Genomic DNA, 115,343 nt, shown 5'->3' with positions numbered 1-115,343 from the left:
CATTTTGCATGATAACGAGCTGGAGCCAGCACGCCGCTTGATCCATCAACTGTATGACACCGGAGTCGATGCGCTTATCGTGCAAGATATGGGGATCCTGGAGCTGGATATTCCACCCTTTGAGCTGCATGCCAGTACCCAGACCGACATCCGTAGCGTAGAGAAGGCTCGTTTCCTGTCCGATGCCGGTTTTTCCCAATTGGTGTTGGCACGTGAGCTGAATCTCACTCAGATAAAAGCTATCAGTGACAACGTTGACGCCGCCGTCGAGTTTTTCATCCATGGCGCGTTGTGCGTGGCCTTCTCCGGCCAGTGTAACATTTCCCACGCCCAGACCGGACGCAGTGCCAACCGTGGCGACTGTTCGCAGGCGTGCCGGCTTCCTTACACCCTGAAAGATGAGCAGGGGCGGGTAGTTGCGTATGAAAAGCATCTGCTGTCGATGAAAGACAACGATCAAAGCCGCAACCTGACGGCGTTGATCGACGCCGGTGTTCGCTCATTCAAGATTGAAGGGCGTTATAAGGATATGAGCTATGTGAAAAACATCACTGCGTACTATCGTCAGCACCTGGATGCCATTCTCAACGATCGTTCCGATCTGACGCCGGCATCGTCAGGCCGCACGGAACACTTTTTTATTCCGTCGCCGGATAAAACCTTCCACCGTGGCAGTACCGATTACTTCGTTAACCAACGCCAGATGGATATTGGTGCCTTTGACTCACCCAAGTTCATTGGCCTGCCTATAGGAGAGGTGCTAAAGGTGGGTAAAGATCATCTGGACGTAGAAGTGAAAGAATCGCTGACCAACGGTGATGGACTTAACGTGCTGATCAAGCGCGATATCGTCGGCTTCCGTGCTAATAAGGCGGATAAAATTGCTGAAGGGCGCTACCGGGTTTGGCCTAACGAAATGCCGGCAGGTCTGGATAAGCTGCGCCCAAGTCATCCACTTAATCGTAACCTCGATCACAACTGGCAACAGGCGCTGCTAAAAACCTCATCGGAACGCCGTATCGCTGTCGATGTTCTACTGACACAAAGCAGCGAAGGGGTGACGCTAACCCTGATCAGCGAAGAGGGCATCAGCGTCAGCCATACGCTGCAGGGCGAATTCGGCGCCGCCAACCAGCCGGAGAAAGCACTTGTTACACTGCGTGACGGACTGAGCAAACTGGGGCAAAGCCTTTATTACCCGCGTGACGTTCATATTGATCTGCCGATGGTTTGCTTCATACCCAACAGCCAGGTCAACCAACTGCGCCGCGATGCGGTGGAAGCGCTGGACGCCGCACGCCTGGCGGTAAACGAACGCGGCGACCGCAAACCGGTTTCCGTCCCGCCGCCGGTTTATCCGGATACGCACCTGACGTTTCTTGCCAATGTTTACAACCAGAAGGCGCGTAAGTTCTACCAGCGTTATGGTGTCACATTGATTGATGCCGCCTTCGAGGCGCACGAAGAAAAAGGGGATGTACCGGTAATGATCACCAAGCACTGCCTGCGCTTCGCCTTCAACCTCTGCCCTAAACAGGCCAAGGGTGTGCAGGGTGTGAAGGGGAGGGCATCGCCGATGCAGTTGGTACATCAGGGTGAGGTGTTGACGTTGAAGTTTGACTGCAAGCCATGTGAGATGCATGTGATTGGCAAGATCAAAAATCATATTTTGCGGATGCCAGTGCCGGGGAGTGTGGCAGGAGGGATCTCGGTAGAGGAGCTCAAGGCGACTCTACCGGGGAAGAAAAAATAGCCATATACCAGGTCATTGATGAAAACGGCTTGGTGTGGACATGAGGCAGCAAGGCAATTGTCGCAACGCTATTTTCCCACAATGATAAGCCGATCGACTCACACAGATTGTAATCATTGTGTTAACTGCGGGATAATAATCCGTGCATGATGAGTCTGTACCCGCAGTTCTCACCGGATGAGGTCAGAAAAACATCGCCAGCGTTAAGTCCTTACGTTAATAGAGGTTATTTTGCGATTTGGCGCAATAACTGACTACCTAAAAATACGTAAGGTGTGGGGAGTTTTTTTGACGCAGCGCGCCCCGAGCACGCTGGGTAAGTGTGAATTTAACGCAGCTGATGTTGCAAGTGAGAGATCAATGTCGAATAAACCGTTCCATTATCAAGATCCGTTCCCGCTGAAGAAAGACGATACCGAATACTATCTGCTAAGCCGTGACCATGTTTCCGTCGGCGAATTTGCCGGCCAGGAAGTCCTCAAGGTTGACCCGCAAGCCCTGACCCTGCTCGCCCAGCACGCTTTCCACGACGCCTCGTTCATGCTGCGCCCTGCGCACCAGCAGCAGGTGGCGGATATCCTTAACGACCCCGATGCCAGTGAGAACGACAAGTACGTTGCGCTGCAATTTTTGCGTAACTCAGAAATCGCCGCCAAGGGTATTTTGCCAACCTGCCAGGATACCGGCACGGCGATCATCATGGGTAAAAAGGGCCAGCGCGTCTGGACCGGTGGCGGGGACGAAGAAGCCCTGTCGCGTGGGGTGTACAACACCTTTATCGAAGACAACCTGCGCTATTCGCAAAACGCCGCGCTGGATATGTACCAGGAGGTCAATACCGGCAGCAACCTGCCTGCGCAGATCGATCTCTACAGCGTGGATGGTGACGAGTATAAATTCCTGTGCATCGCCAAGGGCGGTGGTTCGGCCAACAAAACCTACCTGTATCAGGAAACCAAGGCGCTGCTGTCCCCAGGTAAGTTGAAAGACTATCTGGTCGACAAGATGCGTACTCTGGGCACCGCGGCCTGCCCACCGTATCACGTGGCCTTTGTGATTGGCGGCACTTCGGCGGAAGCCACGCTGAAGACCGTGAAGCTGGCTTCAACCAAATACTATGATGCGCTGCCAACCGAAGGCAACGAACACGGTCAGGCGTTCCGCGATGTGGCGCTGGAAGAGGAACTGCTGAAAGAAGCCCAGAATTTGGGCCTGGGTGCACAGTTTGGCGGCAAATACTTTGCCCACGACGTGCGCGTAGTGCGTTTGCCACGCCACGGCGCTTCTTGCCCGGTGGGGATGGGGGTTTCCTGCTCCGCCGACCGGAATATCAAAGGCAAGATCAACCGTGAGGGGATCTGGCTGGAGAAACTGGAGCATAACCCAGGTAAATTTATTCCACAGGAACTGCGCCGCGCGGGTGAAGGGGAAGCGATCAAGGTGGATCTGAACCGCCCAATGGCTGATATCCTCAAGCAGCTGTCACAGTATCCGGTGTCTACCCGCCTTTCCCTGAGCGGCACCATCATCGTTGGGCGTGATATTGCCCACGCCAAGCTGAAAGAGCGCCTGGATCGTGGCGAAGGTTTACCGCAGTACGTGAAAGATCACCCGATCTACTACGCGGGCCCGGCCAAAACGCCAGAAGGCTATGCTTCAGGTTCTCTGGGGCCAACTACGGCAGGGCGCATGGACTCCTATGTCGATCTGTTGCAGTCACACGGCGGCAGCATGATCATGCTGGCCAAAGGTAACCGCAGCCAGCAGGTGACGGATGCCTGCCACAAGCACGGCGGATTCTATCTTGGCAGCATTGGTGGCCCGGCGGCGGTGCTGGCACAGCAGAGCATCAAGAGCCTTGAGTGCGTGGAATATCCTGAACTGGGTATGGAAGCGATCTGGAAAATCGAAGTGGAAGATTTCCCGGCCTTTATTCTGGTAGATGACAAAGGTAATGATTTCTTCCAGAAGATCCAGGAATCTCAATGTACGCGCTGTGTGAAGTAATCTGATTGATAGCCGCCCCCGGTGGGCGGCTTGTACTTTGAGTAACAAGCTGCGATGTTTGTGATGAATTCGTCAGCCTTTGTAAAATAGTGTCGTCGCTTTGGACGCTCTAAATAAATCTGTATACCATTGCCGTGGACAATTTTGGCTAGGAAAAGTAATGGTGACGCAGGAAACACATATCAAAGAATTACTGGTCTGGATAGAAAATAACCTACGCAATCCACTATCCCTGGATATTGTTTGCGAGAAATCCGGCTACTCCAAATGGTATCTGCAGCGCATGTTCCGCCAGCAGACCAACCTGCCCCTTGCTGCTTATATCCGTGCCCGTCGCCTCTATCTGGCGGCCTTCTCATTACGCTTTACGCAGAAAAGCATTCTGGATATTTCGTTGGAGTATCAGTTCGATTCCCAACAGACATTCTCACGCTGTTTCAAAAAACATTTCTCTGTCACACCTAGCGCCTACCGTAAGGCCCAGAATTGTGACTTCAGCCATCTGGTGCAATCGCTGTCGCTGAATCAACCCAGCGATATCTCTATTGACTATGTTGAGGTTAAACCAGACAGCTACTCGCTGGTCGGTCAGTATTATTCTTATCACATCGATATTGAACAGTTGGGCGAATCCCACGCGACAATTCGTGATGGAATAAAGGATCGTTTTTGTGATGAGTTTAAATTAAATCCAGACAAACTTTATGCGCTAACCAATTTTACGCCCGATGGTGAGCGGGTGAAGGTCGACTATTTTGTGGCGGTAGATAAAACCATCGCCAAAGGTAAATCGTTGCTGGAACTACCGGAAATCAGCGGCGGTTATTGCCGCTTTCGCTATGCTGGCAAGCCAGTGGCCCTTCACGAGTATATCGCCAGCGTTTATACCAAACTTCTGCCGCAGTTTAATCTGGTACGCCGGGAAGGGTACGATATCGCGCAGCATAGCTACTCGCTCGATGGCGACGAAGAGCTGTACCTGGAATATGAGTATCTAATCCCGATAGTGCCAGACAAAGCCTTCGCAGAGAAAACCAGTCCGCGCTCCTGATTGCCATTGCGGATGTAAATACCGCCCGAAATGGGCGGTAATCAAAGACCTCGATCAGTGTGAACCAATCTCCCGTAGCGGTTTCCCAGCCATCAAATTTCGCTCGATATGTTCCAGAGAGATATTTTTGGTTTCAGGTATCAGAGCAATGGTAATGAAGATAAATACCAGGTTCAGCCCGGCATAGATCCAGAAGGTATGCGCGCTGCCCAGGGTGTTGAGCATAGTCAGGAAGGTGGCCCCCACGATCATGTTGGCGATCCAGTTTACCGTCGTTGAGCAGGTGATACCGAAATCACGGCCTTTAAGCGGTTGGATCTCTGAACACAATACCCAAATCAGCGGGCCGGCACTCATGGCAAAACCGACAATAAACATCAGCAACATCAGTATCGCGAAGTATTGAGCCGCAGGCGTATCCATGCCGATATTCATCATGGTACCCAATGTCCCCATGCCGATGGCCATCACCAGGAAGCCCAGCTTCAGCGTAGGTTTACGGCCCCAACGATCCACTAGGCCGATAGCAATAAAGGTTGCCAACACGTTCACTAACCCGACGATCACCGTTCCCCACATTTGTTGCGCTGTACTGGCAAAACCGGCCAGATCGAAAATTTTCGGCGCGTAATACATGATGACATTCATGCCGGTGAACTGCTGCATGACCTGAAGCAATACGCCAAGATAGACCGCACGACGGAAATTCTTGTTGTCTTTGAACAGTGCCCAACCGCTTTGCTTTATTTTCAGGCTTTCACGGATCTCATCCAGTTCGGCTTTCGCCTGTTCAGTCGTATCTCGCAGCATTTCCAGCACTTTCCTGGCTTCTGCATCACGGCCACGTGACGCTAACCAGCGAGGGCTGCGGGGCAGGAAGAACACGCCAACGAACAGCAACAAAGCCGGAAGGGTGATGATACCCAGCATCCAGCGCCATGAACCGCTGTAGCTGAAAGCCGTATCGGACAGATAAGCCCCCAGGATCCCTATCGTAATCATTAACTGGTACATGGAAATCATGCTACCGCGAATGCGCTCAGGCGCGATTTCAGAAAGGTACAATGGGGCAGTGAAGGATGCGATACCTACTGCCAGGCCGAGCAGAACGCGGGAAATCAGCAGCACATCGTTGTTGGGGGCGAAAGCAGAGCAAAGCGAGCCAATGACAAACAGCACGGCGCCAATCATCAGGCTGTATTTGCGCCCCAGCCGGTAAGAGAGCCAGCCACTGCCGATAGCGCCAACCGCTGCGCCGAACATCATTGAGCTCACCACCCATTCTTGTTGCTGGGAAGTGATTTGGAACTCATGAGCAATAAAAGGTAATGCTCCGGCAATCACGCCGATATCCAGTCCAAACAATAAGCCTGCCAGTGCTGCCAGAAAACAGACAAAGAAGGTCATTTGGGCATTCGATCTGCCTTTACTTGTTGATGATGTACTCATAACGGCCTCAGTTAACCAGATAGGTGATTCGTTAGTAGGCTATGTTATTTGTCTGGGTGATGATTTAACGTGCTATCGATCACATTTGGTGTAATCGGTTACACTTAGAGTGTTTATGGTTTGTCATTTAACATCATGAATATGAGATGTTAAAACAATGGTTAAGATGGGGTTGGTGATTTTTGATGTCAATTTGTGTAATCGCTTTCATTTTTGACCGGACAATGATTTGCCATAGCAGGAGGAATCGCGTCAGGTATTCAACTGGGTTGGCGGTGTTGGTTCTTCTGCTGCACGATATCGGCCATCACGGCCAGAGCGATCTCCGCCGGGGTTTTACTGCCAAGCGGCAGGCCGATCGGCGCATGGATACGGCCGAGTTCCTGTGGGCTGAATTCGGCGATCTGTTGCAGCCGTTGGCGGCGGCGATCGCTGTTCCGTTGGGAACCCATCGCACCGATGTAAAATGCCGGGGTGTGGATCGCCTCCATCAGGGTTAAGTCATCCATGCGCGGATCGTGGGTCAGCGCCACAATTGCGGTGTTGGCGTGGCAACCGCCTTCCTCAATGAATTTGGCCGGGAACTGGCGCAGCAGGGTGATATGCGGTTTGAGCTGCGTAGCGAAGTTCTCCAGAGCTTCCGGACGGCTTTCGCATACCAGCACTTCAAAGCCGAGTGCGCTGGCAAAGTCGGCGCAATACAGCGCCACGCTGGAAAGCCCGGCAATCAGCAACCGAGGAGCGGCGGCGATGTGTAACTGGATCTCCTGTTGGTTGCGCACGACCTGGGTGGCGCTGGCAAAGCTGGTGGTTTCCAGCGCGCTACAGGCATTGGGCAAGGTCAGGTGTTTGACCAGGGCATGATGGCCGGCCAACGCCTCGGCGATATTGCGCAAGTAGCTAATGCTGGCAGGGCCCGCGGGCAGATGCTCGATCAATACGTCCAGCACGCCACCACAGGGCAGCGCCACGCTGGGAGTTAGCCCGCCAGCACCGTAGCGGATCACCTGGCTGGCGGCTTGATATTCCCCCTCTGCCAGACGGCGTAAAAAGTCCTCTTCCACGCAGCCACCGGACAACGATCCACAATAGTGTCCGTCGCGGGTAGCCACCATCAACGCGCCAGGAGAACGTGGTGATGAGCCATAAGTGTTCAATACGGTACACAGCCATACCGGCTGTTGTTCCAGCCAGTTGATTGCCTGGCCAACTACGGTGATATCAAGGTGTTGCATTAATTAATGGACTCATTCGCTACTAGCTGGGAAGGGAGATCGATATCTTGCACGATGCCCGGTTGGTCGAGATGGAGTAGGTAAACCTCCCCGTGACTGCGTAGCAGCTCTCGCGCACCATTATCGCCATGCAATGCACACAGTTGTTTGCGCAAAATGGCGGTGAACCCCACTGGATGGCCGGGTTGGTGCTGGAAACTGGGGCGAACGATGTTGTGTTGGCTCAGCGCTGCTGCTACCTGCACAAAGATCTGCGGCGAGACAAAAGGCATATCTGCTAAATGGATCAACCAGCCGTTCCAGTTTTCGGTTGCGGCAACGCCAGCGGCAATAGATTCACCCAGCCCACCGCTGGCCAGTACGGTGCAGGGAACCTGATATGCGGCACAAACCTGTTGCACCGGCAGGTTTTCTGGCCGGGTGACGACCTGCACCGGTAAACCGGAGGCTAGCGCCTGTTGCAGCGTATGTTCGAACACCGTCTTGCCCTGTAATAGGGCGTTAAGCTTGTTGCCACTGCCACCGGCCTGAATAAAACGCTCACCCCGCCCGGCGGCGGTAATCACGATACCTGTCGTCATCTCTTTTGCCCGCGTTTGCGCAAATCAGCCACACTATAGATGCATTACATGTTTCCAAGTGTTTCATTTTATGAAAACAAAATGTTAATACTCACATAATTTTGGTTATAAGCTTATGATTATAACGTCTTCGGCAAGGTTACTAGCGGTTGCGCAACAAAACCGATAAAAAACGACTTACCTCCAGCCTTCGGGTTAAGGCGCTAATGCCTACATCTAGATGTTAGGGGGTAGATAAGAACGTAAAGGATATTTTATGAGCAATTTCAACCCGTCACGACGCCGTTTTATCAAGGGTGCCGTGATAGCGGGGGTGTCAGTCTACCTCGCGCCTCTTTACAGCCGCGCTTATGCCGCGCTGTTTGAGCAGAAGATCCTGCAATCGCCCAACTGGGATGCGCAGACTAAACGCATTCGCTACCGTATCGATGGCCGCTCCAAGGTCATGGGCCAGAAAGTGTTTGCCCGCGATATTCGTGCCGTTGATATGCCGCACTGGCCGCAGCAGCAGGCTCATGCCTTTATTCTGCGCGCCACCAAAGCCGATCGTCTGTTTACCGGTATCGATCTCTCCTTGCTGGGTGACGATCTGCAACCGGATCGGATAGTGACGGCGGAAGATCTTGAGCGTGATGGTTTGGCCTTCCCGGCGTTTTATGGCGATGACATGCTGCTGCCCACAGGGAAAACCCCAGCCTATCTCGGCCATGCGGTGGCAATCCTGATCTATCATGATTTTGCTCGTTTCCGCTTTGCCAAAGACAAGCTGAAATTCCACGACGAAGTGATCCAGTATGGTACTGAAACCGGCCCGTTACAGCGCGATCCATGGGGCAGCTTCCGCTACGTGCGCGTCGGGGGCGAAAAGCCATTCGATGACGATCGCTTCTCCAGCCTGAAAGATACTCCTATCTTCCCACTTTCGATGCGCAGACATCTGCCGGTGTGGCCGGAAGGGCGTGAGGGCGGCAAGCTGGATCAGGAAGGCATGTATTACGCCGGGATGATTGCCGACCAACTGCAAACCCCACCGCAGGACTGGTTGGTAATGTCACGCCGCTATACCACGCAATCCGTTGATACTTCGGCCCTGGAGCCGGACAACGCCAATGGCTGGTTTGATACCGCCAGCCAGACCCTGCATCTGGTGATCCCGACCCAGTCCCCGCAGGAGGTGGCAGACGAAATGCCACGCATGTTGGCCAAACGTCATCAGCCGGTCAAACAGCTGATCCTGCACCCTTGTTACACCGTGGGCTATGGCTCGAAAGATCACTATAACTTCCCATATTACGGTGCGGTTGCCGCGTTGTACGGTGACGGGCTACCGGTGCGGCTGGCTAATGACCGCTATGAGCAGTTCCAGACCTCGATCAAGCGCCATGCCTTCGATATGGATTACCGTATTGCGGTAGACAAGCAGACCGGCGTATTGCAGGCCTTCCAAGGGGCGATGACCGCCGACGGTGGTGGGCGCTGTAACTTTACGCCATCGGTGGTGATGGTTGGCGCTACGGCGGCCCAGTCGATTTACTACTTCCCGAAAAGCGATCTTTCCTCGGTCGGGCTGGCCTCTCGTGCCATCGATGCGGGTTCCGCACGCGGTTACGGCACGTTGCAAAGCATGGCCGCCACCGAGATGATGATGGACGAATTGGCACAGGAGCTGAAGCTCGACCCGATCGAGTTTCGTTTGCGCAACGTGCTCAAGTCCGGCATGAAAAATACCCAGGGGGCGATCCCGGCAGGGGCTATTCGCGCCGATGAAGTGCTGGTGAAAGCCTCACAGCATGAGATGTGGCGCAAACGCGCCGAACGCAAGGTGGAGTTTGAGAGCCAGAATCCCGGCAAACGCTATGGCGTAGGCTTTGGCTGTGTGCAGAAAGACTTTGGCACCGGGGCTGAAACCTCTTTTGCTCGCGTGGAGTTCAGCGAGGACGGGCGTATCTCGCTGTTTCACAGCGGGGCCGAAATGGGCACCGGCATGTCAACGTCGCAGTCGGTGCTATGTGCGCAATGGCTGGGTAAACCGGCGGATGAGGCTCATTTCTCGGTGACTGATTGGGCGCTGTTACCGATGGTGACCAGCGGCGATCCCTACACGATGTCGCAGGATGAGCAGGACAAGCTGCAAACCAATCCGAACTGGACGCCAAGCTACTGTTCACCTTCCAGCGCCAGTAACTCCGCTTACTATTTCTCGCACAGCACGCGTGAAGCGGCCCGGTTGGTGTTTGAACAAGGGCTGTGGCCTGCCGCGCTGTCTATCTGGCAGTCTGGCATTGGTGGTGGCCAGGCGGCACCGCTGGTGGTGCGTAAAGAAGATGCTCGCTGGGTCGAAGGTGGCCTGACGGCGGCCGGTATGCAGATATTGCCGTTTGAGCTGTTGGCTAAGAAAGCCTATCAGATGGGCAACCTGACTGGCGCAGTCGTGCACGTCTTCAACCGCTGGCAGTGGGCGGAAGCAGACTTCAAGCTGAATAATCACAGCGAGCGCCTGCCTGTAGACGGTTTGTCGGTCCGCATTGGTAACGGTGAATTCAGCACTCTGGCACGTGAGCAGGTTTATTACCCGCCAACCCAGCGTAACAACGCGGCTGTGACCTATTACAGCGCCGTGGGTACGTTGACGGAAATAGCGGTAGATATCGCTACCGGCAAGGTTGAACTGCTGAATCATCATTCGATTATGGAGTGTGGCAACCTGATCGTGCCTGAGCTGGTTTCTGGCCAGTTGCAGGGCGGTTTGGCGATGGGTATTGGCCATGCGCTGCATGAGTATTTACCGCTGTACGAAGATGGGCCAGGTAACGGTACCTGGAACTTTAACCGTTACCATTTGCCGCGCGCCAGCGATGTGGCGGTCTGGAAACAGACCGGTGACATCCTGCCTGCGCTGTCGGAAACCGATCCGCCGAAAGGGATGGCGGAAGTCGTCATGATCCCAGTGGTCGCCGCATTGGTTAACGCCATTGCCCACGCCACCGGTCATCGTTTCCGTGATTTGCCCGTCCGTGCCGAAAATATTCTTGAGGTGTTACCATGAGCATTAAAACCCAACCCATTACCCTGACCGTTAACGGCAAACAATATGGCCCCGTCGAGGTACCGGAAGGGCTGATGATGATCGATTTTCTGCATGAATATCTCGATCTGACCGGCTCGCGTCTCGGCTGCGGGCAGGGCATCTGCCACGCCTGCGTGGCGATCCTCGACCATCCAAGCGGCACCAGCGAAGAAATCCGTACCTGTATCACCGGCGCTCACTTTTTCAATGGCAAACAGGTACGCACCATCGAAGGCGTTGCGCAGGTGGATAATCAGGGCGAAGTGGTTGAACTCTCGCCGATCCAGCAGTCGTTCCTCGATCATTACAGCTTCCAGTGCGGCTATTGCACGCCGGGCTTTGTCAATGCGGCCACCATCTTTGTCGAGAAGCTCAAGCGCGAGCCAATTCCGCGCGATCAGTTGGAAGGCGCGATTGAGCAGGCGTTGGAAAACCATATCTGCCGTTGCACCGGCTATGTCCGTTATTACGAAGCGGTGCGTGACGTAGTGTTGAAAACCCCTGGCCTGCTGAAGGAGACGGCGTAATGAAAAAACGTCTCGCATTGCTGATTGTGCTGATTGCGGCGATTGTCATCGCCGTGCTGTGGTGGCGAGAAAACCGCAGCTACGACGGCCCAGTCCAGCAGGTTACCTCCAGCAACGAACAGATTGCCCGTGGGCGTTACCTGACGCAGGCTGCCGACTGCGCTGCTTGCCATACTGCAGCTGGTGGAGCACCGCTGGCGGGAGGCTATCCGCTGGATACCCCGTTCGGCACCATTTATGGCAGCAACCTGACGCCTTCTGCCGATCAGGGAATTGGCCGTTGGACCAAGGATGACTTCTTCCAGGCGTTGACGCAGGGAGTTGCTCCGGGTGGTCGCCATCTGTACCCGGCGATGCCTTATACCTCCTACAAAGGCATTTCGCGTGAGGATGCGGATGCTATTTATGCCTATCTGATGTCGCGCCCGGCGGTGGACGTAGCCATTCCAGCCAACGATATGCCGTTCCCGTTCAACCAGCGGATGGCGCTGATCGGTTGGAATTTGTTGTTCCGCAACAGCGATCCGTTACCGGCCAGCTCGCAGGGGAGCTCCGCCGAATGGCAGCGTGGCCGTTACCTGTCTGACGTGCTTGGGCACTGTGGCGAATGTCATACGCCACGGGGCATGCTGGGGCAGATGGAAGTGAACAAGCCGATGCAGGGCGGCGATCTGGGGCGCTTTATTGCACCGGATATCACGCCACAGGCTTTGGCACAGCGCGGCTGGACGCCAGAGGATCTGAGCCGTTTCCTCAGCACCGGGTTAGCGCCGCAGGGCTCGGCGTTTAGCGAAATGCACATGGTGGTCGATCTCAGCACTCGTCATTTGACGCCGGAAGATCATCGGGCGTTGGTGACCTACCTGATGGGCGACAAGCCACCGCAGCCGGTGGCTGCTAAAATCGGGCAGGGCAGCGATGCCGGGCGTATCACCTATCTCGATCAGTGCTCCGCCTGCCATGAGCGTGATGGTGCAGGTATACCGCATGTGGCGGTGGCGATGCGTGATAATGCCACGCTGCGCCAACCGGACGGCAAGAACCTGATCGTGTCGGTGCTGGATGGGCTACCAGCCCAGCAATTCCCCGGTAATGAAAGTATGCAGAGCATGCCGGGCTTTGCCGATCGTCTGGATGATGCGCAAATTGCCGAGCTGGTGAATTACCTGCGTGTCACCTGGGGCGGGCTGCCGGCGGATATCACCGCCGAGCAGGTGAAGGCACTGCGCAACGCCCATTAATGGTGAAGAAAAACAATAGGCCCGCATGCGGGCCTATTGATCGTCAACAACGATATCAGTGGGTATTGGTCGCGCTTACAGCACGTTGGCCACGCTGCTTGATGAAGTAACCGATGCCGAGAATGGCGAGCCATACCGGGATCAGCAGTACGGAAATCTGGATCCCCGGCGTCAGATACATGATCACCAGAATGGCAGCCAAAAAGGCCAGGCACAGATAGTTGCTGAACGGATACCAGAAGGCTTTGAACTTCGGCTCGACGCCCTCATGGTTTTTCGCCTTGCGGAATTTCAGGTGTGCCAGGCTGATCATCGCCCAGTTGATCACCAGGGCAGACACCACCAGCGCCATCAGCAGCTCAAAGGCGCGGCCTGGGATCAGGTAGTTAATCAGCACGCACAGTGCGGTTGCCAACGCAGAGAAACCGATGGCAACTACCGGCACACCGCGGCTATCCACTTTCAGCAGGGCTTTCGGGCCATTGCCCTGTTTGGCCAAGCCGTACAGCATGCGGCTGTTGCAATAGACGCAGCTGTTGTAGACCGACAGCGCAGCCGTCAGCACCACGATATTGAGCACCGTTGCGACCATATTGCTGTTCAGCGCATGGAAGATCAGCACGAACGGGCTGCCGCCTTCGACCACTTTGCCCCACGGATAGAGTGACAGCAGAATAGTCAGCGAACCGATATAGAACAGCAGGATGCGGTAGATCACCTGGTTGGTGGCTTTCGGGATGCTTTTTTCCGGGTTATCGGCTTCGGCGGCGGTAATGCCCACCAGCTCCAATCCACCGAAGGAGAACATGATCACCGCCATCGCCATGAGCAACCCCATGGTGCCGTTCGGGAAGAACCCGCCCTGGGCCCACAGGTTGGTGACGCTGGCTTCCGGGCCACCGAGGCCGCTGAACAGCAGGTAGGCACCAAAGACGATCATGCCAATGATGGCGACGACTTTGATGATGGCGAACCAGAACTCCATTTCACCATAGACCTTCACACTCGACAGGTTGATGGCGTTGATGGCCAGGAAGAACACGGCAGCGGAGATCCAGGTGGGGATCTCCGGCCACCAGTACTGTACGTAAATGCCCACCGCGGTCAGTTCCGCCATGGCAACCAGCACGTACAGCACCCAATAGTTCCAGCCGGACGCGAAACCGGCGAAGTTCCCCCAGTATTTATAGGCGAAGTGGCTGAAAGAACCGGCCACTGGCTCCTCTACCACCATTTCACCCAGTTGACGCATGATCAGGAAGGCAATAAAACCGCCAATTGCATAACCAAGGATGACCGACGGACCGGCCATTTTTATTGTTTGAGCGATACCGAGGAACAGGCCGGTACCTATTGCGCCACCTAAGGCGATCAGCTGGATATGGCGGTTTTTCAGGCCGCGCTTCAGCTGGTCGCCATGCTGTTGACCATCCATCAATGAAACCCTCTGTGCTGACATAATGCTCATTACCGTAAAGTAATGATTACGATGTGTGTTGTTTTTTGTTTACGACGTTATAGCTATAAATTCCGCGGCGTCGCTACCGTTTGGCAGAGAATAATGGTATGTGCGAAAGTTTGCACCTGCTTTGTTGTTCGAATGATGAAGATTGCAGCAGTTTAGGCAACAAAATGCGGGTTGTGTGACGAGCGGGGGGATTGCGTGCACAAAATAAGCAATAACTCACAGAATTGGCAAAAATAATCGCCATTGTTGTTGTTTTTTTGTTAACAGGACAGGGCTCGGAAAGCGGTAGTAAAGCGAAAATAACCCTTAATCTCGTTGCCATATAACCCGGGCATTCTTCTAACCAGAGGTTTCACAAAAGTTAAATTCGGCGGCTACCTCGTAAATGGTATTACCAACGCTGAGTTGCCGGTTTGCAAAGGCTTATGGATTGAAGTGTTAAAATGTGCGGCATTCATGATTTCGATCAAGGCCCATATGGACAGGAGGTGAATACTTTGTTACTTTACCGTCACGTTTTTGAAATTGGTATTACCAATTGACTCCGGGCACTTCGCAGAGAAGAAATCACCCATGGCCTACAGCAAAATCCGCCAACCCAAGTTGTCAGATGTTATCGAGCAGCAGCTCGAATACCTGATCCTCGAGGGTACGCTACGTCCAGGCGAAAAGCTGCCTCCAGAGCGCGAGCTGGCGAAACAGTTTGATGTTTCCCGTCCTTCTCTGAGAGAGGCAATTCAGCGTCTGGAAGCTAAAGGGCTGCTCCTGCGTCGCCAGGGAGGCGGCACCTTTGTACAAACTAATCTGTGGCAGAGCTTCAGCGATCCGCTGGCTGAGCTGCTGGCCGATCATCCTGAATCACAATTCGATCTGCTCGAAACCCGTCATGCCCTCGAAGGTATCGCTGCCTATTATGCGGCGTTGCGTGGGACTGACGAAGATCTGGCGCGCATCCGCGACTGCCATCATGTGATCCAGCAAGCTCAGGACAGCGGCGATCTAGACGCCGAAGCCGACGCGGTCATGCAATACCAAATTGCCGTGACCGAGGCTGCCCACAACGTTGTGTTACTCCATCTGCTGCGCTGTATGGGCCCGATGCTGGAACAGAACGTTCGTCAGAACTTTGAATTGCTCTACTCGCGCCGTGAGATGTTGGCAACAGTGAGTAGCCATCGCGCCGGGATCTTTGAGGCGATTGTGGCACGCGAACCTGAAAAGGCCCGTGAAGCCTCGCACCGCCATTTGGCGTTTATCGAGGAAATTTTGCTGGATCTCAGCAGGGAACACACCCGGCGTGATCGATCGCTGCGGCGTCTCCAGCAACGCAAGGATTAAGAGTGGTTCTCTTCAAGGCACACCAGCTTGTAGAGATAAAGCTCGGAGTGCTTAGTTAAGTACTTAAGCGGCAACCAAACTGATGAGCCTGTCTTCGTGCGTTTTACGATAGAGCGCAGGAAGACAGGCTCCAAACAAACCATTAGACAGATAAGGAATACCACCATGTCAGAACGTTTAAACAATGACGTGGATCCGATCGAAACCCGCGACTGGCTGCAGGCGATCGAATCGGTCATCCGTGAAGAGGGTGTTGAACGCGCTCAGTTCCTGATTGATCAGGTGCTGGGAGAAGCCCGCAAGGGCGGTGTTAGCGTTGCAGCTGGTGCTGCGGCTAACAACTACGTCAACACCATCGCGGTAGAAGACGAACCGGCATACCCGGGCAACCTGGATCTGGAGCGTCGTATTCGTTCTGCTATCCGTTGGAACGCCGTGATGACCGTGTTGCGTGCTTCCAAGAAAGATCTGGATCTGGGCGGCCACATGGCTTCCTTCCAATCTTCCGCGACCTTCTATGAAGTCTGCTTTAACCACTTCTTCCGTGCTCGCAACGAAAAAGACGGCGGCGATCTGGTTTACTTCCAGGGCCACATCTCTCCGGGCGTTTATGCACGTGCCTTCCTTGAAGGCCGCCTGACCGAAGATCAAATGAACAACTTCCGTCAGGAAGTGCACGGTAAAGGCCTGTCCTCTTACCCGCATCCAAAACTGATGCCTGAATTCTGGCAGTTCCCGACCGTCTCCATGGGTCTGGGCCCAATCAGCGCCATCTATCAGGCCAAGTTCCTCAAGTATCTGGAACACCGTGGTCTGAAAGACACCTCTGGCCAGACCGTTTATGCCTTCCTGGGCGACGGCGAGATGGACGAACCAGAATCCAAAGGGGCGATCACCATCGCAACCCGTGAGAAACTGGACAACCTGGTATTCGTCATCAACTGCAACCTGCAGCGTCTGGACGGCCCGGTCACCGGTAACGGCAAGATCATCAACGAGCTGGAAGGCATCTTCGCAGGTGCTGGCTGGCAGGTGCTGAAAGTGATCTGGGGCGGTCGTTGGGATGAACTGCTGCGTAAAGACACCAGCGGTAAGCTGATCCAACTGATGAACGAAACCCTGGACGGCGACTACCAGACCTTCAAATCCAAAGACGGCGCTTATGTGCGTGAGCACTTCTTCGGCCGCTTCCCGGAAACCGCTGCGCTGGTCAAAGATATGACCGACGACGAAATCTGGGCGCTGAACCGTGGTGGTCACGATCCGAAGAAAGTCTTTGCTGCACTGAAAAAAGCGCAGGATACCCAAGGCAAACCAACCGTGATCCTGGCCCATACCATCAAAGGTTACGGCATGGGTGAAACTGCGGAAGGTAAAAACATCGCTCACCAGGTGAAGAAAATGAACATGGAAGGGGTTCACCACTTCCGCGATCGTTTCAACGTGCCAGTGGCCGATGCCGATATCGAAAAACTGCCATACATCACCTTCGAGAAAGACTCCGAAGAGTACAAGTATCTGCACGAGCGTCGTCAGGCGCTGGAAGGCTACGTGCCAACCCGCATGCCGAAATTCACCGAGAAGCTGGAAATGCCAGCTCTGGAAGATTTCAGCTCCTTGCTGGAAGAGCAGAACAAAGAAATTTCTACCACCATCGCCTTTGTGCGTGCCCTGAACGTGATGTTGAAGAACAAGTCGATCAAAGATCGCCTGGTGCCAATCATCGCCGATGAAGCGCGTACCTTCGGTATGGAAGGTCTGTTCCGTCAGATCGGTATCTACAGCCCGAACGGCCAGCAGTACACCCCGCAGGACCGTGAGCAGGTTGCATACTACAAAGAAGACGAGAAAGGCCAGATCCTGCAGGAAGGTATCAACGAACTGGGTGCTGCCTCTTCATGGCTGGCCGCAGCGACTTCCTACAGCACCAACGATCTGCCGATGATCCCGTTCTATATCTACTACTCCATGTTCGGTTTCCAACGTATCGGCGACCTGTGCTGGGCAGCAGGTGACCAACAGGCGCGTGGCTTCCTGATCGGCGGGACTTCAGGGCGTACTACCCTGAACGGCGAAGGTCTGCAGCACGAAGATGGCCACAGCCACATTCAGTCTCTGACCATCCCTAACTGCATCTCTTACGATCCGGCTTACGCGTATGAAGTGGCAGTGATCATGCATGATGGTCTGGTACGTATGTACGGTGACGCGCAAGAAAACGTCTACTACTACCTGACTACGCTGAACGAAAACTACCACATGCCAGCCATGCCGAAGGGCGCAGAAGAGGGTATCCGTAAAGGTATCTACAAGCTGGAAACTCTGGAAGGTAGCAAAGGTAAAGTACAGCTGTTGGGCTCCGGCTCAATCCTGCGCCATGTGCGTGAAGCTGCGCAGATCCTGGCGAAAGACTACGGCGTGGGTTCTGACACCTACAGCGTAACTTCCTTCACCGAACTGGCGCGTGATGGTCAGGACTGTGAGCGTTGGAACATGCTGCACCCAACCGAAACCCCACGTGTGCCTTACATCGCTCAGGTGATGAACGAGGCGCCAGCGGTAGCTTCTACCGACTATATGAAGCTGTTCGCAGAGCAGGTTCGTACTTTCGTACCAGCCAGCGATTATCGCGTACTGGGTACTGACGGCTTCGGTCGTTCAGACAGCCGCGAAAACCTGCGTCACCACTTCGAAGTTGATGCTTCCTACGTGGTGGTTGCTGCTCTGGGTGAACTGGCTAAACGCGGTGAAATTGAAGCTTCTGTGGTCGCTGATGCGATTAAGAAATTCGACATCAACCCAGAAAAAGTTAACCCGCGTCTGGCATAAGAGGTACTGAACAATGTCTATCGAAATCAAAGTGCCGGACATCGGTGCAGATGAAGTTGAAATCACCGAGATCCTGGTGAAGGTTGGCGATAAGGTTGAAGTTGAACAATCGCTGATCACCGTGGAAGGCGACAAAGCCTCCATGGAAGTGCCTTCGCCGCAGGCTGGCGTGGTGAAAGAGATCAAAGTGGCCGTCGGTGATAAAACCGAGACTGGCAAACTGCTGATGATCTTTGAAGCAGAAGGTGCGGCCGCTGCCGCACCAGCCGCCAAGGCAGAAGAAAAACCGGCCGCGGCTCCAGCTGCTGCCGCAGCCAAAGATGTTGAAGTGCCAGACATCGGGGCTGATGAAGTTGAAGTCACCGAGATCCTGGTGAAAGTTGGCGATACCGTGACTGCCGAGCAGTCTCTGATCACCGTAGAAGGCGACAAGGCCTCTATGGAAGTGCCTGCGCCATTCGCCGGTACCGTGAAAGAGATCAAAATCAACACCGGTGACAAAGTGAAAACCGGTTCCCTGATTATGGTCTTCGAAGTGGCTGGCGCAGCTTCTGCTGCTGCGGCTACCCAGGCGGCTCCGGCTGCTGCCCCTGCGGCAAGCGCGGCGAAAAACGTCGAAGTGCCAGACATTGGCGGCGACGAAGTAGAAGTGACCGAAGTGATGGTGAAAGTGGGCGATAAAGTTGCCGCTGAGCAGTCACTGATCACCGTTGAAGGTGACAAGGCTTCTATGGAAGTTCCGGCTCCGTTCGCGGGCACCGTGAAAGAAATTAAAATCGCTACCGGCGACAAAGTGAAAACCGGTTCTCTGATCATGGTGTTCGAGGTTGAAGGCGCTGCACCAGCACCTGCCGCTGCTCCGGCCCAGAAAGCAGAAGCTGCTCCGGCTCCGGCCAAGCAGGAAGCCAAAGCGGCTGCACCTGCCGCTGGTAAAGGCGAGTTCGCTGAAAACGACGCCTACGTTCACGCTACCCCAGTCATCCGCCGCTTGGCGCGTGAGTTCGGTGTTAACCTGGCGAAAGTGAAGGGCACTGGTCGTAAAGGCCGTATCCTGCGCGAAGACGTTCAGGCTTACGTGAAAGACGCGGTCAAACGCGCCGAAGCCGCTCCTGCCGCTACCGGTGGTGGCCTGCCAGGCATGCTGCCGTGGCCGAAAGTGGACTTCAGCAAGTTTGGTGAGATCGAAGAAGTTGAACTGGGCCGCATCCAGAAAATCTCTGGTGCCAACCTGAGCCGCAACTGGGTGATGATCCCGCACGTGACTCACTTCGACAAGACCGATATCACCGATCTGGAAGCGTTCCGTAAGCAGCAGAACGACGAAGCTGCCAAGCGTAAGCTGGACGTGAAGTTCACCCCGGTGGTGTTCATCATGAAAGCCGTTGCCGCTGCCCTGGAGCAGATGCCACGCTTCAACAGCTCACTGTCCGAAGATGGCCAGAAGCTGACGCTGAAGAAATACATCAACATCGGCGTGGCGGTAGATACGCCAAATGGCCTGGTGGTTCCGGTATTCAAGGATGTGAACAAGAAGAGCATCACTGAGCTGTCCCGTGAACTGATGGCGATCTCCAAAAAAGCGCGTGACGGTAAGTTGACCGCAGGCGAAATGCAGGGCGGTTGCTTCACCATCTCCAGCCTGGGCGGTATCGGGACTACTCACTTCGCGCCGATTGTTAACGCGCCGGAAGTGGCTATCCTGGGTGTCTCCAAGTCTGCGATGGAGCCGGTTTGGAACGGTAAAGAGTTCACTCCGCGTCTGATGATGCCAATGTCGCTCTCCTTCGACCACCGAGTGATTGACGGTGCTGATGGTGCGCGCTTTATCACCATCATCAACAACATGCTGGCCGACATTCGCCGTCTGGTGATGTAATGAAAAAAGGGCGCAGCATGCTGCGCCCTTAGTAATTCAGTAGCAGTTTTGTCGGGTTTTGCATGACTCGACAGAATTGTTGGGACACGGGTCACTCGAACACGCTTTGCAGATTATTAACAATTCTGTAAACTGCTCGCGGTGTATGCGTCCCGGTGGATGAAGGGCGTTATGAGATTGATTAATAATATGCCCAATGGATTTCAAGCTGCAGTTAGGCGGTAAGTTCGTGAGTCCCCAGGAGCCTACTTGAGTAAGTGACTGGGGTGAACGAATGAAACCAACAACGCTGCAGCTTGAAAGACGAAGGGGATAAAATGACGTCTGACCCGCCGGACAACTAATTAAGAGGTCATGATGAGTACTGAAATTAAAACTCAGGTCGTGGTACTTGGGGCGGGCCCTGCAGGCTACTCTGCTGCTTTTCGTTGCGCTGACTTAGGTCTGGAAACCATTCTGGTTGAGCGTTACTCCACTCTGGGCGGTGTTTGCCTGAACGTGGGCTGTATTCCTTCCAAAGCACTGTTGCACGTTGCCAAAGTGATCGAAGAAGCCAAAGCGCTGGCCGAGCACGGCATCGTTTTCGGCGAGCCGAAAACCGACATCGACAAAGTGCGCGTCTGGAAAGAGAAAGTCATCAATCAGCTGACCGGTGGTCTGGCTGGCATGGCTAAAGGCCGCAAAGTGAAAGTGGTCAACGGCCTGGGTAAATTCACCGGCGCCAACACGCTAGTGGTTGAAGGTGAGAATGGTGCTACTACCATCAACTTCGACAATGCCATCATCGCCGCAGGCTCCCGTCCGATCCAACTGCCATTTATTCCTCATGAAGACCCACGCGTGTGGGATTCCACCGATGCACTGGCGCTGAAAACCGTTCCAGAGCGCATGCTGGTTATGGGCGGCGGTATCATCGGCCTGGAAATGGGCACCGTATACCATGCACTGGGTTCACAGATCGACGTGGTTGAAATGTTCGACCAGGTGATCCCGGCTGCAGATAAAGACGTGGTGAAAGTCTTTACCAAGCGTATCAGCAAGCAGTTCAACCTGATGCTGGAAACCAAAGTGACCGCGGTAGAAGCCAAAGAAGACGGCATCTACGTCACGATGGAAGGTAAAAAAGCCCCTGCAGAACCACAGCGCTACGACGCGGTGCTGGTAGCGATCGGCCGTGTGCCGAACGGTAAACTGCTGGACGCTGGCCAAGCCGGTGTAGAGGTTGACGAACGTGGCTTTATCCACGTCGACAAACAGCTGCGTACCAACGTGCCGCACATCTTCGCGATTGGTGACATCGTCGGTCAACCGATGCTGGCGCACAAAGGCGTGCATGAAGGCCACGTAGCTGCTGAAGTTATCGCCGGTATGAAGCACTACTTCGACCCGAAAGTGATCCCATCGATCGCTTACACCGAGCCAGAAGTGGCATGGGTAGGGATGACCGAGAAAGAAGCCAAAGAGAAAGGCATCAGCTACGAAACTTCCACCTTCCCGTGGGCAGCTTCAGGCCGTGCTATCGCTTCTGACTGTGCAGACGGTATGACCAAACTGATCTTCGACAAAGAAACGCACCGTATCATCGGTGGCGCGATTGTCGGTACCAACGGCGGCGAGCTGTTGGGTGAAATCGGTCTGGCAATCGAGATGGGTTGTGACGCAGAAGATATCGCGTTGACTATCCACGCTCACCCAACCCTGCACGAATCCGTAGGCTTGGCAGCAGAGATCTACGAAGGCAGCATCACCGATCTGCCAAACCCGAAAGCCAAGAAGAAGTAATTTCTGCGGTAGATAAGGTTGATAAGCGGCTCCTGTAAAGGGGCCGTTTTTATTTGGCGAGTTGTAGACATTCCCGCTCCGGACTTAAAACGTAGGGGCGCTGCATGCTGCGCCGCCTGGATAAAAGGCCGCTCAAAGAGCGGCCAGTAGCTTACTTGCTCTGGAATACGACGTTGAAGATCAGTTGGTTGCCGGAAACTGACCAGCCACCTTTACTGACTCCAAACACCGATCCCAGTACAATGAGCAGGATAATGAGTGATCTCCCTTTCATTGCGCGTTCCCTGTGGAACCACGACCACCGCGACTTCACCGGGAAAGCCCCGGTGGAACAAGCACTTGGTAATGCTTGTATCGCAGTAGTTGCAGCACTGTTCTCAAGCCCGATGACCGGCTGCTAAACCGGCAGAACAGACCCAAAATCAGAGTACATAAAACAGCGTTTTTTTGCATCAAATCGGTTGATTTTTTAACCATATTTACGCACAATGCTGGAACTTGGTAGTGCTTGTATCGTTCTTTAACGATGTAAAAAATTCGTTCGGTGCCTGCTAACACCGCGCGGATACAAAAGAACCGTCTTTATGGCGGTTTTTTTGTGCCCAACGCCCGCCAATTTCTCCCAACCCTATAGATAACCATTGTAAAAGTATGGACGTTATGTTGTGCTCATTGGGCTGAGATTGCTGTTGTGCCGTAACGAACCCGAGCCCGTCCCGCCTCCTTTGCAGCCGATTACGCTGCGGTCAACGATTCAGCAAAGATTTAATGTTGCTTTTATGTGAACGAATTAACAACCGATTCAAATCCTGATATGCTGGCTGGGCGGAACCGGGCACTGTACCTTACTTACAGTCCAGGATATCGACAGCAGTGCCCGACAAGTATCACCGTACGCTCTACCCGTCGTCTTTCGAGCCGTAGCGTTGTTGACTGCACTCGCTCACCCCAGTCACTTACTGTAGTAAGCTCCTGGGGATGAACGAGCTGGTCGCCTAGCTACAACTCGAAATCCATAGGGTATAAAAACGGTTGAATATAAAACGCCAGGCACAATAAATGACAATGAGAGCGAGGAGAAAGTCGTGCTAGAAGAATACCGTAAGCACGTGGCCGAGCGTGCTGCAGAGGGCATCGTCCCTAAGCCATTAGATGCGACACAAATGGCAGCGCTGGTTGAATCATTAAAAAATCCGCCAAAAGGCGAAGAAGAATTTCTGTTAGACCTGCTGATTAACCGTGTACCACCGGGCGTCGACGAAGCCGCCTATGTCAAAGCAGGTTTTCTGGCAGCCGTTGCCAAAGGCGAAGCCACTTCCCCCCTGGTTACCCCCGAAAAAGCCATTGAACTGCTAGGCACCATGCAGGGCGGTTACAACATTCATCCGCTGATCGATGCGTTGGATAACGAAAAGCTGGCACCGATTGCTGCCAAGGCGCTTTCCCATACGCTGCTGATGTTTGATAACTTCTACGACGTAGAAGAGAAAGCCAAAGCCGGTAACCCACACGCCAAGCAGATCATGCAGTCCTGGGCCGATGCCGAATGGTATCTGTCTCGCTCACCGTTGGCGGAAAAGATCACCGTGACCGTGTTCAAAGTGACTGGCGAAACCAACACCGACGATCTGTCACCCGCTCCGGATGCCTGGTCACGTCCAGATATTCCATTGCATGCGTTGGCAATGCTCAAGAGCGAACGTGAAGGTATTTTCCCGGATCAGCCGGGTAGCGTTGGCCCGATCAAGCAGATTGAAGAGCTGAACAAGAAAGGTTTCCCGCTGGCCTACGTCGGTGACGTGGTCGGTACCGGTTCTTCTCGTAAATCAGCCACCAACTCGGTGCTGTGGTTTATGGGTGATGACATCCCCTACGTGCCGAACAAGCGTGGCGGCGGTGTGGTGCTGGGTGGCAAGATTGCGCCAATCTTCTTTAACACTATGGAAGATGCCGGTGCGTTGCCGATCGAAGTGGACGTCTCCAACCTGAACATGGGCGACGTGATCGACATCTTCCCGTATAAGGGCGAAGTGCGTAACCATGAAAGCGGTGAACTGGTTGCCAGCTTCGAGCTGAAAACTGATGTGCTGCTGGATGAAGTGCGTGCCGGTGGCCGTATCCCACTGATTATCGGCCGTGGCTTGACCACCAAGGCGCGTGAAGCGCTGGGCCTGCCGCACAGCGAGGTGTTCCGCATTGCCAAGCCGGTAGCGGCTAGCAGCAAGGGCTTCTCGCTGGCGCAGAAAATGGTTGGCCGCGCCTGTGGCGTTGCTGGTGTTCGCCCTGGCGAATACTGCGAACCTAAGATGACCTCGGTTGGTTCACAGGATACCACCGGCCCGATGACCCGTGACGAGCTGAAAGATCTGGCTTGCCTGGGCTTCTCTGCCGATCTGGTGATGCAGTCGTTCTGTCACACTGCCGCGTACCCGAAACCGGTAGACGTCACGACTCACCATACGCTGCCAGACTTCATCATGAACCGTGGCGGCGTTTCGCTGCGCCCGGGTGATGGCGTGATCCACTCCTGGCTGAACCGCATGCTACTGCCGGATACCGTCGGTACCGGTGGCGACTCCCACACCCGCTTCCCGATCGGCATTTCCTTCCCGGCCGGTTCTGGTCTGGTGGCCTTTGCTGCCGCGACCGGTGTGATGCCGCTGGATATGCCTGAGTCGGTGCTGGTGCGCTTCAAAGGCAAAATGCAGCCTGGTATCACCTTGCGTGATCTGGTGCATGCTATCCCTTACTACGCGATCCAGCAGGGCCTGTTGACCGTAGAGAAGAAGGGCAAGAAGAACATCTTCTCTGGCCGCATTCTGGAGATCGAAGGTCTGCCGGAACTGAAGGTTGAGCAGGCGTTTGAGCTGACCGATGCCTCGGCAGAACGTTCCGCTGCCGGTTGTACCATCAAGCTGGATAAGGCACCGATCGCCGAATATCTGAGCTCTAACATCGTGCTGCTGAAGTGGATGATCTCCGAAGGTTATGGCGATCGCCGTACTCTGGAGCGCCGTATTCAGGGGATGGAAAAATGGCTGGCGGATCCGCAGTTGCTGGAAGGCGATGCGGATGCTGAATATGCCGCAGTGATCGAAATCGATCTGGCCGATATCAAGCAGCCAATCCTGTGTGCGCCGAACGATCCGGACGACGCGCGCCTGCTGTCCGACGTGGCCAACAGCAAGATCGACGAAGTGTTTATCGGTTCCTGCATGACCAACATCGGCCACTTCCGTGCGGCTGGTAAACTGTTGGATCAGCATAAAGGCCAACTGCCAACTCGCCTGTGGGTGGCTCCGCCAACCAAGATGGACGCAGCGCAACTGACTGAAGAAGGCTACTACAGCGTCTTTGGCAAGAGCGGGGCGCGTATCGAGATCCCTGGCTGTTCACTGTGTATGGGTAACCAGGCACGCGTAGCGGACGGTGCGACCGTGGTTTCCACCTCGACCCGTAACTTCCCGAACCGTCTGGGTACTGGTGCCAACGTTTATCTGGCTTCCGCAGAGCTGGCTGCAGTGGCATCACTGCTGGGCCGTTTGCCAACGCCTGATGAGTATCAGACCTATATGGCACAGGTCGACAAGACGGCGGCGGATACCTATCGCTACCTGAACTTCGACCAGTTGACCCAGTACATGGAAAAAGCCGACGGTGTGATCTTCCAAACCGCGGTGTAATTCGGTACTGAGTCAGTATCATCACGGGGAGCCTTTGGGTTCCCCGTTTTTTTGTGATCGCCCTCGGCTTTTATTGATGTTAACTGGTTGATTAGTCTTGATTTGATGAAATCATTACTCTCAGGCTAACAAACCATCCCCCTGCTTGATTGATGGCGCTCTCCTAGACTCTTACTCTAACCGTACTGAACAGAACCAAGTAAACCCAGGAGGTTGAGGTATGTCGCTTCATCAAAGCCCCACGCGCGTTTGGGATACCCGGCGGCAGGAAAAAAAACGCCGTATCGCGAGTGTGCAAGGGCAGTCGCAGGGCAAAGTGATCCCCACCGCCGATCTGACCAGCGTGCTGGAAAAACTGCTGGTTTCTGGCGATCGGGTGGTGCTGGAAGGTAATAACCAGAAACAGGCCGATTTTCTCTCCCGTATGCTCGCCGAGGTCAACCCCGCCAAGGTCCACGATCTGCATATGATCATGCCAAGCGTTGGCCGCGCCGAGCATCTGGATATTTTTGAAAAGGGCATCGCCCGCAAGCTCGATTTTGCCTTCTCTGGTACCCAAAGCCTGCGTATCTCCCAACTGCTGGAAGATGGGCAGCTCGAAATTGGTGCCATCCATACCTATATCGAACTCTATTCCCGCCTGTATGTGGATCTGGTGCCGAACGTGGCGCTAGTGGCCGGATTCAAGGCCGATCGTCATGGCAATCTGTACACCGGGCCAAGCACCGAAGATACCCCGGCACTGGTGGAGGCTACCGCGTTTAAAGACGGCATCGTCATCGCTCAGGTCAACGAACTGGTTGATGATGAAACGGACCTGCCAAGAGTTGATATCCCCGGTTCCTGGATCGATTTTGTGGTGGTGGCAGACAAGCCGTTCTTTATTGAACCGCTGTTTACCCGCGATCCGCGTCTGATCAAACCCGTGCATGTGTTGATGGGGATGATGGCGATCAAAGGCATCTACGCCAAACATCAGGTGCAATCGCTGAACCACGGTATCGGTTTTAACACCGCCGCCATCGAGCTGCTGTTACCTACCTACGGTGAGCAGCTGGGCCTGAAAGGTAAAATCTGTAAACACTGGACTCTGAACCCACATCCAACCCTAATCCCGGCGATCGAAAGCGGTTGGGTTGAGACCGTGCACTGCTTTGGCGGTGAGCTGGGGATGGAGAATTACATTGCCGCTCGCCCGGATATTTTCTTTACCGGTAGTGACGGCTCCATGCGTTCCAACCGCGCGTTTTGCCAGATGGCCGGTCAGTACGCCGTAGATATGTTTATCGGCTCCACCTTACAGATCGACGGTATGGCTCACTCTTCTACCGTGACCCGTGGCCGCCTCTCCGGTTTTGGCGGCGCACCGAACATGGGGCACGATCCACACGGTCGTCGCCACGCTACGCCTGCCTGGTTGGATATGATCGAAGAGCCGGATCCGTTGGCTCGTGGCCGCAAGCTGGTGGTGCAGATGGTGGAAACCTTCCAGGCAGGAGCCAAACCGACCTTCGTAGAAAAACTTGATGCCGTCGATGTGGCGCAAGAATCTGGTATGCCGTTGGCGCCAGTGATGATTTACGGCGATGACGTGACCCACGTGCTGACCGAAGAGGGCATCGCTTATCTGTATCGTGCACGCTCGTTGGAAGAGCGCCGCGCTATGGTGGCTGCGGTGGCCGGTATCACCGATATCGGGCTGGGTGTGGACGCCAAACGCGTGGCCGAACTGCGCCGCGAAGGCAAAGTGGTGTTCCCGGAAGATCTCGATATTCGCCGTACCGATGCTTCGCGTTCTTTGCTGGCCGCGGGCAGCGTAGCGGATCTGGTCGAGTGGTCCGGCGGCTTGTATGACCCGCCAGCTAAATTCCGGAGCTGGTAATGAAACTTTCCTCCTGTTTAATTGCTTCTGATGCAGATTTAGCTGCCGCACGGTTGGCGGAGTTTGCCACACAAGCGCTAGTGGATGAGGCGCGTCTCAGCCCGAAACCGGGGCTGGTGGATGCCCGGGGTTCCGGTGCGCATCAGGATCTGACGTTGGCGTTGATGGAGCGTTCGGCCCACAGCTTGACGCCGGTCTTCCATCGGCTGGCGATTGCTGGTTGGCAGCGTCCGGCAGATAGTGCGTTACGCCAGGAAGTTGGCCGGATTGGCCGGGAAGGTGAACAGCGGATGATGGCAGCCACTGCCGGTGTTAATACACATCGCGGGGCGATCTGGGCGATGGGCCTGCTGGTGACGGCGGTAGCCATGCAGGGGGGGAACGCAACACCATCCAGCAGTTGCGCATTAGCCGCCCAGTTGGCGCAGTTGCCGGATCACGCCAGCCCGAAGGTATTCAGCAAAGGCTTGCGAGCCACTCAACGTTACCAGGTACCCGGCGCGCGGGAGGAGGCCCAGCAAGGTTTTCCGCACGTCATGCAACGGGCGTTGCCGCAGCTGTGGCATAGCAGGAGCCAGGGGGCCAGTGAGTCAGCCGCGCAGATTGATGCGCTGATGGCCATCATGACCACCCTGAGCGATACCTGCGTGCTGTCGCGTGGTGGGTTAACGGCGCTGAATGCGATGCAGCAGGGGGCAGCCGAGGTACTGCATGCCGGAGGATATCAACATTCGGCAGGACAGGCGGCGTTGGCCAAACTGGAACAACGGCTATTGGCGAGCAACGCTTCACCCGGCGGCGCGGCCGATTTACTGGCTGCGGCTCTGTTCCTCGATCGGGCTACGGCCCGCTGAATAATCAATCCAGAGGATGTTATGGAACATATCGATTTGAGTTATCCGGCCAGCATTACGCTGCCGGGTAAGGCACTCACCGGCGTCGTGGGCTCCGGTGACATGGAGGCTCTGTTTGAGCCTGCGGCTGACGGCACACTGACGGTGGCGATCAAAACCTCCGTAGACGGTAGTCGTCAGCGTTGGCAGCATCTGTTTGAACGCCTGGCCTCTTTGCGCGACTTACCCGCCGGACGGCTAGAGATTAACGACTTTGGCGCTACGCCGGGGGTGGCTCGGCTGCGTATTGAACAGGTATTTGAGGAGGCCGCCCATGCGTGATGATCTCAGCTTCATTGAACTCAGCGCCCGGGAGCGCGCCCGCAATCTGCTGGATAGCGGCAGTTTCCGTGAACTATTGGGGCCATTTGAGCGTATTACTTCACCCTGGTTGGAGCCGCAGGGCATCGTCACCCAGGCCGATGACGGTATGGTGGTCGCCAGAGGCACCATTGACGGTAAACCGGCGGTGGTGGTGGCGGTAGAAGGGGCATTTCAGGGCGGTAGCATGGGGGAGGTTTCCGGTGCCAAGATGGCCGCGGCCCTGGAGCTGGCAGCAGAAGATAACCGCAACGGCATTGCGACTCAGGCAGTCTTACTGCTGGAAACCGGTGGCGTGCGTTTGCAGGAAGCCAACCTGGGGCTGGCAGCGATCGCGGATATTCATGCGGCGATTGTCGATCTACGCCGTTACACCCCGGTGGTGGGTATTATTGCTGGAACCGTGGGTTGCTTTGGCGGGATGTCGATCGCAGCTGCATTATGCAGCTACCTGATCGTCACCCGTGAAGCGCGCCTAGGCTTGAACGGCCCACAGGTAATTGAACAGGAAGCCGGTATCGAAGAATACGATTCCCGCGATCGGCCTTTCATTTGGAGCATGACCGGTGGCGATGTGCGCTATCGCAGTGGCTTTGTCGATGAAGAAGTCCCGGATGCGCTGCATGCGGTCAAGGCGGCGATGACAGGTTGTCTGCAACGCGGCGTACCTGCTCAGCATCGCTCCGACAATTATCACTACTACTTGCTGAAACTGTCGCAGTTCGATACCCGCCAACAGGCGGACTCGGCGGTCATTGCTCAACTGTTTGCTGCGGAGGATCGGGTATGAGTACGTCATCATCAAGCCGTGGAGAATATTGGTTCTCTTTGCTGACGGAGGGGGCCGATCAGCGCCAGGGGCAGTGCGCCTCGATCCGGGTCGCGGACGCTGAACTAGAGGGGCAACCGGTGCGTTTTATCGCCGTGGTGCCGGATGCAAATAACCATTACCCACGCGCCGCACGCGGTGAAGTGGGTTTACTGGAAGGTTGGACATTAGCCCAGGTAGTCAGTGAAGCGGTCGCGGCTGATGTTGATAAAGCACAAAAGCGAGCCATCGTGGCGGTGATCGATGTGCCGAGCCAGGCTTACGGGCGTAGGGAAGAGGCCTTTGGTATTCATCAGGCGTTGGCCGGTGCGGCCGGGGCTTATGCCAAGGCTCGGCTGGCAGGCCATCCGGTGATTGGTTTGATCGTTGGTAAAGCCATGTCAGGCGCGTTTCTGGCGCACGGCTATCAGGCCAACCGCTTGATTGCCTTCAACGATGCAGGCGTGATGATCCATGCGATGGGCAAAGAGTCTGCAGCGCGCATCACGTTACGTTCCGTAGAGGCGTTGGAGAAGCTGGCAGCAACCATTCCACCGATGGCCTATGACATCGAGCATTACAGCTCGCTCGGCCTACTGGAACAGTTACTGGATATCCGTGACCCGCTGCAGGCCAGTGAGCAGGAGCTTAATCTGGTGCGCCACTCGGTGGTCCAGGCGATTGCTAAAACTCGCAGTGAAGGCGTTGGTTTAACTAACCGCCTGGGGGCAGACAACCGCCATAGTTCTTCGCTGGTGCGTGAACGTATGCGCGCAGAGTGGTAATGCCACGTTAGCCATTTTTACGTCAGAGATTCAGGAATCTAATACGACCGCCGGGAGAGCGCCTTTGATGCGTTCCATCCCGGCATATAGCTTCACCTGCATATAACAACATAACTAATACCATCGCACCTGATCTGACTGATTTTTTCTTTTTAACAGGTGATTTATGACATACGTAATTATTCATGCCTTGGCACCGATTTTTGTCATTATGCTGCTGGGCTTTTTTGCCGGTAAGGCAAAAATGGTCGATAACCAGAACGTTTCATTACTCAACATCTTCGTGATGGATTTTGCACTACCGGCGGCCCTGTTCGGTGCCACCGTACAAACGCCTTGGGCGGGGATCGTTGAGCAGTCGCCGCTGATCGTGGTGTTGGTGCTGGCGATGTGGATCACCTATGCGGCGATCTATTTTACCTGCACCGGGATCTTCCATAAGTCTCCGCAGGATGCCGCGGTGCTGACGCTCACCGTGGCGTTGCCCAACTATGCCGCGCTTGGCCTGCCGATCCTCGGTAGCGTACTGGGGGAAACGCCGGGAACCTCGCTGTCCGTGGCGGTGGCAATCGCCTGTGGTTCGGTACTGATGACGCCGTTCTGCCTGCTGATCCTCGAGCGTGAAAAAGCCCGCGCAGCCGGTGCGGTTCAAGGTTCCAGCCTGGGCATGTTGCCGGTGCTGATGTGGCGCTCGGTGAAAAAACCGATCGTCTGGGGGCCGCTGCTTGGGGTGGTGCTGTCGGCGGTAGGCGTGCATATGCCTGAAATGGTGCTGGCCGCGATCAAACCGCTTGGCCTGTCGGCTACGGCGACAGCGCTGTTCCTGACCGGCGTGATCCTGTCTGCCCGTAAGTTGCAGATCAACGGCCCTGTGCTGCTTTCGAGCGTAACCAAACTGCTGATCCAACCGTTTATTGCCTGGGGGCTGGTGCTGGCATTGGGCCTGCACGGTAGCGTGGCCATCACCGCTATTTTGATGATTGCCCTTTCCGCCGGCTTCTTCGGTATCGTCTTTGGTAACCGTTTTGGCGTACAGTCGCCGGATGCCGAAGCCACGTTACTGATCAGTTCCGTGTTGTGTATCATTACCTTACCGCTGTTTATCACCCTGACCTCAGGGATGTAACTGGAGCAACTGATGATTCGCCCGCATGACCTGATTTGGATTAGTGACCGTTCTGCCCTCAGCGCCGACCAGGCGTTGCCGGAGTGGGTTAGCCAGCAGTGGCGCACCTCATTACCGTTGGTGGTGCGGCGCGATGTTCAGGGCAACGGGCGGATCCCGGTGGGGATCCGGGGTATGAAACGCAGCCAGCGCGCCGCAGCCTGGGTTAGTGCAGAGGCTATCCGGCGCGTAGTGACGCCGGAGTCTTTGGTGAGTGAGCCGTTGGCGTTGCTGCACTCGAGCTTTGTTTCCCAGCCTCCGGTGCAGGCGCTCATAATGCTGGCTCAGCGGCCTTGGCCGTGGGGCTGGGGCGTGACCGGCAGCTGTGGTTATGCGCTGGCGACCGAAATCCCGGTGATGCATGCCGACAGCGATCTGGATCTGTTGGTTCGCTGCCCGCAGCCTGCCAGCCCCGAGGAGTTGCAGCGGCTGGCACAGTGGTTACAGGCGCTGCCTTGTCGCGCCGATGCCCAAATAGAAACACCGCTCGGCGGCTTTGCCCTGAGCGAATGGCTGCGGGATGGACGAGCGATGCTGAAAACCGCTGAGGGGCCGTTGTTGACGACCGATCCATGGGCCAGCTCTCAGGAGATCTGATGAAGATTTTATTTACCTTTCCCGGCCAGGGACCGCAGGTGCCTCAAATGCTGCACCAACTGCCGGCCAATGAAACTACCCGACAGTTGTTAAGCGAGGCCTGCGCTGTTCTTGACCAGGACGTACTGACGTTGGACAGCGCCGAAGCCTTACAGAAAACCCGAGCGGTGCAGCTGTGCCTGCTGATAGCCGGTGTGGCCTACGCGCGGGAATTGCAGCAGCATGGGATCGCGGCCGACTTTGTCAGTGGGCTATCCATCGGCGCTTTTCCGGCCGCAGTGATCGCCGGGGCTTTGGCATTTCCCGACGCCGTCCGGCTAGTGGCGTTACGTGGTCAGCTAATGGAGGAGGCGTATCCGGCGGGATATGGCCTGGCGGCGATTATCGGCTTGCCGTTGCGCCAGGTGGAAAGGCTGATAGCAGAGGTCAACAGCGCTGAGCTACCGGTCTATCTGGCCAATATCAATGCCGAAGACCAATTGGTCATCGCAGGGAGCGAAGCCGCGATGGAGCAGGTCATGGCACTGGCAAAAACCGCAGGTGCAGCTAAAACCCAGCGTTTGGCAGTGAGCGTCCCTTCCCACTGTGCCCTGTTGGCACAACCGGCAGAAAAGCTGGCGCAGGCCATGAAGCAGGTAAACATCAACCGGCCGCAGATTGCGTATCTCAGTGGCAGTACAGGGCGTGTGCTATGGCAGCCGGAGCGGATTGCCGACGATCTGGCCTTCAACATGGCCCGCACTGTGCGCTGGCATGAGGCAATGGTGGCGGCCTACGAACGGGAAGTCCGTCTGGCGATCGAAATGCCGCCGGGCGCGGTATTAACCAGCTTGACCAAAAAAGTGATGGAGCAAGGGGAAGCGCTATCCCGCTGCCAACTGGGGCTGAACGCGGTCTGCGGCATTGTGGCCAAATATCGGCGCGATTAAACCGGCCCTTCACCGCGTGCGTACATGCGGCCTTCCGCCGTTAACGCCAGCAGGTTCGGATCCTGCTGCTGGTTACGGTTGAACACCAGCGCGATGGTTTGGCGCATCTGGTATTGTTCGCACAGCGGCAGTAATTTCAAGGTGTGTTCATACATCTTCTTCATTCGCCCTGGCACCAGCGTGTAGCCCACCCCGGCCTGCACCAGGCTGAGCATTGAGAAAATATCATTCACCCGGGTGACGATTTCCGGTTCAAAACCGGCAATCTGAAACGCTTCGCTAAAGCCATGGTAGGTGGCGAAGCCTTCGGTCAGGGAGACAAACTTCTGGCTGCGAAAGTCTTGCAGGTCTGCCGTGCCATCGCTGTTTAGCGCCGAGGCTGCCGGTGCGGCAAGATAGATATCATCTTCAAACAGCGGCAGGATCTCAAAGCGCAGCGGATCGATTTGACTGTCCGAAACCGAAATCAGGATGGCGTCCAGCAATTGGTTTTCCAACTGGGCCAGCAGATCCTCATTCGATCCCATCGTCAGGCTAATCTCCATGGCCGGGCGGCGTACCTTCAGCCCCATGATCAACCGTGGAATAGTTTCCAGCGTCAGTGAGTAGAGCGTGCCGATACGCATGCGTTGCTGGCCAAACCCCGCCTTCAACCTAGTTTCTTCGATACCTTTGTAGGTGAGATCCACGATATCGCGTGCGTATTCTGCCAGCGTAAGTGCTGCGGGCAGGGGCAGCAGGTTGCGCCCTTTATGAATAAACAGCGGGCAGCGAAAGCCCTCTTCCAGGGTATGTAACGCACGATGCACGCTAACGCTGCTCAAGCCAAGCTGTTCTGCGGCTCGGCCGATGTTTTCCTTCTCCATAAACGCCAGAAAGATTTCCAATTTTTTCAGGGTGATTTCGCTGTCGATCATCGGCTCAGGCTTGGGTAAGGGCAAATGAGAGCCATGATAACAACAATTACCCGTCCATAGCAGGCACCAAGAGCCTTCCCGCTTCCCAAGCGGAGGGCGGGCCGTTATATTGCGCCACGAATTATTGAACAACTTTGCGAGCGCTCACTGAGTTAGCCGCGAATTTAGGGTTAAACTCAGTCTTATACACGGCTCAGGAGGGCATGCTATGGATTACGAATTTCTGCGTGACGTAACCGGTCAGGTGGTGGTCAGATTTTCGATGGGGTATGAGGCCATCGGCCATTGGATTAACGAAGAGCTCAACGGTGATTTTAACCTGCTGGACCGTATTGAAGCCGGTGCGGCAGGGGTCAAGGGTAGTGAGCGTCAGTGGCAGTTGGAAGGCCACGAATACACGTTGCTGATGGACGGTGAAGAGGTGATGATCCGCGCCAACCAGTTGGAGTTCGAAGGTGACGAAATGGAAGAGGGGATGAACTACTACGATGAAGAGAGCCTCTCTTTCTGCGGCATCGAAGATTTCCTGGCGGTGCTGAAAGCCTACCGCTCGTTTATGCTCAACTACTGATTATCCAGACGAGCGCAGGATGCTGCGCCCCTTATGACTCCCAGGTGGCCGATTCTCGGCCGCCTTTCCTCCCTTCTGTAATGATTAAATAAAATCAAATAATCATGTTACTGATTTTTTAATCTGCGACACAGCGCCGATTTTTTATTTTTTGATTCAATATAATCATTTTGATTAAAATAAATCATAATGACGAGGGTAGGATGAAAATTAAGGCGACAATAGAGAAAATCCCTGGGGGGATGATGGTCGTCCCACTGGTGCTTGGCGCAATGATCAACACCTTTGCTCCACAGGCGCTGGATATCGGCGGCTTCACCACGGCACTGTTTAAAAACGGTGCGGCTCCACTGATTGGTGCTTTCCTGCTGTGCATGGGGGCCGGCATCAGCTTCAAGGCGGCTCCGCAGGCACTGTTGCAAGGCGGCACCATAACCCTGACCAAGCTGTTGGTAGCCATGGCTCTGGGGTTAGGCGTTGAACATCTGTTTGGTGCGGAAGGTATTTTCGGCCTGACCGGTGTGGCGATCATTGCCGCAATGAGTAACTCCAACGGTGGCCTGTATGCGGCGTTGGTAGGTGAGTTTGGTAATGAGCGGGACGTAGGGGCGATTTCGATCCTATCCCTGAATGACGGGCCGTTCTTCACCATGATCGCGTTGGGTGCGGCAGGTATGGCGAATATCCCACTGATGGCGCTGGTGGCGGTGTTGGTTCCCCTGCTGGTAGGGATGATGTTGGGTAATCTGGATCATCAGATGCGCGACTTCCTCACCAAGGGGGGCCCAATCCTGATCCCATTCTTTGCCTTCGCGCTCGGTGCTGGCATCAATCTGGAAATGTTACTGCAAGGCGGTATGGCCGGGGTTCTGCTTGGCGTGTTGACCACTTTTGTCGGCGGTTTCTTTAATATTCGCGCCGATCGGCTGGTGGGTGGCTCAGGAATTGCCGGTGCGGCTGCATCGAGCACTGCCGGTAATGCGGTGGCGACGCCATTGGCGATTGCCCAGGCGGATCCTTCTTTGGCTAGCGTCGCGGCTGCTGCGGCCCCGTTGATTGCCGCTTCGGTGATCACCACCGCCATACTGACCCCGATTCTCAGCTCTTGGGTGGCGAAGCGTAATGCCGCGAAGGGCGCAGCGCTGAAGGAGACAGCATGAAGATGATCGTGATTGCCGATGATTTTACCGGAGCCAACGATACCGGTGTGCAATTGGCAAAAAAGGGCGCGCGTACCGATGTAGTGCTCAACGAGCTACCACAGTCTACCCGGCGCACGGATGTGCTGGTGATCAATACCGAAAGCCGGGCGTTATCTCCTGCAATGGCGAGCGCCAAGGTGAGCGAAGCCTTGCGGGCTTATTGCCAGAGCGATACGCCGCCCCTGGTGTATAAAAAAATCGACTCGACTTTTCGCGGTAACGTAGGGGCAGAAATCGAAGCGGCGATGATCGCCAGCGGTGCGCAGTTGGCTATCGTGGCCGCAGCCATCCCTGCAGCGGGTCGGGTAACGCTCAATGGTGAATGCCGGGTTCACGGCGTACCGTTGGTGGAGACCGAGTTCGCCAGCGATCCGAAAACGCCGATCGTGTCTTCTCATATCAAGACCTTGATTGGCTTGCAGACTGCCTATCCGATCCACGAGTTGGATTTACAGGTAGTACGCAGTGGCGAGCTAGGCCGCGAGTTACCGCTCCTGAGCCACAACGGGCCAGCGATTGTGGTAGTGGATGCTGAAACGGATGGCGATCTGGCGCAGTTGGCGCAGGCAATCCAGCAACTCGGCTGCCGTTATCTGCTGGTGGGCGCTGCCGGGCTGGCAAATGCATTGTCAGCCAGCAGCTATCTGGCCGCTCGTCAGCGCCTGCCTGTGCTGGTGGTTGCCGGATCGATGAGTGAAGCGACCCGGCAGCAGATTGTGTTTGCCGCAGAAGAAAAGTCGCTCGGCATACTGGATATTGATGTCGAAGCCTTGTTGCAACCGCACAGCCAGTCTGCGGTAGATGAAATTATTCGCCAGGCCGTCAGCCTACTGCGAGATCGGCAGCACTGTGTACTACGCACCTGTAGAGATGCCGATGCCCGCCAGATGATCGATACGCTGTGTGAAAAGCATGACCTTTCGCGCCAGCAGTTGGGGGATAAAATCAGCCAGACATTAGGCTCCATCACCTTGGCGATTATCAATCAGGCTCAGATTGGTGGCTTGTTCCTGACCGGTGGTGACATCGCCATTGCGGTTGCGAGAGCGCTGGGCGCGGAAGGTTACCGTATTACCAGTGAGGTTGTTCCTTGTGTGCCCTGTGGCACTTTCGTCAACAGCGAGATCGACGATCTGCCGGTGATCACCAAGGCCGGCGGATTTGGCGGTGCTTCAACGTTGCGGGATGCACTTTATTTTATTGAGGAGATGTACAGTGGCAAATAACACGATTGCGGTCACCATGGGCGATCCGGCAGGCATTGGGCCAGAAATTATCATTAAGGCGCTGTCTGAAGGCGAGTTGGCGGGAACGCCAGCGGTCGTGGTGGGCTGTCTGCAAACGTTGCAACGCATTCAGGCATTGGGGATCGTGCCAAAGGTCGAATTGAGGCCGATCCTGAAGGTTTCGGAGGCACGCTTTGCGCCCGGAATTATCAACGTGATTGATGAACCGCTAGAGGATCCCGCAGCGCTGACACCGGGGAAAGTGCAGGCACAAGCGGGCGATCTGGCTTACCGATGCGTAAAGCGTGCCACCGAACTGGCCATGGCGGGTGAGGTGATGGCCATCGCCACGGCGCCGCTGAATAAAGAGGCCCTGCATCTGGCCGGGCATCTGTATCCAGGCCATACGGAGCTGTTGGCAAAACTGACCAACAGCCGGGATTATGCGATGGTGTTGTACACCGATAAGCTGAAGGTGATCCATGTTTCCACTCATATCGCCCTGCGCAAGTTCCTTGATACGCTGAATGCCGAGCGGATCGAAACGGTGGTGACGATGGCGGATACCTTCCTCAAGCGCGTCGGTTTTAAACATCCAAGGATCGCGGTCGCGGGCGTTAACCCCCACGCGGGTGAACATGGCCTGTTTGGCGATGAAGAGATCAACATCGTCAGCCCGGCGATTGCGGCAGTAAAACAGCGGGGGATCGATGTCTCAGGCCCGTGCCCACCGGATACCGTCTTCCTGCAGGCTTATGAAGGCCAGTACGATATGGTGGTCGCCATGTATCACGATCAGGGGCATATTCCCCTCAAGCTGCTGGGCTTCTACGACGGGGTTAACATCACGGCGGGCTTGCCGTTTATCCGGACTTCTGCCGACCACGGTACCGCGTTTGATATTGCCTGGACAGGTAAAGCCAAGTCTGAGAGCATGGCGATCTCGATTAAATTAGCCACTCAGTTGGCGTGATACCACGGACGACATGAAGCCACAAACTCGCCAGGACCAGATTCTGGAATACCTGAAAGCCCATAATCTGGTCACCGTTGAGCAATTAGTCAGCGCTATCGATGCTTCTCCTGCCACCATCCGGCGCGATCTAATCAAGCTGGATGAGCAGGGGATCATAAATCGTAGCCATGGTGGCGTGGCTCTCAACCGTTTTATCCCCGCACAGCCCACCACTAACGAAAAGCAGCTGCGTAACCCGCAGGAGAAGCGGGCGATCGCCCTGTATGCTGCCACGATGGTTAAAGCCGGTGACGCAGTGGTGCTGGACGCAGGCACCACCATGCTGGAGCTGGCGCGGCACTTGACCCACCTCCCGCTACGAGTGATCACCGCCGATCTGCATATCGCACTGTTTCTCTCAGGATTTAAACAGATCGAAGTGACCATCATTGGTGGCCGTATTGATGACAGCAGCCAGTCCTGCGTCGGCGATCATGGGCGGAGGTTGCTGCGAGGGATCTACCCGGATATTGCGTTTGTCAGCTGTAACTCGTGGAGTATTGAGAAAGGCATTACTACGCCAACCGAAGAGAAGGCGGGTTTGAAGCAAGATCTGATGGCCAATGCCCGCCAACGAGTGCTGTTGGCAGACAGCAGTAAATACGCAGCCTATTCATTATTTTGTGTGGCTCCGCTTGGCAACCTGACGGATATCGTCACCGATAAGGCGCTGCCTGCCACCGCACAGCAGCAACTGGCGGATTTACCCGCAGGCTTGCATCTGGTGTAACCTCAACCAGGGGGCTTGCATGCTCCGCTCGTGGAATACGCGCAATGGGTTTAATCGGGTCGAACATGTTCGACCCCTACAAATTTAACTCGGAGCTCGTGGCGTAGGGGCGCTGCATGCCGCGCCCGCCTACTATCACAGGTGCGGAATATTGCGCCCGTAGTAAATCTCCTGCATCTCTTTCCACAGCAGATCGGTGATCCTTTTCCGCTCCGCCTCGCTCAGTTCGTCCGGCCTGGCGTTGAACAGATAGTGCTTCAGATCGAAATCCTTCAGCAGCATCTTGGTGTGGAAGATGTTCTCCTGATACACGTTCACATCCATCATGTGGTACAGCGCCTTCATATCCTCGGACATAAAGTTCTGGATCGAATTGATCTCATGGTCGATGTAATGCTTCACGCCGGCTACATCGCGGGTGAAACCGCGTACGCGATAGTCCATGGTGACGATATCGGATTCCAACTGATGGATCAGATAGTTCAGCGCTTTGAGCGGTGAAATCACGCCGCAGGTAGAGACTTCAATATCGGCCCGGAAGGTACACAGACCGCCTTCTGGGTGGCTTTCCGGATAGGTGTGGACACAAATATGGCTTTTATCCAGATGTGCCACCACCGACTTTGGCAGCGGCCCTGGGTGCTCAGAGGTATCCACGTCTTTCGGATCGACAGGCTCTTCGCTCATCAGGATGGTGACGCTGGCGCCTTGTGGATCGTAGTCCTGGCGGGCGACGTTGAGAATATTGGCGCCAATGATCGAGCAGGTTTCACTGAGGATCTCGGTCAGGCGGTTGGCATTGTACTGTTCGTCAATGTAGGCGATATAGCCATCGCGATCGTCTGCGGTTTTGGCATAACAAATATCGTAAATACAAAAACTCAGGCTTTTGGTCAGGTTATTGAAGCCGTGCAGTTTAATCTTTTGCAATTAGTTTTAGCCCCTATCTTCTCGCTTAACGTGAAACGTTCAGTGCATTAAGCAAATACTGCGGCAGGGCAAAGCTGCCAGCGTGAATTGCCGGATTGTAGTAGCGGCAGTCTAAGCCACTTTGATGAAAGCGTTGTTGCAGTGTGGTGACATCCAACTGGCGCAAGGCCGGGTTCTGGCTGGCCCAGGCAAAGGTCATGATGCCGCCGTAATAGGTCGGGATCGCTGCCTGATAGAAGCTGACGTCGTTAAAATACTGGCTGAGCTTGGTGTGGCTGTTGACCGCTTCGTCCTGCTGCAGGAAGCAGACGCCGTTCTGGGCTACGAAGATGCCACCCTCGTTGAGGCAGCGTGCGCAACCTTCATAGAACGCCGAGGTAAACAGGCTTTCACCGGGGCCGATCGGATCGGTACAGTCAGAAATAATCACGTCGAACTTTTCGTCGCTCTGGTTGACGAAATTGACGCCATCGTCGATCACCAGCTTGAAGCGGGGATCGTCATAGGCCCCGGCGTTGTGATTCGGTAAGTATTGGCGGCAGAACTCCACCACGCCCGCGTCGATCTCAACCATGGTGATATGTTCAACGCCCTGATGACGGCAGACTTCACGCAGCATAGCGCCGTCGCCACCGCCGATAATCAGCACTTTCCTGGCCTGGCCATGGGCCAGCAGCGGCACGTGGGTCATCATTTCGTGATAGATAAACTCATCGCGCTCGGTGGTCTGCACCACGCCATCGAGAGCCATCACGCGGCCCAGCACCGGGTTTTCAAAGATCACCAGATCCTGATGTTCGGTTTTCTCACGGTAAAGTACCTGCTCCACTGAGAAGTACTGGCCAAAGTTGGCATGCAGCGTTTCATACCAAATCTCTTTCTGGGTCATGTGCGGGTTACTCCGTAATAACAACCATGAAAAATGAGCGCAACATCATAAACCCTCCGTGTGGCAAATTACAGCATTGTCGGCAGGGCAACAAATAGGCGATAGCAAACCCTGCCAGCTATCGTTGGCAAGGCTGAGAGAAAGCAGGGGGAAGTTAGTTGGCGTAGGCCAGAAGGCTCAAGGAGTCGCGCGCCAGAGATTTGCACTTATTGGGGGTAGGAATAGCAATGCCGCTGAGATCGCGGTAGCTGTCTTCACCCAGGGATTTCATATTAAAGCTATTATAGTTAGTTAAATCCCAACGGTTTTGCTGGGCGAAGTACACGATGGCGCGTTTGATTTGCGCGTTGGGCAAATCATTATAGCCACAGTCGTTTTTGAGATAGACAAACACCGCGGTCAGATCGGCCAGATCTTCCGCTTCGGATTCATTCAGCGCCAGGCTGGCATTGGAAAAGCCCAGCATAGTCAGCAATAGCATCAATAACGTTGTTTTTTTCATCATGAAATAGACCTGTTCAATATCTGCTGACGTTACCACACTTGGCTGTAAAGGCACCAAATTAATTATGTGGGCTTAACACTCCTTAATAGTAGCTCTTGACCTTCCACTAAGGGGAGGGTTTAGGCTGCGGACCTTAAGCTTTCGATCACTGAGAAAAGGGAACCAGCGATGTTACGCCGTGATTTTATCAAACTGACCGCCGCAATAGGTGCCGCAAGCGCCTTGCCATTATGGAGCCGTGCCGCCTGGGCCGCCGATCGCCCAGCCTTGCCGATCCCACCGATTTTGACGCCAGATGCGCAAGGAAAGATCGCGTTGGCGCTGCAAACCGGTGAGATGAACTGGTTGCCTAACGTGGCTACCCGCACCTGGGGGATCAACGGTGCGTTGCTTGGCCCTGCGGTCCGTTTGCAACGGGGTAAGCCGGTGACGGTGGATATCAGTAATAAACTGCCAGAGGCCAGCACGGTGCACTGGCACGGTTTAGAGATCCCCGGTAATGTCGACGGTGGTCCACACGCTTTAATCCAACCTGGCACCACCCGGACGGTGAGTTTCACTGCCGATCAGCCAGCGTCTACCTGCTGGTTCCATCCCCATACGCATGGCAAAACCGGCGAGCAAGTGATGAAGGGGCTGGGGGGACTGGTGCTGCTGGAAGATGACGAAAGCAGCCAGTTGCCCTTGCCGAAAACCTGGGGAACAGATGATATTCCCGTGATCCTGCAAGATAAGCGCTTGGGCAAAGACGGCCAAATCGAATATCAGTTGGATATCATGAGCGCGGCCGTGGGCTGGTTTGGTGACCGCATGTTCACCAACGGTGCCAGCTATCCGCAACACATCGCGCCACGCGGCTGGCTGCGTCTGCGTTTCCTGAACGGCTGTAACGCCCGCTCGCTTAACCTGTCCACCAGCGACAATCGGCCATTATACGTGATTGCCAGTGACGGTGGCTTCCTGGGCGAACCGGTTAAGCTGACCGAACTGCCGATGCTGATGGGCGAGCGTTTTGAAGTGTTGGTCGATGCCTCCGATGGTAAGCCGTTCGATATCGTTACCCTGCCGGTGAAGCAAATGGGTATGACGTTGGCCCCGTTCGACCAGCCGCTGCCGGTATTGCATATTCAACCATCGTTGGCGCTGGGCGTGAAATCCATGCCGGACAACCTGGTGAAATTGCCTGCGCTGCCATCGCTGGCCGGGGTTCAGGAACGCTGGTTGCAACTGATGATGGATCCTAAGCTGGATATGCTGGGGATGCAGGCTCTGATGGATCGCTATGGTCATCAGGCGATGGCCGGGATGAGCATGGATCACGGCAATGCCGCGGGTAACATGGCTGGTATGGACCATAGTAAGATGCAAGGCATGGATCAGAGCAACATGGCGGGAATGGACCACAGCAAGATGGATCATGGCAGCAAGCCGTTTGATTTCAGCCATGCCAACACCATCAATGGCAAAGCCTTCGATATGAACAAGCCCGCATTTGAGGCTAAACGGGGCAAATATGAGAAATGGACCATCTCTGGTGAAGGCGACATGATGCTGCACCCGTTCCATATCCATGGCACCCAGTTCCGCATTCTGTCGGAAAACGGCAAGCCACCGGCGGCCCACCGGGCAGGTTGGAAAGATACGGTGCTGGTAGAAGGTTGGCGCAGCGAAGTGCTGGTGCGCTTCAATCACCTGGCCAGTGCCGATCAGGCCTATATGGCCCACTGCCACCTGCTGGAACATGAAGATACAGGGATGATGCTAGGCTTTACCGTAGCTGAATAAGTTATCCCTGGCTGCGGCTTGTCACGCCGCAGCCTGTAAAGTGGTGACGCACTCGCGTCGCCACCGCCCGCCAGCTATGCTAAACTCTGCGCCCTTCTTCCGGCAACTGACCTGAAAACTATGAAACACACTGTAGAAGTAATGATTTCCGAGCAGGAAGTTAAGACCCGTATTGCTGAACTTGGCCGCCAGATCACCGAAGACTACCGCGATAGCGGCAGCGATATGGTGCTGGTCGGGCTGCTGCGTGGTTCTTTCATGTTTATGGCCGATCTGTGCCGCACTATTGAGGTGCCGCATGAGGTCGATTTCATGACCGCTTCCAGCTACGGCAGCGGCATGTCTACCACCCGCGACGTGAAAATCCTCAAAGATCTGGATGAAGACATCCGCGGTAAAGACGTATTGATCGTCGAAGACATCATCGATTCCGGCAACACCCTGAACAAGGTGCGCGAGATCCTGGCATTGCGTGGGCCGAAGTCGTTGGCGATTTGTACGCTGCTGGACAAGCCTGAGCGCCGTGAGGTTGAAGTACCGGTGGAATATGTCGGCTTCCCGATCCCGGACGAGTTCGTAGTGGGTTATGGCATCGATTACGCCCAGCGTTATCGCCATCTGCCTTACATCGGCAAAGTGGTGATGCTGGACGAATAATCCGGCCAGGGTTCAGCAGGGCGCTGAACCCTGATAAGGCGCTAGAACAGGCCTTTCTCCTGCTTGAGTGTGGCTATCGCTTTGCGGTAGCCCATCTCCAGGCTCTCACGGCTGGTGGCGGTGACTTCCAGATCGTGCAGACGACCGTCCTGGATCCCGTACACCCACCCGTGGATCATCACTTTCTGGCCGCGTTTCCAGGCAGACTGCATGATGGTTGAGTGACCCAGGTTATACACCTGCTCAATGACGTTGATCTCGCACAGCACATCCAGACGTTGTTCCGGTTCCAGCTCGCCGAGCAGGGAACTGTGCTTGTACCACAGATCGCGAATGTGCAGCAGCCAGTTGTTGATCAACCCCAGTTCCGGGTTCTCTACTGCCGCTTCTACCCCACCGCAGCCCAGGTGACCACAGATAATGATATGTTCCACCTCCAGCACGTCGACGGCATACTGCACCACTGACAGGCAGTTCAAATCGGTATGGATCACCAGATTGGCGACGTTACGGTGAACGAACAGCTCACCCGGCTCCAGGCCGGTCAGGCGTTCGGCAGGCACGCGGCTGTCTGAGCAGCCGATCCACAAGAATCGCGGTTTTTGTGCTTGAGCCAAACGTTCAAAAAAGCCGGGATCTTCCTTGTTGATGTTAGCGGACCAGGCTTGGTTATTGGCGATAAGCCTTTCGATTTCTTGCATGGCGGTTATTGGCCTGTTATGAACGAATTGCGTTGATGTAATATATGGCAAGCGTCACAATTTGGAAATCGGAACAGTTAAGCAATTTTCTGCCCTATGGAATTCGCACGGATTCAACTCGGTAATAAGGCCGCTGATGATAAACTCCCTCTTAGACAAGTTCGGCAGCCAACTCCATCACAAGGTACTCTCATAACTTATGAATTATGCACTGGAAATAGCGCAGCTGACCAAAACCTACGCGGGTGGCGTCAAGGCATTGCGCGGTATCAATCTGAACGTGGAGGCGGGGGACTTTTATGCCCTGCTGGGGCCGAATGGCGCAGGGAAATCCACCACCATCGGCATTATCAGTTCGCTGGTCAACAAGACGGCGGGCACGGTGCGAGTGTTTGGTTACGATATCGATAAGGATATCGTTAACGCCAAGCGTCAGCTCGGGCTGGTGCCGCAGGAGTTCAACTTTAACCCGTTTGAAACCGTGCTGCAGATTGTGGTCAACCAGGCGGGATATTATGGCGTGGAACGTCGCGAGGCGATGGCGCGGGCAGAAAAGTACCTCAATCAGCTCGATCTTTGGGGTAAACGTAACGAGCGGGCGCGTATGCTGTCTGGCGGGATGAAACGCCGTCTGATGATTGCCCGTGCGCTGATGCATCAGCCCAAACTGCTGATCCTCGATGAACCGACTGCTGGGGTGGATATCGAGCTGCGTCGCTCGATGTGGGGCTTCCTCAAAGAGCTGAACGCCCAGGGCACCACCATTATCCTGACCACGCACTATCTGGAGGAGGCAGAAATGCTGTGCCGCAATATCGGCATCATCCAGAACGGTGAGCTGGTAGAAAACACCTCGATGAAGGGGCTGTTGGCCAAGCTGAAGTCCGAAACCTTCATCCTCGATCTGGCGGCGAAAAGCCCATTGCCCCATCTTGAGGGTTACCACAGCCGTTTGACGGACACCTCTACGCTGGAAGTGGAAGTGATGCGTGAGCAAGGTCTGAACGGTCTGTTCACCCAACTGAGCGCGCAGGGGATCCAGGTCCTGAGTATGCGTAACAAGGCCAACCGGCTGGAAGAGCTGTTCGTCAACTTGGTGAATGGCAATGGAGAACAAGCATGATGCATTTGTATTGGGTGGCCTTGAAAAGCATCTGGGCCAAAGAGATCAACCGCTTCGCCCGCATCTGGATCCAGACGCTGGTACCGCCAGTGATCACCATGACCCTGTATTTCATCATCTTTGGCAACCTGATTGGGTCGCGTATTGGTGAGATGCACGGTTTTGATTATATGCAGTTTATCGTGCCGGGCCTGATCATGATGGCGGTGATCACCAACTCCTACGCTAACGTGGCGGCGTCTTTCTTTAGTGCCAAGTTCCAGCGGAATATTGAAGAGCTGCTGGTGGCACCTGTGCCGACGCACGTGGTGATTGCCGGTTATGTTGGCGGTGGCGTGGCGCGTGGTATCTGTGTGGGGATCCTGGTAACGGTGATCTCGCTGTTCTTCGTTCCCCTGGTAGTCCATTCATGGTGGGTGATTGCGGTGACGCTGCTATTAACGGCGATCCTGTTCTCGCTAGGCGGTTTGCTTAATGCCGTCTTTGCCAACACGTTCGACGATATCAGCCTGATCCCGACCTTTGTGCTGACGCCGCTGACTTATCTGGGCGGGGTATTTTACTCGCTGACGCTGTTACCGCCGTTCTGGCAGGCGGTCTCCAAACTGAACCCTATCGTCTACATGATCAGCGGTTTTCGCTTCGGCTTCCTGGGCATTTCCGACGTGCCGTTAGCGCTGACCATGCTGGTGCTGGTAGCGTTCATTGCGGTGTTCTACGGGCTGGCCTGGTATCTGATTGAGCGTGGCCGCGGCTTGCGTTCCTGATGTCATTTCCCTCCCCCTGTTGCCGGGGGAGGGCGTTTATTGATTTAGCACATACATCACTTAAATCTATAGAATTAAGGCAATAAGCCCTTTCTCCCGGCGATTTAAATCGTGCTATGCTGGCGCTCCACATTTTCTTCATTTTTTCATGACGCACTCGTAAGCAGAACAAACCATGCAGCCTCAACATAAGATAGCAGCAGGGCTACTCGGCATTGTTATGTCGCTGTTGGCACCGGCGGCGTTGGCGGATTTGCTGTCGGAAGACAGTGCTATTCAAGCCCAATACATGGAAGTGCAGCGTAACAGCGAGGTTTATTCGTTGATCGGTGAGCATGTGATCCCGGTCGGTGAAGTGAAAAAAGGGCAACTGATCCAGATGTTCCCGGCGGATGCGGAATATTACGAGCTCAAGTTTGGTCATGGCACCGGCTTTATCGATAAAAACGACGTTCGCGCCATCAGCAAAACTCGTAAGGTGAAGGACGATCTGGGAGATCTGAACAAACCGTTGACCAATCAGAATCTGATCACTCAGCGCGCAATTAACGTCTACACGGCGGCGGATAATAAAAGTGAAATCTTTGGCGTACTGGAAGAGAACCTGCGCTATCCGATTATCGGCAAGCTGAAAGATCGGCTGAATAACACCTGGTATGAGGTCAATATCGGCGACCGTCTGGGATTTGTCAGTGAGTTGGACTGCGAAGTCGACAACGGCATTCCGGTGCTGACCTATCATCACCTGCTGAAAAACGAAGAGAACAAACGTTTCCGCAATACCTCGACGACCACCTCGGATGTGGCCTTCAGCAACCAGATGACCTATTTGAAGCAGACGGGTTATGACACCATCTCGATGTATCAGCTGGAAGCCTACCTGAATAATCAAATCAACCTGCCGGGCAAAGTGGTGCTGCTGACTTTTGATGACGGGTTGAAGTCGGTTTATCGCTATGCGTATCCGGTACTGAAGGATTACGGTTTCCGCGCTACGGCGTTTATCATCTCTTCGCGTATCAAACGTCACCCACAGAAATGGAATCCGGATTCACTGCAGTTTATGAGCATTTCAGAGCTGAAAACGATCCAGGATGTGTTTGATATCCAGTCACACACCCATTTCCTACATCGTACAGATGGCAACCGTAGGCCGATCCTGCTTAGCCGTTCACTGCATAATATCGAATTCGACTTTGAACACTCAAGACGGGCGCTAGAGCAATTTAACCCGCATGTGCTGTACCTTTCCTATCCATTTGGTGGCTATAACCAAAAGGCGATCCAGGCGGCAAAAGATGCCGGTCTGCATTTGGCCGTGACCACGGTGCAGGGCAAAGTGAAACCGGGTGATAATCCTTATACTTTAAAACGGCTGTATATCCTGCGTACCGACTCCATCCCTACCATGGCGGAGCGGATAGCCAACAAGCCTGGTGCGTTGCCAGGTGTGACGGTAACAGAATAGAGAGAAGACGGGCGCTGAAAGCGCCCGATTTTTTAGGCAACCTGAACGGGGACGGCTTTTGCCTTGCGTTGCAGGTGATTGTCACCTTCGAAGTAGGCGACTTTGGGGTGGTGCTGGCGGGCATCGGCATCGCTCATCTGCACGTAAGAACAGATGATCAGTTTGTCACCCACACAGGCACAGCGGGCGGCCGCACCGTTGACCGAAATAATGCGCGAACCGCGTTCGGCGGCGATGGCATAGGTGGAGAAACGTTGGCCGTTATCCACGTTGTAAATATCGATCGCTTCATATTCCAAGATCCCGGCGGCTTCCAGAAAATCCTGGTCAATGGCGCAGGAGCCTTCGTAGTGCAGGTCAGCCTGAGTCACTTTCACCCGATGCAGCTTGCCTTGCAACATAGTACGTATCATAGCGTTACCTAACTGAATATCGGCCTTTTCAGGCGGCTGAAGAAGAACTGCTTCCTTGCACTATTTATCGTCACCGAAAACCCGGCCAGTCTACCGCCAACCGGGTAAAAACGGCAACGACTGTACAATAAAGGGCTTACTGCGTCAGATCGACCTGTTGATTATCGATCAGGCGGGCTTTGCCCAACCAGGCGGCCATCAGCACCACGGCCCGGCGGCTTTCTACGCCCAGCGGTTGCAGCGTGTCGGCATCGCGAATAAACAGCTCGTCTGGGGTGAAACCTGCTGCGCGCAGCTTTTCGGCCGTCTGCGCCAGCAACTCTTCGACGTGGCGTTCGCCGTTGCCGAGCTGCTCTGCCAGGGCGTTCATGATTTTGCTCAACTGTGGCGCGATCTTGCGTTCTTCTGCGGTGAGATAGCCGTTGCGGGAGCTAAGCGCCAGCCCGTCTTTGGCCCGCACCGTTGGTACACCAACGATATCAATGTCATAGCCCATATCCGCCACCATCTTGCGGATCAACGCCAACTGCTGATAATCCTTCTCGCCAAAGCAGGCCAGATCCGGTTGGATCAGATTGAACAGTTTGCTGACGATGGTGGAGACACCGCGGAAGTGGCCCGGACGGCTGGCGCCTTCCAACATGGTGGAGATCACCGGTACGTCGACGCTGGTGTGTTCTTCCAGCCCTTTGGGGTAAATTTCTGCCGGGGCAGGGGCGAAGATCAACTCGACATTACGGCGATTGAGCTTTTCACAGTCTTCCTGCAAGGTGCGCGGATAGCGCTCCAGATCGTCTGCACGTTCGAACTGCAGCGGGTTAACGAAAATGCTCACTACTACCACGTCGGCACGGGCGCGAGCTTCTTCCACCAGCGTCATATGGCCCTCATGCAGATTGCCCATGGTGGGCACCAGCGCAACGCGTTTGCCCTCTTGCCGCCAGCGGCGGATCTGTTGGCGCAGCAGTGGCAGGGTTTCGATAATTACCATTCCATAACTCCTCGGTGTCTCCCCCGGTGTTGAAGTACCAGGGGATAAGCTAGTTAGCTATCAATCGTGGCCGGTCACTCAGTTGAACGAGTGCTCTTCGTCGGGATAAATACCTTGCTCGACTTCCCGAATATACAGCTGCACGGCACCGCGAATATCGCCGCCCTGCGCCAGAAAGTTTTTGGCAAATTTAGGGGTATGGCCGCCGGTGATCCCCAAGGCGTCATGCATCACCAGGATCTGGCCATCGGTAGCGTTGCCGGCACCAATACCGATCACCGGGATCGACAAGGCTTCAGTAACCTGGCGGGCCAGTTCGGTCGGTACGCACTCCAGCACCAGCAGTTGCATACCGGCCAGTTCCAGATTCTGGGCGTCGATCAGCAGTTGCTTGGCCGCCAACTCGTCACGCCCCTGCACCTTGTAGCCGCCAAACACGTTGACGGACTGTGGCGTGAGGCCGAGATGGCCGCAGACGGGGACGGCGCGCTCCGCGAGCATTTTCACCGTTTCGCAAAGCCAACTGCCGCCTTCTATTTTGACCATGTTGGCCCCGGCGCGCATCACCTCGGCCGCGCTTTGGCAGGCAAGCTCAGGCGTGGCGTAACTCATGAAAGGCAGGTCGGCCAACAGCAGGCTGGCTGGTGCCCCACGACGTACCGCGCGGGTATGGTAAGCCACGTCGGCCACGGTTACCGGCAGCGTTGAGTCATGCCCTTGCAGCGTCATTCCCAGCGAGTCTCCGACCAGTAATACTTTAATACCTTGTTCTTCAAACAGCTGGGCAAAGCTGGCATCGTAGGCGGTAATAGTCGCAAACTTGCGCTGCTCCTGCTTCCACTGGCGTAAATGGCTCAGGGTGGTAGGTTTCATCACAACGTCTCCTGCAGTAACCGCGCGGCCTGGATTTGTAGCACGGTGGTAAAAAGTGTTGTCATTCTACTGTAACCCTTCAGGGGTGGGTAGCTCCGATGCTGATGGTTAAGATGTTCTTAAGAAGCTTATGATGTAATGGTCTGTCCAAAGGGAGAGCGCATGAGAATTCTGTTGATTGAAGATGACAAACTGATCGGTGATGGCATCAAGGCGGGCTTGACCAAGCTGGGGTTTAACCTCGACTGGTTCACCGATGGCATCGTCGGTAAGAACGCCCTGGACAGTGCACCTTATGATGCGGTGATCCTCGATCTCAGCTTGCCGGGGTTGGACGGGTTGGATTTGTTGCGCCAGTGGCGTCAGGCCGGGCAGGATGTGCCGGTGCTGATCCTGACCGCGCGTGACGCGTTGGAACAGCGTGTCAGCGGGTTGCAAAGCGGAGCCGATGATTACCTGTGCAAGCCTTTTGCTCTAACGGAGGTTGCCGCGCGGTTACAGGCGTTGATCCGCCGCCGCCATGGGCAACTGACGCCTCAATTGGTCCACGGCAACCTGGTGTTTGATGCCGCATCCCGCAGCGTGAGCTGCAACGGTGAGCCCGTGACGTTGACCCCGCGCGAACTGGCGGTGCTGGAACTGTTTCTGCACAACAAGGGGCGTGTGCTGGCACGGCCGCTGATCCAGGAAAAACTGTATAACTGGGATGACGACGTGAGCAGTAACGCGGTTGAGGTCCATATCCATCATCTGCGGCGCAAGCTGGGTAACGGTTTTATCCGCACCGTACATGGCGTGGGCTACACGCTGGGGGATGAGCCGTGAAGTCATTGAGTTTGCGGTTGCGGCTGATCCTGATCTTCAGCCTGCTGGCATTGCTGACCTGGTGTTCCGCCAGCGTGGTGGCGTGGATGATGACGCGCCACAATATCAACGAAGTGTTCGACACCCAACAGATGCTGTTTGCCAAACGGCTGGCGACCGCCGATCTGGGGGATTTGCTGGCTAATCAGCAAGTGCGCAGCCTGCCAAAAACCAAGAAGATGCTGAACCACGGCAAGCGCGGAGAGCAGGACGATGATGCGTTGGCGTTCGCCATCTTTTCCCACGATGGGCGCATGCTGCTCAACGACGGTGAGAACGGTGAGGATTTTCAGTTTGACGGCGAGCGGCAAGGATTTGTAGATGGTCAACGCAAAGGAGATAGCGACAGTTGGCGGTTGCTATGGCTCACCAGCCCGGATGGGCGTTACCGCATTGTGGTCGGCCAGGAATGGGATTATCGGCATGATATGGCGTTGGGATTGGTGATGGGGCAGTTGCTGCCCTGGCTGGTGACGTTGCCGATCCTGATGTTGCTGATCGCCCTGATGGTTGGCCGCGAGCTAAGACCGTTGCGCGAGGTGGCCGCCAGCCTACGCCAACGAGCTCCAGACGACGCTACGCCGCTGAATGCACACCAGGTACCCAGTGAGGTGCGCCCGCTGGTGGAAGCGTTGAATACGCTGTTTACGCGCATTAATAGCCTGCTGGTGCGTGAGCGTCGGTTTACTTCGGATGCTGCCCATGAGTTGCGCAGCCCATTGGCCGCATTGCGGGTGCAGACCGAGGTGGTGCAACTGGCGGGGGACGATGTACCCATGCGTGAACATGCGGTGAACAACCTGACGGTGGGTATCGATCGAGCCACGCGCCTGGTGGATCAACTGCTCACCTTGTCCCGGCTTGACTCGCTCGCCGATTTGCACGATCTGGCCTTGGTCGACTGGTGCCAACTGGTGCCGATGACCCTGGCAGAACTGGATCGACAGGCGCATACCTCCGGGATCACACTGCGTTACCAGCAGCAGGGTGAACCTCCTGCACTATCGGGCCAGCCGCTCCTGTTATCGTTGTTGGTGCGCAATCTGGTGGACAATGCGGTACGTTACACTCCGGCCGGTGGCACGGTAACGGTCACGCTCAGCCAGCGGCAACTGACGGTGGAGGACGACGGCCCTGGCGTCACGGCTGAGCATCTGGAAAGACTGGGGGAGCGCTTTTATCGTCCACCGGGGCAGGAACAGACGGGAAGCGGGCTGGGCTTGTCCATTGTACAGCGGATTGCCAGCTTGCACGGACTGCGGGTGAGCTTTGCCAATCGGCCGGAAGGTGGGTTTATCGCGACGTTAACGTTGTCTGGGAGTGGTATTCAACCCTTGGGCTGATGCCACAGCGTCATGCCGTTTTTTGGCACGCGTTGTAAGCACTCCGCGAGGGTTTCACCGTCTGGGAATATCAGATCCGGAGCGATATCCGCCAGCGGGTAGAGCATAAATTCACGTTCTTTCAGGCCGTAATGGGGCACGGTGAGGCGTTCGGTGTTGATCACCAGATCGCCGTACAACATCATATCCAGATCCAGCGTGCGAGGGCCCCAGCGTTCATCTTTGCGCACTCGGCCCTGATTGCGTTCAATCGCCTGGGTGTGATCGAGCAGCTGTTCCGGTGGCAACTGGGTATCCAGTGCCACCACCGCGTTGAGATAATCCGGCTGGTTCTGTGGCCCCAGCGGCTTGGTGCGGTACAGCGGTGAACAAACGATCAGACGGGTGCGTGGAATATGCTCCAACGCCTCCAGCGCGGTATTCACCTGTTGCAAAGGTTGCGCCAGATTGCTACCCAGCGCGATATAAACGCGGATCATTATGCTCCTTCGTTATTTGGAGACCTGCGGCGTGGGCGGCGCTGACGAGCCCGACGCGGTGCCGGATCTTCGCCTAGCGTGCTCAGCATGTTTTTCTGGCGGGCCGCGGTGGCCACCTGGAATTCATCCCACCATTCGGCAAGACGCAGCATCTCCGGGTTGTTTTCCACTTCGGCACGCAGTGCCAGCAAATCATACGCCGCACGGAATTTAGGGTGTTCCATCAGCTTGTGCGCACGCTTACCCTGACGACGGGACAGGCGTAACTGCAGTTGCCAGATGTCACGTACCAGTGTAGTGATTCGTTTGGGGATTGCCAGTGAACGGCACTCTTCGTCCAGCACATCGTTCATGGCCAGGGCAAAGGCGTCGTAATAGGCCAGGCCGCTTTCCTGCGCCAGTTTCTGTGCGTGCTCCAGCAGTGGGTACCACAGCATGGCGGCAAACAGGAACGCCGGGTTGACGCGCTTGTCGTTTTGCAGGCGGTGATCGGTATTTTTCAGTACCTGCTCTAGAATGCGCTCCATCGGCGTGTCGTGATTCGGCGTGAAGTTACGCGCGATCAATGGGAACAGCGGCTGGAACAGCTGATATTCACACAGCTTCAGGTAGGTCTGGTAACCGTAACCCGTTTGCAGCAGCTTCAGCGCCTCTTCAAACAGGCGAGCCGGTGGAATTTCGTGCAGCAGCGAGGCCAGGCGTGGAATAGGCTCGGCGGTTTCTTCGCTGATGGTCATATCCAGCTTGGCGGCAAAGCGTACCGCGCGCAGCATCCGCACCGGATCTTCGCGGTAGCGGGTTTCCGGATCGCCGATCAGGCGGATCACGCCCTGTTGCAGATCGCGCAGGCCCCCAACGTAATCACGCAGGGCAAAGTCGGCTACGCCGTAATACAGGCTGTTGATGGTAAAATCGCGGCGCTGGGCATCGTCTTCGATGGTACCGAAGATGTTATCGCGCAGCAGCATGCCGTTCTGGGCCTGCTGGGAAGAGTTCTTGTCAGATTCCTGACTCTGTTCGTGGTGGCCACGGAAGGTGGCGACTTCGATGATTTCCGGCCCGAACATCACGTGTGCCAGCCTGAAACGGCGGCCTACCAGGCGGCAGTTGCGGAACAGTTTGCGCACCTGCTCAGGGGTAGCATTGGTGGTAATGTCGAAATCTTTCGGCTTTTTGCCGAGCAACAGATCGCGTACACCGCCGCCGACCAGATAGGCTTCATAGCCAGATTTATTCAGGCGATACAGCACCTTCAGCGCATTTTCGCTGATATCTTTGCGCGAGATCGCATGTTGATCGCGGGGGATAACGGTCATTGAGCGCGTTCCCTCTGCGGCTACAAATGGCGGGCGTTTACGCGGCGCAGGACGGCGGGCAGGTGTTTCCCTGCCGCTCTCGGTAGAGCGCGGTGGCGTTGTTGCTAACGGTTCTGCAGGCGCGCTTTCTTCGCGGACTTGGTTTTTATCGCTGGCCGGCGCATCTTCGCGGGTCAACTTGTCATCGCGGATTAGTACCTTACGGCAGAAATTGGCTACTCGGGTAAAAATGGTACACCTCGATAGTGACGGATAAAAATGGCGCTAACAAAAAATAGCGGCTAATCATAGCTTACCCCGGCTGTTTTGAGAATGCCGTTGTGTTTTCACACTGTGGGATCGCTTGCTGACGTGGCACATTTGCCAACTGCCAATGCTCAACCGCCCAGCTCAATAATAACGGCAGATCAAGATCTTGCCAGTTTTCTGGCAGCGGTTGGCGCAGAAACTTCAGGGCAGCAACCAGTACTGGCCGTGGATCGCCAGTGGGCAGCGCGGGAGCATGATTTTGCTTCGACAGTTTAATGCCGTTGTTCCCCAGCGCCAGTGGCAAATGCACATAGTCGGGAACCGGTGCCTGTAATTGCTGATACAGCGCAATCTGGCGCACCGTGGGTTCGATCAGATCGGCACCGCGGACGATTTCGGTCACGCCTTGAAAATGATCGTCGATCACCACCGCCAGATTGTAGGCAAACAGGCCGTCGCGGCGGCGGATGATGAAATCTTCCTGTGCCAGCGCCGGATCGGCCCGTAGCTCGCCCTGCAACCGATCGTGGAAGACATATACCGGGTTTGATTGACGTAAGCGGATTGCGGCACCCTGCGGGCCAAGCCGTAACTGGCGGCAATGGCCATCGTACAAACCGCCGATCTGCTGGATGCGGCTGCGGGTACAGGTGCAGTAATAGCTGAGATCCTGGCGTTGCAGCCAATCAAGGGTTGCGCGGTAAGCTTCAGAGCGTTGGGACTGATAGATGACCTGGCCGTCCCAGTGGAGACCATAGTGTTCAAGTGCGGATAAGATACGCCCGGCAGCTCCGGCGACTTCACGCGGAGGGTCGATATCTTCAATACGTACCAGCCATTGCCCGCGTTGAGCACGAGCCTGGAGGTAGCTTCCCAGAGCGGCAATCAGCGAACCGAAATGCAGATCCCCGGAAGGCGATGGGGCAAAGCGCCCCACATAGTGACTTGCTAGCATATCTGAAGGGATTGCTTCCCTTAACTCTGTGCGGCGCGCGTTATTAGCACGCGCCGCAGGAGGTAACAACTGCTTAGCCGGCCATCTGCTTTTCGCGGATTTCGGCCAACGTCTTGCAGTCGATGCACAAATCGGCAGTCGGACGCGCTTCAAGGCGACGAATGCCAATCTCCACGCCGCAAGACTCGCAGAAGCCGAAATCATCGTCTTCTACTTTCTTCAGCGTTTTCTCGATCTTTTTGATCAGTTTGCGCTCGCGGTCACGGTTACGCAGTTCGAGGCTGAACTCTTCTTCCTGAGTGGCACGGTCTGCCGGATCCGGGAAGTTGGCTGCCTCTTCTTGCATATGCGACACAGTACGATCGACTTCGTCCCTGAGTTGGTTGCGCCATGCTTCAAGGATGCGCCTGAAATGCGTCAACTGGGCGTCGTTCATGTACTCTTCGCCCGGTTTCTCTTGATACGGCTCCACCCCAGCGATGGCGAGAATGCTCAAGGACGAGGTTTTACGGGTTTGCCCTTCTTGCATATTGCTTCTCCTACATACACACGCACTATACCCTTTAATGCTAGTAGGGTATGTCGAATCCCCAATACGGGGGAAAAACAGGCCGCTATAAATAACAGAAGGGAAGAGGGATGGCAATTATTCCTGTCGCCTGCTTGACAATGGTGTGAAGGAAGGCGTATTTGGCGACGCAATATCCGGTTGTCGATTTATTTGTGCCCGGCACCGCTAGCCAATAAAAAACGGTAACTTAGCGCTCAGCGAGATACCGTCAGGTGATAATTTTGCCCCGTAACAAACAACTTCCACTCCCAACTGCTGAACCTGCGCTAGTAGCACCGCATAATGCTCATCTATATGATTTGCTGGGGTGACCCGATCGATGCCGCTGTGTAACACGGCAAAGAACAGCACCGCCCGCTGCCCTTGTTCAACCACGTTTTGCAACTCACGCAGATGCTTCTGCCCTCTCAGCGTTACGGCATCAGGGAAGTAGCCCTGTTGATGTTGCAATAGTGTGACTGACTTAACTTCAATATAGCAGTCAACCCGATTTTCTGCCTGTAATAACAAATCGATACGGCTGTTTTCGCCGCCATATTTCACTTCGCCGGTGATTTTACTGTAACCGGATAATTCACTGATTACATTCTGTTCAATAGCTTCACGAACCAGAGTGTTGGCACGCAGGGTGTTGACGCAGATCCAGTCGCCAGCCTGGGTATGTGTCAGCTCCCAACTGTGGGCATATTTGCGTTTGGCGTTGTCCGAGGTGGAGTACCAAACGGTGTCCCCTGGCGTAGCACAGCCGGTCATGGCGCCGGTGTTGGCGCAGTGCAGGGTAAAGGTTTCACCTTCGGGAGTGATCACATCGGCCAGAAAACGCTTGTAGCGCTTGATGAGCGTGGCCGGTTTTAGCGGTGGGTCAAAGATCATGATTTATCCTGTGGGCCGAGTGGCCACTGATCCAATTCGTGGTAGCGGGTACGGCCCTGTTCAAACGACGATTGGTAGAGAGAGAAATGGCTGGCGTTGAACGGCCAACCCGGCGTACCAGGAGGAATGGCGACCGGTTGGGTTGCTGCCCGCAATAGCGTGATATGGGGATGAAACGGCAGCGGGCTTTGATAACAGCCGCTGCGGGCCGCTTGCGAACGCAGCAATTCCGCCAACTGTAACAGCGCGCGTGGGGGGCGTTTGCTGCCCAACCATACCACTCCGGGGCGCGGCCAGTGGCCAAGATCGTCCAGATTGAGGCTAAAACCCGCCTGCGTGATACGCCCAGCCTGCGTTTTTAGCGCCAGCTCTTTCTGTGCACTGACCTCGCCGAGAAAGGCCAGCGTCAGATGCAGATTGGCGGCGGCCACCGGGCGGCCATCTTCGGGTTTAAAAGCCTCGGCCCGCCAGCGGATCACCTGCTGCTGCAAGGCATCGGGTAGCGACAAGGCGAAGAACAGGCGGCGAGAGCTGGACATGGAACCCCGGTAAATGAATGAAATGCTGAGCCTAATGCTACAATGTGCGCTGTCCATTAACTACCCCATGGAGAGTTTTGTGTCCTCACTGCCCGTCAGCGCGGTTCTTGATGAGCTGCTTGCCGCACTGCAATCTGCCCCGCAAGTGTTGTTGCATGCCCCCACCGGTGCCGGGAAATCCACCTGGCTGCCGTTGCAGATCCTGGCAAAAGCCGGGCTGCCGGGGCGTATCATCATGCTGGAGCCACGGCGGCTGGCGGCAAAAAACGTCGCTTACCGTTTGGCGCAACAGCTGGGTGAAGAACCGGGTCAGACCGTGGGCTATCGCATGCGTGCCGAGAGCAAAAGTGGGCCGCATACGCGACTTGAGGTGGTGACCGAGGGCATTCTCACCCGCATGTTGCAGCAGGACGCCGAACTGCAGGGTGTCTCGCTGATTATTCTTGATGAATTCCACGAGCGTAGTTTACAGGCCGATCTGGCCTTGGCCCTGCTGCTGGATGTGCAGCAAGGGCTGCGTGACGATCTGAAACTGCTGATCATGTCGGCGACGCTGGATAATGCGCGGCTGTCGCAACTGCTGCCGCAAGCGCCGGTGGTGGTGTCGGAAGGGCGTAGCTACCCGGTTGAACGGCAGTACCAACCTTTGCCAAGCCATCAACGGTTGGAGGATGGCGTTGCCTCGGCGGTGAAGCGTCTGTTGGCTGAGCAATCAGGTTCGCTGTTGTTATTCCTGCCCGGCGTGGCGGAGATTAACCGTGTGCAGGAACGGCTCATTGGCGAGGTGCCAGCGGATACCGATCTCTGCCCGCTGTACGGCGCATTGCCGTTGGCACAGCAGCAAAAGGCGATCCAACCGGCGCAGCACGGGCGGCGTAAAGTGGTGTTGGCGACCAATATTGCCGAAACCAGTTTGACCATTGAAGGCATCCGTCTGGTCGTCGACAGCGGGCTGGAGCGCGTAGCGCGTTATGACGTCCGTAATGGCCTGACGCGATTGGTCACCCAGCGTATCAGCCAGGCTTCAATGATCCAGCGCGCCGGGCGTGCCGGGCGCTTGGAGCCGGGAATTTGCTGGCATCTGTTTGCCAAAGAGCAGGCGGAGCGTGCTGCGGAACATGCCGAGCCGGAGATCCTGCAAAGCGATCTGGCCAGCTTCTGGCTGGAACTGCTGCAATGGGGCTGTGTGGATGTGGATCAACTTACCTGGCTCGATCGGCCGCCGTTGGCTGCATTAGCTGCCGCTCGCCGTTTATTACATACCCTGGCAGCTATCGATGACGGTGAGAAGCTCACAACCATTGGTCGTCAAATGGCCGGGTTGGGTTGCGATCCCAGATTGGCGGCTATGCTGTGTGCCGGTGCCAAGATGGGAGCCGATGGATTAGCCACGGCGGCGATGTTGGCCGCCTTGCTGGAGGAGCCGCCGCGCAGTGGGCAGATGGATATCGGTTATTGGCTGAGCCGCCCCCAGCCACATTGGCAACGCCGGGCGGCGCAACTGAGTAAGCGCTTACCGCAAAAAAGTGGGCAGATTGATGCCGATCTGGCCGCTCCTTTGCTGGCGCAGGCTTTTGCAGATCGTATCGCCCAACGGCGCGGGCAGGATGGGCGCTATCTGTTGGCCAATGGCCTGGGCGCAGCGATGGCTCAGGACGAAGCGCTCTCGCGTGCTCCCTGGTTGATTATTCCCAGCCTGTTGCAAGGCCATAACAGCCCGGATGCCCGTATCCTGCTGGCGTTACCCATCGAAATTGATGCGCTGGTGGCGAGGTTGCCCGAGATTGTCAGTAGCCAGACCGCCGTCGAGTGGGATGAAGAAAAGGGCACCCTGCGGGCTTGGAAGCGCCAACAGATTGGCCGCTTAACGCTGCGGGCTCAGCCGCTGGCCAAGCCGGCGGAAGAGGAACTGCAACAGGCACTGATAAACTGGGTCCGCGCCCAGGGATTGGCCGTGCTTAATTGGGACACCGCTGCCGAACAGTTGCGCCTGCGTTTACACTGTGCCCAGCGTTGGTTGCCAGAGGCCGACTGGCCGCCGGTGGATGACGAGACGTTGCTCGACTCCCTGGAAAGCTGGTTGCTGCCGTCATTGAGCGGCGTACGCGATCTGCGCGGATTAAAGCAGGTCAATATCGCTGAAGCCTTGGCCCGCCGGTTGAACTGGCAGCAAAAGCAACGGCTGGATAATGCCCTGCCAACTCATTATGCTGTGCCGACCGGCAGTCGTTTACCAATCCGCTACGATGCCGATAAACCGCCGGTATTGGCGGTGCGTTTACAGGAGATGTTTGGTGAACAGCATAGCCCAACGTTGGCTGAGGGTCGCATCCCGGTGGTGCTTGAGTTACTCTCTCCGGCGCACCGGCCATTGCAGATCACCGGCGATCTGGCCGCCTTCTGGCAAGGGGCGTACCGCGAGGTGCAAAAGGAAATGAAGGGGCGCTATCCCAAGCACGTATGGCCAGACGACCCGGCCAATACCGCCCCCACCAGGCGCACCAAGAAATACCAGTAACGAATTCAGATGTTTCTTCTGTTCAGCCAGATGGCTTAGGGACAGATTAAGCGACAAAATAACGGACCCGTCGTCTTTCAAGCTGCAGCGTTGTTACCTGCGCTATCACAGCCCAGTCACTTACCCAAAAGTAAGCTCCTGGGGATGAGATAGCTTGTCGCCTGGCTACAGCTTGAAATCCATAGGGTATAGAGTGCTGCAAGCGTGGAGAAGAACCGCAATGGCTGGGGATGACCGCGAGCCCATCGGGCGCAAAGGCAAACAACCAAAACGTAATCAGCCGCGTAAACCGGCGCGTCGTCAACGTGACGACGATTATGAAGAAGACGAGTATCAGGATGAGTATGACGATGATGAGTACGATGACGACGAAGAGGAACAACGCATGCCGCCCAAGGTAAAAGCGAAGTCGCCGCGTAAAAAGCGCCGTTGGCTCGGCCTGCTGATAAAACTGTTCCTGGTGATTGCGGTGCTGCTGGCGATCTACGGTGTTTATCTGGATTCCCAGATCCGTAGCCGCATCGATGGCAAGGTCTGGCAGTTACCGGCGGCGGTGTATGGCCGCATGGTTAACCTTGAGCCGGGCATGCCGTATAGCAAAAAGGAAATGGTCGCCCTGCTGGAAGGGATGCAATATCGCCAGGTCAGCCGCATGACCCGGCCTGGGGAGTTTACCGTGCAGGCCAACAGCATCGAGATGCTGCGCCGCCCGTTTGATTTCCCGGATGGCAAAGAAGGCCAGATCCACGCTCGCCTCGATTTCCAAAACAATGGCCTGGCGAAAATCGTCAACATGGAAAATCAGCGTAACTTTGGCTTCTTCCGCCTCGATCCGCGCCTGATCACCATGCTGCAATCGCCGAATGGCGAGCAACGCCTGTTTGTTCCGCGCTCTGGTTTCCCTGATCTGCTGGTCGACACGCTAATCGCTACCGAAGACCGCCATTTCTACGAGCATGATGGTATCAGCTTCTACTCCATTGGCCGTGCTGTGGTGGCCAACCTGACCGCCGGGCGTGCGGTGCAGGGCGGCAGTACCTTGACTCAGCAACTGGTAAAAAACCTGTTCCTGACCAACGAGCGTTCGCTGTGGCGTAAGGCCAACGAAGCCTACATGGCTTTGCTGGTAGATTACCGTTATAGCAAAGACCGTATTCTGGAGCTGTATCTGAACGAGGTGTATCTCGGCCAGAGCGGCAGCGATCAGATCCGTGGCTTCCCGTTGGCCAGCCTGTACTACTTTGGTCGCCCGGTCGATGAACTGAGCCTGGATCAGCAGGCGCTGTTGGTGGGCATGGTGAAAGGGGCCTCGCTGTATAACCCTTGGCGTAACCCAAAGTTGGCGCTGGAGCGTCGTAACCTGGTGCTCAAGCTGTTACAGAACCAGGGGGTGATCGACGCTGAGCTGTATAATATGCTGAGCGCTCGCCCGCTGGGCGTACAGCCGAAAGGTGGGGTGATTTCACCGCAGCCTGCGTTTATGCAACTGGTGCGTCAGGAGTTGCAGGCCAAGCTGGGTGACAAGGTTAACGATCTTTCCGGCGTGAAGATCTTCACTACGTTGGATCCGGTTTCACAGGATGCGGCCGAGAAGGCGGTGGAAGACGGTATCCCGGCGCTACGTGCCGCTCGTCATCTGAACGATTTGGAAGCGGCGATGGTGATTGTCGATCGCTTTACCGGAGAGGTTCGCGCCATGGTGGGCGGTGCCGATCCTCAGTTTGCCGGCTTTAACCGTGCTCTGCAGGCGCGCCGTCTGGTAGGGTCACTGGCCAAGCCGCCAACCTATCTGACCGCGCTGTCGGAACCGGATAAGTATCGGCTCAATACCTGGCTGGCCGATCAGCCGCTGTCGATCAAACTACCGAACGGCAGCTCGTGGCAGCCGAATAACTACGATCGCCAGTTCCGTGGCCGGGTGATGCTGGTGGATGCGTTGGCCAACTCGCTCAACGTGCCAACGGTCAACCTGGGGATGTCGGTAGGGCTGGATCAGATCAGCGCGACCCTGCAAAAGTTGGGTATTCCTAAATCGGCGATCACTCCGGTGCCTTCCATGTTGCTGGGGGCCATCGGCCTGACGCCGATGGAAGTAGCACAGGAATACCAGACCATCGCCAGTGGGGGTAACCGTGCGCCGCTGTCTGCCGTGCGTTCAGTGATTGCGGAAGATGGCACAGCGTTGTATCAGAGCTTCCCGCAGGCGGAACGTATGGTGCCAGCACAGGCGGCTTACCTGACGCTGTATGCTATGCAGCAGGGTGTGGCACGCGGGACTTCACGTTCGCTGTCGGTCAAGTTCCCTAATTACAACCTGGCCGCTAAAACCGGTACCACCAACGATCTGCGTGATAGCTGGTTTGCCGGTATCGACGGCAAGGAAGTGGCGATTGCCTGGGTAGGGCGTGACAATAACGGCCCAGCCAAATTGACAGGTGCCAACGGTGCTTTGACGCTGTATCGCCGCTATCTGGAAAACCAGACGCCGCTGGTGCTGAAGCTGCAACAACCGGAAGGCATTAGCCAAATGGGGATTGATTCTGCCGGTAACTTTATCTGTGGTGGCAGCAGTTGGCGCACCATCCCGGTTTGGACTGAAAACCCGCAGGGGCTATGCCAGGCAAGCCAGGCCGAGCAGCAACAAACTCAACAGCAGCAAGCCGGCGAACAGAAAGATGCCGACGGCGTTGCTGGCTGGATAAAAGATATGTTTGGCAAATAAACCCCAACCGTTATGTTAAGCATATTTATCATTTGATTTTACTGTGTTATCAAGCCCGTAGCGTTCTGTTACGGGCTTTCTTCTGTTTGGCGTTTATTTTATTTCCACTCGGTTAATGCGGTTACCGCACCAATCCCATAGCCTTTTTACGGCCGAAATACGCTTGCAGTTCCGCTAGCCTTCTGCATAAAATGCCGCGCTTATAATAATTATTATCGTTCACATTCGTTATCAAATCACATCAGAGAAACCAGACATGCCGACCAAGCGTCATTCCTCATCACCGGCCAAATCAGGCTTGTTCCCCGTAAGCGTTTTGGCTGCCACGATCGCGGCTACGCTAACCTTGCCTGCGGTCGCAGCTCAGACGATGGCTGCCGCGGATGCCGATACTATTACGGTGGTAGGGGGCGGCAGCGGTGGTGCTTCACAGAAAAGTGCCTGGGGCCCAGTTGGCACCATCGTGGCGAAACGCAGCGCGACCGGCACCAAAACGGATACGCCGTTGGTGAAGACCCCTCAATCGGTGTCTGTGGTCACGCGTGAACAAATGGACGTTATGCAGCCTTCCTCGGTGAAAGAAGCGTTAGGCTTCACCCCTGGTGTGATGGTGGGCAGCCGCGGCAGCTCCAACGTCTATGATGCGGTTTATATTCGTGGTTTTGGCTCGGTCAACCAGAATATCTATCTGGACGGTTTGAAGCTGCAAGGCGACTATTTTAACGAAGCCGTAATCGATCCTTATTTCCTGGAGCGGGCCGAAGTGCTGCGCGGCCCTTCTTCCGTGCTTTACGGTAAAAGCAGCCCGGGTGGGATTATCTCGCTGATCAGCAAGCGCCCAACCACGGAACCGCTGAAAGAAATCCAATTTAAAATGGGCACAGATAATCTGTTCCAGACTGGTTTTGATTTCAGCAATGCGTTGGATGATGACGGCAAGTATTCCTTCCGCCTGACCGGGTTGGCCAAAGACGCAGACGCTCAGCAGGAGATGGCCAAGGAAAAACGCTATACCATTGCGCCTTCATTCAGTTGGCAGCCCGATGAGCATACCAACCTGACGCTGTACTCTTACCTGCAAAACGATCCTAACCTCGGCTACTACGGCTGGTTGCCGATGCAGGGAACTGTGGTCAACGCGCCTTACGGCAAGCTGCCAACCAGCTTCAACGAAGGCGAAAAGAGTAACTTCTATTCGCGCCAGACGCGGATGTTTGGTTACAGCTTCTCTCATGATTTCGATGATACCTGGGCCGTACGCCAGAACCTGCGTTATATGCAGCTGCATACCAACCAGAACAATATTTATGGCACTGGCGTAAACGCCGACAACACGACTCTGAACCGTAACTATATCGCTTCGGATGAGCGCCTGAATAACTTCAGCGTCGATACCCAGGGCCAGGCCAAGTTTGCTACTGGCCGCGTGGATCATACGCTGCTGGCCGGCGTAGACTTTATGCGCATGAGCAACGATATTCAGGGCGGCTGGGGCGTGGCCAGTCCACTGGATCTGGCCAACCCGCAGTTTGGTAATTATACCAAGGGGGCGTTAAACCCGACCAGTAAGGTCAATGGTCAACGGCAGGTGGGCATTTACCTGCAGGAACAGGCCGAGTGGAACCAATGGATCCTGACTGCCGGTACGCGTTACGATTGGGCTAAGAGCACTGTTGAAGATCGCACCGAAATGGCAACGGTTCCTTATAGCGAGCAGAAAGACCACCAGTCTACCAATCGCATCGGCCTGAACTATCTGTTCGACAATGGTATCTCGCCGTATGTCAGCTACGCACAATCCTTCGAGCCGAACGTGGGCGCAGGTTATGACGGCAAAGCCTTCGTTCCTTCCAAAGGCGAACAGTATGAAGCTGGCGTGAAATACATGCCAAAAGATCGCCCCGTCTCTGCCACCGTTGCCATCTACCAACTGACCAAGTCAAATAACCTGGTCACGGATGTTGAGCATGCCGATAAAGGTTGGTTCCAGCAGCAAACCGGGGAGATCCGCTCTCGCGGCGTAGAGTTGGAAGGCAAAGCGGCGCTGACGGCTAACGTCAACCTGCTGGCGTCCTATACCTATACCGATGCTGAATACACCGAAGACACCACCAACCAGGGCAATACGCCGGCGATCATTCCTAAGCATATGGCCTCGCTGTGGGGAGATTATACCTTCCATGAAACCGCGTTGAGTGGCCTGACGCTGGGCGCGGGTGTGCGTTATACCGGCTCAACCTATGGTGACGAAGCCAACACCTTCAAAGTGCCGGACTACACCGTGTGGAATACCGTGATCAAATATGATTTGGCGCGCTTCAACCTGCCAGGTTCTTCCGTAGCGCTTAACGTTAACAACCTGTTTGATAAAGAGTATGTCTCTAGCTGTTTCGCCACCTATGGCTGTTTCTGGGGTGCAGAACGTCAAGTGGTCGCCACGGCAACCTTCAGTTTCTAATCGGCTAACGGGAGCGGCCTTTGGTCGCTCCCCGCCAAGCAGGGCCTATGCAGGATAAACACCTTAATCGCGATGCTACGTTCCAGCTCGACCGCGTGAGCTTTGCCGTGCCAGGGCGGGTGCTGTTACAGCCGCTGTCATTGGTCTTTCCTCAAGGCAAAGTGTGTGGATTGATTGGGCATAATGGCTCCGGCAAATCCACGCTGCTGAAAATCCTCGGTCGTCACCAAAATCCTACCTCCGGCCAGGCGCTGCTTAACGGGCAACCGCTGGGCCAATGGGACAGTAAAGCCTTTGCTCGCCAAGTGGCCTACCTGCCGCAGCAATTGCCCGCAGCGGAAGGGATGACGGTGCGCGAACTGGTCGCCATCGGGCGCTACCCGTGGCACGGCGCGTTAGGCCGTTTCAAGGCTGGCGATCGCGAGCTGGTAGAAGAGGCAATCGGGCTGGTGGGGCTCAGACCCTTTGCCAACCGCCTGGTAGATAGCCTCTCCGGGGGGGAACGCCAACGGGCCTGGCTGGCGATGATGGTCGCGCAGGATAGCCGTTGTTTGTTGCTGGATGAACCGACCTCGGCGTTGGATATTGCCCATCAGGTTGAAGTGCTGGCGTTGATCCAACGGCTGAGCCATGAGCGCGGCCTGACGGTGATTGCAGTGCTGCATGACATCAACATGGCGGCTCGGTATTGCGACCATCTGGTGGCGTTACGCGGTGGCGAAATGATTGCCCAGGGGTCATCGCATGAGCTGATGCAAGGGCCGGTGCTGGAACAGATCTATGGCATCCCGATGGGCATATTGCCGCATCCAAGTGGCGGTGCACCAGTGAGCTTCGTGTATTAATGCCTACCTCTGCCGATTTTCATCATGATCCGCTGCGCCGGCGTTTATTAACGGCGATGGCATTATCGCCTCTGTTGTTCTCTTTACCGTCGCGTGCGACAGGTTTGCCCGATATCACCCGTATCGCGGCATTGGAGTGGCTACCGGTCGAGCTGCTGATCGCACTGGGCGTGATGCCGCAGGCGGTGGCCGATATCCACAACTACAACCTGTGGGTACAAGATCCTCGGTTGCCGGACTCGGTGATCGACGTCGGTCAACGTACCGAACCTAATCTGGAGCTGTTGCAACAGCTCAAACCTTCTCTGATCCTGCTTTCCAAAGGCTATGGTCCTTCGCCACAAAAACTGCAGCCTATCGGCCCGACCATGGAGTTTGGCTTTAACGACGGCAGCGGTAAACCGCTCACCGTGGGCAAAAACTCGTTGCTGCAATTGGCACAACGGATAGGTCTGGAGGCGCGGGCTACCCAGCATCTGCAACAGTTTGATGCTTTCATGCTAGAGGCGCGTAACCGCCTGGCGGGGTACCGGCAACAGCCGCTGCTGCTGTTTTCTTTGCTCGATCCTCGGCACGTGTTGGTCATCGGCCAGAAGAGTCTGTTTCAGGAAGTGATGGATCAGCTAGGCATCGAGAATGCCTGGCAGGGGGAAACCAACTTCTGGGGAACCTCTGTGGTGGGGATCGAACGCCTGGCGACAATAAAAAATGCGCGAGCGATTTATCTCGATCATGGTAATCAAGCCATGATGGATAAGGTCAGCAAGACGCCGTTGTGGCAGGCCTTGCCGTTTATCCGCCAGGGACAACTGCGGCAGGTGCCAGCGGTGTGGTTCTATGGCGCCACGCTGTCGGCCATGCGTTTTTGCCGCTTGCTGGAGCTGGCGCAGGAGACCCGATCATGAGTGCCCGCCTGCGTATCTTGCCGATAGCGCTGATCCTGTTATTGCTGGCAGCGGCGGGTGGCCTGACGCTCTTCAACCTGCTGCATCAACTGCCGTGGGGCCAGTGGTCACAGGCGTTGGTACAACCAGACATCGACAATGTCGATCAGATGCTGTTCCACTACAGCCTGTTGCCACGTCTGTCGGTGTCGTTGCTGGTGGGGGCCGGACTGGGATTGGTCGGCGTACTGTTCCAGCAGGTATTACGCAATCCATTGGCGGAACCCGCCACGCTAGGCGTGGCTGCCGGGGCTCAGCTAGGCTTGACGATTGCCACACTGTGGATGCTGCCTGGGGGCGAATTGACCCGACAGCTGGCGGCGATGGTCGGTGCCATTGTGGTCGGCGGGTTGGTGTTTGGCGTTGCCTGGGGCAAACGGATGTCGCCCGTGACGTTGATTCTGGCCGGTCTGGTTCTTGGGCTGTACTGCGGGGCGGTCAATAGCCTGCTGGCGTTGTTCAATTACGATCAGCTGCAAGGCTTGTTCCTGTGGAGCACCGGTGCGCTAAACCAGCAGGATTGGGGGACGGTGCAGTTTATCCTGCCGCGCTTGCTGCTGGTTGCCATGCTGGCCGCGTTATTGATCCGCCCATTAACGCTGTTAGGGTTGGACGACGGCGTGGCGCGTAACCTGGGCCTGGGCCTGGCAATGTCGCGCTTTGCCGCGTTGGCGGTGGCGATCGTGTTCAGCGCCATGTTGGTCAATGCGGTCGGGGTGATCGGCTTTATCGGCCTATTTGCCCCGTTGATGGCCAAGATGCTGGGAGCTCGCCGTCTGGCGCACCGCATGATGCTGGCTCCGCTATTGGGGGCATTGCTGCTGTGGTTGACCGATCAGGTGATGATCTGGCTGACATTGGTATGGCGTGAAATCCCGACCGGCGCGGCAACGGCACTGATTGGTGCACCGTTGTTGCTTTGGCTACTGCCACGCTTACGCAGCAGCGCAACCCCGCCGCCGATGGATCTTGGTGACAGAGTGCCTGTCGAACGTGGCAACTTGCCGATATGGATCCTGCTGGGGAGCGTCTTACTATTGGCCGGGATTGTGGTGGCGCTGATGTTTGGGCAAAACCCCCACGGCTGGCACTGGAGCGTAGGCAGTGAATTACAGGCGCTGATGCCTTGGCGCTGGCCACGAGTGGTTTCTGCCCTGGCGGCCGGGATGATGCTGGCGGTAGCCGGAACGCTGATCCAGAAACTGACCGGTAACCCGATGTCCAGCCCGGAAGTGCTGGGGATCAGTTCCGGCGCGGCTTTCGGCGTGGTGATGATGCTGTTTATCGTCCCTGGTAATGCTTTTATGTGGCTGTTACCCGCCGGGAGTCTGGGGGCGGCGGCTACGCTGTTGATCATCATGATTGCGGCTGGGCGCGGCGGATTCTCTACCGAACGCATGCTGTTGGCGGGGATCGCCCTCAGCACCGCCTTTAGCACGACCATTTTCCTGCTGCTGGCCAGTGGCGATCCCCGTATGGGGGGGCTGTTGGTGTGGCTTTCCGGCTCTACCTACTTGGTGGATGCTCCGCAGGCAATACGTACGGCGGCGATTGCTGGCGTGTTGATAGTCTTGGCCCCGCTGTGTAGACGTTGGCTGACAATTCTGCCGTTGGGCAGCGCTACAGCACGTTCCGTAGGGATTGCCCTGACGCCGACCAGGCTGAGCATTTTACTGCTGGCGGCAACGCTGACGGCGATGGCAACGCTAACCGTTGGGCCGCTGAGTTTTATTGGCCTGATGGCACCGCATATGGCCCGCATGTTGGGATTCCGCCGGGCGCTGCCGCAGATGGTGATTGCTGCGCTGCTAGGCGGCCTGCTGATGGTGTTTGCGGACTGGTGTGGCAGGATGGTGATGTTCCCTTACCAAATCCCCGCCGGGCTGCTGGCGACCTTTATTGGCGCGCCGTACTTTGTCTATCTGCTGCGTAAGCAAACTTCGTAGACTATCTCGGGTTACCACCACTGCCATCAAGGGCTCAGCATTGCTGGGCCCTTGGTTTTTCAGGCAGTTGCAAAGCATTGCGTGGCACTGCGCAAAGTTGGTATTTAGCCGTGAAACAGCCGCCAGCCGGGCTGGAGAGGTGAATATACTGCGGGTGGGTGCTCTGGATCTTTGTATCTGGAGCCTGAGCGAAAGGTACAAAGAGAAAAGCCCCGAGTCGATAATATCAACCCGAGGCCAACTCTAACGCTCGACAACGTTAGGTTAGCTTCTTACTCGCCGCGAGGCAAGGATAAGGAGGCATGATGCCAAACAGAGGAGATATCGTAAAACTGGTCGTTATCTGTACCACGGTGATCTTGTTGGTATGGATAACGCGCAGCAAACTTTGTGAGCTGCGCATTCGATCGGGCAACACGGAGGTTGCGGCCATTTTGGCCTACGAATCCGAACGGTAAGGCAACCCAACGGCGGGGGCCTGCTCCCGCCCGTTGGTTGTAAGCGTACAGATCTATGAGCACCCATCTACAAACTAAAACGGCGAGCCTCAGGCTCGCCGTTGTTACGTCTAACGCTCAGGCTTACTTCAAACCAGCCGCTTCACGCAGTTGGGCTGCCTTGTCGGTCGCTTCCCATGGGAAGTGTTCGCGGCCAAAGTGGCCGTAAGCCGCGGTTTCGCGGTAGATCGGTTGCAGCAGATCCATCATCTGGATCAGGCCGTATGGGCGCAGATCGAAGAACTCACGCACCAGCAGGGTCAGTTGCTCGGTTGAGATCTTCTCGGTGCCGAAGGTTTCCACCATGATGGAGGTAGGTTCCGCTACGCCGATAGCGTAGGACACCTGGATCTCACAGCGATCTGCCAGACCCGCGGCCACGATGTTTTTTGCCACGTAGCGTGCAGCATACGCCGCAGAACGGTCAACCTTGGAAGGATCCTTGCCGGAGAACGCACCGCCACCGTGACGGGCCATGCCGCCGTAGGTATCAACGATGATTTTACGGCCAGTCAGACCACAGTCACCCATTGGGCCACCGATAACAAAACGGCCGGTTGGGTTGATGTGGTATTTGGTGCCTGCGGTCAGCCACTCGGCTGGTAGTACCGGCTTGATGATTTCTTCCATCACCGCTTCTTGCAGATCTTTCAGCGCGATATCATCGGAATGCTGGGTGGACAGCACCACGGCATCAATACCGACGATTTTGCCATCGTCATACTGGAACGTGACCTGGCTTTTGGCGTCTGGGCGCAGCCAAGGCAGGGTGCCATTTTTACGCACTTCGGCCTGGCGTTGAACCAGACGGTGGGCATAAGTGATTGGTGCAGGCATCAACACGTCGGTTTCATTAGAGGCATAACCGAACATCAGGCCCTGGTCGCCAGCACCTTGCTCCAGCGGATCGCTACGGTCAACACCCTGGTTGATATCTGGTGATTGTTTACCGATGGCGCTCAGTACGGCACAGGAGTTGGCATCAAAGCCCATATCGGAATGGACATAGCCAATCTCGCGCACGGTTTTGCGGGTGATCTCTTCGATATCGACCCAGGCGCTGGTGGTGATCTCGCCGCCAACCAGCACCATGCCGGTTTTCACGTAGGTTTCGCAGGCTACGCGGGCTTTTGGATCCTGTTCCAGGATGGCATCAAGAACGGCATCCGAGATCTGATCGGCAATTTTATCCGGATGTCCTTCGGAAACAGATTCGGACGTGAAGAGGTGTTTAGCCATGGTGTTCTTTACCTTGCAAAAGACGGGTTGGAAATTACTGCACAGCGCTGGAGATCCGGGCATCAAAGCGAAGGGTCTTCCGCTGATGGCGAGATGCATCCTGCAACGCCCCTCAGGCAAAGCCGTTAAGCAGTTTATCGGTTAATCAGTATAGATGGATTAACATCTGGACGTCTATTTTAGGTCAGCCTTTAGCCGGATTGCCAGCAATTTTTTGCCCTAACGCTCTTTTGGGCAAACCGCTTGCCGCCATTTTCATCGCTTGAAACAGTTTCTGGCGAATTTTCATTTTGCATTTTGCCCGGGGGTCCGGTATAAACTGCGCGCGCGGTTCATTTGGTGCACAGCGTGTTGCAGAAAATTGAAACTTTCTGTAAACCCGGCAACGCCGCGCCATGATCTACCGTAGGTACCCAATGATGGGGCCGCCGCTTCATTGAACGTTCACGTTCTTATACTATATAGAGGCTTTGTCGTTCATCGCGAGCGGCATGCGTGGAGGTGGTTGGATTAATGATCCGTTGTCTACTGGTTGTTGGTTCTCAACAGCAGTGCCGTTCTGGCGCGCATTCTTGTGCTATTTCCCGTCTTGTCTCTACACCATCTACCCGATGTTACACACATCTGGGCGCTACTCAGGATTCTCGGGCCGGTTAACGGCTGTCTGAAGCACTGAACAAGGGTAGCCTACAGCTCTCCTGTGGGATGATTCTTTACCCGATTCACGAGGTTTGAACAGGGTGTCTTACAATAAATCTATTGGGTATAAACCGATCGCTGACCACGAACGGCAGGTGAATTCACTGCTAAAATGGGGTGTTTCCGGGTTGTTCTCGCGGGTTGTAGCTGCGATAGTGGCTGACTATATCGTCAGTATGCAAGGTGAGGCGAGTAATGTCTGTTGATATGCCGATCCAACGCCCGTCAGTAGCGGGTGATAATTTATCTTTACGCTCCATGCAGGAGGTTGCCATGAATGATCGTAATGCCAGCAAGATGCTGCGCACTTATAACGTCGCCTACTGGGGCAACAATTACTTTGACGTCAATGAGCTGGGCCACATCAGCGTGTGCCCGGACCCAGACGTCCCGCATGCGCGCGTCGATCTCGCCGAGTTGGTGAAAGAGCGCCAAAAAGATGGCCAGCGCCTACCTGCCTTGTTCTGCTTCCCGCAGATCTTGCAGCATCGTCTGCGTTCCATTAACGCCGCGTTCAAACGTGCGCGTGAATCCTTCGGCTATGAAGGTGGCTACTTCCTGGTTTACCCGATCAAGGTTAACCAGCACCGTCGCGTCATTGAATCACTGGTCAACTCCGGTGAACCGCTGGGGCTGGAAGCCGGTTCCAAGGCGGAACTGATGGCGGTACTGGCCCACGCCGGTATGACCCGCTCGGTGATCGTCTGTAATGGCTACAAAGACCGTGAATATGTTCGTCTGGCGCTGATCGGTGAAAAGCTGGGGCACAAAGTGTACCTGGTGATCGAGAAGATGTCGGAAATCCAGATGGTGCTGGAAGAAGCTGAGCGCCTGAATGTGATCCCACGCCTGGGTGTGCGTGCTCGCCTGGCCTCACAAGGGGCAGGTAAATGGCAGTCGAGCGGTGGCGAAAAATCCAAGTTCGGTCTGGCAGCCATTCAGGTATTGAAGCTGGTGGAAACCCTGCGTGAAGCGGGCCGCCTGGATAGCCTGCAACTGCTGCATTTCCACCTGGGTTCTCAGTTGGCCAACATTCGCGATATCGCCACTGGCGTACGTGAGTCTGCGCGTTTCTACGTAGAGCTGCATAAGCTGGGTGTTAACATTCAATGTTTCGACGTGGGTGGCGGCCTGGGGGTGGATTATGAAGGCACCCGTTCGCAGTCCGACTGTTCGGTCAACTACGGCCTGAATGAATATGCCAACAACGTGATTTGGGGGATCGGTGATGCCTGTAATGAGCATGGCCTGCCGCATCCAACGGTGATCACCGAGTCTGGCCGTGCCGTAACCGCCCACCATACGGTGCTGGTTTCCAACGTCATTGGCGTTGAGCGCAACGAATTCTGTGAGCCGGTTCCTCCGGTCGAAGATGCGCCGCGCGCGCTGGAAAGCATGTGGGAAACCTGGCAGGAAATGAACGAGCCGGAAAACCGTCGTTCGCTGCGTGAATGGTTGCACGATAGCCAGATGGATCTGCACGACGTGCATACCCAGTATGCCCATGGCATGTTGGATCTGACCAAGCGTGCCTACGCCGAGCAGCTGTATCTGAACATCTGCAACAAGATCCAGCAGCAGCTCGACCCGAGCAATCGTGCGCACCGGCCAATCATTGATGAATTGCAGGAGCGGATGGCGGACAAGTTCTACGTCAACTTCTCACTGTTCCAGTCGATGCCGGATGCCTGGGGTATCGACCAGTTGTTCCCGGTCTTGCCGTTGGAAGGCTTGGACAAGCCGCCGGAAGGCCGTGCGGTATTGCTGGATATCACCTGTGACTCCGATGGCACCATCGATCACTATATTGATGGTGACGGCGTAGCCACCACCATGCCGATGCCGCCGTACGATCCGGAAAACCCGCCTCTGCTTGGGTTCTTCATGGTTGGTGCCTATCAGGAAATCCTGGGCAATATGCACAACCTGTTTGGCGATACGGCTTCGGTAGACGTGTTTGTGTTCCCTGATGGCAGCGTAGAGACCGAGCTGTCTGATGAAGGCGATAGCGTAGCCGACATGCTGGAATATGTGCAGCTCGATCCGATCGCGCTGCTGGCTAAATTCCGCGATCAGGTGAAAGAAACCGATCTTGACGCGGAGTTGCAGGCGCAATTTGTCGAAGAGTTTGAGGCCGGTCTGTATGGTTATACTTATCTCGAAGATGAGTAAGCTATCCCGATAAGCTGACATACTTTCTATCCAGGAGCGCGGCAGAGGCTGCGCTCCTTCATTTAGCCCTCTTAGCCCTTACCCCGCCAAATTAGAAATTCCATTTAAACTTTCAACGTATTAATGCAGCGTTCCCAGTTATCACAAATTTGTGAACTCTCCGTGAGGATTTGGTCACGACTTTCTCTGTAGTTTGTCATTGTCGGTGAATAGCACCAGAGGTAACGATGATGATCAACAGACGGTATTTTATTCTGGGCGGTGGGGCACTCTCTGTGGCCTATGCCGTAGGCTTGCTGCCTGCACTTTTTTCTCGTTCGGTGATGGCGGAGTCGTTTGCCGTCAACTATACCGCAGAGCAATGGCGGCAACGGCTCTCTGCCAGCCAATATGCAGTTTTGCGCGAGGAAGGCACAGAGCCACCTTACAGCAGCCCGCTTAATGAGGAGCACCGCGATGGTCAGTTTGCCTGTGCGGGTTGCCAGCAGGCGCTGTTTTCTTCCCACACCAAATTTGACAGCCATACCGGCTGGCCCAGTTTCTGGCAACCCCTCGAACAGGCGGTGGCGACGCGTAAGGATCGAACGCTGGGCATGGTCCGCGAAGAGGTGCATTGCAGCCGCTGCGGCGGGCATTTGGGGCACGTATTTGATGATGGCCCGCAACCCACCGGTTTGCGCTACTGCATGAATGGCATCGCCATGCTGTTCACGCCAAGCTCGGTCTGACCAGAATAGTGAGGAATCATATGAGAAACGTAGACAAAACGCTGCCATCGCTAGGTAAATACGGCATATGGGGCGCGGTATTGGTTGCCGCTGGATTCTGTTTGCAAAGCGTTGCCTGGCCACTGGGTGATGCCGAGGCGGCGGTAGAGATCCCTGCGCCGGTAAAAGACGAAGCGCCAACGGCATCGCGCACGGAAACCGCGATCTTTGCCGGCGGTTGTTTCTGGGGCGTGCAGGGGGTGTTCCAGCACGTTAAAGGCGTGACCAATGCCATATCCGGTTATACCGGAGGTACGGCACAAACGGCTAATTATGAAGCCGTCAGCGGAGGGGATACCGGCCATGCGGAGTCTGTGCAGGTCACCTTTGATCCACAGCAGATTTCCTATGGCCAACTGCTGCAAATCTATTTTTCGGTAGCACACAACCCAACCGAACTCGATCGCCAGGGGCCGGACAGTGGCACGCAATACCGCTCAGCCGTTTTCCCACTGACGGCGTCACAACAGCAGGTTGCCAAGGCTTATATTGCACAGCTGGATGCCAGTAAACGCTTTGCCAAACCGCTGGTGACCCGCATTGAGGACAAGGGTCATTTTTATCCTGCCGAGGCTTACCACCAAAACTATCTCACCCTTAACCCGGAACAGCCCTATATCGTGGTGAATGATTTACCAAAGGTAAAACAGTTACAGCAGCTGTTCCCAACGCAATATCGTACAGATCCGGTGTTGGTGAAATAACAACAGTCTCTGTTGTAATATATTAGCCAGGGGAGTTCTCCCAGTAGCCTCAAGCCATCTCCCCGGAGATGGCTTTTACTTATTTATTTTACGTTATCAATCAATTAATAATAGTTGACGGTGCTGTTGAGTTGTTCTGTTTATTTTGGTAATTTCATTGTTAAAGAAAACCTCTGTTCAAAAATAAAGTAAATAACAATCTGTCACCTTTAATTAAATCACTAATGCTCAAGTGTCGATTGGTAATAATCGCTATTAATTTCATTTACAGGGAACGGTAATATTTATGGTTAATAATAGATTGCCAGAACAACGTTATATCGTCGTCAAGACGATTAAATTGGCTGATCCAATCACGTGACGCGTCTCTACCGCCAGGCCTATTTTGCCGCCCAGGCCACGCGAGCCGAAGGGGGGATTTTGATTTCCCCCAGTCCGGATATGACGCTTTATGCCTGTGCCAGCGTGCTCTTGGTGGTTGCATTAATCGCTTTTTTAATTGGCGGCGAATATACCCGTAAAGCCCGTCTGGAAGGTGTTGTGATGCCTTCAACCGGTGTCGTCAAAGTGGTTGCGCGTACGCAAGGGCGGGTTGAGGCCTTGCTGATTAAAGAAGGCGATGAGGTTGCAGCAGGCCAATTACTTTATCGGCTAAGTGGCGAACGCTATGACGGCCAGGGGTTGGCCACCTTGGCGACGCTGAAAAACTCCCTGGCGCAGCAGTATCAGATGTTGGTGCAGCAACAGCATCAGGAGGTTGCCGCCATTACCCTGCAGATACAGGGATTACGGCAGCGGGCAAGCCAACTGAAGGATGAACTGCGCAGCGCCGATGGGGCTCTGAAACAGACGCTGCGCCAGGCGGCGTTAACCCGCTCGATGATGGAGCGTTATCACCGTTTGGTGCGGCAAAAGTATGTCTCCGAGCTTGAGTATCAGCAAAAGCAGATTGAACTGGCGGCGGCGGAAGGTTATGTCGAAAACCAGCGGCAGGTACAACAGCGTCTGAAGCGTGAGTTGACCTCGGTTGAAACGGATCAGGGGAGTTTGTTGCAGCAGGGGCAAAGCCGCCGGGTGGAGCTGGATCGGTTACTACAAGGGATCCGTCAGCAACAAATAGAGTTGCAATCACAGGAGGAGAGCACGCTGGCTGCCCCGGTGGCAGGGCGTGTTGCTGCGGTGTTGGTCAAGGCGGGGCAAACGGTCAACCAAAATGAGCCGCTGTTAACGCTGGTGCCACAGGCGGCCCAAATGCAGATTGAGCTGTATGCGCCGAGCAAGTCCGTTGGGTTTATCAAGCCTCATCAGCGGGTTGGCCTGCGTTTCGCGGCTTATCCCTATGAAAAATTTGGCGTGCAGTATGGCACGACGCGGGAAGTGACCCGCATCAGCCTCAGCCCGACAGATGTCATGCCGCATAACCCGGTGGTGTGGAAAGAAAACGAGGGGCATTACCGGGTGATTGTCGTGCCAGATAAACCCAGCGTGACAGTGTATGGCCATCAGGAATTACTGCGCACCGGGATGGTGGTGGCCGCAGATATCGAGCTGGACAAGCGGCGACTGTACGAATGGTTGCTGGAACCGTTATGGAGCCTGCAAGGAAAAATATAGCCATGGAATGGACCGAGCATTTGCACCTGAATTTGCATTGGCGCCGCCGCTTGCCGTTGATCCGTCAAACCGAGTCGGCGGAATGTGGGGTGGCCTGTCTGGCGATGGTCGCCGGTTGGCACGGTTATCGTATTGACCTCCCCAGCCTGCGTGCAAGATTCAATGTTTCGACGCAGGGCATGACTTTCGTGCATTTGATGGAATGCGCTCAGATCCTGAAATTAACAGGTCGTGCGGTACGTTTAGAGCTGGAGGAACTCAGCCAACTGACCGTACCCTGCATTTTGCACTGGGATCTCAACCACTTTGTAGTGCTTAAACGGGTACGTGGCAACGAGATCGAACTGCACGATCCGGCACGCGGGGCGGTAAACATGTCGTTGGTACAGGCTAACCGTCATTTTACCGGTGTCGCGCTGGAACTGACGCCAACCCATGACTTTGAGCAGCGTGACGAACGCAAGAAAGTGCGGCTAGCCGAATTGGTCGGTAAGACGGTAGGGTTGAAAGCTGCGTTGGCGCGCATTTTCTGCTTTGCCCTGGCGTTGGAAGTCTTGGCCTTGCTTAGTCCGTTGATCAATCAGATCGTGATCGATGAAGTCCTGGTGGCGCTGGATGATAGCCTGCTGGTGCTGATCGTCATTGCCATGTTGCTGATGAGTGCGACCCAGACGTTGATTGGCCTGGCCCGGCAATGGGCCACCATCACCATGGCGGTCAATTTCAATATGCAGTGGACGGCCAACGTGTTCCATCACCTGCTGCGTCTGCCGATCGACTGGTTTGAGAAGCGTGACATTGGCAATGTTAGCGCCAAGTTTGATGCGGTCGATACCATTCAGGATACGCTCACCACCAGCATCCTTGAGGCGCTGCTGGACGTATTGCTGGTGGTCGGTACCTTGGGCATGATGTTGCTCTACAGCGTGTCGTTATCCATGCTGGCGTTGGGCGCGGCGCTGATTTATGGCTTATTACGCGTGTTATGGTTTCGCACCCTGCGCCGGGCGGCGGAGGACAGTTGGACGGCGGGTACCCTGGAATCAAGCCACTTTCTGGAAACGCTGCATGGCATGCTTAGCCTGCGGGTTAATGGGGCGCTGGCCCAGCGGGAATCTGCATGGCGTAACCTGAATATCGCCAGACGCAATAGCCAACTGCGTGAGCATAAGCTGGCCATCGGCTACGACATCATTAACCAGGTCATTGGTAGCTTGGTGGGCGCGGCGGTGCTGTGGTTTGGTGCCAATTCGGTGCTGTCGGGCTCGTTTTCGATCGGCATGCTGGTGGCGTATATGTCATTTCAAGGGCGTTTTTCCGCCAGCATCAATGGCCTGATCGATAAGGCGTTTGCCTGGCGAATGCTGGATGTCTATAACGAACGGCTGGCAGATATTGTGCTGACCCAGAAGGAGGGCGGTGCTCAGGCGGCAGAATCTCTTACCGTAGCTTTCCCCGTGCAAAGAGAGGATCGCCCGGTTATTGAACTGGAAAATATCACCTTCAGCTACGGCCAGGGAGGTAACGATATCCTGGCTGGAGCGGCGTTGCGTATTATGCCTGGGGAGGTGGTGGCGCTGGTAGGGCGCTCCGGCTGCGGGAAAACCACCCTGGCGAAGATCCTGCTGGGGCTTTACCCGCCAACGGCCGGGAGGTTGCAGGTGTTTGGCATCGATCATCATCATGCGGGCTATCGGCAGGTTCGCCAGATGATCGGCGCGGTGATGCAAGAGGATCGGTTATTCCGTGGGGCAATACTCGACAACATCACCTTTTTCTCTCAACACAGCGATCTGGATTGGGCGCAACACTGTGCTCAACTGGCACAGTTGCATGAGGATATCATCGCGTTACCGATGGGCTACCAGACGTTGATTGGGGAAATGGGGAATTCGTTATCGGGGGGCCAAAAGCAGCGCCTGCTGTTGGCCCGGGCATTATACAAACGCCCACGGTTACTGATCCTGGACGAGGCAACCAGCCATCTTGATGTTACCAATGAAATCCTGATCGGCAGCACTTTGCGCAACCTGGGCTTAACCATCCTGCTGATTGCTCACCGGCCTGAGACGATAGCCTCTGCCGATCGAGTGGTCGAACTCGATGCTGGCAGGTTGGTTGTTCCTTCTTCTGCATCAGCTGACAACGGGCACCTTGAAGAGTGAACCAATTGCGGCGATAATCTACCCATTGAAACAGACATCGAATAAATCCCTTTCTCGTCGGGCTAACGACGCGGGAGGGATTTTTTTTTGCTACCGCCCAAGCGTCCGGCTACGGGCGAACCGTTGAAAAATGAGGGTAAATATGAGTACCTTAGGCCATCAGCCCGATAATTCCTTAGTGTCCAACGTCTTTGGTTTCCTGCGCTTTCCGCTGAACTTTATGCCTTACGATAGCGATGCAGAGTGGGTGATCACCGGTGTTCCTTTTGATATGGCTACCTCCGGCCGCGCCGGTGGGCGTCATGGCCCTGCGGCGATCCGCCAGGTTTCTACCAATCTGGCATGGGAAGGGGCGCGCTGGCCGTGGAACTTTGATCTGCGCGATCGTCTGAACGTGGTCGATTGTGGTGACGTGGTATTCAACTTTGGTGATGCCCAGGATATGAGCGACAAGCTGCAGGCGCACGCAGAAAAACTGCTGGCAGCTGGCAAACGCATGCTCTCTTTCGGTGGTGACCACTTCGTGACGCTGCCGTTGCTGCGCGCGCATGCCAAGCATTTTGGCAAAATGGCGCTGGTGCATTTCGATGCCCATACCGACACCTATGCCAACGGCAGCAAGTTTGACCACGGCACCATGTTCTTCCATGCGCCGAACGAAGGTCTGATCGATCCCAATCACTCCGTGCAAATCGGTATCCGTACCGAGTTCGATCGTGACAACGGCTTCACCGTACTGGATGCTGCGCAGGTTAACGATCGTGGCGTGGACGATCTGCTGGCGCAGATCAAACAGATCGTTGGCGATATGCCGGTTTATCTGACCTTCGATATCGACTGCCTGGATCCGGCTTTCGCACCTGGCACCGGCACCCCGGTGATCGGCGGCCTGACCTCCGATCGCGCCCTGAAACTGGTGCGTGGTATGCAGTCGCTGAACATTGTCGGCATGGATGTGGTAGAAGTAGCTCCGGCTTACGACCAGTCAGAGATCACCGCACTGGCTGCGGCGACCTTGGGTCTGGAAATGTTGTATCTGCAAGCTGCCAAAAAGCAGGGCTAAATCAGTTTGCTGAATGGGTAGGGGTCGTACATAGTCGACCGTAGGGGCGCTGCATGCTGCGCCCGCTTGGCAGCGGCCCTTACCCGTCAACCCATCATGAAAATATTGCCGTGAAGATAAAGTGTATTTCGCGTTTACGGAGGAACCGTGCTGACTAAACCATCTATACGCCTCAACAAATATATTAGCGAGAGCGGCATCTGCTCGCGTCGCGATGCCGATCGTTACATCGAACAGGGCAATGTTTTTATCAACGGTAAGCGCGTAGCGCTCGGCGATCGGGTATTCGCTGGCGATGTGGTCAAGGTTAACGGGCAGCTTATTGAACCCCGTAACGAAGACAACCTGATTTTTATTGCGCTGAACAAGCCGGTGGGTATCGTCAGCACCACCGAAGACGGTGAAAAAGACAATATTGTCGATTTCGTCAACCACAGTACCCGTGTCTTCCCGATCGGGCGGTTGGATAAAGACTCGCAGGGGCTGATCTTCCTTACCAACCACGGCGATCTGGTGAACAAGATCCTGCGTGCCGGTAACGACCACGAGAAGGAATATCTGGTCACGGTTAACAAACCGGTGACCGACGATTTTATTCGTGGTTTGGGTGCCGGAGTGCCGATGCTGGGCACGGTGACCAAGAAATGCAAGGTGAAGAAAGAAGCTCCCTTTGTGTTCCGTATCGTGCTGGTACAGGGGCTTAACCGCCAGATCCGCCGTATGTGTGAGCATTTCGGTTATGAAGTAACCAAGCTGGAACGCACCCGCATCATGAACGTGGGCCTGTCTGGGCTGCCGTTAGGGGAGTGGCGCGATTTGACGGACGACGAGCTGGTTGAGCTGTTTAAGTTGATTGAGGACTCGTCCTCCGAGGCCAAACCCGCGAAGAAAGCGGCCAAGCCCAAGCCAGCGGTGAAAAAACCGGCGAGCAGCGGGCAGAAAGCCGCGGATAAAGCGGGCAGTCAAGCACCGGCGCGTAAGCGTTTTGCTCAGCCTGGGCGCAAAAAGAAAGGGCGCTGAAACGGGCGCAGCATGCGGCGCCCCCACAAATCACTGCTGATTAAACGGCCTCAGTCATCATGACTGGGGCTTTTTTCTTGTAGGGGCGAACATGTCCAACCGTAGGGGCGCTGCATGCTGCGCCCGGCCCTTTTATCTTGTTTTCACCCCCGGTGCATTTTTTCGTGATCCACTCCGCAGTTGTAACTTTAAAATAACCAATCATTAACATTCTTCCCTTTGCTGGCTTGACGAAAGATTCGCCATACCTATAGTGACTGTATTAAATAAGAAACTGAGTTTCATATATGAAACAATCAGATAGAGGACAGAAGCAATGAGCTGGAAGAACGTGTGCGAAGTGTCTCAAGTTAAAGAAGATTTTCCTTTCTCCGCCAATATTGAGGGAAAAGAGGTCGGCGTCTATTTGATCGACGGTCAATATTACGCGCTGGAAGACGTTTGCCCGCATGCCTATGCCTTGCTCAGCCAAGGGTTTGTCGATGACGGAAAAGTGGAGTGTCCACTGCACGAAGCGGTGTTCGATGTGCGTAGCGGCCAATGCCTGCGCGAACCCGGTGGCCGTGATCTGCAAACCTACCCTACCCGGGTGATCGACAATCAAATCCAAATCACCTTTATCGCGGAGGAATAAGCATGCAGCACATTACCGATTTCAACCCTTGGCTGCCGGATACCCAACAGGTGATCCCGGCGCGTGAGGGCGGCAACGGCCAAATCCACCAACCCGGCCAGTTTCAGAATGTGATCTGGCAAACCCGGGCACGTGTACCAGACGGGTTTGAAACCTCGTTGGTGGCCGCGCTGGAAGAGATCTTCGAGCAAGGGGCTGAGGAGCTGGAGCAGATTGTCAGCGCTCTCAATCAGCGTCGCCTGTTCGATCGCAGTGGTCAGCCATGGAATGAAGCCACGTTCCGCGAATTCCTACACGTCAACGGTTTCTGAGCCGCACAGGGAGAAGGACAATGACAGCAAACACAACATCCTCCGCGCAGACGGTACAAGACTATCTGGATCAGGGCCTGCGTGGTATGTGGTACCCGGTATTGGCCAGTTGGGAAGTGGGTAACAACCCGGTGGGCATCACCCGTCTTGAACAACAGATCGTGGTGTGGCGCGATAAACAAGGGGCGATCCACGCACTGGAAGATCGTTGTCCGCATCGTGGCGCTCGCCTGTCGATGGGCTGGAACCTTGGCGATCGCATTGCCTGCTGGTATCACGGCGTTGAAGTGGGGGGCGATGGTGAGGTTAAAGATGTGCCAGCGGTGGACCGTTGCCCGCTGGTGGGGCAGAAATGCCTGAAATCCTACCCGGCAAAAGAGGCTTACGGTGCGGTGTTCCTGTATTTCGGCGTCACTGCCGACGAACAGCCTGCCGAACTGACCTTCCCGCAGGAACTGGCGGATGAGGCCAACTACAGCAACTTCCTGTGTACCGCCAGCTGGGACTGCAACTATCAATACGCATTGGAAAACGTGATGGATCCGATGCATGGCACCTACCTGCACTCCTCATCGCATTCGATGGCGGAAGGAGATCGCAAGGCCGATATGGCGCTGGAACCTACCGACAGCGGTTTCATCTTTAAGAAGAACGGCCAGATTGGCGTGAACTTTGACTGGGTAGAATTTGGCAGCAGCGGCGCCTATTGGATGCGCCTGTCGATCCCTTACAAAAAGCGTTTTGGGCCAGGCGGCCACTTCTGGATCATCGGCATGGTGGTGCCGGAAGATAAAGATCACTGCCGGGTATTCTTCTGGCGTATCCGCAAAGTGAAAGACTGGCAGCGTGACGCATGGCGCTTTATGTATCGCAACCGTCTGGAAGAACTGCACTGGGACGTACTGGAGCAGGATCGCATCGTGCTGGAGAACATGGCACCGAACGCGCGCGGTCGTGAATACCTGTATCAGCACGATGTAGGCCTCTCCCGCCTGCGCCGTATGATGCAGAAAGAGGCACAAAAGCAGCTGGCAACGCTCAGCGAGCTGGAGGCGGCACAGTGAGCGGCTTGCTGGCAGGAAAACGTATCGTAGTCACCGGAGCGGCACGTGGGCTGGGGCGCAGCTTTGCCGCTGCGGTGGCTCAGGCCGGGGCCAGCGTGGTGATGTGCGATATCCTGGCGGAAGAGTTGCAGGACAGCGCCGCCAGCCTGCGTGAACAGGGGGCACAGGTAGAAGCTCAGGTTATCGATCTGGCTTCACCGCAATCCATCATTGCGGCGTTCAGTGCGATAGCCCAGGGCGGCGCGATCGACGGGCTGGTGAACAACGCCGCGATGGCAACCGGTGTCGGTGGCAAAACCATGATGGAATACGACATTGAGCTGTGGGACAAGGTCATGCAGGTCAACGTACGAGGGACCTGGTTGGTGAGTCAGGCTGCGGTGCCATTATTAGCCCAAACGCCGCACGCCAAAATCGTCAATGTTGCCTCGGATACCGCCTTGTGGGGCGCGCCGAAACTGATGGCCTATGTGGCGAGCAAAGGGGCGATCATCTCGATGACCCGCTCCATGGCACGTGAGCTGGGGCCACAGGGCATCTGCGTCAACGCCATAGCACCGGGCTTGACGCGCGTTGAAGCCACTGAGTATGTCCCTGCCGAACGGCATCAGCTTTACGAGCAAGGCCGGGCACTGGCAGGCGCACAGCATCCGGACGATGTGACCGGTAGCGTGCTCTATCTGCTGTCGCCGCTGGCGGATTTTGTCACCGGTCAACTGATACCGGTCAACGGTGGTTTCGTGTTTAACTGACCGCCTGACGGACAGGCAAACATTTAGGAGCAGCACATGGCAGACGACCAAGCGTGTAAATATCTGATCCCGGGGCTGGATCGCGGGTTACAACTGTTGCTGGCCTTCGGCGAGCAGCATAAGGAAATGACCTTTGCAGAATTACATCGCCTGGTCGATATGCCAAAGGCAACCGCCTACCGCGTGGTGCAAACGCTGGAGCATCTGGGCTTTTTGGAGCGCAATCCACGCACCAATACCTTTGCGTTGGGGATCAAAGTGCTGCGTCTGGGCTTTGAGTATATCGCCTCGCTGGACGTGGCCCAGGCTGGCCAACCGGTGATTGAGCAACTGCGCGATCGCAGCCAATGCAGCAGCCATCTGGCGATCCGCGATGGGCATGACGTGATCTATATCGCCCGCGTCAGTGCGGCTGGCTCGCAGATCAACCAGGTAAGCGTCGGTACCCGTTTACCAGCGCACCGCACCTCTCTTGGCCGTATGCTGCTGACCAGCACCAGCCGGGAAGAGTTTGAACGCCTGTTCCCGCATGAAGCCTTGCCCGATGCGGCTCCGGGGACACCGGCCAATCGCGAAGCGCTGTGGCAGATGGTGCAGCAGGATAAGGCTCGTGGCTATGTGATTGGCGAATCCTTCTTCCGCCATGGCATTTCCTCGATCGTCTATCCGATCTTTAACCGCGAACAGCGGGTGGAAGCGGTGGTCAGCATTATGGTGCCGTCCGATGAGATCCCGAAGGCGGATCGCGAGCGGTTGCGCATGGAAGTCCGGGACGCTGCGGTGAAAATTTCCGGCCTGCTGGGCGCGCCACCGCAGGCTAACGTCGGCTAACTATGTTGTCTGGGCGAAGCTATTCGCCCACTACCAATCACTCAGGCAGGGATAAGACTCATGAGCTTCATGGGCCGGGGTCGATCATGCCTGAAAAACGCATTCAGCGAGAACGTGAGGCACAATAATGAGCATAACCGGAATCGAAAAGCTGGAATTTGGCGTCGAAGATCTGCCAACGTGCGAAAAATTCATGCAGGACTTCGGTCTGCAACCGACGCTACAGCATTGGGGCGAACCGCGCCGTGAATTTACCACGTTGAGCGGGGCTAGCGTGGTGCTGTATCCGCAAGACAGCGAGCTCTTACCGGCCGCGTTTGAGGCAGGTTCCACCTTGCGCCGCATGACCTGGGCGGTTGAAAGCCCTGCCGCGCTGGCTGCGTTGCAACCCCTGTTGGCGCAGATGCCAGGCTTTCGCCACGTTGGCGAAGAACTGGAATGTCGCGATCCCAACGGTATGACGCTGCGTTTTGCCGTTACGGCGCAGCAACCGGTGGAACTGCCCGTTTCGCCTATCAACCAATGGGGCGATGTACGCCGCATCGACCAGCCTAGCCCGGTTTATGCCAAAGCCGAGCCGGTCAATATCGGCCACGTAGTATTCTTCGTTGAGGATTTGGCTGCTACCGAACGCTTCTACTGCGATCTGCTCGGCTTCCAGGTTTCCGATCGCTATATCGATCGCGCCGTCTTCCTGCGCACCCAGGCTCGGGGTGGCCATCACAACCTGTTCCTGCTGAAACTACCTAACCGCCCACGGGGCCTGAATCACGTCGCTTTCACCGTACGCGATATCCATGAAGTGATCGGCGGTGGCATCGCGATGAATAAAGAACAGTGGAGCACCTTTATTGGCCCAGGCCGCCACCCGATCTCCTCGGCCTATTTTTGGTACGTCAACAGCCCGACCGGCGGTGCCTTTGAGTATTACACCAATGATGACTACCTGACGGAAAACTGGCAGCCGCGTGAGCTTGAGCATTCGCTGGTGTCGTTTACCGAATGGGCGGTCGAAGGCGGGATCGATCACGATACCCGCCGCCAACATAAGAAGCCGGGGGCGGTATGAGCCAACCAACCCGTGCAGGCATTGTCATTATCGGCGGCGGTCAGGCCGGTGGTTGGGCTGCGAAAACGCTGCGCGATCGCGGTTATAGCGGCAGGTTGTCGGTGATCAGTGACGAGCCTTATGATTTTTACGAACGTCCACCGCTCTCCAAGGCGGCGCTGTTGGATGGCAGTGCACCACTCAGCCGCCTGTTCAGTGAAGAGGTGGTCGCCGGGATGAATATCGACTGGTACCGCCCACTTCGTGCCGAAGCCATCGACGGACAGCAGCAAATCGTCACGCTCAGCGACGGCAGCCAGTTGCAGTTCGATCAACTGCTGATCGCCACCGGTGGCCGACCACGCCTGCCGGATGCCAACTGGGCCAAACACCCGCGAGTAATGACCCTACGTTCCTGGGATGATGCGGCACGCCTGCGCCAGGGCCTACAGCAATGCCAAAAGCTGGCGATTGTGGGTGGTGGCTGGATCGGGCTGGAGATTGCCGCCTCGGCCCGCAAGCTGGGTGTTGACGTGACGGTGTTTGAGCGCCAACCCGCGCTGTGTATGCGTAGCGTAGGGGCTGGCGTTTCCCAGGCGTTGTTGGAACTGCATCAACAGCAAGGCGTCACCGTGCATTGCGACTGCGGCGAGATCACGCTTGAAGATCGCGAGGGTGAAGCCTGGATTGGCAGCGCCAGCAGTGCCGCGCAGCCCTTCGACCTGGTGGTTGTCGGCATCGGCGTTGAGCTGAATCTGGAACTGGCCCACAGCGCCGGGCTGAAGCTTGAAGGCGGGATCGTCGTCGATGGGCAAGGGCGTACCAGCCACCCGGCCATTTTTGCCGCAGGCGATGTTGCGCGCCATCCGACCCTAGGCCTGTGTCTCCAATCCTGGGCCTACGCACAGAATCAGGCGATCAGCACCGCTTGCGCGATGTTGGATGCGTTTGCCGCCCCTTACGATGATGTTGCCTGGCTGTGGTCGGATCAATACGACGCCAATATCCAAATCCTGGGCGTCCCTACCGGCGGCGTTCACCAGATAGTGCGCCGCACGCCGCAGTCACAACTGTTCTTCACCCTGAATGCCGATCGGCAACTGGTGCAACTGGTGGCGTTTAACGACGCGCGCACCATCAAGCTGGGTAAACGCTGGCTGGCCAGCGGCCGGGTACTGGATCCGCAGCAACTGGCGGATGTGGAATTTTCTCTGATGGCGTTGAAATAACGCCCGACCCAAAGGGAGCGTTTTATGACTACGCAAGATATCGACGCCCGCAGCGGTCGGGTGGGGGATGCTGTTGCCGAAAATTCACCAACCAGCGTGCGTTGGTCGGTGCCGGCAGCCCTGTTTGCCTGTGTGCTGTTGGCGTTTTTCGACAAGATCAGCATTGCCGCGCTGTTTTCTGACCACGAGTTTCAGCAGGCGATGGGCATCGGCTTTGATCCCACCCGGCTCGGGCTGCTGATGAGCGCCTTTTTATTCTCCTACGGCTTCTCTTCAATGCTGTTGAGCGGCATTGGCGATCGGCTCAATCCGGTCAAAGTGCTGATTGGCATGATGGTGACCTGGGGCGTGCTGATGGTGCTGATGGGGATGACGCGCTCTTATCACACCATGATGACGCTACGTATCCTGCTGGGCATCGCCGAAGGGCCGCTGTTGCCAATGGCCTATGCCATCGTGCGCCAGGCTTTTCCGCAACGTCTCCAGGCGCGTGCCACCATGCTGTGGCTGCTGGGGACCCCGATTGGGGCGGCGCTGGGCTTTCCGGTCACGCTGTTCATTCTCAGCCGCTTTAACTGGGAAACCACCTTCTTCTTTATGGCGTTTCTGACCGTGCCGGTGATGTTGCTGGTGCTGTTTGGCATGCGTCACCTGAACGTGGCGCGCCCGGCAGCCAGCACCACCAGTAAACCGGCCGTTGCCGAGCGTAAACAGCTGCGCCGTGAACTGTTCAGCACCCCACATTTTTGGATGATTTGCCTGTTTAACATCGCATTTCTTACCTACCTGTGGGGCATGAACGGCTGGCTGCCGAGCTATCTGATCGAAGGCAAAGGCATTCATCTGGAGCACGCCGGATACCTGTCGTCACTGCCGTTTATTGCCATGTTGCTTGGCGAGGTGGTGGGGGCCTGGCTGTCGGACAAGATGGATCGCCGCGCGTTGGCCTGTTTCATCTCGCTGTGCGGTGCCGGGATCGGTTTGGGTGTCGTTCTGTATATGCAGGGCACCTACAGCGTGATCGCCGCCATGTCCTTCAGCACCTTTATGTGGGGAGCCGGTGCGCCAAACATCTTCGCGCTGTTGGCCAAGGCCACCAGCAGCCGGGTGAGCGCCACCGCTGGCGGGGTATTTAACGGATTGGGTAATTTTGCCGGTGCATTGGCACCGGTGCTGATGGGGGCACTGATCGCCGCCACCGGCAATATGGATAACGGTTTGCTGTTCCTGGTGGTGATGGCCTTTGTCGGCTGCGCCATTCTGCTGCCGTTACTGAATAAGTATTGATGCAACGAAGGAGAGACAACATGTCCCAGGTTGAGAATAAAGCCGGCATCAAGCCGCAGGATCTGACGATGGAAAACTGGGTGGAATCGCGTATCGCCCGTTTTGAAGGCCGTAAATATGACTGGAATGCACTGAAGTTCCAGGCCGATTACGATCCGAAGTACCGCCGTGCGCAGATGCGCTATATCGGCACCGGTGCCACCGGCGTCGTCAGCGACACCAACACCATTCCGGCGGGGAACTTTACCTTCTCCACCATGGTGCTGCCGTCGAAATGTGAGGGGCCATTGCACCTGCATGACGACGTTGAAGAAGTGTTCTTTATGCTCAAAGGCAAGATCACGCTGATGATCCAGGACGGTGAAGAGTATTACGAAACCATCCTGAAAGAGCGCGATCTGATTTCTGTTCCGGCAGGGATTTATCGCGGCCTGTTCAATCACGGCGAAGAAGAAGCGCTGATGTGCGTGATGCTCGGTACTTCCAAGCCGGAAACTCCGACTTACCCGGCCGATCACCCGTTGTCGAAAGTGAAGCGTAACTGATGAACGGCTTACCGGAACGCCAGCAGGCGGATTGTGGAGGCCAGCGGCTAAGTTGGCGCGAAGCCGGGCATGGTCGGGCAGTAGTGCTGCTGCATGGCATCAGTTCCGGTTCTGCTTCGTGGGTGAAGCAGTTCAGCGATCGCGCCCTGACCGACGGACACCGCCTGATTGCCTGGGATGCTCCGGGTTATGGCGGTAGCGCCGCGTTGGCACAGACAGAGCCAGATGCTGCCGCTTATGCCAACGCGCTGGCGGCGTTGATCGCCGAGTTGGAATTACAACAGCCGCTGATCGTTGGACATTCGCTCGGTGCGTTGATCGGCAGTGCCTTTGCCGCTGCCAATCCGGATGGGCTGAGTGGACTGGTACTTGCCGATCCGGCTCAGGGCTATGCCACTGCGCCGCTGGAAAAACGCCAGCAGGTGTATGGCCAACGCAAACAGATGATCGAAACGCTTGGCCCACAGGGCTACGGCGAACAGCGTGCGGCGGCACTGCTGCGTGAAGATGCGGATCCGCAGGATATTGCCTGGGTACGTAGCGGCATGCAGCAACTTGATCCAGCCGGTTTTCTCAGTGCCGCCTGGATGCTGGCCAATGACGATATCAACCGTTACCTGCTGCGCTATCGCGGCCCGTTACAGGTGTGGTGTGGCAGTGTCGATCGCATCACTCCACCGCAGGGGGCCGCAACGTTGGCGCAACAGCAGGATGCGACAATGCGCCTGATTGATGTGGCGGGGCATGCCAGCTATCTCGATGCGCCAGCGCTGTTTAACCGCTATTTGCAGGACTTTACGGGGGCAATCCAACCATGAATTTTCAGATTGAACGGCGAGTGGCGGTGGTCACCGGAGGATCCTCGGGGATCGGTTTTGAAACGCTGCGTCTGTTGCTGGCCGAAGGGGCGAAAGTCGCTTTCTGTGGCCGCAATCAGGACAAACTGGCCAGCGCCGAGGCCAGCCTGCGTGAAGAGTTCCCGCAGGCGGAGATCCTGGCGTTACGCTGCGATGTGCTCGACGCCGAGCAGGTTGCCAAGTTTGCCGAGCAGGTCAGCACGCATTTTGGCGCAGTGGATATGTTGATCAACAACGCCGGGCAGGGGTTTGTGGCGCATTTCGATCAGACACCACGTGAAGCCTGGTTGCATGAAGCGGAGCTGAAACTGTTCGGGGTGATCAACCCGGTGCAGGCCTTTTTACCGGCGCTGGAGCGTTCAGATATCGCCTCCATTACCTGCGTTAACTCATTGCTGGCCCTGCAGCCGGAAGAGCACATGATTGCCACCTCGGCGGCCCGTGCCGCGTTGCTCAATATGACACTGACCTTATCCAAAGAGCTGGTGAGCAAAGGGGTTCGCGTCAATTCCATCCTGCTGGGCATGGTGGAGTCGGGCCAATGGCGGCGGCGTTTCGCCGAGCGCCAGGATCAACAACAAAGCTGGGAACAGTGGACGGCAGCGATTGCCGAGCGGCGTGGCATCCCTATGGGGCGTTTGGGCAAACCGCAGGAACCGGCACGGGCGCTGCTGTTTTTAGCCTCCCCCATGGCCTCCTTTACCACCGGCGCGGCGCTGGACGTTTCCGGCGGTTTCAATCGCCATCTCTGACGGGACTGAAAAGATGAAGAAGATCATGATGATTGGCTATGGCGCGATGGCAAAAGAGGTGCTGGCGCGCCTGCCGGAAGGTGTAGCCGTTGGTTGGATCGTGGCACGGGAAACGCATCATGCCGAGATCGACGCTGCGTTTGCCGGACAGGTGCAGGCGCTGACCCATCCTGACCAGTGTACCGAGCAACCTGATTTGGTGCTGGAGTGTGCCAGCCAGCAGGCGGTCGCCGAGTTTGGTGAGGCCATCGTTAAACGTGGCTGGCGGCTGGCGGTGATCTCTACTGGCGCTCTGGCAGATGCTGCATTGCAACTGCGTTTGCAGCAGGCCTGCACACGCTACCACGGGCGGCTGATTGTGCTGTCTGGTGCGGTGGCGGGTATGGATGGCTTGGCTTCGGCGCGGGAAGGCGGGTTGGACAGTGTGACCTATCAGTCCAGCAAAAGCCCGGCCAGTTGGCGCGGCAGCCCGGCGGAAAAACTGATTAATCTGGATGCCGTCAGCGAAGCGCAGGTGTTCTTTGAAGGGTCAGCCCGGGAAGCCGCAAGCATGTTCCCAGCCAACGCCAACGTAGCGGCCACTATTGCGCTGCATGGCTTGGGGATGGATGCCACGCGGGTACGCTTACAGGTAGATCCTCATACTCAACGTAATACTCACCGCTTACAGGTGTGTGGCCAGTTTGGCGAGTTCCAGATTGAGCTGTGCGGCAACCCGCTGGCCAGCAACCCGAAAACGTCAACGCTGGCGGCGCTGAGTGCGGTACAAGCCTGCCGCAGTCTGGTAGACGGCGGTTTTATTGCCTGAATGGCAGGAGCAAAGCATGGAAACGTTAAAGATTTTTCTTGCCGGCCGCTGGTGCGAAGGGCGCGGCGAAGAAATGAGTTCGGTTTTCCCGGCTGATGGCAGCGTGAATGCTCGCCTGCGAGCGGCCAACGTCGAGGATGTGAATGAGGCCGTTGCGGCGGCAGAAAAAGCCTGGCGCGAGCCGAGCTGGCGTGGACTGGTGCCGCATCAGCGCGCGGCGATCCTGCATCGCGTCAGCGATTTGATTACTGAACAAGTAGAGGAATTGGCGCAGCTGCAAACCCGTGACAATGGCAAACCGCTAGCGGAGACCCGCGGTCTGGTGATGAGTGCGGCGGCTACGGCTCGCTATTTTGCTGCTGCCTGTGAGGTGCTGGAGGGCGAACTTCCCACCCAACGTAACCGTGACGCGATGACGCTGAGCCAGTATCAGCCGCTGGGCGTGATAGCGGCGATCACGCCGTGGAACTCACCGATTGCCAGTGAAATGCAGAAGGTGGCTCCGGCGCTGGCGGCAGGGAATGCGGTGGTACTGAAACCGGCAGAAGCCACGCCGTTAATGGCGCTGAAGCTGGCCGAACTGTTTGAACAGGCAGGCTTGCCTGCCGGATTGCTCAGCGTATTGCCGGGCAAGGGCTCGGTGATTGGTGAAGCCTTGGCTCGCCATCCGTTGGTGAAAAAGATCTCCTTCACCGGAGGGACTTCCACGGGCCGTCATTTGGCGCATATTGCCGCAGAAAAACTGATCCCTACCTCGTTAGAGTTGGGGGGCAAGTCGCCCACCATCGTGCTGGAAGATGCGGATCTGGAACAGGCTGCTCGTGGTATCTGCTACGGCATTTTCAGCTCGGCCGGGCAGGCATGTATCGCCGGTTCACGGCTGTTTGTGCACCGTTCGCTGTATCAGCCGCTGTTGGCCCGTTTATGCGAGCTGACCGCCGGGCTGCGTATTGGTAACCCGCTGCAAGCCGGTGTCCACCTCGGCCCGCTGATCAGCCACAAGCATCGCCAGAGCGTGGCGGACTACGTGGCCTTGGCTCAGCAGGAAGGGGGCCGGGTGCTCATTGGCGGTGAAGCCCCTGCCGATCCGCAGTTGGTTCAGGGTAGCTATTACCTGCCGACCATTATTGAAGGGCTGAGCAACAGTGCCCGCACTTGCCAGGAAGAGATCTTTGGCCCGGTGCTGGTGGTGTTGCCGTTTGACGATGAACAGCAGTTGATCGAACAGGCCAACGACTCGATCTATGGCCTGGCTGCCGGGATCTGGAGCCGTGATTTTGCTCGTTCGATGGCGCTGGCGGAACAGCTGGAAACCGGCACCGTCTGGATCAATACCTACAAGACATTCTCGATTTCCACACCGTTTGGTGGCTTTAAACAAAGCGGCCTGGGGCGCGAAAAGGGCCTGCATGGCATCCAGGCCTATATGCAGCAAAAGAGTTTGTATCTCTCCCTTAACAACCAACCTAACAGCTGGAGCAATTAAGCTGCGGTCAGAAACCCATAGATAATAAGAAGGCAGAAGATGAGCGAAAAAATTACGGTTGGTGAGGCGATAGCCCGAACGTTGGAACAGTACGAGGTGGCGGCAATGTACGGCATCATCTCGATCCATAATCTGCCGATTGCCGATGCCGTTGGGCAGCGTGGCGCGATCCGTTTTGTTCCGGCGCGCGGTGAGGCAGGTGCTGTAACTATGGCCGATGCCCATGGGCGCTTTTCTGGCTTGGGGGTGGCGCTGACCAGTACCGGTGCCGGAGCCGGTAACGCCGTCGGTGCGATGATTGAAGCGCTGAATGCCAATACGCCGCTGTTGCATATCACCGGTCAGGTAGAGAAAGCCTATCTGGATGCGGATGCCGGGTTTATCCATGAAACCAAGGATCAACTGGGCTTCCTGCGCGCCTGTTCTAAACAGGCTTATCGGGTGAACTCGCCGGAGCAGGCGGTCGCGGTGATCCAGCGCGCCATTCTGGATGCGCAGACCGTGCCTTGTGGCCCGGTGGCGGTCGAGATCCCGATCGATATTCAGAACAGCCTGGTTCCCGCCAGCCTGGTAGGGAAGGTGGTGCTGCCTCCTGCTCTGCCTGCTGCGGACGAAGCTGCGGTTGAACGTCTTTACCAACAGGTGAAGCGTGCCAAGCGTCCATTGCTGTGGGTCGGTGGTGGTGCGCTGGCCTGTCGTGAGGCGGTGAAACAGTTGGCGGATGCCGGTGTGGTCGTGATCTCCAGCACCCATGGGCGTGGGATTTTACCGGATAGCCATCCGCGCAGCCTGCGGGCCTTCCACAACTCGCCAAGCGTAGAGGCGATCCTGACGCAGTGTGATTTGACGCTGGTGGCCGGTTCCCGCCTGCGGAGTAACGAAACTCGTACCTGGTCACTGCCACTACCTCGCCCGTTGGTACAGATTGATATCGATCCGGCAGCGGCCAACCGCAATTATCTGGCGGATGAGCAGGTTTATGGCGACTGTTCCGCCTTGCTGAGTGCGCTGGCAGCACGCCTGGCCCCCGGTGAGAAGGTGAATGCCGAGTGGGATGCCGAGATTGGCCGTGCGGTTGAGTTGGCCGAAACGGCGCTGCGCCAGCAGTCTGGTGAGTACGCCAAATTGAATGATGCCATCGCCGCCGCGCTGCCGCAGGATGGCCTGCTGGTACGTGATATCACCGTTTCTGGCAGCGTGTGGGGTAGCCGTCTGTTCCGGGCCATCTCGCCTTTATGCAATATTCACTCACTGGCCGGAGCGATCGGCATGGGGTTACCGATGGCGATCGGCACGGCCATTGCCAACCCGCAGCGTAAGGTGGTTGGCTTGGTCGGGGACGGCGGTTTGGCGCTGGGCCTGGGGGAACTGGCAACCATGGCGCAGGAACAGGCCAATATCACTTTGCTGATCATGAACGACGGCGGCTATGGCGTGATGCGTGGCATTCAGGACAAGTATTTCTCTGGACGCCAGTATTATAACGAACTGCATACTCCGGCGTTCTGCCAGGTAGCGGAAGCTATGGGGCTGAAAGCCTGGAAAGTGAGCGATGCCGCGCAGTTTGGTGGCGTGCTGGCGGAGGCGATTAATTACCCTGGGCCATCGGTGGTAGAGGTTGATATGAAAAGCGTTGGGCCGTTGACCTTCGCTGGCCCACCGCAGAAGCTGTACTGATTGCTTGCTCGGTTCCCTCTCTAGATACGTACTCCCAAGAGAGGGAACATAGCGTTACTTGCCGGCGGCGATGCGATCGCGAATGTGCTTGGCACGGGCTTCGGAAGTTGGGTGGCTGTCAAACATGCTGCTTTCATGACCACCGTCTAATTTCGCCAGTTTATCGAAACTGGTGGCCAGGCCTGCAGGATTGATGCCGCGTTTTTTCAGCAGATCGAACGAGTAATCATCCGCATCGCTTTCCTGTTTCTGTGAGAACTGGGCATTGACCAGTTTTTCGCCCAGATCGGCCAACTGCGACTGAGACAGTGAGGCTGCTACGCCGCCAGCTGAAGATGCTGCGGTACGTAATGCCACTGTCCCATAAGCGACCTGCATGGCTTTACGAGTGTGGCCCAGCGCAACGTGGCCCATTTCATGGCCCAGTACGCCTTCGACTTCGTTATCATCCATCATGTCCATCAGGCCGCTGTAGACGCGGATACAGCCGTTAGCCATCGCCCAGGCATTGACGTCTTTGGTCACGTAAACCTTGTAGTTTGCAGGGGTACCGTTGATGTTATCCCCCAACGCTGCGGCAATCTTGTTCAGGCGCTTGGTATAGTCGCTGCTTGCTGGCGCAATTTGCTCCTGGCTATCCATCTCTGCGCAGGATTTATCACTGAGTGCCTTGACGTCGCTATCGCTCAGCGTCGCCGCCTGGTAGGCCTGGGCGCCGGATTGTAGTAGGGTATCGGTATTAAGGTTTTGACAGCCGCTCAATAAAGCAGTAATGCTCAGTGCAATCAAAGAAGTACGGATTTTCATCGTTCTATCGTCCTGTGATAGTTAAGGGGGGATCTGCTGCCATTATTCTGCGCATAGCCTAGTGTACGGCAGGCTTGGTCGAAATAGCTATATTCCGAAATGTGTTCCGAACGTGCGCATTAGTGATGAACTCGCTCTCATTCGGTATTAGGGATTGCTGTTTCAATGCCGAGTCTGAGAAAATAGAAATCTTGATCGCTTTTTTAATCCGACCTGGAGTAAAACATGTCCTCTCGTAAAGAGCTTGCCAACGCCATTCGCGCACTTAGCATGGATGCCGTACAAAAAGCCAATTCCGGCCACCCGGGTGCCCCTATGGGCATGGCAGATATCGCCGAAGTCCTGTGGCGTGACTACCTGAACCACAACCCGACTAACCCGCACTGGGCTGACCGCGACCGTTTCGTGTTGTCTAACGGCCATGGCTCAATGCTGATTTACAGCCTGTTGCACCTCACCGGCTACGATCTGCCGATGAGCGAGCTGGAAAACTTCCGCCAACTGCATTCCAAAACTCCGGGTCACCCAGAATATGGTTATACCCCAGGCGTAGAAACCACCACCGGTCCGCTGGGCCAGGGGATCGCCAACGCGATCGGTTTCGCCATTGCCGAACGTACGCTGGCCGCGCAGTTCAACCGCCCGGGCCACGACATTGTTGACCACCACACCTACGCCTTCATGGGCGATGGCTGCATGATGGAAGGCATCTCTCACGAAGTCTGTTCCCTGGCTGGTACCATGAAGCTGGGCAAATTGACTGCGTTCTATGATGACAACGGTATCTCCATCGACGGCCACGTAGAAGGCTGGTTCACCGACGATACCGCCAAGCGTTTCGAAGCCTATGGCTGGCACGTGGTGCGTGGCGTTGACGGCCACAACAGCGACTCTATCAAAGCCGCGATCGAAGAAGCCCATAAGGTCACCGACAAACCTTCCCTGCTGATGTGCAAAACCGTGATTGGCTTCGGTTCACCACACAAAGCGGGCACCCATGATTCCCACGGTGCTCCACTGGGCGCAGCCGAAGTTGCGGCTACCCGTGAAGCTCTGGGCTGGAAATACGCTGCCTTCGAAATCCCGCAGGACATTTATGCCCAGTGGGATGCCAAAGAAGCTGGTAAAGCTAAAGAAGCCGCCTGGAACGAGAAACTGGCCGCTTACACCAAAGCCTTCCCGGAACTGGCCGCAGAGTTCAAACGCCGCACCAGCGGTGAACTGCCAGCCAACTGGAAAGCGGAAGCGAAGAAATTCGTTGAGCAGTTGCAGGCTAACCCAGCCAACATCGCCAGCCGTAAGGCATCACAGAACTCACTGGAAGCCTTCGGCAAACTGCTGCCTGAATTCCTCGGTGGTTCTGCGGACCTGGCACCAAGTAACCTGACCATGTGGTCTGGCTCCAAGTCTCTGGGTGACGATCTGGCGGGTAACTATATCCATTACGGCGTGCGCGAATTCGGCATGACCGCCATCACCAACGGTATTGCACTGCACGGTGGTTTCCTGCCGTACTCTGCAACCTTCCTGATGTTCGTGGAATACGCCCGTAACGCGGTGCGTATGGCTGCGCTGATGAAAATCCGCAACGTGTTCGTCTACACCCACGACTCTATCGGTCTGGGCGAAGATGGCCCGACGCACCAGCCGGTTGAGCAATTGGCCAGCCTGCGCGTGACCCCGAATATGAGCACCTGGCGTCCTTGTGACCAAGTGGAATCCGCTGTCGCTTGGCAGTATGGCATCGAGCGCAATGATGGCCCGACCACGCTGGTGTTCTCCCGCCAGAACCTGACCCAGCAGCCACGTACCGCCGAGCAATTGGCGAACGTTTATCGCGGTGGTTATGTGCTGAAAGACTGCGCAGGTACTCCGGACGTGATCCTGATTGCTACCGGTTCTGAAGTAGGCATCACCGTTGAAGCTGCCGACAAGCTGACCGCCGAAGGGCGTAAAGTGCGCGTGGTATCCATGCCGTCTACCGACGCCTTCGACAAACAGGACGCGGCCTACCGTGAATCTGTGCTGCCAGCGGCAGTTTCCGCTCGCGTAGCAGTGGAAGCGGGTATCGCGGATTACTGGTACAAATATGTTGGCCTGAACGGCGCTATCGTGGGCATGACCACCTTCGGTGAGTCTGCTCCGGCAGAGCTGTTGTTCAAAGAGTTCGGCTTCACCGTCGACAATGTGGTAGCCAAGGCTAACGCGTTGTTGAAATAACGACTGAGCTTTAACTGTGCGAGGGGCGAATATTCGCCCCTTATTTTTTACTCCTCGCAACCAACCTCTCTCCATCCACAGCCAGGCAACATTAAGAAATCCTTAATGATTGGATAATCATGGCTGTTGCTGTCCAAAAATCGCCCACCATCACAAAACAGCAACATGGCGAATTAACGGCGTTGCTTAACCATCGCTATTCGCTATATGTTAATTTTTGGTTTTATAAATGTAACCAGGAGTTAATGATATGTTTTTGAAAATTAGCGTATCCATGGCGGCGGCCGTCTTGATCTCTGCTCCGGCCTTCGCGCAGTTCCCGGCAGGCTACCCGGCCGATTATCAAAAGATTGTCGATGCGGCGAAAAAAGAAGGCAAGGTAGTGGTGTACTCCACCACGGATACCAAAGCCGCGGGGCCACTGATCCAGGGGTTTGAAGCGCTGTATCCTGGTATCAAAGTCGAATACAACGATATGAACAGCACCGAGCTGTATAACCGCTATATCAGCGAGCAGGCGGCTGGGGGCACCAGTGGTGACGTGGTGTGGAGTTCTTCCATGGATACCGCGCTGAAGCTGGCCACCGACTATGCGTTGGAATATGCCTCGCCAGAGCAGGGGCAATTGCCTAAGTGGGCCGTGTGGAAAGATAAGGCTTATGGCACAACTTATGAGCCGGTGGTGTTTATCTACAACAAGCGCCTGATCCCGCAGGGTGAGGTGCCAGATTCCCATGCTGCGCTGGCTAAACTGATTGCCAGCCAGCCGGATAAATTCAAAAAGAAAGTCACCACCTATGACATCGAGAAGTCGGGCCTGGGCTTCATGCTCTCGGTGCAAGACTTCAAGGCCGATCCAAACTACTTCGCTACCTTGGCCGATATCGCCAAGGGCGGGTTGGCCGTGCAGTCTTCCACCGGCACCATGATGGAAAGGGTCTCGTCAGGCGAAAACCTGATTGGTTTTAATATTCTGGGGTCCTATGCCGAGGCGCGAGCCAAAACCGACCCTTCACTCGGTATCTCATATCCCAAAGACTACACGCTGGTGTTGTCACGCGTGACCTTTATCAGCCAGGAAGCGGCCAACAGCAATGCGGCCAAACTGTGGGTGAACTACGTGCTGTCTGAGCAAGGGCAGAACATCCTGGCCAACAAGGCTGATATCCCTTCCATTCGCAACGATATCGAAGGCAAGAACGACATCGATGGCATGACGCAGATGTTGGGCAAGGCGTTGAAACCGATCCCGGTGGACGAAAGCCTGCTGGAATATCTGGAACCTGCCAAACGCCTGGACTACATCAAACAGTGGCGTACCGCCGCCGCGAAGTAATGGTGGAATTGGGGCCATGCTAATCATTGTTGCCCCTCACCCCAACCCTCTCCCACAGGGAGAGGGGGCTGGTACGGAGTTGGGGTGAGGTGCAGAAGTTAATCTGTAACAGGCTTAATGCTTGGGGCGGGTGCCGTGATTAAGTTGTGGCGCATTCAGTCTCCTCTCCCTGTGGGAGCTGGTACGGAGTTGGGGGTCAGGTGCCGGAGTTAATCTGTAACAGGATTAATGTTTGGGGCGGGTGCCGTGATTAAGTTGTGGCACATTCGGTCCCCTCTCCCTGTGGGAGAGGGTTAGGGTGAGGGGAACTACACAGAGCTAAAATCTCTGCGGTGTTCTCCTTCAGCATGAAGCCTGTATTGCTTAAACAGGGAACTCTACCCCGGTGCATCTCAGGATGCAGGGGATATCACCATCGGGACAGTCTATGAAAGCATTGCGCAAAAAGTGGCAGAGTCTGCCGCGCGGCTTGGTGGTGCTGATAACCGCGCTGGTTATCTACGTACCACTGTCGTTTATCGTGATCCAAAGCTTCCTTTCCGCGCCGTTTTTCTCGCCTTCCAAGGTGTTCAGCCTTGAGGCCTTCCGCTTTATCTTTACCGACCCCGATTTCTACAAGGCGCTGAAAAGCGGGTTTATTCTGGCATTTGGTCTGGTGGTCATCTCCATTCCGTTGGGCGGCGTACTGGCGTTTTTAATGGTGAGAACCGATCTGCCGGGCCGCCGCTTTATTGAACCGCTGATCCTGGTGCCGATCTTCGTCTCGCCGATGGTGTTGGGTTTTGGCTACGTGGTGGCCGCCGGGCCGGTCGGTTTCTTCTCGCTGTGGGCGGAATCCTTGCTGGGTTTTGTGCCCTGGAATATCTATGCGATGGGCAGCATCGTGGTGATCGCCGGGCTGACGCACGTTCCCCATGCTTATCTCTATATTTCATCGGCGCTGCGCAGCGTCGGCTCGGATGTCGAAGAGGCCGCCCGCACCGCCGGGGCTTCTCCGTTGCAGGTGATGACTGCCGTCAGCTTGCCCATGGTGCGCCCGTCGATCCTATACGCCAGCGTCTTGCTGTTCTTCCTGGGGCTGGAAGTGTTTGGGCTGATGCTGGTGCTGGGCGATCCGGAAGGCAACCTGGTGCTGGCGACTTACCTGTATCAACTGACCAACAAGCTGGGTACGCCGTCTTACCACCTGATGGCGGCGGTGGCGGTAGTGTTGATCTGCATTACCATTCCATTGGTTATGCTGCAACGGCGTCTGATGCGTACCGCCAACCGCTTTGTCACGGTCAAGGGCAAAGCCTCACAGGCCCGTGCATTACCCTTGGGTAAATGGCGCTGGGTTGCCGGTGGCGTGGTGGTCTTGTGGCTTACCGTGACCATCGGTGTTCCGCTGGTGGGCGTGGTGCTGCGTGCCTTTATCTCCAACTGGGGCGTCGGGGTTTCCATTTGGGATGAGCTGTCACTCAACACCTTCCGCACCATTTGGCAGCAACCTAACTTGCTGCGGGCGATTGTCAACTCGATGGCGATCGGAGTGTTCGGTGGTGCGCTGGCGGTGGTGTGTTATCTGTTTATCGGCATTGCGATGCACCGTAAACCTGACGGCGTAACCCGTTTTCTGGATTACAGCGTACTGGTGCCGCGAGCTGTGCCTGGCTTACTGGCAGGCTTGGCCTTCCTGTGGGTGTTCTTGTTCCTGCCGATGTGGCTGGATAAATCGCTAAAAGCCGGTTGGCTCTCTGCGCTGCCGATCGCCGAATGGTTGCGTGAAAACCTGGTGGTGTGGCTACGTTCCCTGCGTAGCACTATCTTCAGCGTCTGGCTGGCTTATACCGTGGTGTGGATGGCTTATGGCCTGCGGCTGATCTCATCGACGCTGTTGCAGGTTGCTCCAGAGTTGGAGGAGGCTGCACGCAGCACCGGAGCCTCTCGCGGGCAGATCACGCGCCATGTGACGATCCCTCTCTCCCGCTACGGCCTGATTGGTTCCTGGCTGCTGATGTTCCTGATCTTCGAACGTGAATATTCCACCGGGGTCTATCTGCTGTCCCCGGGTACGGAAACTATAGGTTCTATGCTGGTTTCCCTGTGGGCGGCGGGGGCGATCGATATTGTCGCCGCGCTCTCTTTTATTAACATCCTTCTGGTCGTGTTAGGACTAGGGATTGCCCTGCGATTTGGAGTGAAAATCCATGATTGAGCTTTCGGTAGATAACCTGCACCTGACCTACGGCGATAACCCGGTATTGAAGGGCGTTTCCATGCAGCTCAAACGGGGGGAGGTAGTTTCACTACTCGGGCCGTCAGGCAGTGGCAAAACCACCTTGCTGCGTGCGGTGGCCGGGTTGGAAAAACCCACCCAGGGGAAAATCGTCATTGGCAACAATACCGTCTATGACGGCACGGCGCGCAGCGAGATCCCGGCGGAAGAACGCAATCTGGGCCTGGTGTTTCAATCCTATGCGTTATGGCCCCACAAAACCGTGTTTGATAACGTGGCCTATCCGCTGAAATTACGCAAAACGCCTGCGGCGGAAGTTACTCAGCGTGTACAAGCGGTACTCGAACAGCTCGGCCTGGGGCAGTTAGGTAAGCGTCATCCCCATCAACTCTCCGGTGGTCAGCAACAGCGCGTGGCGATTGGCCGTGCGTTGGTCTATAACCCACCGGTGATCTTGCTGGATGAGCCGCTATCTAACCTGGACGCCAAGCTGCGCGAGGAAGCGCGGGTGTTCCTGCGTGAGCTGATCATCAAACTGGGTCTTTCTGCGCTGATGGTGACTCACGACCAGAACGAGGCGATGGCGATCTCCGATCGGATCCTGCTGCTCAATAACGGCAAGATCGAACAGCAGGGCACACCACAGGAAATGTATGGTTCGCCTGCCACGCTGTTCACCGCCGAGTTTATGGGCAGCAATAACCGTCTGTTTGGCAAGGTGACGGAGATCCGTGAAGGCAATGCGCGGATCGAAGGTAAAGACTGGGTGCTGTGGGGCAAGGCCGGGGCTGGATTAACCACCGGGCAGGAAGCAACGGCGGTGATCCGCGTTGAGCGCGTACGCTTGGGGGAAGATCCGCAAGGTAATCAGATCGCGTTACCCCTGCTGACCAGCATGTATCTAGGTGACCGTTGGGAATATCTGTTCCGCACGGTAGCAGAGGACTTTGTGGTTCGCGCCTATGGCACAGAAGTCCGTGGCCAAGAGATGTGTACGCTGTCTCTGCCCGCTGAACATCTGTGGATTTTCCCCAAGGTGTAGCGAGGGGTTGATAACGCAGGGCGCAGAGATCGCCCTGCGGACAATGAGATGCACTTAGCAGCGCAGTTGCGCAAATTACCGGTTCAGCTTTAAAGTTAATCCCCCCTGCAGCAGCCAGTGAAACAATTCACTGGTGCGAGTAAAGTTCAGTTTTTTCATCGCAGAGCGTTTATGTGAGTGCACGGTTTTCACTTTCAGTTGCAGAATATTTGCCGTTTGCGACTGGCTGACCCCTTGCCTCAGGTAATGCAGAACCTGGCGTTCGCGTTCTGTCAGGCTCTGGCGATGGCAGGCAGGGCAAGGGGGCGCCTTTTCTTGTGGTTTAGCGTTGAACTGCATTGCCAGTTTTACTTTCCCCAGCATATCGCCGAGGCTTTGGTTACGGTATAGCGTACTACTCTTGGCGATACAGCGGATGGGAGGATTAAAATGCCTTTCGGCTCGATCACGTATCACAAAATAGAGCGGTTGAGGTGCGTCAGCAGGAAAGCGCCGACAGATGTCGGTTTTTTCGCCCTGGTACAGCGCCTGAAAAATGATATCTGGTTTCTCGCTGGGGTAGCCGCTAAAAAAATTAACCTGGGTACGCAGTTCGGTAAAATACTCAACCAGCCCGTACTGCAGACCTGCTAAGAAGTAGCTATTGTGATCGTTTAATAAGATGGTTATTTTTTTCTGCATGGTCAAATTCCATTTAGCGTTGTGTCTATTTCAATTGCCGCGAAGATCGTCTGGGGATGCTATAAAAGCAATGCGTTAGCTATAGGGGATAACTTATCTGTATAACATGGTATATAAACGGTTTTAATATTCCAAGCTAACTCACTTAACCTCAATATATTGGCTTTTAATCTTGAGGATTTAATCTTTTCTGGCTGATTATTAGGAGGGTGTGGTTTTTCATGGCATAGCATTAAACTTTTATACTATGCCATTTTCCACTAAAGCATGGCAGCAGCTTAGTGGCGGGGTTAGTATGCGCTGCTAGCCTTGCTTTATGCAGACTAGGAACGGATTGCTAAATCCCCTAATTAATAATGCATTGTGGAATAAAGGTACTACTTCCGTATAAATATCAACGAGTTCAATTTCCGGCATGACATATTTTCGCCAGATATCGTCCGGAGTATTGTCGGCGGGATGGACTTGTTCATGAGTGAATTGAACATTGTTACCCCCTTTTATTTCTGATGGTGTGATGGAGAAGGCGATGTTGCGATCCAGCAGATAGCGGGTGTCATTTTCTTTGATCGAGCCGGTGATGTAAAACATGCCGGATTTTGATGTGGAAAAAATGATGGTAGCACTTGCCTTAAGCACAATATTACTTTTTGCTTTCACCTGTAGCGATATTTGCTGAGTGTCGCAGCGGAAGGGTTTTCTACCCTGATGATGAACGTTGAAGTACCATAGGCACATCAGTAGGACGGTGAGGAGTAACGCTACGCCAATAATTTTTTTCATTTCATTTTACTCAATGGTTTTAAATACTTTGCAATGCTGATAATCGCCTTCAGTCGTGTCTTTTTGACAGGCAGCCAGAAAAGTTATCTTCAATAGTTCGTTATCGGGGCGCTCTTCAGTATAAAAAATGTCTTGCCTGACCAGGTCACAATCCAGTTTTTCTGACTCCAGTATCTTTTTCGCCCTGAACTCTGAGCCGGGAATAGGGTCTTTTCTGATAGAGTAAATATCACATTGTTTATAGGTACTAATTAATTTTAGCTGAGTTGATGGTGCCCTAAGCAGCAAAGCCAGGCCGATGAAACCCAATGCAGTCAGCAGTGCCAGGGTAGGTATTATCATGGTTTTTATGGTCAATTTATCTGGCATGACTAGTGGAAGAGTGCTGATGGACTTTTCCTCTTTAACAGCCCCCTCCTTCTCTGGTTTCGTCATTACTTGTTCCACTTTCTTTATCTTGGTATCGGCTTTTGGTTTTGGTGTGGGGTGAATATCTGCTTCCATTCTAAACCCTATCTTAGGTAGGGTTATAATGATGGATTTTTCTATTCCCAGGCTAACAAATGATTTTCTCAACTCACTGATGCAGTTGTTCAAGCCAGCGTTGGAAGCAGGAAAACCATAATCCTCCCACGCATTTTTCAGTAAAGAATCACGGGATAAGTTAACTCCATTGTTTTTGATAAACTCATTAAGCACTCGGCAAGAGGGTTTTGAGAGTTCAAGAGCCGTCTGATTATTATTGTTTAATGCGAGTGTTCGATGCTCCGGATCAAACACAATGATTAAATTTATGGTGTATTTCATTTTATAATCAACTTCCTAGGTGTTTTTGATGAGATGATTTTTCTGACTAAGATTAATCTTTCTTTATAAATTTAGGAGAAATCTAAGTTAAGTGTGCATAGCTAGTCAAGTGTGACTTTTGAATTTATTTTTCATCAACATTTACGTTGTTTTCTAATGAGTTAGAAATGCTGCTCATTGTTGATTATTCACTCTTTGTTGGTGTTTAATGTTAATTGATATCATTTTTTAGATTAAAAATCTAACATTTGACATAAGATCAGATTAATTTGCTGTTTGTTGCGATCGGACATAATATTTATCGGGTCGCCGAAAGCTATGTGTTTATGTACTCAGCGTAATGTATTACGACATGTAAAAACGGTGACGACCAATAATATGGAGGCGCAGGCTCGACCTGTGCTGTTTTTAGTTAGAAAAAAGGACAAAATGATGAAATTGACGCAAATTGCCATGGCCACTTTATTGGCGAGCGGTATCTCATTCGGCGCTCAGGCTGCTACCGGTAACAGCGGGAGCGTGACGTTCACCGGAGAAGTCAGGGATTCGCCATGCGATCTGGCTGCGGGCCAGGATGGGACGGATATCAAGGTGGATTTTAGTCAGCTTTCCATGTCTGGGTTGAACTCAGGCAATAGCGTCACCAAGGACTTCAATATCCAATTGGAGAACTGCGCGATGGATAAGAAAACGGCAGAAATTACCTTCAACAGCACCAACCAGATTGCGGGTAAAAACCTGCTGAAAACCAATGGCAGTGCGACCGGTTTGGGTATCAAAATCAACGATATTACCTTTGGTACGGCGTTGCCACTGACTGGTCTGGCAGACGGCAAAAATACCCTGACGTATACCGCGATGGTGCAGAAAGCCGATGACGCTACTGCGGTCACCGGGGGGGATTTCACCACTAGCACCAACTTTGTGATTGCCTATAAATAAAGAATTCTTCTGACGCAGGAGATGTGCTCTTGCGTCAGAACGTTTCTTTTGCATGGCAGGACAGAGTCACCGTTCTGCCATCGCTATTGTAACCACGAAACACTATTCACTGTGCGGAGTTAGCGCAAAACTCTTTTCATGCATTGTCTGGATAGATTTTTCCTATGCCTCTGTAGCTATGTTCACCCCTCTGGGATCCTTGTTATGGGGGGCAGCAGCATCTGGTGTAAATGATGTGATGGATTGCTTGTGAAAGGGATTCTGGATAATAGCCTATGATTCAGTCACGGTTTATAAAAAACCGTATCACGTTGTCGATATTACTGATGCTAACGGCAGGGCATACACAGGCTGTCAAATTCAATATCGACATGCTTGATGCGCAAGATAAAACGAATGTTGATTTTTCCCGATTTTCTCAGTCCGGCTATGTGATGCCGGATGATTATCAATTACAGGTTACCGTCAACGGCGAGAGCTTGGGCAATGAACGGGTTATTTCATTTTATTTGCCTGAGGGCATAGCGGCCGTAGAGTCCGATGCCGTTAATTTACCTCAGGCATGCCTGTCACAGGAAATGGTTGATTCGCTAGGGTTAACGACTTCCGCTCGTGAGAAGGTCACTACCTGGCGCAACGGGCAGTGTGCCGATTTTAGCGCTTTGCCAGGGGTCACGCTGGTTCCTGACCTTGGGGCCAGTCTGTTGAAGATTAATGTGCCCCAAGCCTGGCTGGAGTACAGCGATAATTCTTGGCTGCCGCCTTCCCGTTGGGATCACGGTATTCCCGGGATACTGTTGGATTACAATCTGAATGCCTCGGTAACTCGTCCACAAGGGGGAGGAAGCCGACAGCGAAATATCAGCGTTAATGGCACCGCCGGGATGAATGCAGGGGCTTGGCGCTTGCGGGCAGACTATCAGGGTAATAATAGCCAGATCTCCGGGCCTAACCCGTCCTCCAGGCGCAACTTTGACCTGACCAGGGTTTATCTTTATCGCCCTTTACCCAGCCTGCAGTCAACGCTGACCTTGGGGGAGGATTATGTTAACTCTGCCCTGTTTGACTCATGGCGTTATACCGGTGGGAAATTGGCCAGCGATGAACGGATGTTACCACCGCGTTTAAGAGACTACGCCCCGGAAATCATCGGGGTGGCTAATAGTAACGCGCGAGTCACTGTGACCCAGCAGGGGGGAAAGTATATGACAGTACTGTCCCGGCGGGCCCTTTCCGTATTCAGAGCCTGGACAGCGCCATTCGCGGCACGTTGGATGTGACCATTACCGAACAAAATGGCGAGCAGCGTAAGTTCAGCGTTTCCACTGCGTCGGTGCCCTATCTGACCCGACCAGGGCAGATGCGTTATCAACTGATCACCGGGCGGCCCAGCACATGGCAGCATAATCTGGAGGGACCGCCGTTTGTTGCCGGTGAAATGACCTGGGGTATCAGTAACGCCTGGTCCGTCTACGGCGGCGCGACGTTATCCCGGGACTATCAGGCTGCGGCACTGGGGGTGGGGCGTGATCTGTTCGTGTTGGGAACCATGGCGCTGGATGTCACCCAGACCGCGGCGCGATTCCCCCAGTACGATGATCGGCAGGGTAAATCCTGGCGTCTAAGTTACTCCAAGTTCTTTGATGAGATGGATACCGATGTGACCTTTGCCGGATATCGTTTCTCGGAGAAGGATTTTCTCAGTATGCAAGAGTACCTGGATGTGCGTTACCGGGAAGATACACGTGGCCATCAGAAAGAACGCTATCAGATTAACGTCAACAAGCGTTTTGAGGGCTTTTCGCTGGGGCTGAACTATGAAAGGCAGACATATTGGGATCAAGGGGATACCAATACGTTTGGCGGAACTGTCGGTACCTATTTTGATCTGCCGTCATTGGGGTTGAGAAACCTGTCGGTCACTGGCACGGTCACCCGCAGCCAGTATCAGGGGCGTGAGGATAATCTGGTTAGCGTGATGATTTCGGTGCCGCTGGGGCTAGGTACGGTGAGCTATAACGCCAGTCAAAGCCGAGGGCGCTATAACCAGCAAGTCGGGTATTACGGCGTGGCGGGGCAGGACAGTTACAGCGTGAATGCCGGGGTTATCAGTGGCGCTCAGGCCTCGGCCAATAGTCAGTTTAATGGCATGTACACCCATAATGGCAATATGGCCAAGGTCAGCGCAAATGCGGCTTTTGAAGGCCGTGGTACATCCTCTTTCGGGTTTAATGCCAGCGGTGGTCTGACGGTCACCGGGCTCGGGGCGGCGCTGCACCCTGCGGGTTATAACGGCGGAACCCGGCTGATGTTGAGCACGGATGGCATCGCCGGGGTGCCGTTAAACACTTCGGGCGTTAAGAGCAACCGCTGGGGGATCGGCGTGTTGGGCGATATAAACAGTTATTACCGTACGACTGCACGTATTGATGTCAACACCTTGCCGGAGGATGTCGAGGCGGTTCAGGGGGTAGTAGAGGCCTCGTTGACGGAGGGCGCGATTGGTTACCGCCGATTTTCCGTATTGCAGGGGGCTACAGCGTTTGCGGTGCTGCGGTTGGCGGATAGCAGTTATCCCCCCTTTGGTGCAAGCGTGACAGATAGCCGAGGACGAGAGGTGGGGCTGGTGGGGGAACAGGGGCTGGCATGGCTCAGCGGTATTGCCCCCAAGAGTGCCTTGAATGTGGCATGGGCAGGAGAAGTTCAGTGCCAGGTGCAGTTACCAGCGCAGATTGGCGAGTCTAATCTGTTATTGCCTTGTCGACCAACCACGTCGGATCAGATTAATTAATAAAGAGTAAATACTTATGAGAGTTCGCAAGATGAAAATCAGCACCGTTTGGAGTTTAGTGACGTTGTTGGTCTTACCTTTAACGGGGCAGTCGGCGGTCACGCTAGACCGAACCCGGGCGGTATTTGATGGTGCTAGCCAGTCTATCAGCCTGAATATCAGCAACGATAATCAGCAGCAGCCCTATCTGGCGCAATCCTGGCTGGAAGATGAACAACATAACAAGGTGCCAACGGGCCCTTTGATCATTACGCCGCCGGTACAGCGTTTGGAGCCGGGGGCTAAAGGGATCATTCGGGTGAAGGCCACGGGCTCAGTGAGCCAGCTCCCTCAGGACAGGGAGTCGCTGTTTTATTTTAACCTGCGGGAAATCCCACCGGAGAGTGACAAGCCGAATGTGCTGCAGATAGCGTTACAGAGCAAAATCAAACTGTTTTACCGGCCGAAGGCACTGAAACGTGAACCGGGAGCGGTATGGCAAGATCAGTTGGTCTTGCATACTGAAAACGGCGGTTATCGGATAGACAATCCCACACCGTATTACGTCACGGTGATCGGGCTGGGGGGGACTGAGAAACAGTCGCTGGAAGGGGATTTTGACAGCGTGATGCTAGCCCCGAAAAGTAGTGCCCGCGTGAAAAGCGGCATTTATGCCAAACCTTATTTAACCTACATCAATGATTATGGTGGTCGCCCTACGTTGGCGTTTCGCTGTAGCGGTAGCCAGTGTGTCGCTCGCTAAACAGGGTAAAGGGACTTATGAACAGACGATTGATAGGGGGAAGTGTCTGCCTGTTGCTAGTGCTATCGCTGGCGAGCCAGGCGGCCGATCATCTGGAACTGGTATTTAAGGGGGTCCTGCTGGTGGCAAACTGCCAGTTTGACCAAGAGGGTAGTAGTCAGAAGGTCTCCTTGCCCAGCCAAAACTTACGTTTTTTCGAACACAACTCGCGTACCCAAACCACGCCATTTGCCCTTGGCCTGAAAGACTGTACGCCAGCCACTCTGGGGAAAATGGTGAAACTGACGTTTAACAGTACGCAGACTCAACAGGTCAATGGGGTCGCTATGCTGGCTACCACCGGCGATACCGGGCTGGTGATTGGTCTGGAAGACAGTCTCGGTCAGGCGATTGTCCTGGGGCGTGAGGTGAAAGCCGGTGCCATTAGCCAAATCGGCTCCGGGGGCATTAACCAGTTTCAGTTTGGCGCCTATGCGTTGGCTCCGGGTGCGGTAAAAGCGGGTGATTACAGCGCGACGGTAACGGTTGAGGCCAGTTATCAGTAGGAGAAAACATGCGACAAAATGGCAAACGATTTTGGCGATATGCCCTGTTCAGCCTGATGTTGGGGGCGGCAGCCGTGCAGGCGGATGTCCCCATTACCGTCAAGGCGACGATATTGATCCCGGTGTGTAATATCACCAGCGAGAGCGGTGAGTCACGGTTGGAAGTGCCTTTTGGAGAGCTCATCTTGCAGGATGCAGGCAGCGCCAAAGCGGAAAAATCGGTCCGCATCAAGGTTTCGTGTAGCGGTGGGGTACCTGTGGGCAAGAGTTTGAAAATGTACTTGGCGCCTACCGCTTACGGCGTGATGAACACTATGGGAGACAACGTGTTGGGAACCTCGCAGTCTGGGGTCGGGATAGCGTTATCCCGTGACAACATGGCCTTTACTATTGGTCAATGGCTGCCGATACAGGCTGGGTTATTTACGCTCACCGGGCGGGTAGTTATCCAGGATGGGATGGGTAAAGAGGGGGGAGCGTTTAGCGCTACTGCGTCACTGTTTACCAGTTATATCTAGATTATGAATAGGCCTGAGATAAAAGGGCGCGGGGAATATACAGATGAGTGAAACGTGCAGCATAAAATACCTCAAGGCGCGGGGGGGGGGGGCTATTAATCGGCTTGATGAGCATGGCCCCCGCTTTTGCTGACTATAATGTAACCGCCATAAGTGCCATCTCCCGAGTGAATATTAGCGGCAAAGCTGAGGTGAGTACAGGGCTGGTAAGCACGTATGTTATCAATAGCAGCACTGTCTCTGGCAAGGTGTCTTGTGGCGCTGCAAATTTGTCTCCAGGATCTGCATGGCACTATACGTTGATTGATTTACCTAAAGAGCCTGGCAACGCCGAACGTTATCGGATTAATGACAATTTATCTATTTCTGCGACGGCGGCTAATAATTCGCTTGGTACATGGGTAAATAAAACGTCGTGGTTGTGTTCTAGAGATAATAAATCTGAAGATGCTTGGGAATTTACCGTGGCTTTTCCTATTACGCTTTCTTTTTATATAAAAAGGCGTCCTATTGATAATGTGATTACTTTTCCTTCAATGCCATTGGGAGGATATATTCGCAGTTTTGGCCGTCCAATGGGGCTAAATGAAAGGATTTATGCTATCCCATTTTATCTGCAGGGGGGAACGATACAATTACCCAATGTATGCAAGGTAAATCCTGTTGCCCTGACGTTGGACCACGGTATGCTGTCAGCAGATAGCGTCTCGCATCGCACTTCTGCACCCATTACTTATACTTGTGACTCGCCGGTGAAGGCGACTTTCTCACTGAGCTATGAGGCGGATGGCAATGGTACATTGCCGTTGAAAGACACGGCAGGAAAAACCGGTGCGGTCTCTAAGCTGACGATTACCGATCCAGAAACTGGGGTTTCAGGCAGAAGCATTGAGGCGGCTATTAAGACGTCAAAAACCTTTACGGTCAGCAGCGAGCTTTCTAAAATCACGGGGAGTGGACAATTGAGTGGTAGCGCCTGGCTCATTGCCTTACAGGATTAACTCAATTGTGCTGAGAATGTGAGCAGTGAAACTTTCACCGTTGGGTGAGCAGAAAGGGGAGCACCGATCTGCTCCCCTAAGAAGTTCAATTACAGCTGAGTCAGTTTTTTCACTTCCAGACTGACCAGTTTCCCTTCCAATTCGGCCAGGAAGGCATCGTGGTAAGACATTGCCATGTGCTCTTTCAGCGCTTGCTCAGAAGTCCAGCGTTCGATAAATACGAAAGCGCCTGGATGGCCCTGCTCTTCATGCAAATCATATTGGATGCAGCCTGGTTCGGAACGGCTTGGGGCGACCATGGCGCGCACGGCTTTGTCTACCGCAGCACGGTGTTCTGGCATGGCTTTGATCAGGGCGACTACTTTGATTTCACTCATCTTGGTTCCTTGTAGAAAACAGTAAAAGATAGAGAGACTGCAGACATTTCCCCACAGGCTCACAACATGGGGGCCGCTGCTAGGCGGGCGCAGCATGCAGCGCCCCTACGGTCGAACATCTGCGACCTCTACCCATTCAGCAATCTGAGGGTAAAGAATATTTCCATCAGCATTCGCTTCACCTAACAAACGCAGGGTCTATTATGGTGGTCTTGACGTTACCGGCAAGTCATTTGCGCATTCGAACTCAATTCGGCTAGCGGGGGCTGAGGGTAAAAATGTGCGCTAGATCATTTTATTTTCGCAAAGTCCCCTCGACATGACAGGCAGCGCATTGCGCCTGTTCCTTTTGGCAAAACTTTGGTTTATGCTCGGCTGAAGCGTTTCAGTTATCACTGTTGTCAGTGGAAATGCAGAGTGAGCGGTTGCGATGAGCAACGAGGTTTGACGAATAATGCAAAGCAGCGATTCACAGCAGGCGGTACGCTAAAGTACTCTAGGCGAGATAATCAGTCTGCGCGATCCTTGAAGTGGAACACCACCGTCAGGGAGCGCCCTTTTTCAGGGAGTAGCATGACCATCCGCATAGCGATAAACGGCTTTGGCCGTATTGGCCGCAGCGTTTTACGCGCACTGTACGAATCGGGACGACGCGCCGAAATTTCTGTCGTCGCCATCAACGAACTGGCACATGCCGAGGGGATGGCCCACCTGCTAAAATATGACTCCAGCCACGGCCGCTTTGCCTGGGATGTGCGCCAGGAATGTGACGTGTTGAGCGTGGGGGATGACAGCATTCGTTTGTTGCATCAGCCAGAGCTGCACCAGTTGCCCTGGGGTGAACTGGGCGTGGATGTGGTGCTGGATTGCAGCGGTGTGTACGGCAGCAGGGCAGATGGCGAAGCTCATCTGGCGGCAGGGGCAAAAAAAGTGCTGTTTGCCCATCCGGGCGGTAACGATCTGGATGCAACCATCGTGTTTGGGGTTAACCACCAAACGCTGCGTGGCGAGCATCGCATCGTGTCCAATGCCTCCTGTACCACCAACTGCATTATTCCGATTATCAAGCTGTTGGACGATGCCTACAGCATTGAGTCCGGCACGGTTACCACCATCCACTCCTCGATGAACGATCAGCCGGTGATAGACGCCTATCATCAGGATTTGCGGCGCACCCGCGCGGCGAGCCAGTCGATTATACCGGTCGACACCAAGCTGGCAGCGGGCATTACGCGCATCTTCCCGCAGTTTTGCGATCGTTTTGAAGCGATCTCCGTGAGGGTGCCGACGATCAACGTAACGGCCATCGATCTTAGCGTCAGCGTGAGCTCGAAGGTGTTGGTCACAGAGGTAAACCAGCTGTTGCAAAAGGCGGCACAGGGATCATTTCGTGGTATAGTTGACTATACAGAACTACCATTAGTCTCGATTGATTTTAACCATGACCCGCACAGCGCCATCGTTGATGGGACGCAAACTCGGGTCAGCGGACAGCACCTGATCAAGACCTTGGTCTGGTGTGATAACGAATGGGGCTTTGCCAACCGGATGTTGGATACAACACGGGCAATGGCCGCAAGCGGTTTCTAGTAAGGCGCTATCAACGTGGTGTTGATGCGTCGCTCAGGCAACTTTATAGAGAATCAACAAAGAGGGTTCACCATGTCTGTAATTAAGATGTCCGATCTGGATCTGGCGGGTAAACGCGTTCTGATCCGTTCCGATCTGAACGTACCAGTGAAAGACGGCAAAGTGACTTCAGATGCGCGTATCCGTGCCTCCCTGCCAACTATCGAAGCTGCGCTGAAACAAGGCGCCCGCGTGATGGTAACTTCCCACCTGGGTCGTCCTACCGAAGGCGAGTACAACGAAGAGTTCTCCCTGTTGCCAGTGGTCAACTACCTGAAAGATCATCTGAAATCTCCAGTCCGTCTGGCGAAGGATTATCTGGAAGGCGTTGACGTTGCAGAAGGTGAACTGGTTGTTCTGGAAAACGTTCGCTTCAACAAAGGCGAGAAGAAAGACGACGAAGTGCTGTCCAAGAAATATGCTGCGCTGTGCGACGTGTATGTGATGGACGCCTTTGGTACCGCACACCGTGCGCAGGCTTCTACACATGGCGTGGGCAAATTTGCTCCGGTTGCCTGTGCAGGCCCGCTGCTGTCTGCGGAACTGGAAGCTCTGGGCAAAGCGCTGGGTAACCCGGCTCGTCCAATGGTGGCTATCGTTGGTGGTTCTAAAGTGTCTACCAAACTGACCGTGCTGGATTCTCTGTCCAAGATCGCCGATCAGTTGATCGTTGGTGGCGGCATCGCTAACACCTTCGTGGCGGCACAAGGGAATAACGTGGGGCAGTCCCTGTACGAACCTGATCTGATCCCGAACGCGCAAAAACTGTTGGAAACCTGCGATATTCCGGTGCCAACCGACGTACGCGTAGCAACCGAGTTCTCTGAAACCGCAGTGGCCACTGTGAAGCAGGCCAACGAGATCCAGGACAACGAGCAAATTCTGGATATGGGCGATGTCTCTGCCGAGCGTCTGGCCGTTATCCTGAAGAACGCCAAAACCATTCTGTGGAATGGCCCGGTTGGCGTATTCGAGTTCCCTAACTTCCGTCGTGGCACCGAAATCGTTGCACGCGCTATCGCAGATAGCGAAGCCTTCTCCATTGCAGGCGGCGGCGACACCCTGGCAGCTATCGATCTGTTCGGTATCGCTGACAAAATTTCCTACATCTCTACCGGCGGCGGCGCCTTCCTGGAATTCGTTGAAGGGAAACCTCTGCCTGCAGTAGTAATGCTGGAAGAGCGCGCTAAGCAGTAATTCAGATAACGGGGGGCGCAAGCCGCCCGTTTGTTTATGCTCCCCAGCTGAGCTGTGGGGGTAAAAAAATCGCTATTTATCCATCGCTACCACTAGCTTGCAGGTTGTAGCTTGCAAGACGACGGGTATACGGCCAACGAAACAGGACAACGTCTAATGTCTAAAATTTTTGATTTCGTAAAACCAGGTGTCATCACAGGTGATGACGTGCAGAAAATTTTCGCAGTTGCCAAAGAGAACAACTTTGCACTGCCAGCGGTAAACTGCGTGGGTACCGACTCCATCAACGCAGTGCTGGAAACAGCAGCCAAGGTGCGTGCTCCAGTAATCGTTCAGTTCTCTAACGGCGGTGCTGGCTTTATCGCGGGTAAAGGCATCAAAACTGACGTGCCACAAGGTGCTGCGATCCTGGGCGCAATCTCTGGCGCGCACCACGTGCATCAGATGGCTGAACATTACGGCGTGCCAGTGATCCTGCACACCGACCACTGCGCGAAGAAACTGCTGCCATGGTTAGACGGCCTGTTGGACGCGGGTGAGAAGCACTTCGCGGCGACCGGTAAGCCACTGTTCTCTTCACACATGATCGACCTGTCTGAAGAATCACTGGAAGAAAACATCGAAATTTGCAGCAAGTACCTGACCCGCATGGCGAAGATCGGTATGACCCTGGAAATCGAACTGGGATGCACCGGCGGTGAAGAAGATGGCGTAGACAACAGCCACATGGACGCTTCTTCCCTGTACACTCAGCCACAAGACGTTGATTACGCGTACGAAAAACTGAACGCTATCAGCCCACGCTTCACCATCGCTGCCTCTTTCGGCAACGTACACGGTGTTTACAAGCCAGGCAACGTGAAACTGACCCCAACCATTCTGCGTGATTCTCAGGACTATGTTTCCAAGAAACACAACCTGCCGCACAACGCGTTGAACTTCGTGTTCCACGGTGGTTCAGGTTCTACCGCAGCAGAAATCAAAGAAGCGGTCAGCTACGGCGTAGTGAAAATGAACATCGATACCGACACCCAGTGGGCAACTTGGGAAGGTATCCTGAACTACTACAAAAAGAACGAAGGCTATCTGCAGGGCCAACTGGGTAACCCAGAAGGTGCCGACAAGCCGAACAAGAAATACTACGATCCACGCGTATGGACTCGTGCTGCTCAGACTTCCATGATCACCCGTCTGGAACTGGCATTCAAAGAACTGAACGCGGTAGACGTGCTGTAATAGCGTCCCTTCGTACAGATTGATGCTAAAAGGCTCCCGAGGGAGCCTTTTTTATGATGAAGCGGGCACAGCATGCGGCGCCCCTACAGGGTAAGACTCGTGACAATGTATTTGTAGTGGCGAGCATGTTCGACCGTAGGGGCGCTGCATGCTGCGCCCGTTCACCTAATCAGCTACCCCAATAACCCCGCCCCGACGTTAATCGACAATCCCAGTATCAAGATATTGAAGACAAAAGAGATCACCGATTGCAGTAGGGTAATTTTACGCACGTCTGCGGTGCCCACGGCCACGTCGGCAGTTTGTGACGCCACGGCAATGGTGAAGGAGAAATAAGCGAAGTCCCAATAGTTTGGCTCGGTCAGCTTGCCGGGAAACAATAGCGGTAACACCTCCGTATTGGCCCGCTGGCGGTAAAACAGATGGCCGTAGTGCATGGTGAATGCCGTGGGTAACAGCAGCCAGGAAACCACCAGTGTGGAGCCGGTCAGTGCCAGATGCAGCGTTTTCAACGCGTCGCTGACCTGTTTGGCAGTGCTCAATTCAAACAGGATGGCCAGAATGCTCACCACGCAGCCCAAACTGACCAGCGCCAATA

The 115,343-nt window shown here is 55.2% G+C and carries 99 protein-coding genes and 1 pseudogene (2 of these 100 running past the window's edge); 75 read left to right on the top strand and 25 right to left on the bottom strand.

Translation table 11 applies throughout. The features are described 5' to 3' along the window. The 3 genes from ACMV5I_RS08355 to ACMV5I_RS08345 all read left to right on the top strand — a co-directional run. On the top strand, positions 1-1,753 hold the 3' portion of the coding sequence (locus ACMV5I_RS08355; protein ID WP_414824111.1) for a peptidase U32 family protein. 209 nt of this gene lie to the left of the window's left edge; 1,753 of the gene's 1,962 nt are visible here — the last part of the coding sequence; its start codon lies off the left edge, out of view; its stop codon occupies positions 1,751-1,753. 360 nt (positions 1,754-2,113) lie between these two features. Further along, positions 2,114-3,760 (top strand): class I fumarate hydratase FumA, encoded by a 1,647-nt coding sequence (gene fumA / locus ACMV5I_RS08350; protein ID WP_024484031.1) that lies wholly within the window; start codon positions 2,114-2,116, stop codon positions 3,758-3,760. A gap of 160 nt (positions 3,761-3,920) precedes the next feature. After that, positions 3,921-4,811 carry a helix-turn-helix domain-containing protein gene (locus ACMV5I_RS08345; RefSeq protein WP_024484030.1) on the top strand — a complete coding sequence of 297 codons (891 nt, stop codon included), beginning with the start codon at positions 3,921-3,923 and terminating at the stop codon, positions 4,809-4,811. A 54-nt stretch (positions 4,812-4,865) separates the two neighbouring features. On the opposite strand, the gene ACMV5I_RS08340 is transcribed toward ACMV5I_RS08345, so the two are convergent. The 3 genes from ACMV5I_RS08340 to ACMV5I_RS08330 all read right to left on the bottom strand — a co-directional run bounded on the left by ACMV5I_RS08340 (position 4,866) and on the right by ACMV5I_RS08330 (position 8,076). Beyond that, the gene (locus ACMV5I_RS08340) at positions 4,866-6,260 is read right to left on the bottom strand and encodes a sugar porter family MFS transporter (RefSeq protein ID WP_202672131.1); all 1,395 of its coding nucleotides are present in this window, start codon (positions 6,258-6,260) and stop codon (positions 4,866-4,868) included. A 260-nt stretch (positions 6,261-6,520) separates the two neighbouring features. Then, positions 6,521-7,495: an XdhC family protein gene (locus ACMV5I_RS08335; RefSeq protein ID WP_202672132.1), complete on the bottom strand. Its 975-nt coding sequence runs from the start codon at positions 7,493-7,495 to the stop codon at positions 6,521-6,523. Further along, on the bottom strand, positions 7,495-8,076 hold the full coding sequence (locus ACMV5I_RS08330; RefSeq protein WP_308871258.1) for a nucleotidyltransferase family protein: 582 nt from the start codon (positions 8,074-8,076) through the stop codon (positions 7,495-7,497). Before ACMV5I_RS08330 ends, ACMV5I_RS08335 begins: the two co-directional genes overlap by 1 nt. A gap of 256 nt (positions 8,077-8,332) precedes the next feature. Here ACMV5I_RS08330 and ACMV5I_RS08325 point away from each other — a divergent pair, with 256 nt between their 5' ends. From ACMV5I_RS08325 to ACMV5I_RS08315, 3 genes are read left to right on the top strand one after another with little or no spacing between them, the layout of a single operon-like run. Further along, positions 8,333-11,122, top strand: coding sequence for a xanthine dehydrogenase family protein molybdopterin-binding subunit (locus ACMV5I_RS08325; protein ID WP_261288073.1), 2,790 nt, complete (start codon positions 8,333-8,335; stop codon positions 11,120-11,122). Next, positions 11,119-11,670 (top strand): (2Fe-2S)-binding protein, encoded by a 552-nt coding sequence (locus ACMV5I_RS08320; RefSeq protein WP_260513559.1) that lies wholly within the window; start codon positions 11,119-11,121, stop codon positions 11,668-11,670. Before ACMV5I_RS08325 ends, ACMV5I_RS08320 begins: the two co-directional genes overlap by 4 nt. Further along, complete coding sequence (locus ACMV5I_RS08315; protein ID WP_414824110.1) at positions 11,670-12,911, top strand: c-type cytochrome; 1,242 nt, start codon at positions 11,670-11,672, stop codon at positions 12,909-12,911. Before ACMV5I_RS08320 ends, ACMV5I_RS08315 begins: the two co-directional genes overlap by 1 nt. A 55-nt stretch (positions 12,912-12,966) precedes the next feature. Here the strand turns inward: ACMV5I_RS08315 and ACMV5I_RS08310 are convergent, their stop codons facing one another. Further along, positions 12,967-14,346 carry an amino acid permease gene (locus tag ACMV5I_RS08310; protein WP_065684543.1) on the bottom strand — a complete coding sequence of 460 codons (1,380 nt, stop codon included), beginning with the start codon at positions 14,344-14,346 and terminating at the stop codon, positions 12,967-12,969. Positions 14,347-14,952: 606 nt separating this feature from the next. Here ACMV5I_RS08310 and pdhR point away from each other — a divergent pair. The 14 genes from pdhR (at position 14,953) to mdcH (ending at position 33,267) form a co-directional block, all read left to right on the top strand. Next, the gene (gene pdhR / locus ACMV5I_RS08305) at positions 14,953-15,717 is read left to right on the top strand and encodes a pyruvate dehydrogenase complex transcriptional repressor PdhR (protein WP_021179689.1); all 765 of its coding nucleotides are present in this window, start codon (positions 14,953-14,955) and stop codon (positions 15,715-15,717) included. Positions 15,718-15,882: 165 nt separating this feature from the next. Next, a complete protein-coding gene (gene aceE, locus ACMV5I_RS08300) occupies positions 15,883-18,546 on the top strand; it encodes a pyruvate dehydrogenase (acetyl-transferring), homodimeric type (protein ID WP_414824108.1) in 2,664 nt (887 codons plus the stop codon). A gap of 13 nt (positions 18,547-18,559) precedes the next feature. Further along, a complete protein-coding gene (gene aceF, locus ACMV5I_RS08295) occupies positions 18,560-20,422 on the top strand; it encodes a pyruvate dehydrogenase complex dihydrolipoyllysine-residue acetyltransferase (RefSeq protein ID WP_414824107.1) in 1,863 nt (620 codons plus the stop codon). 357 nt (positions 20,423-20,779) lie between these two features. Beyond that, positions 20,780-22,204 carry a dihydrolipoyl dehydrogenase gene (lpdA, locus tag ACMV5I_RS08290; RefSeq protein ID WP_024484019.1) on the top strand — a complete coding sequence of 475 codons (1,425 nt, stop codon included), beginning with the start codon at positions 20,780-20,782 and terminating at the stop codon, positions 22,202-22,204. A 254-nt stretch (positions 22,205-22,458) separates the two neighbouring features. Continuing rightward, entirely contained in the window at positions 22,459-22,605 is a 147-nt protein-coding gene (locus tag ACMV5I_RS08285) for a hypothetical protein (RefSeq protein WP_158645260.1), read from the top strand. Between the two features lie 684 nt (positions 22,606-23,289). Continuing rightward, positions 23,290-25,887, top strand: a complete 2,598-nt coding sequence (acnB, locus tag ACMV5I_RS08280; RefSeq protein ID WP_414824105.1) for a bifunctional aconitate hydratase 2/2-methylisocitrate dehydratase — start codon at positions 23,290-23,292, stop codon at positions 25,885-25,887. 220 nt (positions 25,888-26,107) lie between these two features. Continuing rightward, positions 26,108-27,769 (top strand): malonate decarboxylase subunit alpha, encoded by a 1,662-nt coding sequence (gene mdcA, locus ACMV5I_RS08275; protein WP_261169831.1) that lies wholly within the window; start codon positions 26,108-26,110, stop codon positions 27,767-27,769. Continuing rightward, on the top strand, positions 27,769-28,623 hold the full coding sequence (locus ACMV5I_RS08270) for a triphosphoribosyl-dephospho-CoA synthase (RefSeq protein ID WP_414824104.1): 855 nt from the start codon (positions 27,769-27,771) through the stop codon (positions 28,621-28,623). Before mdcA ends, ACMV5I_RS08270 begins: the two co-directional genes overlap by 1 nt. A gap of 21 nt (positions 28,624-28,644) precedes the next feature. Continuing rightward, positions 28,645-28,944, top strand: coding sequence for a malonate decarboxylase subunit delta (locus tag ACMV5I_RS08265; protein WP_021806268.1), 300 nt, complete (start codon positions 28,645-28,647; stop codon positions 28,942-28,944). Next, positions 28,937-29,773, top strand: a complete 837-nt coding sequence (locus tag ACMV5I_RS08260; protein WP_414824103.1) for a biotin-independent malonate decarboxylase subunit beta — start codon at positions 28,937-28,939, stop codon at positions 29,771-29,773. The genes ACMV5I_RS08265 and ACMV5I_RS08260 overlap by 8 nt, the downstream gene beginning before the upstream one ends. Next, the gene (mdcE, locus tag ACMV5I_RS08255) at positions 29,770-30,576 is read left to right on the top strand and encodes a biotin-independent malonate decarboxylase subunit gamma (RefSeq protein WP_024484329.1); all 807 of its coding nucleotides are present in this window, start codon (positions 29,770-29,772) and stop codon (positions 30,574-30,576) included. The genes ACMV5I_RS08260 and mdcE overlap by 4 nt, the downstream gene beginning before the upstream one ends. Positions 30,577-30,742: 166 nt before the next feature. Then, complete coding sequence (locus tag ACMV5I_RS08250) at positions 30,743-31,702, top strand: AEC family transporter (RefSeq protein WP_024484330.1); 960 nt, start codon at positions 30,743-30,745, stop codon at positions 31,700-31,702. Between the two features lie 12 nt (positions 31,703-31,714). Further along, positions 31,715-32,338 carry a malonate decarboxylase holo-ACP synthase gene (locus ACMV5I_RS08245; RefSeq protein ID WP_202727612.1) on the top strand — a complete coding sequence of 208 codons (624 nt, stop codon included), beginning with the start codon at positions 31,715-31,717 and terminating at the stop codon, positions 32,336-32,338. Next, complete coding sequence (mdcH, locus tag ACMV5I_RS08240; protein WP_414824102.1) at positions 32,338-33,267, top strand: malonate decarboxylase subunit epsilon; 930 nt, start codon at positions 32,338-32,340, stop codon at positions 33,265-33,267. The genes ACMV5I_RS08245 and mdcH overlap by 1 nt, the downstream gene beginning before the upstream one ends. Here the strand turns inward: mdcH and ACMV5I_RS08235 are convergent. Beyond that, positions 33,264-34,184 carry a LysR family transcriptional regulator gene (locus tag ACMV5I_RS08235; protein WP_024484333.1) on the bottom strand — a complete coding sequence of 307 codons (921 nt, stop codon included), beginning with the start codon at positions 34,182-34,184 and terminating at the stop codon, positions 33,264-33,266. The genes mdcH and ACMV5I_RS08235 overlap by 4 nt on opposite strands. A 208-nt stretch (positions 34,185-34,392) precedes the next feature. On the opposite strand from ACMV5I_RS08235, the gene yacL reads away from it, so the two are divergent. The 5 genes from yacL to ACMV5I_RS08210 all read left to right on the top strand — a co-directional run bounded on the left by yacL (position 34,393) and on the right by ACMV5I_RS08210 (position 38,928). Then, entirely contained in the window at positions 34,393-34,755 is a 363-nt protein-coding gene (yacL, locus tag ACMV5I_RS08230; protein ID WP_414824101.1) for a protein YacL, read from the top strand. Between the two features lie 203 nt (positions 34,756-34,958). Continuing rightward, the gene (locus ACMV5I_RS08225) at positions 34,959-35,915 is read left to right on the top strand and encodes a 2-keto-3-deoxygluconate permease 1 (RefSeq protein WP_174333014.1); all 957 of its coding nucleotides are present in this window, start codon (positions 34,959-34,961) and stop codon (positions 35,913-35,915) included. After that, a complete protein-coding gene (gene dtnK / locus ACMV5I_RS08220) occupies positions 35,912-37,183 on the top strand; it encodes a D-threonate kinase (protein WP_414824100.1) in 1,272 nt (423 codons plus the stop codon). The genes ACMV5I_RS08225 and dtnK overlap by 4 nt, the downstream gene beginning before the upstream one ends. Beyond that, a complete protein-coding gene (locus tag ACMV5I_RS08215) occupies positions 37,143-38,156 on the top strand; it encodes a D-threonate 4-phosphate dehydrogenase (protein ID WP_237737017.1) in 1,014 nt (337 codons plus the stop codon). The genes dtnK and ACMV5I_RS08215 overlap by 41 nt, the downstream gene beginning before the upstream one ends. Positions 38,157-38,169: 13 nt before the next feature. Then, positions 38,170-38,928 carry a DeoR/GlpR family DNA-binding transcription regulator gene (locus ACMV5I_RS08210; RefSeq protein WP_202810893.1) on the top strand — a complete coding sequence of 253 codons (759 nt, stop codon included), beginning with the start codon at positions 38,170-38,172 and terminating at the stop codon, positions 38,926-38,928. 135 nt (positions 38,929-39,063) lie between these two features. On the opposite strand, the gene speD is transcribed toward ACMV5I_RS08210, so the two are convergent. The 3 genes from speD to ACMV5I_RS08195 all read right to left on the bottom strand — a co-directional run bounded on the left by speD (position 39,064) and on the right by ACMV5I_RS08195 (position 41,249). After that, on the bottom strand, positions 39,064-39,858 hold the full coding sequence (speD, locus tag ACMV5I_RS08205) for an adenosylmethionine decarboxylase (RefSeq protein WP_414824098.1): 795 nt from the start codon (positions 39,856-39,858) through the stop codon (positions 39,064-39,066). Positions 39,859-39,883: 25 nt separating this feature from the next. Continuing rightward, positions 39,884-40,747: a polyamine aminopropyltransferase gene (gene speE / locus ACMV5I_RS08200; RefSeq protein ID WP_024484339.1), complete on the bottom strand. Its 864-nt coding sequence runs from the start codon at positions 40,745-40,747 to the stop codon at positions 39,884-39,886. A gap of 154 nt (positions 40,748-40,901) precedes the next feature. Further along, positions 40,902-41,249 carry a YacC family pilotin-like protein gene (locus tag ACMV5I_RS08195; protein ID WP_037375824.1) on the bottom strand — a complete coding sequence of 116 codons (348 nt, stop codon included), beginning with the start codon at positions 41,247-41,249 and terminating at the stop codon, positions 40,902-40,904. Between the two features lie 171 nt (positions 41,250-41,420). Here ACMV5I_RS08195 and cueO point away from each other — a divergent pair, with 171 nt between their 5' ends. Both cueO and hpt read left to right on the top strand, forming a co-directional pair. After that, positions 41,421-43,037 (top strand): multicopper oxidase CueO, encoded by a 1,617-nt coding sequence (cueO, locus tag ACMV5I_RS08190; protein ID WP_414824097.1) that lies wholly within the window; start codon positions 41,421-41,423, stop codon positions 43,035-43,037. A gap of 120 nt (positions 43,038-43,157) precedes the next feature. Beyond that, complete coding sequence (hpt, locus tag ACMV5I_RS08185; protein WP_071681992.1) at positions 43,158-43,694, top strand: hypoxanthine phosphoribosyltransferase; 537 nt, start codon at positions 43,158-43,160, stop codon at positions 43,692-43,694. Between the two features lie 41 nt (positions 43,695-43,735). On the opposite strand, the gene can is transcribed toward hpt, so the two are convergent. After that, positions 43,736-44,395, bottom strand: a complete 660-nt coding sequence (can, locus tag ACMV5I_RS08180) for a carbonate dehydratase (protein WP_024484342.1) — start codon at positions 44,393-44,395, stop codon at positions 43,736-43,738. A gap of 199 nt (positions 44,396-44,594) precedes the next feature. On the opposite strand from can, the gene ACMV5I_RS08175 reads away from it, so the two are divergent. The 3 genes from ACMV5I_RS08175 to ACMV5I_RS08165 all read left to right on the top strand — a co-directional run bounded on the left by ACMV5I_RS08175 (position 44,595) and on the right by ACMV5I_RS08165 (position 47,753). After that, complete coding sequence (locus tag ACMV5I_RS08175) at positions 44,595-45,518, top strand: ABC transporter ATP-binding protein (RefSeq protein ID WP_024484343.1); 924 nt, start codon at positions 44,595-44,597, stop codon at positions 45,516-45,518. Continuing rightward, a complete protein-coding gene (locus ACMV5I_RS08170; protein ID WP_024484344.1) occupies positions 45,515-46,285 on the top strand; it encodes an ABC transporter permease in 771 nt (256 codons plus the stop codon). Before ACMV5I_RS08175 ends, ACMV5I_RS08170 begins: the two co-directional genes overlap by 4 nt. A 175-nt stretch (positions 46,286-46,460) precedes the next feature. Further along, entirely contained in the window at positions 46,461-47,753 is a 1,293-nt protein-coding gene (locus ACMV5I_RS08165; RefSeq protein WP_414824096.1) for a polysaccharide deacetylase family protein, read from the top strand. 32 nt (positions 47,754-47,785) lie between these two features. Here ACMV5I_RS08165 and panD read toward each other — a convergent pair whose 3' ends face one another. The 3 genes from panD to panB form a co-directional block, all read right to left on the bottom strand. After that, positions 47,786-48,166, bottom strand: a complete 381-nt coding sequence (gene panD / locus ACMV5I_RS08160) for an aspartate 1-decarboxylase (protein ID WP_024484346.1) — start codon at positions 48,164-48,166, stop codon at positions 47,786-47,788. Between the two features lie 136 nt (positions 48,167-48,302). Beyond that, entirely contained in the window at positions 48,303-49,157 is an 855-nt protein-coding gene (panC, locus tag ACMV5I_RS08155) for a pantoate--beta-alanine ligase (RefSeq protein ID WP_202810895.1), read from the bottom strand. Positions 49,158-49,235: 78 nt separating this feature from the next. After that, on the bottom strand, positions 49,236-50,030 hold the full coding sequence (gene panB / locus ACMV5I_RS08150) for a 3-methyl-2-oxobutanoate hydroxymethyltransferase (protein WP_024484348.1): 795 nt from the start codon (positions 50,028-50,030) through the stop codon (positions 49,236-49,238). A gap of 162 nt (positions 50,031-50,192) precedes the next feature. Between panB and qseB the strand changes: the two genes are divergently transcribed. Continuing rightward, positions 50,193-50,855: a quorum sensing response regulator transcription factor QseB gene (qseB, locus tag ACMV5I_RS08145; RefSeq protein WP_024484349.1), complete on the top strand. Its 663-nt coding sequence runs from the start codon at positions 50,193-50,195 to the stop codon at positions 50,853-50,855. Then, the gene (gene qseC / locus ACMV5I_RS08140; RefSeq protein WP_414824095.1) at positions 50,852-52,237 is read left to right on the top strand and encodes a quorum sensing histidine kinase QseC; all 1,386 of its coding nucleotides are present in this window, start codon (positions 50,852-50,854) and stop codon (positions 52,235-52,237) included. The genes qseB and qseC overlap by 4 nt, the downstream gene beginning before the upstream one ends. Here qseC and folK read toward each other — a convergent pair. The 6 genes from folK to thpR form a co-directional block, all read right to left on the bottom strand. Continuing rightward, entirely contained in the window at positions 52,222-52,716 is a 495-nt protein-coding gene (gene folK, locus ACMV5I_RS08135; RefSeq protein ID WP_121607788.1) for a 2-amino-4-hydroxy-6-hydroxymethyldihydropteridine diphosphokinase, read from the bottom strand. The genes qseC and folK overlap by 16 nt on opposite strands. Further along, positions 52,716-54,032 carry a polynucleotide adenylyltransferase PcnB gene (gene pcnB, locus ACMV5I_RS08130; RefSeq protein WP_024484352.1) on the bottom strand — a complete coding sequence of 439 codons (1,317 nt, stop codon included), beginning with the start codon at positions 54,030-54,032 and terminating at the stop codon, positions 52,716-52,718. The genes folK and pcnB overlap by 1 nt, the downstream gene beginning before the upstream one ends. Before the next feature lie 292 nt (positions 54,033-54,324). Further along, positions 54,325-55,236 carry a tRNA glutamyl-Q(34) synthetase GluQRS gene (gluQRS, locus tag ACMV5I_RS08125; protein ID WP_414824094.1) on the bottom strand — a complete coding sequence of 304 codons (912 nt, stop codon included), beginning with the start codon at positions 55,234-55,236 and terminating at the stop codon, positions 54,325-54,327. A gap of 73 nt (positions 55,237-55,309) precedes the next feature. Then, positions 55,310-55,765, bottom strand: coding sequence for an RNA polymerase-binding protein DksA (gene dksA, locus ACMV5I_RS08120; protein ID WP_021179742.1), 456 nt, complete (start codon positions 55,763-55,765; stop codon positions 55,310-55,312). A 207-nt stretch (positions 55,766-55,972) separates the two neighbouring features. After that, positions 55,973-56,680, bottom strand: coding sequence for a DNA/RNA nuclease SfsA (sfsA, locus tag ACMV5I_RS08115; RefSeq protein WP_202727624.1), 708 nt, complete (start codon positions 56,678-56,680; stop codon positions 55,973-55,975). Further along, positions 56,677-57,219: an RNA 2',3'-cyclic phosphodiesterase gene (gene thpR / locus ACMV5I_RS08110; RefSeq protein ID WP_414824093.1), complete on the bottom strand. Its 543-nt coding sequence runs from the start codon at positions 57,217-57,219 to the stop codon at positions 56,677-56,679. The genes sfsA and thpR overlap by 4 nt, the downstream gene beginning before the upstream one ends. A 67-nt stretch (positions 57,220-57,286) precedes the next feature. Here thpR and hrpB point away from each other — a divergent pair, with 67 nt between their 5' ends. The 7 genes from hrpB to ACMV5I_RS08075 all read left to right on the top strand — a co-directional run bounded on the left by hrpB (position 57,287) and on the right by ACMV5I_RS08075 (position 69,110). Next, complete coding sequence (gene hrpB, locus ACMV5I_RS08105) at positions 57,287-59,737, top strand: ATP-dependent helicase HrpB (RefSeq protein ID WP_414824122.1); 2,451 nt, start codon at positions 57,287-57,289, stop codon at positions 59,735-59,737. A 220-nt stretch (positions 59,738-59,957) separates the two neighbouring features. Then, a complete protein-coding gene (mrcB, locus tag ACMV5I_RS08100; protein ID WP_414824092.1) occupies positions 59,958-62,459 on the top strand; it encodes a bifunctional glycosyl transferase/transpeptidase in 2,502 nt (833 codons plus the stop codon). 256 nt (positions 62,460-62,715) lie between these two features. After that, a complete protein-coding gene (gene fhuA, locus ACMV5I_RS08095) occupies positions 62,716-64,917 on the top strand; it encodes a ferrichrome porin FhuA (RefSeq protein ID WP_414824091.1) in 2,202 nt (733 codons plus the stop codon). Positions 64,918-64,964: 47 nt separating this feature from the next. Then, entirely contained in the window at positions 64,965-65,762 is a 798-nt protein-coding gene (gene fhuC / locus ACMV5I_RS08090; protein WP_414824089.1) for a Fe3+-hydroxamate ABC transporter ATP-binding protein FhuC, read from the top strand. Then, positions 65,762-66,667: a Fe(3+)-hydroxamate ABC transporter substrate-binding protein FhuD gene (fhuD, locus tag ACMV5I_RS08085; protein WP_414824088.1), complete on the top strand. Its 906-nt coding sequence runs from the start codon at positions 65,762-65,764 to the stop codon at positions 66,665-66,667. The genes fhuC and fhuD overlap by 1 nt, the downstream gene beginning before the upstream one ends. After that, positions 66,664-68,652, top strand: coding sequence for a Fe(3+)-hydroxamate ABC transporter permease FhuB (gene fhuB / locus ACMV5I_RS08080; protein ID WP_414824086.1), 1,989 nt, complete (start codon positions 66,664-66,666; stop codon positions 68,650-68,652). Before fhuD ends, fhuB begins: the two co-directional genes overlap by 4 nt. A 305-nt stretch (positions 68,653-68,957) precedes the next feature. After that, complete coding sequence (locus ACMV5I_RS08075; RefSeq protein WP_024484362.1) at positions 68,958-69,110, top strand: Hok/Gef family protein; 153 nt, start codon at positions 68,958-68,960, stop codon at positions 69,108-69,110. A 123-nt stretch (positions 69,111-69,233) separates the two neighbouring features. On the opposite strand, the gene metK is transcribed toward ACMV5I_RS08075, so the two are convergent. Next, positions 69,234-70,388 carry a methionine adenosyltransferase gene (gene metK / locus ACMV5I_RS08070; protein ID WP_021806239.1) on the bottom strand — a complete coding sequence of 385 codons (1,155 nt, stop codon included), beginning with the start codon at positions 70,386-70,388 and terminating at the stop codon, positions 69,234-69,236. Between metK and ACMV5I_RS08065 the strand changes: the two genes are divergently transcribed. The 22 genes from ACMV5I_RS08065 (at position 70,387) to ACMV5I_RS07960 (ending at position 93,873) form a co-directional block, all read left to right on the top strand. Further along, positions 70,387-70,533 (top strand): hypothetical protein, encoded by a 147-nt coding sequence (locus ACMV5I_RS08065; protein WP_021179752.1) that lies wholly within the window; start codon positions 70,387-70,389, stop codon positions 70,531-70,533. The two genes, metK and ACMV5I_RS08065, sit on opposite strands and share 2 nt — an antisense overlap. A gap of 749 nt (positions 70,534-71,282) precedes the next feature. Then, positions 71,283-73,259 (top strand): biosynthetic arginine decarboxylase, encoded by a 1,977-nt coding sequence (gene speA, locus ACMV5I_RS08060; RefSeq protein WP_202727632.1) that lies wholly within the window; start codon positions 71,283-71,285, stop codon positions 73,257-73,259. Positions 73,260-73,486: 227 nt separating this feature from the next. Then, positions 73,487-73,987 (top strand): peptide-methionine (R)-S-oxide reductase MsrB, encoded by a 501-nt coding sequence (gene msrB / locus ACMV5I_RS08055; RefSeq protein WP_235166954.1) that lies wholly within the window; start codon positions 73,487-73,489, stop codon positions 73,985-73,987. Positions 73,988-74,007: 20 nt separating this feature from the next. After that, the gene (gene msrA / locus ACMV5I_RS08050) at positions 74,008-74,730 is read left to right on the top strand and encodes a peptide-methionine (S)-S-oxide reductase MsrA (RefSeq protein WP_414824085.1); all 723 of its coding nucleotides are present in this window, start codon (positions 74,008-74,010) and stop codon (positions 74,728-74,730) included. A gap of 357 nt (positions 74,731-75,087) precedes the next feature. Further along, positions 75,088-76,344, top strand: coding sequence for an HlyD family secretion protein (locus tag ACMV5I_RS08045; RefSeq protein WP_261446477.1), 1,257 nt, complete (start codon positions 75,088-75,090; stop codon positions 76,342-76,344). A gap of 2 nt (positions 76,345-76,346) precedes the next feature. Continuing rightward, positions 76,347-78,509: a peptidase domain-containing ABC transporter gene (locus ACMV5I_RS08040; RefSeq protein ID WP_284121888.1), complete on the top strand. Its 2,163-nt coding sequence runs from the start codon at positions 76,347-76,349 to the stop codon at positions 78,507-78,509. Positions 78,510-78,651: 142 nt separating this feature from the next. Then, positions 78,652-79,572: an agmatinase gene (speB, locus tag ACMV5I_RS08035; RefSeq protein WP_414824084.1), complete on the top strand. Its 921-nt coding sequence runs from the start codon at positions 78,652-78,654 to the stop codon at positions 79,570-79,572. Between the two features lie 147 nt (positions 79,573-79,719). Beyond that, complete coding sequence (rluF, locus tag ACMV5I_RS08030; RefSeq protein ID WP_202672149.1) at positions 79,720-80,592, top strand: 23S rRNA pseudouridine(2604) synthase RluF; 873 nt, start codon at positions 79,720-79,722, stop codon at positions 80,590-80,592. Positions 80,593-80,908: 316 nt separating this feature from the next. Then, positions 80,909-81,226, top strand: coding sequence for a Rieske (2Fe-2S) protein (locus ACMV5I_RS08025; protein ID WP_021179759.1), 318 nt, complete (start codon positions 80,909-80,911; stop codon positions 81,224-81,226). Positions 81,227-81,228: 2 nt separating this feature from the next. Further along, complete coding sequence (locus ACMV5I_RS08020) at positions 81,229-81,537, top strand: recombinase-like helix-turn-helix domain-containing protein (protein ID WP_024484370.1); 309 nt, start codon at positions 81,229-81,231, stop codon at positions 81,535-81,537. 20 nt (positions 81,538-81,557) lie between these two features. Further along, positions 81,558-82,601 (top strand): Rieske 2Fe-2S domain-containing protein, encoded by a 1,044-nt coding sequence (locus ACMV5I_RS08015; RefSeq protein WP_414824083.1) that lies wholly within the window; start codon positions 81,558-81,560, stop codon positions 82,599-82,601. Next, on the top strand, positions 82,598-83,353 hold the full coding sequence (locus ACMV5I_RS08010) for an SDR family oxidoreductase (RefSeq protein WP_414824082.1): 756 nt from the start codon (positions 82,598-82,600) through the stop codon (positions 83,351-83,353). Before ACMV5I_RS08015 ends, ACMV5I_RS08010 begins: the two co-directional genes overlap by 4 nt. A 36-nt stretch (positions 83,354-83,389) precedes the next feature. Further along, a complete protein-coding gene (locus ACMV5I_RS08005) occupies positions 83,390-84,184 on the top strand; it encodes an IclR family transcriptional regulator (protein WP_024484373.1) in 795 nt (264 codons plus the stop codon). A gap of 127 nt (positions 84,185-84,311) precedes the next feature. Beyond that, positions 84,312-85,253, top strand: a complete 942-nt coding sequence (locus ACMV5I_RS08000; RefSeq protein ID WP_414824081.1) for a VOC family protein — start codon at positions 84,312-84,314, stop codon at positions 85,251-85,253. Next, the gene (locus ACMV5I_RS07995; RefSeq protein ID WP_202727637.1) at positions 85,250-86,461 is read left to right on the top strand and encodes an NAD(P)/FAD-dependent oxidoreductase; all 1,212 of its coding nucleotides are present in this window, start codon (positions 85,250-85,252) and stop codon (positions 86,459-86,461) included. Before ACMV5I_RS08000 ends, ACMV5I_RS07995 begins: the two co-directional genes overlap by 4 nt. Positions 86,462-86,485: 24 nt before the next feature. Next, entirely contained in the window at positions 86,486-87,748 is a 1,263-nt protein-coding gene (locus tag ACMV5I_RS07990; RefSeq protein ID WP_021806229.1) for an MFS transporter, read from the top strand. A 20-nt stretch (positions 87,749-87,768) separates the two neighbouring features. Further along, entirely contained in the window at positions 87,769-88,293 is a 525-nt protein-coding gene (locus ACMV5I_RS07985; protein WP_121607775.1) for a cupin domain-containing protein, read from the top strand. Further along, complete coding sequence (locus ACMV5I_RS07980) at positions 88,293-89,111, top strand: alpha/beta fold hydrolase (RefSeq protein WP_414824080.1); 819 nt, start codon at positions 88,293-88,295, stop codon at positions 89,109-89,111. The genes ACMV5I_RS07985 and ACMV5I_RS07980 overlap by 1 nt, the downstream gene beginning before the upstream one ends. Further along, positions 89,108-89,902, top strand: a complete 795-nt coding sequence (locus ACMV5I_RS07975; RefSeq protein WP_141132920.1) for an SDR family oxidoreductase — start codon at positions 89,108-89,110, stop codon at positions 89,900-89,902. The genes ACMV5I_RS07980 and ACMV5I_RS07975 overlap by 4 nt, the downstream gene beginning before the upstream one ends. A gap of 13 nt (positions 89,903-89,915) precedes the next feature. After that, complete coding sequence (locus tag ACMV5I_RS07970) at positions 89,916-90,710, top strand: aspartate dehydrogenase (RefSeq protein WP_024484380.1); 795 nt, start codon at positions 89,916-89,918, stop codon at positions 90,708-90,710. Between the two features lie 16 nt (positions 90,711-90,726). Then, complete coding sequence (locus tag ACMV5I_RS07965; protein WP_414824079.1) at positions 90,727-92,196, top strand: aldehyde dehydrogenase; 1,470 nt, start codon at positions 90,727-90,729, stop codon at positions 92,194-92,196. A 39-nt stretch (positions 92,197-92,235) separates the two neighbouring features. After that, positions 92,236-93,873 (top strand): thiamine pyrophosphate-binding protein, encoded by a 1,638-nt coding sequence (locus ACMV5I_RS07960; protein ID WP_021179772.1) that lies wholly within the window; start codon positions 92,236-92,238, stop codon positions 93,871-93,873. A 54-nt stretch (positions 93,874-93,927) separates the two neighbouring features. Here the strand turns inward: ACMV5I_RS07960 and ACMV5I_RS07955 are convergent, their stop codons facing one another. Continuing rightward, positions 93,928-94,680 carry a M48 family metallopeptidase gene (locus ACMV5I_RS07955; protein ID WP_414824078.1) on the bottom strand — a complete coding sequence of 251 codons (753 nt, stop codon included), beginning with the start codon at positions 94,678-94,680 and terminating at the stop codon, positions 93,928-93,930. A 225-nt stretch (positions 94,681-94,905) separates the two neighbouring features. Here ACMV5I_RS07955 and tkt point away from each other — a divergent pair, with 225 nt between their 5' ends. From tkt to ACMV5I_RS07935, 4 genes are all read left to right on the top strand, one after another. After that, a complete protein-coding gene (gene tkt, locus ACMV5I_RS07950; RefSeq protein WP_024484383.1) occupies positions 94,906-96,900 on the top strand; it encodes a transketolase in 1,995 nt (664 codons plus the stop codon). 250 nt (positions 96,901-97,150) lie between these two features. After that, positions 97,151-98,236 carry an ABC transporter substrate-binding protein gene (locus ACMV5I_RS07945; RefSeq protein WP_414824077.1) on the top strand — a complete coding sequence of 362 codons (1,086 nt, stop codon included), beginning with the start codon at positions 97,151-97,153 and terminating at the stop codon, positions 98,234-98,236. Between the two features lie 427 nt (positions 98,237-98,663). Further along, positions 98,664-100,433, top strand: coding sequence for an ABC transporter permease (locus ACMV5I_RS07940; RefSeq protein ID WP_414824076.1), 1,770 nt, complete (start codon positions 98,664-98,666; stop codon positions 100,431-100,433). Then, positions 100,426-101,496, top strand: a complete 1,071-nt coding sequence (locus ACMV5I_RS07935) for an ABC transporter ATP-binding protein (RefSeq protein ID WP_024485669.1) — start codon at positions 100,426-100,428, stop codon at positions 101,494-101,496. The genes ACMV5I_RS07940 and ACMV5I_RS07935 overlap by 8 nt, the downstream gene beginning before the upstream one ends. Positions 101,497-101,571: 75 nt before the next feature. Here ACMV5I_RS07935 and ACMV5I_RS07930 read toward each other — a convergent pair whose 3' ends face one another. The 3 genes from ACMV5I_RS07930 to ACMV5I_RS07920 form a co-directional block, all read right to left on the bottom strand. Then, positions 101,572-102,177, bottom strand: a complete 606-nt coding sequence (locus ACMV5I_RS07930) for a response regulator transcription factor (protein WP_414824121.1) — start codon at positions 102,175-102,177, stop codon at positions 101,572-101,574. Positions 102,178-102,480: 303 nt separating this feature from the next. Beyond that, on the bottom strand, positions 102,481-102,960 hold the full coding sequence (locus tag ACMV5I_RS07925) for a hypothetical protein (RefSeq protein ID WP_414824075.1): 480 nt from the start codon (positions 102,958-102,960) through the stop codon (positions 102,481-102,483). A 6-nt stretch (positions 102,961-102,966) separates the two neighbouring features. Then, entirely contained in the window at positions 102,967-103,767 is an 801-nt protein-coding gene (locus tag ACMV5I_RS07920) for a winged helix-turn-helix domain-containing protein (protein WP_414824074.1), read from the bottom strand. Positions 103,768-104,196: 429 nt separating this feature from the next. On the opposite strand from ACMV5I_RS07920, the gene ACMV5I_RS07915 reads away from it, so the two are divergent. The 7 genes and pseudogenes from ACMV5I_RS07915 to ACMV5I_RS07885 all read left to right on the top strand — a co-directional run bounded on the left by ACMV5I_RS07915 (position 104,197) and on the right by ACMV5I_RS07885 (position 110,306). Beyond that, the gene (locus tag ACMV5I_RS07915; RefSeq protein ID WP_414824073.1) at positions 104,197-104,709 is read left to right on the top strand and encodes a fimbrial protein; all 513 of its coding nucleotides are present in this window, start codon (positions 104,197-104,199) and stop codon (positions 104,707-104,709) included. 275 nt (positions 104,710-104,984) lie between these two features. Beyond that, a pseudogene (locus tag ACMV5I_RS07910) lies at positions 104,985-107,167 on the top strand (fimbria/pilus outer membrane usher protein); the annotation flags it as partial. 90 nt (positions 107,168-107,257) lie between these two features. Next, positions 107,258-107,500: a FimD/PapC C-terminal domain-containing protein gene (locus ACMV5I_RS07905; protein WP_414824120.1), complete on the top strand. Its 243-nt coding sequence runs from the start codon at positions 107,258-107,260 to the stop codon at positions 107,498-107,500. Between the two features lie 16 nt (positions 107,501-107,516). Next, complete coding sequence (locus ACMV5I_RS07900; protein ID WP_414824072.1) at positions 107,517-108,242, top strand: molecular chaperone; 726 nt, start codon at positions 107,517-107,519, stop codon at positions 108,240-108,242. A 17-nt stretch (positions 108,243-108,259) separates the two neighbouring features. Next, positions 108,260-108,787, top strand: coding sequence for a fimbrial protein (locus tag ACMV5I_RS07895; protein ID WP_414824071.1), 528 nt, complete (start codon positions 108,260-108,262; stop codon positions 108,785-108,787). 8 nt (positions 108,788-108,795) lie between these two features. Further along, positions 108,796-109,305 carry a fimbrial protein gene (locus ACMV5I_RS07890; RefSeq protein WP_414824070.1) on the top strand — a complete coding sequence of 170 codons (510 nt, stop codon included), beginning with the start codon at positions 108,796-108,798 and terminating at the stop codon, positions 109,303-109,305. Positions 109,306-109,418: 113 nt separating this feature from the next. Then, on the top strand, positions 109,419-110,306 hold the full coding sequence (locus ACMV5I_RS07885; RefSeq protein WP_414824069.1) for a hypothetical protein: 888 nt from the start codon (positions 109,419-109,421) through the stop codon (positions 110,304-110,306). 89 nt (positions 110,307-110,395) lie between these two features. Here ACMV5I_RS07885 and ACMV5I_RS07880 read toward each other — a convergent pair whose 3' ends face one another. After that, positions 110,396-110,683 (bottom strand): putative quinol monooxygenase, encoded by a 288-nt coding sequence (locus ACMV5I_RS07880; protein WP_021806219.1) that lies wholly within the window; start codon positions 110,681-110,683, stop codon positions 110,396-110,398. A gap of 573 nt (positions 110,684-111,256) precedes the next feature. Here ACMV5I_RS07880 and epd point away from each other — a divergent pair. The 3 genes from epd (at position 111,257) to fbaA (ending at position 114,745) form a co-directional block, all read left to right on the top strand. Then, positions 111,257-112,273 carry an erythrose-4-phosphate dehydrogenase gene (epd, locus tag ACMV5I_RS07875; RefSeq protein ID WP_174332984.1) on the top strand — a complete coding sequence of 339 codons (1,017 nt, stop codon included), beginning with the start codon at positions 111,257-111,259 and terminating at the stop codon, positions 112,271-112,273. Positions 112,274-112,345: 72 nt separating this feature from the next. Further along, positions 112,346-113,509: a phosphoglycerate kinase gene (gene pgk, locus ACMV5I_RS07870; RefSeq protein ID WP_414824068.1), complete on the top strand. Its 1,164-nt coding sequence runs from the start codon at positions 112,346-112,348 to the stop codon at positions 113,507-113,509. A gap of 156 nt (positions 113,510-113,665) precedes the next feature. Beyond that, the gene (gene fbaA / locus ACMV5I_RS07865) at positions 113,666-114,745 is read left to right on the top strand and encodes a class II fructose-bisphosphate aldolase (RefSeq protein WP_414824067.1); all 1,080 of its coding nucleotides are present in this window, start codon (positions 113,666-113,668) and stop codon (positions 114,743-114,745) included. Positions 114,746-114,918: 173 nt separating this feature from the next. Here the strand turns inward: fbaA and ACMV5I_RS07860 are convergent, their stop codons facing one another. Further along, positions 114,919-115,343, bottom strand: the 3' portion of a protein-coding gene (locus tag ACMV5I_RS07860; protein WP_414824119.1) for a DUF1345 domain-containing protein. Its footprint extends 244 nt past the window's final position; 425 of the gene's 669 nt are visible here — the last part of the coding sequence; the start codon falls outside the window, past its right edge; it ends in the stop codon at positions 114,919-114,921.

This window comes from Serratia sp. T13T92, from assembly GCF_047530105.1.
GTDB classification, from domain to species: Bacteria; Pseudomonadota; Gammaproteobacteria; order Enterobacterales; family Enterobacteriaceae; genus Chania; species Chania fonticola.
Note: the sequence above shows the minus strand (reverse complement) of the source record. Positions and strands in the feature narration are given on the sequence as shown.

What these genes read in the sequence shown, in the direction of transcription:
- fumA (WP_024484031.1), top strand. Translation starts at nt 2,114, where the DNA reads ATGTCGAATAAACCGTTCCATTATCAAGATCCGTTCCCGCTGAAGAAA.
- ACMV5I_RS08345 (WP_024484030.1), top strand. Translation starts at nt 3,921, where the DNA reads ATGGTGACGCAGGAAACACATATCAAAGAATTACTGGTCTGGATAGAA.
- ACMV5I_RS08340 (WP_202672131.1), bottom strand. Translation starts at nt 6,260, where the DNA reads ATGAGTACATCATCAACAAGTAAAGGCAGATCGAATGCCCAAATGACC.
- ACMV5I_RS08335 (WP_202672132.1), bottom strand. Translation starts at nt 7,495, where the DNA reads ATGCAACACCTTGATATCACCGTAGTTGGCCAGGCAATCAACTGGCTG.
- ACMV5I_RS08330 (WP_308871258.1), bottom strand. Translation starts at nt 8,076, where the DNA reads ATGACGACAGGTATCGTGATTACCGCCGCCGGGCGGGGTGAGCGTTTT.
- ACMV5I_RS08325 (WP_261288073.1), top strand. Translation starts at nt 8,333, where the DNA reads ATGAGCAATTTCAACCCGTCACGACGCCGTTTTATCAAGGGTGCCGTG.
- ACMV5I_RS08320 (WP_260513559.1), top strand. Translation starts at nt 11,119, where the DNA reads ATGAGCATTAAAACCCAACCCATTACCCTGACCGTTAACGGCAAACAA.
- ACMV5I_RS08315 (WP_414824110.1), top strand. Translation starts at nt 11,670, where the DNA reads ATGAAAAAACGTCTCGCATTGCTGATTGTGCTGATTGCGGCGATTGTC.
- ACMV5I_RS08310 (WP_065684543.1), bottom strand. Translation starts at nt 14,346, where the DNA reads ATGGATGGTCAACAGCATGGCGACCAGCTGAAGCGCGGCCTGAAAAAC.
- pdhR (WP_021179689.1), top strand. Translation starts at nt 14,953, where the DNA reads ATGGCCTACAGCAAAATCCGCCAACCCAAGTTGTCAGATGTTATCGAG.
- aceE (WP_414824108.1), top strand. Translation starts at nt 15,883, where the DNA reads ATGTCAGAACGTTTAAACAATGACGTGGATCCGATCGAAACCCGCGAC.
- aceF (WP_414824107.1), top strand. Translation starts at nt 18,560, where the DNA reads ATGTCTATCGAAATCAAAGTGCCGGACATCGGTGCAGATGAAGTTGAA.
- lpdA (WP_024484019.1), top strand. Translation starts at nt 20,780, where the DNA reads ATGAGTACTGAAATTAAAACTCAGGTCGTGGTACTTGGGGCGGGCCCT.
- ACMV5I_RS08285 (WP_158645260.1), top strand. Translation starts at nt 22,459, where the DNA reads ATGAGTGATCTCCCTTTCATTGCGCGTTCCCTGTGGAACCACGACCAC.
- mdcA (WP_261169831.1), top strand. Translation starts at nt 26,108, where the DNA reads ATGTCGCTTCATCAAAGCCCCACGCGCGTTTGGGATACCCGGCGGCAG.
- ACMV5I_RS08270 (WP_414824104.1), top strand. Translation starts at nt 27,769, where the DNA reads ATGAAACTTTCCTCCTGTTTAATTGCTTCTGATGCAGATTTAGCTGCC.
- ACMV5I_RS08265 (WP_021806268.1), top strand. Translation starts at nt 28,645, where the DNA reads ATGGAACATATCGATTTGAGTTATCCGGCCAGCATTACGCTGCCGGGT.
- ACMV5I_RS08260 (WP_414824103.1), top strand. Translation starts at nt 28,937, where the DNA reads ATGCGTGATGATCTCAGCTTCATTGAACTCAGCGCCCGGGAGCGCGCC.
- mdcE (WP_024484329.1), top strand. Translation starts at nt 29,770, where the DNA reads ATGAGTACGTCATCATCAAGCCGTGGAGAATATTGGTTCTCTTTGCTG.
- ACMV5I_RS08250 (WP_024484330.1), top strand. Translation starts at nt 30,743, where the DNA reads ATGACATACGTAATTATTCATGCCTTGGCACCGATTTTTGTCATTATG.
- ACMV5I_RS08245 (WP_202727612.1), top strand. Translation starts at nt 31,715, where the DNA reads ATGATTCGCCCGCATGACCTGATTTGGATTAGTGACCGTTCTGCCCTC.
- mdcH (WP_414824102.1), top strand. Translation starts at nt 32,338, where the DNA reads ATGAAGATTTTATTTACCTTTCCCGGCCAGGGACCGCAGGTGCCTCAA.
- ACMV5I_RS08235 (WP_024484333.1), bottom strand. Translation starts at nt 34,184, where the DNA reads ATGATCGACAGCGAAATCACCCTGAAAAAATTGGAAATCTTTCTGGCG.
- yacL (WP_414824101.1), top strand. Translation starts at nt 34,393, where the DNA reads ATGGATTACGAATTTCTGCGTGACGTAACCGGTCAGGTGGTGGTCAGA.
- ACMV5I_RS08225 (WP_174333014.1), top strand. Translation starts at nt 34,959, where the DNA reads ATGAAAATTAAGGCGACAATAGAGAAAATCCCTGGGGGGATGATGGTC.
- dtnK (WP_414824100.1), top strand. Translation starts at nt 35,912, where the DNA reads ATGAAGATGATCGTGATTGCCGATGATTTTACCGGAGCCAACGATACC.
- ACMV5I_RS08215 (WP_237737017.1), top strand. Translation starts at nt 37,143, where the DNA reads ATGCACTTTATTTTATTGAGGAGATGTACAGTGGCAAATAACACGATT.
- ACMV5I_RS08210 (WP_202810893.1), top strand. Translation starts at nt 38,170, where the DNA reads ATGAAGCCACAAACTCGCCAGGACCAGATTCTGGAATACCTGAAAGCC.
- speE (WP_024484339.1), bottom strand. Translation starts at nt 40,747, where the DNA reads ATGACCCAGAAAGAGATTTGGTATGAAACGCTGCATGCCAACTTTGGC.
- ACMV5I_RS08195 (WP_037375824.1), bottom strand. Translation starts at nt 41,249, where the DNA reads ATGAAAAAAACAACGTTATTGATGCTATTGCTGACTATGCTGGGCTTT.
- cueO (WP_414824097.1), top strand. Translation starts at nt 41,421, where the DNA reads ATGTTACGCCGTGATTTTATCAAACTGACCGCCGCAATAGGTGCCGCA.
- hpt (WP_071681992.1), top strand. Translation starts at nt 43,158, where the DNA reads ATGAAACACACTGTAGAAGTAATGATTTCCGAGCAGGAAGTTAAGACC.
- can (WP_024484342.1), bottom strand. Translation starts at nt 44,395, where the DNA reads ATGCAAGAAATCGAAAGGCTTATCGCCAATAACCAAGCCTGGTCCGCT.
- ACMV5I_RS08175 (WP_024484343.1), top strand. Translation starts at nt 44,595, where the DNA reads ATGAATTATGCACTGGAAATAGCGCAGCTGACCAAAACCTACGCGGGT.
- ACMV5I_RS08170 (WP_024484344.1), top strand. Translation starts at nt 45,515, where the DNA reads ATGATGCATTTGTATTGGGTGGCCTTGAAAAGCATCTGGGCCAAAGAG.
- ACMV5I_RS08165 (WP_414824096.1), top strand. Translation starts at nt 46,461, where the DNA reads ATGCAGCCTCAACATAAGATAGCAGCAGGGCTACTCGGCATTGTTATG.
- panD (WP_024484346.1), bottom strand. Translation starts at nt 48,166, where the DNA reads ATGATACGTACTATGTTGCAAGGCAAGCTGCATCGGGTGAAAGTGACT.
- panC (WP_202810895.1), bottom strand. Translation starts at nt 49,157, where the DNA reads ATGGTAATTATCGAAACCCTGCCACTGCTGCGCCAACAGATCCGCCGC.
- panB (WP_024484348.1), bottom strand. Translation starts at nt 50,030, where the DNA reads ATGAAACCTACCACCCTGAGCCATTTACGCCAGTGGAAGCAGGAGCAG.
- qseB (WP_024484349.1), top strand. Translation starts at nt 50,193, where the DNA reads ATGAGAATTCTGTTGATTGAAGATGACAAACTGATCGGTGATGGCATC.
- folK (WP_121607788.1), bottom strand. Translation starts at nt 52,716, where the DNA reads ATGATCCGCGTTTATATCGCGCTGGGTAGCAATCTGGCGCAACCTTTG.
- pcnB (WP_024484352.1), bottom strand. Translation starts at nt 54,032, where the DNA reads ATGACCGTTATCCCCCGCGATCAACATGCGATCTCGCGCAAAGATATC.
- gluQRS (WP_414824094.1), bottom strand. Translation starts at nt 55,236, where the DNA reads ATGCTAGCAAGTCACTATGTGGGGCGCTTTGCCCCATCGCCTTCCGGG.
- dksA (WP_021179742.1), bottom strand. Translation starts at nt 55,765, where the DNA reads ATGCAAGAAGGGCAAACCCGTAAAACCTCGTCCTTGAGCATTCTCGCC.
- sfsA (WP_202727624.1), bottom strand. Translation starts at nt 56,680, where the DNA reads ATGATCTTTGACCCACCGCTAAAACCGGCCACGCTCATCAAGCGCTAC.
- thpR (WP_414824093.1), bottom strand. Translation starts at nt 57,219, where the DNA reads ATGTCCAGCTCTCGCCGCCTGTTCTTCGCCTTGTCGCTACCCGATGCC.
- hrpB (WP_414824122.1), top strand. Translation starts at nt 57,287, where the DNA reads ATGGAGAGTTTTGTGTCCTCACTGCCCGTCAGCGCGGTTCTTGATGAG.
- mrcB (WP_414824092.1), top strand. Translation starts at nt 59,958, where the DNA reads ATGGCTGGGGATGACCGCGAGCCCATCGGGCGCAAAGGCAAACAACCA.
- fhuA (WP_414824091.1), top strand. Translation starts at nt 62,716, where the DNA reads ATGCCGACCAAGCGTCATTCCTCATCACCGGCCAAATCAGGCTTGTTC.
- fhuC (WP_414824089.1), top strand. Translation starts at nt 64,965, where the DNA reads ATGCAGGATAAACACCTTAATCGCGATGCTACGTTCCAGCTCGACCGC.
- fhuD (WP_414824088.1), top strand. Translation starts at nt 65,762, where the DNA reads ATGCCTACCTCTGCCGATTTTCATCATGATCCGCTGCGCCGGCGTTTA.
- fhuB (WP_414824086.1), top strand. Translation starts at nt 66,664, where the DNA reads ATGAGTGCCCGCCTGCGTATCTTGCCGATAGCGCTGATCCTGTTATTG.
- ACMV5I_RS08075 (WP_024484362.1), top strand. Translation starts at nt 68,958, where the DNA reads ATGCCAAACAGAGGAGATATCGTAAAACTGGTCGTTATCTGTACCACG.
- ACMV5I_RS08065 (WP_021179752.1), top strand. Translation starts at nt 70,387, where the DNA reads ATGGTGTTCTTTACCTTGCAAAAGACGGGTTGGAAATTACTGCACAGC.
- metK (WP_021806239.1), bottom strand. Translation starts at nt 70,388, where the DNA reads ATGGCTAAACACCTCTTCACGTCCGAATCTGTTTCCGAAGGACATCCG.
- speA (WP_202727632.1), top strand. Translation starts at nt 71,283, where the DNA reads ATGTCTGTTGATATGCCGATCCAACGCCCGTCAGTAGCGGGTGATAAT.
- msrB (WP_235166954.1), top strand. Translation starts at nt 73,487, where the DNA reads ATGATGATCAACAGACGGTATTTTATTCTGGGCGGTGGGGCACTCTCT.
- msrA (WP_414824085.1), top strand. Translation starts at nt 74,008, where the DNA reads ATGAGAAACGTAGACAAAACGCTGCCATCGCTAGGTAAATACGGCATA.
- ACMV5I_RS08040 (WP_284121888.1), top strand. Translation starts at nt 76,347, where the DNA reads ATGGAATGGACCGAGCATTTGCACCTGAATTTGCATTGGCGCCGCCGC.
- speB (WP_414824084.1), top strand. Translation starts at nt 78,652, where the DNA reads ATGAGTACCTTAGGCCATCAGCCCGATAATTCCTTAGTGTCCAACGTC.
- ACMV5I_RS08025 (WP_021179759.1), top strand. Translation starts at nt 80,909, where the DNA reads ATGAGCTGGAAGAACGTGTGCGAAGTGTCTCAAGTTAAAGAAGATTTT.
- ACMV5I_RS08020 (WP_024484370.1), top strand. Translation starts at nt 81,229, where the DNA reads ATGCAGCACATTACCGATTTCAACCCTTGGCTGCCGGATACCCAACAG.
- ACMV5I_RS08015 (WP_414824083.1), top strand. Translation starts at nt 81,558, where the DNA reads ATGACAGCAAACACAACATCCTCCGCGCAGACGGTACAAGACTATCTG.
- ACMV5I_RS08005 (WP_024484373.1), top strand. Translation starts at nt 83,390, where the DNA reads ATGGCAGACGACCAAGCGTGTAAATATCTGATCCCGGGGCTGGATCGC.
- ACMV5I_RS08000 (WP_414824081.1), top strand. Translation starts at nt 84,312, where the DNA reads ATGAGCATAACCGGAATCGAAAAGCTGGAATTTGGCGTCGAAGATCTG.
- ACMV5I_RS07995 (WP_202727637.1), top strand. Translation starts at nt 85,250, where the DNA reads ATGAGCCAACCAACCCGTGCAGGCATTGTCATTATCGGCGGCGGTCAG.
- ACMV5I_RS07990 (WP_021806229.1), top strand. Translation starts at nt 86,486, where the DNA reads ATGACTACGCAAGATATCGACGCCCGCAGCGGTCGGGTGGGGGATGCT.
- ACMV5I_RS07985 (WP_121607775.1), top strand. Translation starts at nt 87,769, where the DNA reads ATGTCCCAGGTTGAGAATAAAGCCGGCATCAAGCCGCAGGATCTGACG.
- ACMV5I_RS07980 (WP_414824080.1), top strand. Translation starts at nt 88,293, where the DNA reads ATGAACGGCTTACCGGAACGCCAGCAGGCGGATTGTGGAGGCCAGCGG.
- ACMV5I_RS07975 (WP_141132920.1), top strand. Translation starts at nt 89,108, where the DNA reads ATGAATTTTCAGATTGAACGGCGAGTGGCGGTGGTCACCGGAGGATCC.
- ACMV5I_RS07970 (WP_024484380.1), top strand. Translation starts at nt 89,916, where the DNA reads ATGAAGAAGATCATGATGATTGGCTATGGCGCGATGGCAAAAGAGGTG.
- ACMV5I_RS07965 (WP_414824079.1), top strand. Translation starts at nt 90,727, where the DNA reads ATGGAAACGTTAAAGATTTTTCTTGCCGGCCGCTGGTGCGAAGGGCGC.
- ACMV5I_RS07960 (WP_021179772.1), top strand. Translation starts at nt 92,236, where the DNA reads ATGAGCGAAAAAATTACGGTTGGTGAGGCGATAGCCCGAACGTTGGAA.
- ACMV5I_RS07955 (WP_414824078.1), bottom strand. Translation starts at nt 94,680, where the DNA reads ATGAAAATCCGTACTTCTTTGATTGCACTGAGCATTACTGCTTTATTG.
- tkt (WP_024484383.1), top strand. Translation starts at nt 94,906, where the DNA reads ATGTCCTCTCGTAAAGAGCTTGCCAACGCCATTCGCGCACTTAGCATG.
- ACMV5I_RS07945 (WP_414824077.1), top strand. Translation starts at nt 97,151, where the DNA reads ATGTTTTTGAAAATTAGCGTATCCATGGCGGCGGCCGTCTTGATCTCT.
- ACMV5I_RS07940 (WP_414824076.1), top strand. Translation starts at nt 98,664, where the DNA reads ATGAAAGCATTGCGCAAAAAGTGGCAGAGTCTGCCGCGCGGCTTGGTG.
- ACMV5I_RS07935 (WP_024485669.1), top strand. Translation starts at nt 100,426, where the DNA reads ATGATTGAGCTTTCGGTAGATAACCTGCACCTGACCTACGGCGATAAC.
- ACMV5I_RS07930 (WP_414824121.1), bottom strand. Translation starts at nt 102,177, where the DNA reads ATGCAGAAAAAAATAACCATCTTATTAAACGATCACAATAGCTACTTC.
- ACMV5I_RS07925 (WP_414824075.1), bottom strand. Translation starts at nt 102,960, where the DNA reads ATGAAAAAAATTATTGGCGTAGCGTTACTCCTCACCGTCCTACTGATG.
- ACMV5I_RS07920 (WP_414824074.1), bottom strand. Translation starts at nt 103,767, where the DNA reads ATGAAATACACCATAAATTTAATCATTGTGTTTGATCCGGAGCATCGA.
- ACMV5I_RS07915 (WP_414824073.1), top strand. Translation starts at nt 104,197, where the DNA reads ATGATGAAATTGACGCAAATTGCCATGGCCACTTTATTGGCGAGCGGT.
- ACMV5I_RS07900 (WP_414824072.1), top strand. Translation starts at nt 107,517, where the DNA reads ATGAGAGTTCGCAAGATGAAAATCAGCACCGTTTGGAGTTTAGTGACG.
- ACMV5I_RS07895 (WP_414824071.1), top strand. Translation starts at nt 108,260, where the DNA reads ATGAACAGACGATTGATAGGGGGAAGTGTCTGCCTGTTGCTAGTGCTA.
- ACMV5I_RS07890 (WP_414824070.1), top strand. Translation starts at nt 108,796, where the DNA reads ATGCGACAAAATGGCAAACGATTTTGGCGATATGCCCTGTTCAGCCTG.
- ACMV5I_RS07885 (WP_414824069.1), top strand. Translation starts at nt 109,419, where the DNA reads ATGGCCCCCGCTTTTGCTGACTATAATGTAACCGCCATAAGTGCCATC.
- ACMV5I_RS07880 (WP_021806219.1), bottom strand. Translation starts at nt 110,683, where the DNA reads ATGAGTGAAATCAAAGTAGTCGCCCTGATCAAAGCCATGCCAGAACAC.
- epd (WP_174332984.1), top strand. Translation starts at nt 111,257, where the DNA reads ATGACCATCCGCATAGCGATAAACGGCTTTGGCCGTATTGGCCGCAGC.
- pgk (WP_414824068.1), top strand. Translation starts at nt 112,346, where the DNA reads ATGTCTGTAATTAAGATGTCCGATCTGGATCTGGCGGGTAAACGCGTT.
- fbaA (WP_414824067.1), top strand. Translation starts at nt 113,666, where the DNA reads ATGTCTAAAATTTTTGATTTCGTAAAACCAGGTGTCATCACAGGTGAT.